The sequence below is a fragment of the Paracoccus sp. (in: a-proteobacteria) genome, assembly GCF_030538495.1.
Lineage (GTDB): Bacteria > Pseudomonadota > Alphaproteobacteria > Rhodobacterales > Rhodobacteraceae > Paracoccus.
On sequence record NZ_JAUNTW010000006.1, the window covers coordinates 1 to 113007 of the forward strand.

111 protein-coding genes and 1 pseudogene (1 of these 112 only partly in view) are annotated in these 113007 nt (G+C 63.9%); 65 read left to right on the forward strand and 47 right to left on the reverse strand.

Annotation, left to right across the window (positions count from 1 at the left end; all coding sequences use genetic code 11):
- The first annotated feature begins 250 nt into the window (after positions 1-250).
- Entirely contained in the window at positions 251-817 is a 567-nt protein-coding gene (locus Q4G20_RS06855; RefSeq protein WP_303342679.1) for a VPLPA-CTERM sorting domain-containing protein, read from the forward strand.
- 63 nt (positions 818-880) lie between these two features.
- On the opposite strand, the gene rpsI is transcribed toward Q4G20_RS06855, so the two are convergent.
- From rpsI to Q4G20_RS06870, 3 genes are all read right to left on the reverse strand, one after another.
- Complete coding sequence (gene rpsI, locus Q4G20_RS06860) at positions 881-1369, reverse strand: 30S ribosomal protein S9 (protein WP_303342680.1); 489 nt, start codon at positions 1367-1369, stop codon at positions 881-883.
- 2 nt (positions 1370-1371) lie between these two features.
- Positions 1372-1836 carry a 50S ribosomal protein L13 gene (gene rplM / locus Q4G20_RS06865; protein WP_303342681.1) on the reverse strand — a complete coding sequence of 155 codons (465 nt, stop codon included), beginning with the start codon at positions 1834-1836 and terminating at the stop codon, positions 1372-1374.
- A gap of 154 nt (positions 1837-1990) precedes the next feature.
- Positions 1991-2410 carry a PaaI family thioesterase gene (locus tag Q4G20_RS06870; protein WP_303342682.1) on the reverse strand — a complete coding sequence of 140 codons (420 nt, stop codon included), beginning with the start codon at positions 2408-2410 and terminating at the stop codon, positions 1991-1993.
- A 56-nt stretch (positions 2411-2466) separates the two neighbouring features.
- Here Q4G20_RS06870 and Q4G20_RS06875 point away from each other — a divergent pair, with 56 nt between their 5' ends.
- Positions 2467-3252 carry an enoyl-CoA hydratase gene (locus tag Q4G20_RS06875; protein ID WP_303342683.1) on the forward strand — a complete coding sequence of 262 codons (786 nt, stop codon included), beginning with the start codon at positions 2467-2469 and terminating at the stop codon, positions 3250-3252.
- A 127-nt stretch (positions 3253-3379) separates the two neighbouring features.
- On the opposite strand, the gene Q4G20_RS06880 is transcribed toward Q4G20_RS06875, so the two are convergent.
- The 4 genes from Q4G20_RS06880 to alr form a co-directional block, all read right to left on the reverse strand.
- Positions 3380-4297 carry a hemolysin family protein gene (locus Q4G20_RS06880; RefSeq protein WP_303342684.1) on the reverse strand — a complete coding sequence of 306 codons (918 nt, stop codon included), beginning with the start codon at positions 4295-4297 and terminating at the stop codon, positions 3380-3382.
- Positions 4294-4785: an rRNA maturation RNase YbeY gene (gene ybeY, locus Q4G20_RS06885; RefSeq protein WP_303342685.1), complete on the reverse strand. Its 492-nt coding sequence runs from the start codon at positions 4783-4785 to the stop codon at positions 4294-4296. The genes Q4G20_RS06880 and ybeY overlap by 4 nt, the downstream gene beginning before the upstream one ends.
- Positions 4778-5854, reverse strand: a complete 1077-nt coding sequence (locus tag Q4G20_RS06890; RefSeq protein ID WP_303342686.1) for a PhoH family protein — start codon at positions 5852-5854, stop codon at positions 4778-4780. The genes ybeY and Q4G20_RS06890 overlap by 8 nt, the downstream gene beginning before the upstream one ends.
- Before the next feature lie 76 nt (positions 5855-5930).
- Complete coding sequence (alr, locus tag Q4G20_RS06895; RefSeq protein WP_303342891.1) at positions 5931-6947, reverse strand: alanine racemase; 1017 nt, start codon at positions 6945-6947, stop codon at positions 5931-5933.
- Between the two features lie 157 nt (positions 6948-7104).
- Here alr and Q4G20_RS06900 point away from each other — a divergent pair, with 157 nt between their 5' ends.
- From Q4G20_RS06900 to Q4G20_RS06925, 6 genes are all read left to right on the forward strand, one after another.
- Positions 7105-8637: an acyl-CoA carboxylase subunit beta gene (locus tag Q4G20_RS06900; protein ID WP_303342687.1), complete on the forward strand. Its 1533-nt coding sequence runs from the start codon at positions 7105-7107 to the stop codon at positions 8635-8637.
- Between the two features lie 182 nt (positions 8638-8819).
- Entirely contained in the window at positions 8820-8987 is a 168-nt protein-coding gene (locus Q4G20_RS06905; protein WP_303342688.1) for a hypothetical protein, read from the forward strand.
- Positions 8988-9050: 63 nt separating this feature from the next.
- Positions 9051-9455 carry a hypothetical protein gene (locus Q4G20_RS06910; protein WP_303342689.1) on the forward strand — a complete coding sequence of 135 codons (405 nt, stop codon included), beginning with the start codon at positions 9051-9053 and terminating at the stop codon, positions 9453-9455.
- A 127-nt stretch (positions 9456-9582) separates the two neighbouring features.
- Positions 9583-9822: a hypothetical protein gene (locus tag Q4G20_RS06915; RefSeq protein ID WP_303342690.1), complete on the forward strand. Its 240-nt coding sequence runs from the start codon at positions 9583-9585 to the stop codon at positions 9820-9822.
- Between the two features lie 72 nt (positions 9823-9894).
- A complete protein-coding gene (locus Q4G20_RS06920) occupies positions 9895-10116 on the forward strand; it encodes a hypothetical protein (RefSeq protein WP_303342691.1) in 222 nt (73 codons plus the stop codon).
- Between the two features lie 95 nt (positions 10117-10211).
- A complete protein-coding gene (locus tag Q4G20_RS06925; RefSeq protein ID WP_303342692.1) occupies positions 10212-12257 on the forward strand; it encodes an acetyl/propionyl/methylcrotonyl-CoA carboxylase subunit alpha in 2046 nt (681 codons plus the stop codon).
- Between the two features lie 210 nt (positions 12258-12467).
- Here the strand turns inward: Q4G20_RS06925 and Q4G20_RS06930 are convergent, their stop codons facing one another.
- Entirely contained in the window at positions 12468-12992 is a 525-nt protein-coding gene (locus Q4G20_RS06930) for a DUF4174 domain-containing protein (protein ID WP_303342693.1), read from the reverse strand.
- Positions 12993-13049: 57 nt separating this feature from the next.
- On the opposite strand from Q4G20_RS06930, the gene scpA reads away from it, so the two are divergent.
- Both scpA and Q4G20_RS06940 read left to right on the forward strand, forming a co-directional pair.
- Positions 13050-15182, forward strand: coding sequence for a methylmalonyl-CoA mutase (gene scpA / locus Q4G20_RS06935; RefSeq protein WP_303342694.1), 2133 nt, complete (start codon positions 13050-13052; stop codon positions 15180-15182).
- Positions 15183-15741: 559 nt separating this feature from the next.
- On the forward strand, positions 15742-16545 hold the full coding sequence (locus Q4G20_RS06940; RefSeq protein WP_303342695.1) for a glycosyltransferase family 25 protein: 804 nt from the start codon (positions 15742-15744) through the stop codon (positions 16543-16545).
- 20 nt (positions 16546-16565) lie between these two features.
- Here Q4G20_RS06940 and Q4G20_RS06945 read toward each other — a convergent pair whose 3' ends face one another.
- Positions 16566-16871, reverse strand: a complete 306-nt coding sequence (locus Q4G20_RS06945) for a DNA-binding protein (RefSeq protein WP_303342696.1) — start codon at positions 16869-16871, stop codon at positions 16566-16568.
- 144 nt (positions 16872-17015) lie between these two features.
- Here Q4G20_RS06945 and Q4G20_RS06950 point away from each other — a divergent pair, with 144 nt between their 5' ends.
- From Q4G20_RS06950 to Q4G20_RS06990, 9 genes are all read left to right on the forward strand, one after another.
- Complete coding sequence (locus Q4G20_RS06950; RefSeq protein WP_303342697.1) at positions 17016-17996, forward strand: glycosyltransferase family A protein; 981 nt, start codon at positions 17016-17018, stop codon at positions 17994-17996.
- Positions 17996-18685, forward strand: coding sequence for a hypothetical protein (locus Q4G20_RS06955; RefSeq protein WP_303342698.1), 690 nt, complete (start codon positions 17996-17998; stop codon positions 18683-18685). The genes Q4G20_RS06950 and Q4G20_RS06955 overlap by 1 nt, the downstream gene beginning before the upstream one ends.
- Positions 18686-18744: 59 nt before the next feature.
- Positions 18745-19455, forward strand: coding sequence for a FadR/GntR family transcriptional regulator (locus Q4G20_RS06960; protein WP_303342699.1), 711 nt, complete (start codon positions 18745-18747; stop codon positions 19453-19455).
- Positions 19442-20455 (forward strand): ABC transporter ATP-binding protein, encoded by a 1014-nt coding sequence (locus tag Q4G20_RS06965; RefSeq protein WP_303342700.1) that lies wholly within the window; start codon positions 19442-19444, stop codon positions 20453-20455. Before Q4G20_RS06960 ends, Q4G20_RS06965 begins: the two co-directional genes overlap by 14 nt.
- Entirely contained in the window at positions 20452-21507 is a 1056-nt protein-coding gene (locus Q4G20_RS06970; protein WP_303342701.1) for an ABC transporter ATP-binding protein, read from the forward strand. Before Q4G20_RS06965 ends, Q4G20_RS06970 begins: the two co-directional genes overlap by 4 nt.
- A 21-nt stretch (positions 21508-21528) precedes the next feature.
- Positions 21529-23043, forward strand: a complete 1515-nt coding sequence (locus tag Q4G20_RS06975) for an ABC transporter substrate-binding protein (protein ID WP_303342702.1) — start codon at positions 21529-21531, stop codon at positions 23041-23043.
- A gap of 69 nt (positions 23044-23112) precedes the next feature.
- Positions 23113-24060 (forward strand): ABC transporter permease, encoded by a 948-nt coding sequence (locus tag Q4G20_RS06980; RefSeq protein WP_303342703.1) that lies wholly within the window; start codon positions 23113-23115, stop codon positions 24058-24060.
- Positions 24057-24935, forward strand: a complete 879-nt coding sequence (locus Q4G20_RS06985) for an ABC transporter permease (RefSeq protein WP_303342704.1) — start codon at positions 24057-24059, stop codon at positions 24933-24935. Before Q4G20_RS06980 ends, Q4G20_RS06985 begins: the two co-directional genes overlap by 4 nt.
- On the forward strand, positions 24928-26661 hold the full coding sequence (locus Q4G20_RS06990) for a gamma-glutamyltransferase family protein (RefSeq protein WP_303342705.1): 1734 nt from the start codon (positions 24928-24930) through the stop codon (positions 26659-26661). The genes Q4G20_RS06985 and Q4G20_RS06990 overlap by 8 nt, the downstream gene beginning before the upstream one ends.
- Positions 26662-26816: 155 nt before the next feature.
- On the opposite strand, the gene Q4G20_RS06995 is transcribed toward Q4G20_RS06990, so the two are convergent.
- The 6 genes from Q4G20_RS06995 to dapB all read right to left on the reverse strand — a co-directional run bounded on the left by Q4G20_RS06995 (position 26817) and on the right by dapB (position 32252).
- Entirely contained in the window at positions 26817-27992 is a 1176-nt protein-coding gene (locus tag Q4G20_RS06995) for a nucleotide sugar dehydrogenase (protein ID WP_303342706.1), read from the reverse strand.
- 65 nt (positions 27993-28057) lie between these two features.
- Complete coding sequence (gene glf / locus Q4G20_RS07000; protein ID WP_303342707.1) at positions 28058-29206, reverse strand: UDP-galactopyranose mutase; 1149 nt, start codon at positions 29204-29206, stop codon at positions 28058-28060.
- The gene (locus Q4G20_RS07005) at positions 29203-30180 is read right to left on the reverse strand and encodes a glycosyltransferase (RefSeq protein ID WP_303342708.1); all 978 of its coding nucleotides are present in this window, start codon (positions 30178-30180) and stop codon (positions 29203-29205) included. Before Q4G20_RS07005 ends, glf begins: the two co-directional genes overlap by 4 nt.
- Before the next feature lie 56 nt (positions 30181-30236).
- Positions 30237-30794, reverse strand: coding sequence for a hypothetical protein (locus Q4G20_RS07010; RefSeq protein ID WP_303342709.1), 558 nt, complete (start codon positions 30792-30794; stop codon positions 30237-30239).
- 133 nt (positions 30795-30927) lie between these two features.
- Entirely contained in the window at positions 30928-31359 is a 432-nt protein-coding gene (locus Q4G20_RS07015; RefSeq protein ID WP_303342710.1) for an HIT family protein, read from the reverse strand.
- A 53-nt stretch (positions 31360-31412) separates the two neighbouring features.
- On the reverse strand, positions 31413-32252 hold the full coding sequence (gene dapB / locus Q4G20_RS07020; protein WP_303342711.1) for a 4-hydroxy-tetrahydrodipicolinate reductase: 840 nt from the start codon (positions 32250-32252) through the stop codon (positions 31413-31415).
- A 71-nt stretch (positions 32253-32323) separates the two neighbouring features.
- On the opposite strand from dapB, the gene rbfA reads away from it, so the two are divergent.
- The 3 genes from rbfA to truB are packed head-to-tail and all read left to right on the forward strand — an operon-like array spanning position 32324 to position 34455.
- The gene (rbfA, locus tag Q4G20_RS07025) at positions 32324-32764 is read left to right on the forward strand and encodes a 30S ribosome-binding factor RbfA (RefSeq protein ID WP_303342712.1); all 441 of its coding nucleotides are present in this window, start codon (positions 32324-32326) and stop codon (positions 32762-32764) included.
- On the forward strand, positions 32757-33509 hold the full coding sequence (locus Q4G20_RS07030) for a phosphodiester glycosidase family protein (protein ID WP_303342713.1): 753 nt from the start codon (positions 32757-32759) through the stop codon (positions 33507-33509). The genes rbfA and Q4G20_RS07030 overlap by 8 nt, the downstream gene beginning before the upstream one ends.
- 52 nt (positions 33510-33561) lie before the next feature.
- A complete protein-coding gene (gene truB, locus Q4G20_RS07035) occupies positions 33562-34455 on the forward strand; it encodes a tRNA pseudouridine(55) synthase TruB (RefSeq protein WP_303342714.1) in 894 nt (297 codons plus the stop codon).
- 243 nt (positions 34456-34698) lie between these two features.
- Here truB and Q4G20_RS07040 read toward each other — a convergent pair whose 3' ends face one another.
- The 3 genes from Q4G20_RS07040 to Q4G20_RS07050 form a co-directional block, all read right to left on the reverse strand.
- Entirely contained in the window at positions 34699-35442 is a 744-nt protein-coding gene (locus Q4G20_RS07040; protein ID WP_303342715.1) for a YebC/PmpR family DNA-binding transcriptional regulator, read from the reverse strand.
- 75 nt (positions 35443-35517) lie between these two features.
- Positions 35518-37308, reverse strand: coding sequence for an SLC13 family permease (locus Q4G20_RS07045; protein WP_303342716.1), 1791 nt, complete (start codon positions 37306-37308; stop codon positions 35518-35520).
- A gap of 76 nt (positions 37309-37384) precedes the next feature.
- A complete protein-coding gene (locus Q4G20_RS07050) occupies positions 37385-38194 on the reverse strand; it encodes a TIGR00282 family metallophosphoesterase (protein WP_303342717.1) in 810 nt (269 codons plus the stop codon).
- A 205-nt stretch (positions 38195-38399) separates the two neighbouring features.
- On the opposite strand from Q4G20_RS07050, the pseudogene Q4G20_RS07055 reads away from it, so the two are divergent.
- A pseudogene (locus Q4G20_RS07055) lies at positions 38400-38741 on the forward strand (DUF6636 domain-containing protein); the annotation flags it as partial.
- Positions 38742-38752: 11 nt separating this feature from the next.
- On the opposite strand, the gene Q4G20_RS07060 reads toward Q4G20_RS07055, so the two are convergent.
- Genes Q4G20_RS07060 through Q4G20_RS07070 form a run of 3 tightly spaced genes read right to left on the reverse strand, consistent with a single transcriptional unit; the run spans position 38753 to position 39893 of the window.
- Positions 38753-39076: a DUF2794 domain-containing protein gene (locus Q4G20_RS07060; protein WP_303342719.1), complete on the reverse strand. Its 324-nt coding sequence runs from the start codon at positions 39074-39076 to the stop codon at positions 38753-38755.
- Between the two features lie 54 nt (positions 39077-39130).
- A complete protein-coding gene (locus tag Q4G20_RS07065; protein WP_303342720.1) occupies positions 39131-39403 on the reverse strand; it encodes an I78 family peptidase inhibitor in 273 nt (90 codons plus the stop codon).
- Between the two features lie 4 nt (positions 39404-39407).
- Positions 39408-39893, reverse strand: coding sequence for a hypothetical protein (locus Q4G20_RS07070; protein ID WP_303342721.1), 486 nt, complete (start codon positions 39891-39893; stop codon positions 39408-39410).
- A gap of 208 nt (positions 39894-40101) precedes the next feature.
- On the opposite strand from Q4G20_RS07070, the gene Q4G20_RS07075 reads away from it, so the two are divergent.
- Positions 40102-41526, forward strand: a complete 1425-nt coding sequence (locus Q4G20_RS07075) for a Glu/Leu/Phe/Val dehydrogenase (RefSeq protein ID WP_303342722.1) — start codon at positions 40102-40104, stop codon at positions 41524-41526.
- A gap of 991 nt (positions 41527-42517) precedes the next feature.
- Here the strand turns inward: Q4G20_RS07075 and Q4G20_RS07080 are convergent.
- Positions 42518-43462 (reverse strand): L-threonylcarbamoyladenylate synthase, encoded by a 945-nt coding sequence (locus Q4G20_RS07080; protein WP_303342723.1) that lies wholly within the window; start codon positions 43460-43462, stop codon positions 42518-42520.
- Positions 43463-43553: 91 nt separating this feature from the next.
- Here Q4G20_RS07080 and Q4G20_RS07085 point away from each other — a divergent pair, with 91 nt between their 5' ends.
- From Q4G20_RS07085 to Q4G20_RS07100, 4 genes are read left to right on the forward strand one after another with little or no spacing between them, the layout of a single operon-like run.
- The gene (locus Q4G20_RS07085) at positions 43554-45251 is read left to right on the forward strand and encodes an acyl-CoA dehydrogenase (RefSeq protein WP_303342724.1); all 1698 of its coding nucleotides are present in this window, start codon (positions 43554-43556) and stop codon (positions 45249-45251) included.
- Positions 45251-46273: an MBL fold metallo-hydrolase gene (locus Q4G20_RS07090; protein ID WP_303342892.1), complete on the forward strand. Its 1023-nt coding sequence runs from the start codon at positions 45251-45253 to the stop codon at positions 46271-46273. The genes Q4G20_RS07085 and Q4G20_RS07090 overlap by 1 nt, the downstream gene beginning before the upstream one ends.
- 48 nt (positions 46274-46321) lie before the next feature.
- Positions 46322-46474: an aa3-type cytochrome c oxidase subunit IV gene (locus tag Q4G20_RS07095; protein ID WP_303342725.1), complete on the forward strand. Its 153-nt coding sequence runs from the start codon at positions 46322-46324 to the stop codon at positions 46472-46474.
- 14 nt (positions 46475-46488) lie between these two features.
- Complete coding sequence (locus Q4G20_RS07100) at positions 46489-47091, forward strand: hypothetical protein (protein WP_303342726.1); 603 nt, start codon at positions 46489-46491, stop codon at positions 47089-47091.
- On the opposite strand, the gene Q4G20_RS07105 is transcribed toward Q4G20_RS07100, so the two are convergent.
- From Q4G20_RS07105 to greA, 4 genes are read right to left on the reverse strand one after another with little or no spacing between them, the layout of a single operon-like run.
- Positions 47092-47415 (reverse strand): AzlD domain-containing protein, encoded by a 324-nt coding sequence (locus tag Q4G20_RS07105; protein ID WP_303342727.1) that lies wholly within the window; start codon positions 47413-47415, stop codon positions 47092-47094.
- Positions 47412-48185 carry an AzlC family ABC transporter permease gene (locus tag Q4G20_RS07110; RefSeq protein WP_303342728.1) on the reverse strand — a complete coding sequence of 258 codons (774 nt, stop codon included), beginning with the start codon at positions 48183-48185 and terminating at the stop codon, positions 47412-47414. The genes Q4G20_RS07105 and Q4G20_RS07110 overlap by 4 nt, the downstream gene beginning before the upstream one ends.
- Entirely contained in the window at positions 48185-49066 is an 882-nt protein-coding gene (locus tag Q4G20_RS07115) for a hypothetical protein (RefSeq protein WP_303342729.1), read from the reverse strand. The genes Q4G20_RS07110 and Q4G20_RS07115 overlap by 1 nt, the downstream gene beginning before the upstream one ends.
- A gap of 4 nt (positions 49067-49070) precedes the next feature.
- Complete coding sequence (gene greA, locus Q4G20_RS07120; protein ID WP_303342730.1) at positions 49071-49541, reverse strand: transcription elongation factor GreA; 471 nt, start codon at positions 49539-49541, stop codon at positions 49071-49073.
- A 231-nt stretch (positions 49542-49772) separates the two neighbouring features.
- Between greA and Q4G20_RS07125 the strand changes: the two genes are divergently transcribed.
- From Q4G20_RS07125 to Q4G20_RS07190, 14 genes are all read left to right on the forward strand, one after another.
- Positions 49773-51428, forward strand: a complete 1656-nt coding sequence (locus tag Q4G20_RS07125; protein ID WP_303342731.1) for an electron transfer flavoprotein-ubiquinone oxidoreductase — start codon at positions 49773-49775, stop codon at positions 51426-51428.
- Between the two features lie 83 nt (positions 51429-51511).
- Positions 51512-53290, forward strand: coding sequence for a tetratricopeptide repeat protein (locus tag Q4G20_RS07130; protein ID WP_303342732.1), 1779 nt, complete (start codon positions 51512-51514; stop codon positions 53288-53290).
- Positions 53274-54098 (forward strand): 4-(cytidine 5'-diphospho)-2-C-methyl-D-erythritol kinase, encoded by an 825-nt coding sequence (locus Q4G20_RS07135; protein ID WP_303342733.1) that lies wholly within the window; start codon positions 53274-53276, stop codon positions 54096-54098. The genes Q4G20_RS07130 and Q4G20_RS07135 overlap by 17 nt, the downstream gene beginning before the upstream one ends.
- Before the next feature lie 31 nt (positions 54099-54129).
- Positions 54130-54864, forward strand: coding sequence for a pyridoxine 5'-phosphate synthase (locus tag Q4G20_RS07140; RefSeq protein WP_303342734.1), 735 nt, complete (start codon positions 54130-54132; stop codon positions 54862-54864).
- A gap of 81 nt (positions 54865-54945) precedes the next feature.
- Positions 54946-55683 carry a hypothetical protein gene (locus tag Q4G20_RS07145; protein ID WP_303342735.1) on the forward strand — a complete coding sequence of 246 codons (738 nt, stop codon included), beginning with the start codon at positions 54946-54948 and terminating at the stop codon, positions 55681-55683.
- A complete protein-coding gene (gene acpS / locus Q4G20_RS07150; RefSeq protein ID WP_303342736.1) occupies positions 55680-56078 on the forward strand; it encodes a holo-ACP synthase in 399 nt (132 codons plus the stop codon). The genes Q4G20_RS07145 and acpS overlap by 4 nt, the downstream gene beginning before the upstream one ends.
- Positions 56079-56142: 64 nt before the next feature.
- Positions 56143-56934 carry a signal peptidase I gene (gene lepB / locus Q4G20_RS07155; RefSeq protein WP_303342737.1) on the forward strand — a complete coding sequence of 264 codons (792 nt, stop codon included), beginning with the start codon at positions 56143-56145 and terminating at the stop codon, positions 56932-56934.
- The gene (gene rnc / locus Q4G20_RS07160) at positions 56931-57620 is read left to right on the forward strand and encodes a ribonuclease III (protein WP_303342738.1); all 690 of its coding nucleotides are present in this window, start codon (positions 56931-56933) and stop codon (positions 57618-57620) included. The genes lepB and rnc overlap by 4 nt, the downstream gene beginning before the upstream one ends.
- Positions 57617-58525: a GTPase Era gene (era, locus tag Q4G20_RS07165; RefSeq protein WP_303342739.1), complete on the forward strand. Its 909-nt coding sequence runs from the start codon at positions 57617-57619 to the stop codon at positions 58523-58525. The genes rnc and era overlap by 4 nt, the downstream gene beginning before the upstream one ends.
- Positions 58515-58853, forward strand: a complete 339-nt coding sequence (locus tag Q4G20_RS07170) for a DUF1491 family protein (protein WP_303342740.1) — start codon at positions 58515-58517, stop codon at positions 58851-58853. Before era ends, Q4G20_RS07170 begins: the two co-directional genes overlap by 11 nt.
- 1732 nt (positions 58854-60585) lie before the next feature.
- Entirely contained in the window at positions 60586-61776 is a 1191-nt protein-coding gene (locus tag Q4G20_RS07175) for an MFS transporter (RefSeq protein ID WP_303342741.1), read from the forward strand.
- Positions 61769-62806 carry a glycosyltransferase family 4 protein gene (locus tag Q4G20_RS07180; RefSeq protein ID WP_303342742.1) on the forward strand — a complete coding sequence of 346 codons (1038 nt, stop codon included), beginning with the start codon at positions 61769-61771 and terminating at the stop codon, positions 62804-62806. Before Q4G20_RS07175 ends, Q4G20_RS07180 begins: the two co-directional genes overlap by 8 nt.
- On the forward strand, positions 62803-63417 hold the full coding sequence (locus Q4G20_RS07185; RefSeq protein ID WP_303342743.1) for a glycosyltransferase family 29 protein: 615 nt from the start codon (positions 62803-62805) through the stop codon (positions 63415-63417). The genes Q4G20_RS07180 and Q4G20_RS07185 overlap by 4 nt, the downstream gene beginning before the upstream one ends.
- A 103-nt stretch (positions 63418-63520) precedes the next feature.
- The gene (locus Q4G20_RS07190; RefSeq protein ID WP_303342744.1) at positions 63521-64540 is read left to right on the forward strand and encodes an aspartate-semialdehyde dehydrogenase; all 1020 of its coding nucleotides are present in this window, start codon (positions 63521-63523) and stop codon (positions 64538-64540) included.
- A gap of 262 nt (positions 64541-64802) precedes the next feature.
- Here the strand turns inward: Q4G20_RS07190 and Q4G20_RS07195 are convergent, their stop codons facing one another.
- On the reverse strand, positions 64803-65447 hold the full coding sequence (locus Q4G20_RS07195) for a carbonic anhydrase (protein WP_303342745.1): 645 nt from the start codon (positions 65445-65447) through the stop codon (positions 64803-64805).
- Between the two features lie 141 nt (positions 65448-65588).
- On the opposite strand from Q4G20_RS07195, the gene Q4G20_RS07200 reads away from it, so the two are divergent.
- The 3 genes from Q4G20_RS07200 (at position 65589) to Q4G20_RS07210 (ending at position 68407) form a co-directional block, all read left to right on the forward strand.
- The gene (locus Q4G20_RS07200) at positions 65589-65960 is read left to right on the forward strand and encodes a hypothetical protein (protein WP_303342746.1); all 372 of its coding nucleotides are present in this window, start codon (positions 65589-65591) and stop codon (positions 65958-65960) included.
- 56 nt (positions 65961-66016) lie between these two features.
- Positions 66017-67369 carry a M17 family metallopeptidase gene (locus Q4G20_RS07205; protein WP_303342747.1) on the forward strand — a complete coding sequence of 451 codons (1353 nt, stop codon included), beginning with the start codon at positions 66017-66019 and terminating at the stop codon, positions 67367-67369.
- 231 nt (positions 67370-67600) lie between these two features.
- Positions 67601-68407: a C40 family peptidase gene (locus Q4G20_RS07210; protein ID WP_303342748.1), complete on the forward strand. Its 807-nt coding sequence runs from the start codon at positions 67601-67603 to the stop codon at positions 68405-68407.
- A gap of 198 nt (positions 68408-68605) precedes the next feature.
- Here the strand turns inward: Q4G20_RS07210 and recO are convergent, their stop codons facing one another.
- From recO to Q4G20_RS07235, 5 genes are all read right to left on the reverse strand, one after another.
- The gene (gene recO / locus Q4G20_RS07215; RefSeq protein ID WP_303342749.1) at positions 68606-69334 is read right to left on the reverse strand and encodes a DNA repair protein RecO; all 729 of its coding nucleotides are present in this window, start codon (positions 69332-69334) and stop codon (positions 68606-68608) included.
- On the reverse strand, positions 69334-69759 hold the full coding sequence (locus Q4G20_RS07220) for a VOC family protein (protein ID WP_303342893.1): 426 nt from the start codon (positions 69757-69759) through the stop codon (positions 69334-69336). The genes recO and Q4G20_RS07220 overlap by 1 nt, the downstream gene beginning before the upstream one ends.
- Positions 69760-69764: 5 nt before the next feature.
- The gene (gene rarD, locus Q4G20_RS07225) at positions 69765-70700 is read right to left on the reverse strand and encodes an EamA family transporter RarD (RefSeq protein ID WP_303342750.1); all 936 of its coding nucleotides are present in this window, start codon (positions 70698-70700) and stop codon (positions 69765-69767) included.
- Between the two features lie 41 nt (positions 70701-70741).
- Positions 70742-71113 carry a nuclear transport factor 2 family protein gene (locus Q4G20_RS07230; protein WP_303342751.1) on the reverse strand — a complete coding sequence of 124 codons (372 nt, stop codon included), beginning with the start codon at positions 71111-71113 and terminating at the stop codon, positions 70742-70744.
- A 228-nt stretch (positions 71114-71341) separates the two neighbouring features.
- Entirely contained in the window at positions 71342-72790 is a 1449-nt protein-coding gene (locus Q4G20_RS07235; protein ID WP_303342752.1) for an MORN repeat-containing protein, read from the reverse strand.
- Positions 72791-72911: 121 nt separating this feature from the next.
- On the opposite strand from Q4G20_RS07235, the gene Q4G20_RS07240 reads away from it, so the two are divergent.
- On the forward strand, positions 72912-74570 hold the full coding sequence (locus tag Q4G20_RS07240) for an NAD+ synthase (RefSeq protein ID WP_303342753.1): 1659 nt from the start codon (positions 72912-72914) through the stop codon (positions 74568-74570).
- A 77-nt stretch (positions 74571-74647) separates the two neighbouring features.
- Here Q4G20_RS07240 and Q4G20_RS07245 read toward each other — a convergent pair whose 3' ends face one another.
- Positions 74648-75667, reverse strand: a complete 1020-nt coding sequence (locus Q4G20_RS07245; protein ID WP_303342754.1) for an FAD-binding oxidoreductase — start codon at positions 75665-75667, stop codon at positions 74648-74650.
- A 28-nt stretch (positions 75668-75695) separates the two neighbouring features.
- Here Q4G20_RS07245 and mnmD point away from each other — a divergent pair, with 28 nt between their 5' ends.
- A complete protein-coding gene (mnmD, locus tag Q4G20_RS07250; RefSeq protein ID WP_303342755.1) occupies positions 75696-76367 on the forward strand; it encodes a tRNA (5-methylaminomethyl-2-thiouridine)(34)-methyltransferase MnmD in 672 nt (223 codons plus the stop codon).
- Here the strand turns inward: mnmD and Q4G20_RS07255 are convergent.
- Positions 76357-77079: a rhomboid family intramembrane serine protease gene (locus tag Q4G20_RS07255; RefSeq protein ID WP_303342756.1), complete on the reverse strand. Its 723-nt coding sequence runs from the start codon at positions 77077-77079 to the stop codon at positions 76357-76359. The two genes, mnmD and Q4G20_RS07255, sit on opposite strands and share 11 nt — an antisense overlap.
- A gap of 307 nt (positions 77080-77386) precedes the next feature.
- Here Q4G20_RS07255 and Q4G20_RS07260 point away from each other — a divergent pair, with 307 nt between their 5' ends.
- Positions 77387-78655: a 4-aminobutyrate--2-oxoglutarate transaminase gene (locus Q4G20_RS07260; RefSeq protein WP_303342757.1), complete on the forward strand. Its 1269-nt coding sequence runs from the start codon at positions 77387-77389 to the stop codon at positions 78653-78655.
- A 227-nt stretch (positions 78656-78882) separates the two neighbouring features.
- Here Q4G20_RS07260 and Q4G20_RS07265 read toward each other — a convergent pair whose 3' ends face one another.
- A complete protein-coding gene (locus Q4G20_RS07265) occupies positions 78883-80517 on the reverse strand; it encodes an MFS transporter (RefSeq protein ID WP_303342758.1) in 1635 nt (544 codons plus the stop codon).
- Positions 80518-81667: 1150 nt separating this feature from the next.
- Positions 81668-81919 carry a GlsB/YeaQ/YmgE family stress response membrane protein gene (locus Q4G20_RS07270; RefSeq protein ID WP_303342759.1) on the reverse strand — a complete coding sequence of 84 codons (252 nt, stop codon included), beginning with the start codon at positions 81917-81919 and terminating at the stop codon, positions 81668-81670.
- Positions 81920-82214: 295 nt separating this feature from the next.
- Here Q4G20_RS07270 and Q4G20_RS07275 point away from each other — a divergent pair, with 295 nt between their 5' ends.
- From Q4G20_RS07275 to Q4G20_RS07285, 3 genes are all read left to right on the forward strand, one after another.
- The gene (locus Q4G20_RS07275) at positions 82215-83123 is read left to right on the forward strand and encodes a L,D-transpeptidase (RefSeq protein ID WP_303342760.1); all 909 of its coding nucleotides are present in this window, start codon (positions 82215-82217) and stop codon (positions 83121-83123) included.
- 114 nt (positions 83124-83237) lie between these two features.
- On the forward strand, positions 83238-83864 hold the full coding sequence (locus Q4G20_RS07280; RefSeq protein ID WP_303342761.1) for a hypothetical protein: 627 nt from the start codon (positions 83238-83240) through the stop codon (positions 83862-83864).
- Between the two features lie 4 nt (positions 83865-83868).
- Positions 83869-84819 carry a lytic transglycosylase domain-containing protein gene (locus Q4G20_RS07285; RefSeq protein WP_303342762.1) on the forward strand — a complete coding sequence of 317 codons (951 nt, stop codon included), beginning with the start codon at positions 83869-83871 and terminating at the stop codon, positions 84817-84819.
- Here the strand turns inward: Q4G20_RS07285 and Q4G20_RS07290 are convergent.
- Positions 84816-85451 carry a 5'-methylthioadenosine/S-adenosylhomocysteine nucleosidase gene (locus tag Q4G20_RS07290; RefSeq protein WP_303342763.1) on the reverse strand — a complete coding sequence of 212 codons (636 nt, stop codon included), beginning with the start codon at positions 85449-85451 and terminating at the stop codon, positions 84816-84818. The two genes, Q4G20_RS07285 and Q4G20_RS07290, sit on opposite strands and share 4 nt — an antisense overlap.
- A gap of 93 nt (positions 85452-85544) precedes the next feature.
- On the opposite strand from Q4G20_RS07290, the gene zapE reads away from it, so the two are divergent.
- Complete coding sequence (gene zapE / locus Q4G20_RS07295) at positions 85545-86663, forward strand: cell division protein ZapE (protein ID WP_303342764.1); 1119 nt, start codon at positions 85545-85547, stop codon at positions 86661-86663.
- 11 nt (positions 86664-86674) lie between these two features.
- Here zapE and Q4G20_RS07300 read toward each other — a convergent pair whose 3' ends face one another.
- From Q4G20_RS07300 to Q4G20_RS07310, 3 genes are all read right to left on the reverse strand, one after another.
- The gene (locus Q4G20_RS07300) at positions 86675-87436 is read right to left on the reverse strand and encodes an ABC transporter permease (RefSeq protein ID WP_303342894.1); all 762 of its coding nucleotides are present in this window, start codon (positions 87434-87436) and stop codon (positions 86675-86677) included.
- A gap of 5 nt (positions 87437-87441) precedes the next feature.
- Positions 87442-88377 (reverse strand): ABC transporter ATP-binding protein, encoded by a 936-nt coding sequence (locus Q4G20_RS07305; RefSeq protein WP_303342765.1) that lies wholly within the window; start codon positions 88375-88377, stop codon positions 87442-87444.
- Positions 88378-88603: 226 nt separating this feature from the next.
- A complete protein-coding gene (locus Q4G20_RS07310; protein ID WP_303342766.1) occupies positions 88604-89374 on the reverse strand; it encodes a division plane positioning ATPase MipZ in 771 nt (256 codons plus the stop codon).
- A 258-nt stretch (positions 89375-89632) separates the two neighbouring features.
- Here Q4G20_RS07310 and Q4G20_RS07315 point away from each other — a divergent pair, with 258 nt between their 5' ends.
- Positions 89633-89893: a hypothetical protein gene (locus Q4G20_RS07315; RefSeq protein WP_303342767.1), complete on the forward strand. Its 261-nt coding sequence runs from the start codon at positions 89633-89635 to the stop codon at positions 89891-89893.
- Here the strand turns inward: Q4G20_RS07315 and pyrF are convergent.
- Positions 89890-90576 carry an orotidine-5'-phosphate decarboxylase gene (gene pyrF / locus Q4G20_RS07320; protein WP_303342768.1) on the reverse strand — a complete coding sequence of 229 codons (687 nt, stop codon included), beginning with the start codon at positions 90574-90576 and terminating at the stop codon, positions 89890-89892. The two genes, Q4G20_RS07315 and pyrF, sit on opposite strands and share 4 nt — an antisense overlap.
- Positions 90577-90676: 100 nt before the next feature.
- On the opposite strand from pyrF, the gene Q4G20_RS07325 reads away from it, so the two are divergent.
- The 3 genes from Q4G20_RS07325 to clpB all read left to right on the forward strand — a co-directional run bounded on the left by Q4G20_RS07325 (position 90677) and on the right by clpB (position 94820).
- Entirely contained in the window at positions 90677-91321 is a 645-nt protein-coding gene (locus Q4G20_RS07325) for a TenA family protein (RefSeq protein WP_303342769.1), read from the forward strand.
- Positions 91311-92084: a hypothetical protein gene (locus Q4G20_RS07330; RefSeq protein ID WP_303342770.1), complete on the forward strand. Its 774-nt coding sequence runs from the start codon at positions 91311-91313 to the stop codon at positions 92082-92084. Before Q4G20_RS07325 ends, Q4G20_RS07330 begins: the two co-directional genes overlap by 11 nt.
- Before the next feature lie 105 nt (positions 92085-92189).
- A complete protein-coding gene (gene clpB / locus Q4G20_RS07335) occupies positions 92190-94820 on the forward strand; it encodes an ATP-dependent chaperone ClpB (RefSeq protein ID WP_303342771.1) in 2631 nt (876 codons plus the stop codon).
- Between the two features lie 42 nt (positions 94821-94862).
- Here clpB and Q4G20_RS07340 read toward each other — a convergent pair whose 3' ends face one another.
- Positions 94863-95780 (reverse strand): omptin family outer membrane protease, encoded by a 918-nt coding sequence (locus tag Q4G20_RS07340; protein WP_303342772.1) that lies wholly within the window; start codon positions 95778-95780, stop codon positions 94863-94865.
- A gap of 126 nt (positions 95781-95906) precedes the next feature.
- Here Q4G20_RS07340 and Q4G20_RS07345 point away from each other — a divergent pair, with 126 nt between their 5' ends.
- Both Q4G20_RS07345 and msrB read left to right on the forward strand, forming a co-directional pair.
- Complete coding sequence (locus tag Q4G20_RS07345) at positions 95907-96875, forward strand: nitronate monooxygenase family protein (RefSeq protein WP_303342773.1); 969 nt, start codon at positions 95907-95909, stop codon at positions 96873-96875.
- Between the two features lie 40 nt (positions 96876-96915).
- On the forward strand, positions 96916-97350 hold the full coding sequence (gene msrB / locus Q4G20_RS07350; RefSeq protein WP_303342774.1) for a peptide-methionine (R)-S-oxide reductase MsrB: 435 nt from the start codon (positions 96916-96918) through the stop codon (positions 97348-97350).
- Here msrB and Q4G20_RS07355 read toward each other — a convergent pair.
- The 4 genes from Q4G20_RS07355 to Q4G20_RS07370 all read right to left on the reverse strand — a co-directional run bounded on the left by Q4G20_RS07355 (position 97338) and on the right by Q4G20_RS07370 (position 103295).
- The gene (locus Q4G20_RS07355; protein ID WP_303342775.1) at positions 97338-100403 is read right to left on the reverse strand and encodes an efflux RND transporter permease subunit; all 3066 of its coding nucleotides are present in this window, start codon (positions 100401-100403) and stop codon (positions 97338-97340) included. The genes msrB and Q4G20_RS07355 overlap by 13 nt on opposite strands.
- A complete protein-coding gene (locus Q4G20_RS07360) occupies positions 100400-101485 on the reverse strand; it encodes an efflux RND transporter periplasmic adaptor subunit (RefSeq protein ID WP_303342776.1) in 1086 nt (361 codons plus the stop codon). The genes Q4G20_RS07355 and Q4G20_RS07360 overlap by 4 nt, the downstream gene beginning before the upstream one ends.
- Positions 101482-102543: an efflux RND transporter periplasmic adaptor subunit gene (locus Q4G20_RS07365; protein ID WP_303342777.1), complete on the reverse strand. Its 1062-nt coding sequence runs from the start codon at positions 102541-102543 to the stop codon at positions 101482-101484. The genes Q4G20_RS07360 and Q4G20_RS07365 overlap by 4 nt, the downstream gene beginning before the upstream one ends.
- 125 nt (positions 102544-102668) lie before the next feature.
- Positions 102669-103295 carry a DnaJ domain-containing protein gene (locus Q4G20_RS07370; protein WP_303342778.1) on the reverse strand — a complete coding sequence of 209 codons (627 nt, stop codon included), beginning with the start codon at positions 103293-103295 and terminating at the stop codon, positions 102669-102671.
- A gap of 82 nt (positions 103296-103377) precedes the next feature.
- On the opposite strand from Q4G20_RS07370, the gene Q4G20_RS07375 reads away from it, so the two are divergent.
- The 5 genes from Q4G20_RS07375 (at position 103378) to Q4G20_RS07395 (ending at position 109156) form a co-directional block, all read left to right on the forward strand.
- Positions 103378-103629: a BolA family transcriptional regulator gene (locus tag Q4G20_RS07375; RefSeq protein WP_303342779.1), complete on the forward strand. Its 252-nt coding sequence runs from the start codon at positions 103378-103380 to the stop codon at positions 103627-103629.
- 80 nt (positions 103630-103709) lie between these two features.
- Complete coding sequence (gene glpX, locus Q4G20_RS07380) at positions 103710-104675, forward strand: class II fructose-bisphosphatase (protein WP_303342780.1); 966 nt, start codon at positions 103710-103712, stop codon at positions 104673-104675.
- Positions 104676-104852: 177 nt separating this feature from the next.
- The gene (recJ, locus tag Q4G20_RS07385) at positions 104853-106589 is read left to right on the forward strand and encodes a single-stranded-DNA-specific exonuclease RecJ (RefSeq protein ID WP_303342781.1); all 1737 of its coding nucleotides are present in this window, start codon (positions 104853-104855) and stop codon (positions 106587-106589) included.
- 78 nt (positions 106590-106667) lie between these two features.
- Positions 106668-107360 carry a metal-dependent hydrolase gene (locus tag Q4G20_RS07390; protein ID WP_303342782.1) on the forward strand — a complete coding sequence of 231 codons (693 nt, stop codon included), beginning with the start codon at positions 106668-106670 and terminating at the stop codon, positions 107358-107360.
- The gene (locus Q4G20_RS07395; protein WP_303342783.1) at positions 107357-109156 is read left to right on the forward strand and encodes an aminopeptidase P family protein; all 1800 of its coding nucleotides are present in this window, start codon (positions 107357-107359) and stop codon (positions 109154-109156) included. Before Q4G20_RS07390 ends, Q4G20_RS07395 begins: the two co-directional genes overlap by 4 nt.
- Positions 109157-109244: 88 nt before the next feature.
- On the opposite strand, the gene Q4G20_RS07400 is transcribed toward Q4G20_RS07395, so the two are convergent.
- Positions 109245-111203, reverse strand: coding sequence for a protein meaA (locus Q4G20_RS07400; protein WP_303342784.1), 1959 nt, complete (start codon positions 111201-111203; stop codon positions 109245-109247).
- A 180-nt stretch (positions 111204-111383) separates the two neighbouring features.
- Here Q4G20_RS07400 and Q4G20_RS07405 point away from each other — a divergent pair, with 180 nt between their 5' ends.
- Complete coding sequence (locus Q4G20_RS07405) at positions 111384-112415, forward strand: acyltransferase family protein (RefSeq protein WP_303342785.1); 1032 nt, start codon at positions 111384-111386, stop codon at positions 112413-112415.
- Positions 112416-112530: 115 nt separating this feature from the next.
- Positions 112531-113007 carry the 5' portion of a crotonyl-CoA carboxylase/reductase gene (ccrA, locus tag Q4G20_RS07410; RefSeq protein WP_303342786.1) on the forward strand. The gene runs 816 nt beyond the window's last position, so only the first 477 of its 1293 coding nucleotides appear in the window; it begins with the start codon at positions 112531-112533; its stop codon lies off the right edge, out of view.

Sequence of the window (113007 nt, forward strand, 5' to 3'; positions counted from 1 at the left end):
GGTGAAGGCGTATCTAGGACCCAGAAACAAACACCGCAAGAGAAAAATGACGCAGACACACAAAAATCAACCAACACGCTGATAAACAACGCGTTTTTCCCACACGCCAAAACAGGCCCAAACGTCACAAAACAAAACTAACACCACAAAACAACAGAATCATGACAGAATCACAGCAAGACACACCCCATGTCACACACCTGTCACGCAGCCCAATTAACCTTTCCTAATCACTGTTAGAGAGGTTCCAATGCGTCATCTGGTTTTTTCTGCGATTCTGGCCGTGGCGGCCAGCCCGGCCCTGTCGGCAACTCTGGATTTTTCGGATCTTACCGCACCTTTGGGCGCCGTCGTAGCAACACCCGGCGCGACACTGATCGCCGAAGGCAAAGGGGTGCGCGTATCCGTCGATGGAATCACCGGCAGCATGGCGGGCGATTTCTGTTTCATTGATTCGATCAACAGCTGCGCCGGCAGCGGGCGCATCGATTTCGACAGCGATTTTATTGCGGCCAGCCTGTGGGTCCACGGCCTGCAAAGCCAGGAACGGGTGACCATCTCCGCGCTCTATCGTGGCGCGACCATCACCAGCCAGTTTTTCGAAGGCACAGGTTTGGCCAGCACGCCGTTTCAGGTGCGCTTTGACGGCCTGTTCGATTCGCTGACCTTTGTGGATACGTCATCCATGTATCGCAACGGCGTCAGCTATGCCGATGTGACGATCACGCCCGCGCCCGTCCCGCTGCCTGCGGCGGGGCTGATGCTGCTGTCGGGCTTTGGCGCGGCGGCGGCGATTGCGCGTCGCCGCAAATCCTGACGCCCCACACAAACAAAAACGCGGCCCCGAAAGGCCGCGTTTTCCATTTTCCAGATCGACAGATCAGCGTTTGCTGAACTGGAAGCTGCGGCGGGCCTTGGCCTTACCGTATTTCTTCCGTTCGACAACGCGGCTGTCGCGGGTCAGGAAGCCCGCAGCCTTCAGCGCGGCGCGCAGGCTGGGTTCGTGCAGTTGCAGTGCCTGGCTGATGCCGTGCTTGACCGCGCCAGCCTGGCCCGACAGGCCGCCGCCTTTGACGGTGGCCACAACGTCATACTGACCAACAACGCCGGCCACTTCGAACGGCTGGCGCAGGATCATTTGCAGCACCGGACGCGCGAAATAGGTGTCGATGTCTTTGCCGTTCACGGTGACTTTGCCCGAACCGGGCTTCACCCACACGCGGGCCACGGCGTCTTTGCGTTTCCCGGTCGCATAGCTGCGGCCCTGTTCGTCGCGCTGTGCTTCGCGTTTCGCCGGAGCGTCAGCCACGGCAGCAGTGCCGGAAACGGCCGATTTCAGATCGTCCAAGGTTTTGATGTCGTCGGCCATGATCACGCGCTCCGGGTGTTTTTGGCGTTCAGGACTTTGACGTCCAGAACTTCGGGCTGCTGTGCTTCGTGCGGATGTTCGGCACCGGCATAGACGCGCAGATTGGTCATCTGCTGTTTGCCCAGTTTGTTGCGCGAGATCATACGCTCGACCGCTTTGATGACGACACGCTCGGGATGTGCGCCTTCCAGCACTTGGCGCGCGGTGCGGTGCTTGATGCCGCCCGGGTGGCCGGTGTGCCAGTAGTAACGCTTGTCATCGCGCTTGTTGCCGGTCATCTGCACCTTGTCGGCGTTGATGATGATGACATTGTCACCCATATCCATGTGGGGGGTGAAGGTCGGTTTATGCTTGCCGCGCAGGCGGTTGGCGACGATCGTAGCAAGACGGCCCAGAACCACGCCCTCGGCGTCGATCAGGATCCATTTCTTCTCGATGTCCGCCGGTTTAGCGGAATAGGTTTTCATTGGTCGTCCCTTTCAGGGCGTAATAATTCGAGATGGCGGTGTATCTGAAATTGTGTGCGCCACGTCAAGCGTCATCACGCTGGTTTATTCACGCAATTTCAATATGTTACAAATTAGGTATTAAAATACCACGTCGGAACCACCCGAAAACCCGTCATTTCGGCGGAATCGCATAGGTCATCGAGGCCCGCGCCACCGGCTGATCATCGCCTTGGGACCAGATCAGCACATCCCCCACGGCCAGCAGCCGCCCCAGCTTTAACAGACGACATTCCGCGATCAGGTCGCGCCCGGCTGTGGGTTTGCGCATAAAATCAATGCTGGCATTTGTGGTCACGGCCAAGGCCACCGGCCCGATCCGCGCCAGCACGGCGCAGTAAACCGCCACATCGGCCAAAGCAAACATCGACGGCCCGCTGACCGTGCCGCCGGGACGCAGATTGCGATCATCGACCGGCATCCGCATGGTTAACAGGGCGTCATTGACGGCCTGAACCACAAATTGCCCTGCCGTCTGCGGAAAGTCTCGCGCCAGAAAGTCGTTCAGCGCGGATGCGTCCATGATGATCGTCATGCTTTCCCCCTTGGCGATTCCAGCCTAGGCTTGCGGCAATCAGGGGGGATTGCAAGATGGACGATCTGTTACTTCACGAAACCGATGGCGCCATTGCGCGGCTGGTGCTGAACAGCCCCGGCAATTTCAACGCGCTGTCGGATGCGATGATCGACGCGCTGACAGCGGCGCTGACGCGGATTGGTGGCGATGACCGTATCCGCGTGGTGGTGCTGTCCGGCGCGGGTCGCGCCTTTTGCGCCGGGCATGATCTGCGCGAAATGCAGGCGAAACGAGCCGCCCCGGACCGAGGCCGCGCGGGCTTTGCCGACCTGTTCGCCAAATGCGCAAAGATGATGCAGATGATCCCCGCCCTGCCCCAGCCGGTCATCGCGCAGGTGCATGGCATCGCCACGGCGGCGGGCTGTCAATTGGTGGCCAGTTGCGACATGGCGGTTGCGGCGACTGGCACGCGGTTCGGGGTGAACGGCGTGAATATCGGGCTGTTTTGTTCAACCCCCATGGTCGCGCTGACCCGCGCCATCCCCCCACGCGCCGCGTTTGAAATGTTAACCACGGGCGCGTTCATCACCGCCGAACGCGCCGCCGAACTGGGCCTGATCAACCGCGTGAGCGCACCAGAGACGCTGGCCGCCGATACAACCGCACTTGCCGAAACCATCGCATCGAAACTGCCCGCCGCGATCCGGCTGGGCAAACGCGCCTTTTACGATCAGTTGCGGCTGGGTCTGGCTGGGGCTTACGACCACGCAGGCACAGCGATGTGCGACAACATCATGAACCCCGACACCGACGAAGGCATCACGGCCTTTCTGGAAAAACGCCCGCCGAATTGGGGGTGAGGCCTCTATCTTCTGTGCGAAAATATCCCGGGGTGAGACGGATCAGGAAAAGGTCCAGTGGACCTTTTCCCCGTCGAACGCCTGCCCCCCGTGGGCAGGCTGGGGGGCTGGCCCCCGGCGCTCCCCTTTATTCCCCCGACGGCTCAGTCGGCGCAACCGCAGCAACCCGGCCATCCACCGGCGCACGCAGGCGGATGCGTTTTATGCGGCGGGGGTCGGCCTCGATCACCTCGAACTCGGCGCCGCTTTCATGGGTGATGACCTCGCCGCGCAAAGGGACGCGGCCGGTCAGCATGAAAATCAACCCGCCCAGAGTGTCGATTTCTTCGCCTTCGTCATCGGTGGCCAGACGCAGGCCGGTTTCGGCCTCGACCTCGGCCAGATCGGCGCGGGCCTGGATCAGCCATTGCCCCGGCTTTTCGCGCACCCACATGCCGCCTTCGACTTCGTCATGTTCGTCCTCGATCTCGCCGATGACCTGTTCGATCAGGTCTTCGATGGTGACCAGCCCGTCAACGCCGCCATATTCATCAATGACCAGTGCCATATGGATGCGTTTTTGCTGCATCTGCTGCAACAGCACGCCAATGGGCATGGACGGCGGCACATACAGAACCGGGCGCAGCATCGGGCGCAGAGTGAATTTGCCGCCCGTGCCGAACCCATGTTTCAGCGCCAGATCCTTCAGGTGGATCATGCCAAGCGGGCTGTCCAGCGTGCCGCGAAACACCGGGATGCGGGAAAAGCCGTGTTCGCGGAACATTTCGACCAGATCATCCAGCGTCACGGTCAGAGGCGCGGCGATGATTTCGACCTTGGGGATGGCCACATCGTCAACCCGCATCCGCCGCAGATTGACCAGACCCGGCGCGGTCGGCGCGTCCGATGCGGCGTCATCGCCGCCTTCGCCGCCGGTCAACGCGCCGAAAAAGCGCCCGAAAAATCCGCGCGCGCCGGGCAGATCACGGCCTTCGCCCGCCGTTCCATCGGCCGGGGTCGCAGGCAGTTCGTCCGGCTGCGGCATGGGTAATCGGTCGTCGTTCATCGGTCATCCTCGTAAGGGTCAGGAATATCAAGCGTTTGTAGAATCGCCCGTTCGGTCGTTTCCATCCGTTCCGCGTCCGCGTCGTTCAGGTGGTCATAGCCCAACAGATGCAGCGTGGCATGAACCAGCAGATGCGTGACGTGATGGGCGAAAGGTTTGCGCTGCGCATCCGACTCTGCCTCACACGTGTCATACGCAATCGCAATATCGCCCAGTTCGTCGGTGTCGGGCAGATCGGGGCGCGCGCCGGGGGCGTGGTCGGCATGTTCAACCGCAGGCCATGACAACACATTCGTCGCGCGCGGCTTGCCGCGAAAATCGGCGTTCAGCGCGGCGATGCGGGCGTCGTCGCAGCCCATCACGACCACCTCGCCGCCGATCTTATGCCAGTTCAGCGTGGCGGTGACGGCGGATTCGGCCAGCTGTTCCAGATTGGCTGCGGTCCATCGGTCATCCTCGATGACGCAATCGGTGGTGATCTCAGGCATCGTTGCGCATGGCGCGGCGGGGGACGTATTGACCGCGCGGTTCCTCTGTTACGCCGCGGGCAAGGGCTGCGGCTTCTTCGGCGTCATAGGCCTTGATGATGCGCGCGACAAGCGGGTGACGCACCACATCGTCGGCGGTGAAATAGCTGAAGCTGATCCCCGGCACCCCGTCAAGGATCCGTTCGGCGTCCACCAAGCCCGACTGCATCCCGCGCGGCAGGTCAATCTGGGTGCGGTCGCCGGTGATGACCATGCGCGACCCTTCGCCAAGGCGGGTCAGGAACATCTTCATCTGCATACTGGTGGCGTTCTGCGCTTCGTCCAGCACGACAAAGGCGCGCGACAAGGTGCGCCCGCGCATAAAGGCCAAGGGCGCAATTTCGATGCGCTTTTCCTCCATCAGCTTTTGCATCTGCTTGCCGGGCAGGAAATCGTTCAGCGCGTCATAGAGCGGCTGCATATAGGGATCGACCTTATCCTTCATGTCGCCGGGCAGAAAGCCCAGACGCTCGCCCGCTTCAACTGCGGGGCGGGACAGGATGATCTTATCGACATGCCCGCCGATCAGCATGGTGACGCCCACGGCAACCGCCAGATAGGTTTTCCCCGTCCCGGCTGGCCCAATGCCGAACGACAATTCGTTCTGAAACAGCGCGCGGACATAGGCCTTTTGCGCGTCAGTGCGCGGTTCGACCGATTTTTTCCGGGTGCGCAGTTCGTAATTGCCCTGGCTGAACATCTCCAACTGTTCCGCCGGGTCGGGATCGCCTGCGGGTTCAATGCCCATGCGCAGGGCGGCGTCCACCTCGGCCATCGTCACCGGGCGGTTCTGTTCCAGACGCGCATAGAGACCCTGCAACACGCCCGCCGCCTCGGCCTGCGATTCGGGGGTGCCGACCACGGCCAGTTGATTGCCACGGCGCAGGATGTGGACGCCCAGAGCTTCTTCGATCCGGGCAAGGTGGCGGTCATTCGCGCCGCACAGATCAATCAACAGCCGGTTATCGGGAAACTCCAACAGCGTTTCGGCGGCGGGGGCGGCGGTCGGGGGCGTCGGGGTCAGACCCACGGCATTCTCCTGCAAGGGTATTTGCGTCTATGGTTACAAGGCGCGGGGATTCGCACAAGACCCCAACGCGCCACTGTCACAAATAGGTCCGAGGATAACGCGCCCCCAGCGAGGTCAGGATTTCATACCCGATCGTTCCGGCGAAATCCGCCACCTTATCAATCGGTTGTTCGGGGCAAATCAGGTCAAGCGCATCCGGCACATGGTCCAGATCGGTGACATCCACCGTAATCAGGTCCATCGACACGCGCCCCACAATCGGGCAGGCGGTGCCGTTTGCAAACATCGGCGCGCCGCTGGACGACAGCGACCGCAAAATCCCATCGGCATAGCCCGCCGCCACCGTCGCAATCCGGCTGGGCCGCGCGGCGGTCCATGTCGCGGAATAGCCCACGATTTCACCGGGGGCCACGTCGCGGACCTGAATCACCGGCAGCGACAGCCGCACCACCGGCGTGGCATCAGCAAAGGGCATCCCGCCATAGAGACCCACTCCGGGGCGGATCATGTCGAAATGGTAATCCGGCCCCAGCAGCGTGCCGCCGGTTGCCGCCAGCGAACGCGGAACATCCACACCGTCGGTCATATCGCGAAACGCGGCCAGTTGCGCGGCGTTCATCGGGTGGTCGGGTTCATCCGCACAGGCCAGATGCGACATGATGAAAGACGGGCGCGCGGCCAGCACCTCGGCCCGGATGGCGGCCCATTCGGCGGGCTCCATCCCCAGACGGTTCATGCCGCTGTCCAACTGAATGGCAAAGGGCAGGCCCGGACGCATCGCGCGGTCGCGAAAAAACTGTTCGGGGCTGTTCAGAACCGGGACCAGCCCGGCCAGTTCCTGCCCCAGCATATGCCCCGACAACACATTGATCTGTGCGTCATCGGGCAGATGCGGGCGCAGGGCGCGACCTTCAGATGCAAGCGCGACGAAAAAATCGCGCGCCCCGGCGTTATACAGCGCGGGCGCGACGCGGGTGGCGTCCAGACCATAGCCATTGGCCTTAACGACCGCAGCCGCGCGGGCATGGGGCGCTTGCGCCGCCAGTGCTTGCCAATTGGCCACAACGGCCCCAAGATCAATCTGCAAAACCATAACACTGGATTGCCCCCACCCCTGCCCCGCGTCAAGTGGTTTGCGTATTTGCAGTTTGCCGATCTGTCCGGTGGCGTATTTTGCAAATTCCCCCGAATCCGCTTTGCTTTGGCTGTATTCATGTTTAGCGTGCGGCAACCAGACAAAGGGGCCAGCCATGAAAGACATCCACGAAGAGCTTGAGCGTCGCCGCGAAATCGCCCGTCTTGGCGGCGGTCAGCGCCGGATCGACGCCCAACACGCCCGCGGCAAACTGACCGCACGCGAACGCATCGACCTGCTGCTGGACGAAGGCAGTTTCGAAGAATTCGACATGTTCGTGGCGCATCGCAGCACCGATTTCGGGATGGAGGCAGACCGCCCCGCAGGCGACGGCGTGGTGACCGGCTGGGGAACCATCAACGGCCGCATGGTCTATGTGTTCAGTCAGGATTTCACCGTGTTCGGCGGGTCTTTGTCCGAAACGCACGCGCAGAAAATCTGCAAAATCATGGACATGGCGATGCAAAATGGCGCGCCGGTCATCGGCCTGAACGATTCGGGCGGCGCGCGCATTCAGGAAGGCGTGGCCTCGCTTGCGGGTTATGCCGATGTGTTTCAACGCAACATCATGGCGTCGGGCGTCATTCCGCAGATCAGCGTGATCATGGGGCCATGCGCGGGTGGCGCGGTTTACAGCCCCGCCATGACCGACTTTATCTTCATGGTCAAAGACACGTCCTATATGTTCGTGACCGGCCCGGATGTTGTGAAAACCGTCACGAACGAAGTCGTGACCGCCGAACAGCTGGGCGGCGCCAGCACGCATACGAAAAAATCGTCGGTCGCGGATGGCGCGTTTGAAAACGATGTCGAAGCCCTGACCGAGATTCGCCGCCTGTTCGATTTCCTGCCGCTGAACAACCGCGAAAAGGCACCGACGCGTCCGTTCTTTGACGACCCCGCCCGGATCGAAGCATCGCTGGACACGCTGATTCCCGACAACCCGAACCAGCCCTATGACATGAAGGAACTGATCGTGAAGGTCGCGGATGAGGGCGATTTTTACGAAGTTCAGCGCGATTACGCCGGCAATATCATCATCGGCTTTATCCGCATCGAAGGTCAGACCGTGGGCGTCGTGGCGAACCAGCCGATGGTTCTGGCGGGCTGTCTGGACATTGATTCCAGCCGCAAAGCCGCGCGTTTCGTCCGGTTCTGCGATGCGTTTGAAATTCCGATCCTGACCTTCGTGGACGTGCCGGGCTTTCTGCCGGGGACCAGTCAGGAATATGGCGGCGTCATCAAACACGGCGCGAAACTGCTGTTCGCCTATGGCGAGGCGACGGTGCCAAAAGTCACGGTGATCACGCGCAAAGCCTATGGCGGGGCCTATGACGTGATGGCGTCGAAGCATCTGCGCGGCGATTTCAACTATGCCTGGCCGACCGCTGAAATCGCGGTGATGGGCGCGAAAGGCGCGGTCGAGATTCTGTATCGCAACGAACTGGGCGATCCCGACAAAATCGCCGCCCGGACCAAGGATTACGAAGATCGCTTTGCCAATCCCTTTGTCGCCGCCGAAAAGGGTTTCATCGACGAGGTGATCCAGCCCCGCAGCACCCGCAAGCGCGTGGCCCGCGCCTTTGCCAGCCTGCGGAGCAAGCGGCTGTCGAACCCGTGGAAAAAACACGACAATATCCCGTTGTAAGGGTCGGCAATGATCGCGATGCACAACTGCGTGAATGATGCAGCCGCGCCACAGGGGGGCGCGGATCTGCGCGCCCCCGCCTGTCTGTTACAGGCGGCGCGCAGTATGATGCCGCACATGACCGCATATGCGGCCATACCGAGCAGTCGGGCAAAACGCCCGCACAACAGGAGCATATTCACATGTCGAAAAAGATCGTCCTTGGTCTGGTTTTGGTGTCGGCCTTCGCGGCCTGTCAGCGTCAGCAGCCCGATGTTTTCGTGCCGACCGCACCGGCCACCGTTCAACAGCCCGTCGTTCCGGTTAACCCCGTCACGACCGAACCCGTCTATCGCGGCAAATTCGGCTGATCTGAATGACGCGCGCGGGCCACGCCGTCCGCGCGCATCCCGCCCCCAGACGGGGGGCGCATCATGCTGAAACATCGCGGTTTTCCCAGCCGCCTGCCCGGCACCGATTATCAATTCACCATCCGCCGCGAAAACCGCAAAAAGGGCGCGACCCCCATTGCGCGCCGCGAACGGTTCCGCGACCGCAAAGCCGCCGACAAACGCGCCGACGAAGGTTTCCTGTCCGCGCTGATCACGATGTTTGGCGACGAACCCTTTGTGCGCGGCAATCTGGATGCGGGCCGTCTGTCATGGCTGATCGGGCGCGAAGTGAAGCCCGTCGGCGATTACGACCCCGCCGATTACGACCAGTTGTTTCAGGTCGATATGGCCGCCGCTGAATCGTCATTTCCCGCCCTGTTCGTCGAAGATTCGCCGCCCGAATTTGATTGGGACGCCGAAGATTGGGATGATGAGGACGATTACTGATGCGCGCGATGCTGCCGAATGTGTTGAAATCACAGGCATGTCAGTTTGACGTGGCGGCAGTCCATGCAATAATGACCGCCGATCAACAACCGGCCCGCAACCGGGCCATTCAAAAAGGCAGTGTATCATGCAGAACACATTCATTCTTCGCGCCGGTGGCGTTGCAGCCTTGGTTCTGGGTCTGGCCGCATGTGATCCGAACATGCAAACTGGCCTGTCGCCCGACGCGCAGCGCGCAGCCGGTGGTGCGGTCGCAGGCGCGGTTGTCGCCAAAGCTCTGGGCGAAAATGTTGCAACCGGCGCAGCCGTTGGCGCAACCGCAGGCGCACTGTGCGACGATTTCAGCGTCTGCCAGCGTCGTTACTGATCGTGACCGGGCGGGCGGTGAACTTTGCCGCCTGTCCTCGCGTTATCGCATCACGAACAAAGGACCACTGACATGTCGAAATTCATCGCCATTTCCGCAATCATCGGCGCAACCGCGCTGTCGGGTTGCACCCAAAACATCACGCCGACCGACGCCGACCGCGCCATCATCGGCGCGGCTGCGGGCTACACCATCCAATCCGTTCGCGGCAAAAGCGGCGGCGACCGCCTGCGCGCGGCCGCAATCGGTGGTGCCGCAGGCGCGCTGTGCGACGACGTTCGCCTGTGCCAATAATCACCTGATCGCGCGGTCTGCGCGGTTATCCTATTCAGCCGTCCGGGCCTTTGCGGCGCGGACGGCTTTTCCATGTCCAGCCGCCGGGGGAACCTATGTTTAAGAAAATCCTGATCGCCAATCGTGGCGAAATTGCCTGTCGCGTTATTAAAACGGCCCGGAAATTGGGCATCCAGACGGTCGCGGTCTATTCCGACGCTGACCGCAACGCGCTGCATGTCAAAATGGCGGACGAAGCCGTGCATATCGGCCCGCCCCCGGCGAACCAGTCCTATATCGTGATCGACAAAATCATGGACGCCATCCGCCAAACCGGGGCCGAGGCCGTCCATCCCGGCTATGGTTTCCTGTCCGAACGCATGGATTTCGCCGCGGCACTGGAAAAAGATGGCGTTATTTTCGTCGGCCCCCCCAGCCCCGCGATTGAATCCATGGGCGATAAAATCACGTCGAAAAAAATCGCCGCCGAAGCCGGCGTGTCCACCGTTCCGGGCTATATGGGCCTGATCGCGGACGCCGAAGAAGCGGTGAAAATCAGCGACGAAATCGGCTATCCGGTCATGATCAAGGCATCCGCAGGCGGCGGCGGCAAGGGGATGCGGATCGCGTGGAACGCCCAAGAGGCGCGCGAAGGGTTCGAATCGTCGAAAAACGAAGCCGCCAACAGCTTTGGCGATGACCGTATTTTCATTGAAAAATTCGTGACTCAGCCCCGCCATATCGAAATTCAGGTGCTGGCCGACAAACACGGCAATGCGGTGTATCTGCACGAACGCGAATGTTCGATTCAGCGCCGCAACCAAAAGGTGATCGAAGAGGCACCCAGCCCCTTCCTCGACGCCGAAACGCGCCGCGCCATGGGCGAACAGGCGGTCGCTTTGGCCAAGGCCGTGGGCTATGCAAGCGCCGGGACGGTGGAATTTATCGTCGATGGGGATAAGAATTTCTATTTCCTTGAAATGAACACCCGTTTGCAGGTGGAACACCCCGTCACCGAACTGATCACCGGGGTTGATCTGGTCGAACAGATGATCCGCGTGGCGGCGGGCGAGCCCTTGCCCTTTACGCAGGACGATCTGACCATCAACGGCTGGGCCATCGAAAGCCGTCTTTATGCCGAAGATCCGTATCGCAACTTCCTGCCCTCCATCGGGCGTCTGACCCGCTATGCCCCTCCGACCGAGGTGGCCGCCGGGCCGATGCTGACCAATGGCAAATGGCTGGCCGATGACGCGCCGACCGGCGATGTGGCCGTGCGCAACGATACCGGTGTCTATGACGGCGGCGAAATCAGCATGTTCTATGACCCGATGATCGCGAAACTTTGCACCTGGGCGCCCGACCGCGCGCAGGCGATCGAGGCGATGCGCACCGCCCTGGACGAATTCGAAGTCGAAGGCATCGGCCACAACCTGCCCTTCCTGTCCGCCGTGATGGATCACCCGAAATTCGTGTCGGGCGACATCACGACCGCCTTCATCGCCGAGGAATACCCCGACGGCTTCACCGGCGCGACGCTGCCCGATGACGAAATCAACCGCGTGGCCGCCGCCGCCGCCGCGATGCACCGCGTGGCCGAAATCCGCCGCACCCGCATCACCGGGCGTCTGGACAATCACGAACGCAAAGTCGGGAAAAACTGGGTCGTGTTCATCGGCGACCGCGAAGTTCCCGTCCATATCGACGCCGACAAACAGGGTTCCACCGTCCGCATCGGCGACGATACCCTGCGCGTCGAAAGCGATTGGTTGCCCGGTCAGTCGCTGGCCCGTCTGGTCGTGGACGGCGCGCCGCTGGTGCTGAAGGTGGATCGCATCCCCGCCGGTTATCGCCTGCGCACGCGCGGCGCCGATCTGCGCGTCCATGTCCGCCGCCCCCGCGCCGCCGAACTGGCCCGTCTGATGCCGGAGAAAGAGGCACCCGACACCTCGAAATTCCTGCTATGTCCGATGCCGGGGCTGGTGGTGAAAATCAACGTCGCCGTGGGCGATGAGGTGCAGGAAGGCCAGGCCCTCGCCACGGTCGAAGCGATGAAGATGGAAAACATCCTGCGCGCCGAGAAAAAAGCCGTCGTCAAATCGGTCAACGCCGAACCGGGCCAAAGCCTGCGCGTCGATGACGTGATTATTGAGTTTGAATGATCTGCGCCGGACCCCTTGGGCCATGCGTTCGGATGTCCCGGAACGCATCCTTGGGGTCCGGCCCCAAATGACCCGTGGTAACATGCCCCCGCTTGACGCCTCTCTTTCACCACCTGCACAACAGGCCCTACGGGGTGGGTTGCTGACGTCAGGATGGTGTGCGGGGCAAAGCCGGGTGCGTGATCTCACCAAACCACAAACCCACAGCCGTCACCGCAGCGGCAACACCGACCCGCGCCCGATTTCCTGCCGTCGCAAGGGCAGCCGGTCAATCGCGCGCCCAATTTCGCGCGCGTCCCATGGCGAGGGTCTGCGGATTTTCACCTGCCCGTCTTTGTCGATCACGACCAGCGAAAACCCGCGCGGGCGCAGCTGTTGCCGCCACAGGCTATCTGCCGCCGGGTCGGTGTCGGTGATGACCACGACATCGCGCGCGGCCAATGCCGCCGCATCGCGCTGCAATGCGCGCATTTGTTCGGTGAATGCCGGATCGTCAGGCGTGTCGGCGAACACCACAACGGGACGCGCGTTCCACAGGAAATCGCCGGGCCGCGCCTCGGTCGCGTCCAGATGGCGCGACAGGCTGGTGGTGGCGTCGGGCGCGGTCGGCACCGGCGCGCTGACCGGCGGCAACCGCGCCGGATTGCGCACCACATCGGTATCGGGCGGCGGCGCATCCCGCGCCGGACCCATCGCGGCCAAGGCCATCACGAAAATCACATATTTCAACTTCATCGGCACCTCGTCTTGGTTAGAATATAGGGCAAGACCCGCCATGCGAAAGGATGGATCATGACAAAACCCACACTTCAAGACTGGCAAACGCTGGCCGAAAAAGAACTGCGCGGCCGCAGCCCCGACAGCCTGAACTGGCAAACGCTGGAAGGGATCGAGGTTAAGCCTCTGTATACCGAGGCTGACACGGCGGGGCTTGACCATCTGGGCAGCCTGCCCGGCATCGCGCCCTTCACCCGCGGCCCCCGCGCAACCATGTATGCGGGCCGCCCATGGACCATCCGCCAATATGCGGGCTTTTCCACGGCCGAGGAATCAAACGCCTTCTATCGCCGCGCTTTGGCCGCCGGTCAGCAGGGTGTGTCCGTGGCCTTCGATCTGGCGACGCATCGCGGTTACGACAGCGACCACCCCCGCGTGGTGGGCGATGTCGGCAAAGCCGGTGTGGCGATTGATTCGGTCGAGGATATGAAGATCCTGTTCGACGGCATCCCGCTGGATCAGGTGTCGGTCAGCATGACCATGAATGGCGCGGTTATTCCCATTCTGGCCAATTTTATCGTCACCGGCGAAGAACAGGGCCATGACCGCAGCGTTCTGTCCGGCACCATTCAGAATGACATTCTGAAAGAATTTATGGTGCGGAACACCTATATTTATCCGCCCGAACCTTCCATGCGGATTATCGCGGATATTATCGAATATACCTCGAACGAAATGCCGAAATTCAACAGCATTTCGATTTCTGGCTATCACATGCAAGAAGCCGGTGCCAATCTGGTGCAGGAATTGGCCTATACTTTGGCCGATGGGCGCGAATATGTCCGCGCGGCGCTGCAGGCGGGCATGGATGTGGATAAATTCGCGGGCCGTTTGTCGTTCTTTTTCGCGATTGGCATGAATTTCTTTATGGAAATCGCGAAATTGCGGGCGGCGCGTTTGCTGTGGCATCGCATTATGTCCGAATTTAACCCGAAAAAAGACAGCAGTTTGATGCTGCGGACGCATTGCCAAACCTCAGGCGTGTCGTTGCAGGAACAGGATCCCTATAACAACGTGATCCGCACCGCCTACGAAGCCATGTCGGCGGCGCTTGGCGGCACGCAGTCGCTGCACACGAACGCACTGGACGAAGCGATCGCCCTGCCCACCGATTTCAGCGCCCGCATCGCGCGCAACACGCAGCTGATCCTGCAAGAAGAAACCGGCATTACGAATGTCGTCGATCCTCTGGCCGGGTCGTATTACATCGAAACCCTGACCGCACAGCTGGCCGAACAGGCTTGGGCGCTGATCCAAGAGGTCGAGGATCTGGGCGGCATGACCAAGGCCGTCGCCACCGGTATGCCGAAACTGCGGATCGAAGAAACGGCGGCGCGTCGTCAGGCCATGATCGACCGCGGCGAAGAGGTCATCGTCGGCGTCAACAAATACCGCAAAGACAAAGAAGACCCGATCGACATTCTGGACATCGACAACATGGCCGTGCGCGAATCGCAAATCGCGCGTCTGGACCGCATCCGCAAAACCCGCGACGACGCCGCATGTCAGGCCGCACTGGCCGAGGTCACGCGCCGCGCCCGCGAAGGCGGCAACCTGCTGGAAGCCGCGGTCGAGGCCGCCCGCGCCCGCGCAACCGTTGGGGAAATCAGCATGGCCATGGAAGACCAGTTCGGCCGCCACCGGGCCGAGGTAAAAACCCTCGCCGGCGTTTACGGCGCGGCCTATGAAGGCGACGAAGGTTTCGCGCAAATTCAACGCGATGTGGAATCCTTTGCCGAAACCGAAGGCCGCCGCCCGCGTATGCTGGTGGTGAAAATGGGTCAGGACGGCCACGACCGCGGCGCCAAGGTCATCGCCACGGCCTTCGCCGATATTGGCTTTGACGTGGATGTCGGCCCGCTGTTCCAAACGCCAGAAGAAGCCGCGCAGGACGCCATCGACAACGATGTGCATGTCGTCGGCATCAGCTCGCAGGCCGCGGGTCACAAAACGCTGGCCCCGAAACTGATCGAGGCGCTCAAGGCCCAAGGCGCGGACGATATTCTGGTCATCTGCGGCGGCGTGATCCCGCAGCAGGATTACGAATATCTGCGTGGCGCGGGCGTCAAAGCGATCTTTGGCCCCGGCACGAACATCCCCGCCGCCGCCGCCGACATCCTGCGCCTGATCCGCGAAGCGCGCGGCTAAGCTGCTGCTATCTGCCGGGCCGCGCGCATCAATCGCGCGGCCCGGTCATACCGACGGCGTATATCGGTGCCACCACCCTGATCTGGATGGAATCCGGTTCACCTTTGCAAACAGCACGATCCACTCCCGCCGTATTGCCTCCGCACATACCGCCGATCTGGGCGGTTATCGCGATCCTCCCCCTGATCGCCGCCACCCGCCGTCGCTGGCTTGCACCCGCCGCCACCTTTTTCGCGGCCATTTTCCGACACCTGACGCCGAACACCCGGACGGGCGGGTGATGTAGCTGTGCCCCCTCAGCGACCACCTGTTCACCGCCCTGACCGTCCCCGCCACGCGCCGTCATTGGATTCTGTCCTTTGTCACCGATTGGACATTCACCGCCGAACTGGCCATCTGCGCCGCCGCGAGTTATCTTCTGTGCCGAAATATCCTCAGGGGGTGAATGGGCCATCGGCCCAGAGGGGGCGGAACGCCCCCTGCCTCTCCACCCAAACAACGCGCAATATGCAGACAACCCCCGGCGTCCCTGCTACATAACCCCTAAAAAGGGGACAACATGGCCAACAACATCCCGATTTGGGTCATTAATCTGGACCATCGCAGCGACCGGCTGGCGGCGATTGGCGCGCAGCTGGACGGCATGGGCCTGCGCTGGAACCGCCTGCCCGCCGCCTGGGGCGCGCAGATGAGCGCGGACGAACTGGCGCAGGCTGGCCCGGATCGGGGGTGGATCGGCCCGCTGGGACCGGGCGCGCGCGCCTGCACCATCAGCCATCTGCGCGCATGGCAGGCGCTGATTGACAGCGGCGCGCCCTGCGGCCTGATTTTGGAAGACGACGCGGTTCTGGCCGCCGATCTGGCGGGTCTTTTGCGCGATGACGGCTGGTGGCCGGATCACACGCATCTGATAAAAATCGAAAAATATTCCAATCGCAGCCAGTCCAAGCTGCTGGTCGCGCGCGCGTCAACCGACCTGCCGGTGGCGGGGCGGCGGCTCTATCAGATGCTGTCGCGCCATACGGGAACCGGCGGCTATTTGATTTCCGCGCAGGGGGCGAAAATCGGGCTGGGCCATGCCGGGCGCATTACCATTCCGATTGACCATTTCCTGTTTAACGACACGCTGTCGCCGGTCTGGCGGGCGATGCGTCCGCATCTGGTGTCGCCGGGCTTGCTGCGTCAGGGCGGCGACTCGGCGTCGGATGTCTGGCCCAGCAGCCCGACCACAACCGCCCGCGAACGCCGCATCATCAGCGCGCGCCGCGCCTTGGCCGAGGCATCCGGCTGGCCGCGTCAAATCGCGATGCTGGCCACGGGGCGCGCACAGATTTTGCGGCACGGATTTCAGGACCGGACGTGACCCCATGCAGGGGCGACACCTCACCCCTTGGCCCGAGGCCGACGCAGCCGCATGGTCACAACATCGTTACCGTCGTCGCTGTGATCAATCGTGACGCGGGCGCGTCCCAAAGGCGGCACCGCCAGCGTCATCCCCTGCGCCATGGCCAGCCCCAATTGCGCCAGCGTCGCGTCGATAACCGGCAAAGCCTGACCGCGCGGAATCCCGGTCTCGGCCACCACACGGTCAACAAATGCCCGTTTTTGCAGCACTTTCGCGGTCCGGGGGGAACCATCCGAACCGGGATCGTCCAAAGCCCGCCCGGTCGAGGAATTTCCAGATTTCATCTTTCCGTCCTCCCAGGGGCTTCTCCCTATCCCCTGCGGCATGATGTCGCATTTTTGTTACAAAGTCAAATAAAAGCGCCGCTTTTCGGCTGACTTGTGCGTGAAGACCAAGCCCCCTAACCTGCGGGAAAAATGTGATCTGCGATGCCGAATGTGCCGTTTGACCTGACCGTCATTGTCCCCGTCCACAACGCCCGCCCGCATCTGGCCGGGTTGGTCGATGGGCTGACCACGCGGCGCGATCTGCGGGTGCAGGTGATCCTGATTGATGACGCATCGACCGATGGCAGCGGGGCGGACATTGCGCGGATGGCCGAACCTCCAAACGTCATCGGGCTGGCCTTGCCTGAAAATCGCGGCGCGGGTCACGCGCGCAATTTGGGCTGGCCGCAGGCGCAGGGGCGATACACGCTGTTCTTTGATGCCGATGACCGGCTGCACGATGATGTGCTGGCCCCGGTGATCGCGATGATGGACGCCGATACGGCGATTGACGCGGCGGTGTTGGCCTATCGCTATGACCGGGGGGCGGGGGACGGCTTTACCGCTATGGGCTTGGCGGATCAGAGGATTTTTCACGCCATCCTGAACGGCCAGCCCCATGCCACCGGCACGCTGGACCAGATGCCCGAGGTGCTGGGGCTGACCAACTATCCGTGGAACAAGCTGATCCGAACCGCGCATTTCCGGCAGGCGGGGCTGCGTTTTGGCAAAACGCGGGTGAATAACGACATTCTGGGGCATTGGCAGACGCTGATGGGCGCGCGGCGTATTTTGGTGGCGGATCAGGTGATCTGCACCCATATCGTCCATGACGGCGGAGCGAATCTGACCAACCGTTTCGGCCCTGAACGGGTGCAGATGTTTGACGCGCTGATCGAAACCTGCGATTTTCTGGACCACAGCCACGACCGCGCGCGCTATGCGCATCATTTCTGGGGGCTGGTGGATGTGCTGGTCCGGTGGGCGCGGCCTCGGCTGGACGCGGCGGCCCTGCCCGAGTTTGAGACCCGCTACCGCGACCTGATCGGGCGGTTATGGATCGAGGATCTGATGCGGATGAAAACCCAAACCGCCCCGGATATCGCCGCCCGCCTAAGCCTTGATTTGCTGGACACCCGCTGATGCCCACCGTTTCCATCATCACCCCGCCGGACGACCTGCGCCCGGCCACTATGCAGACCCTGCACGATCTGGACATTATCACCATCGGCGCAACCGATGGCCCGCCGGACATGTGCAGCGCGATCCTTGCGGCCACCGGCGATTATATCAGCTTTGCGCCCGATGATCTGGACCGGCTGTGGCGCGCAGCGACGGATGCGGACGCCGATATTGCGATCAGCCTTAGCCCCGATGACGCGCGACACCTGCCCGCGATCCTGACGCGCAAGGCGATCACCGGCGCGACGCTGCACTGCCTGATCGCTGCGCCGTGCCGCGCGATTTATCGCCGCGACCGGGTGACGGAGGCCGAGGATGCCGAACGCTTCCACATCGCGGCGCTGCTGAACGCGCGGCGGGTGGTCGTGGTCCCGGACGCGCCGCCCACGCCGCCGAATCACCGCACCGGGGCGGCGTCTTTGTGGCAACGCGGGCGGCATCATCTGCGCCATGCTGGCCCCCGCGCGACGGCGGCGCGAATCGCGGCGGCGCTGCGCGACCGGATCCGGCGGCTGTGGCGCGTCCTGACCGGGCAGCAAAACCGGCTGGGACCGGCCGAGGTCATGGCCGCTATGGCCCTGTTACAACGCGATATTCGCCAATTGCGGGCCGAGATCGCCGCCCGGCGTGACGACCACCCCGATGCCTGATATGCATTTTCTGCAAACAAGGGTTGCATAATTCGCAGCTCGGACCTATGCCTGAACCAATGACGAATGGTTCGCGCATAGCTGTGGGGCAGGACGACCCCGATCAGGCCACTGCCTTGGCCCATTTGCGCGATTTGTTGGATGCGCCGGGGATGCGCCTGCCGACCGAACGCGATCTGTCCGCCGAACTGGGCATCAGCCGCCGCGCGATCCGGGGCGCGCTTGATGTGTTGGAATCCGAAGGCCGGGTGTGGCGGCGTCAGGGGGCTGGCACCTTTACCGGCCCGCCGCCCGCGCCGCGCGGAGCGCCGATCAGCGCCGCCCCCGGCAACCTGCTGCATGTGATCGAAGCGCGGATCACCCTGGAACCCACACTGGCCCGTCTGGCCGCGCTGCGCGCCACGCCCGATCAGTTGCGGCGGATTGAAACCGGACTGGCCGGGCTGGAACAGGCCAGCGATATTGACGATGCCGACCGCTGGGACAGCGAAATTCACCGCGAAATTGCGCGCGCCACAGGCAACCCGCTGTTGCTGGCGCTGTTTGATAAAATCAACGCATGGCGCCATGACGACGCCATTCGCCAGACGCGGCACCGCACCCGCCTGCGCGCGGGCAGCGCCCTGCCCGGTCTGCGCGCCGTGTCGGAGGCGCTGCACCGTCACGACGCCGCCGCCGCCGCACGGGCCATGCGCGACCATCTTGATGATCTGATGCAGAACTTTCTGCGCCACAGCCACGAGGAGACGACCGGCCATGACGCCGACTGATGCCACCCCCACGCTGGAACTGCGCGATTTGTCGATCCGCTTTCGCGGTCAGCCGATTGATCTGATCGACCATGTCAGCCTGTCGATCCAGCCGGGGCGCACCATGGCCTTGGTCGGCGAATCGGGCTGCGGAAAATCGGTCACATCGCTGGCGACCATGGGTTTGCTGCCGAAAAAGGCTGCGACCGTGACGAATGGTCAGGTGCTGTTTCGCGGCGAAAACATCATCAACCATTCCACCGAACAGATGGAGTCGCTGCGCGGCAACCAGATGGCGATGATCTTTCAGGAACCGATGACCAGCCTGAACCCGGTCTTTACCATCGGCGAACAGGTGGCCGAGGCCGTGCGCCGTCACCGTGGCTGTTCCGACCGCGAAGCCCGCGCCCGCGCCTTGGACATGTTCAAACTGGTGCGGATGCCCGCCGCCGAAAAGCGCATGGATGATTACCCGCATCAATTGTCGGGCGGGATGCGTCAGCGGGTGATGATCGCCATGGCTCTGGCCAATGATCCGGCACTGCTGATCGCGGATGAACCGACCACGGCGCTTGACGTGACCATTCAGGCGCAGATTCTGGACCTGATGCGCGATCTGTTGGCGGAAACCGGCGCGGCGATGCTGATGATCACGCATGATCTGGGCGTGGTGGCCGAAATCGCGGACGATGTGACGGTGATGTATGCGGGCCGCGTCGTCGAAAGCGGGCCGGTCGATGCGATTTTCAACGATCCGCAGCATCCCTATACGCTGGGCCTGATGGGGTCGATGCCGGCACTGGCGGGGCGTGGTCAGGGCGGGTCGCGTCTGATGACCATTCCCGGATCGGTCCCCGTCCCCGAAGGGATGCCGCCCGGCTGCCGCTTTGCCACGCGCTGCCCCTTTGCCGGGCGCGAATGTGACGCGGGCCGCCCGCCGGAAACCGAAATCGCCCCCGGCCACAGCGTCGCCTGCATCAAGGCCCCGCTGGAAACCACATTTGCCAAAGGTGCCGCATGACCGACGTAATCCTGTCCACCCGCGACGTTCAGAAACGGTTCAACACCGGCGGCGGGCTGTTCGGCAATCCGACCATCATTCACGCGGTCAATGGCGTGTCGATTGATGTGAAACGCGGCGAAACCTTTGCAATTGTGGGGGAATCGGGCTGCGGGAAATCCACGCTGGCGCGGCTGTTGTTGCGGCTGTTGGACCCGACGGATGGCAGCATCACCTATGACGGGCGGGAACTGACCGACCTGCCGCCTGCCGATATGCGCAAGCTGCGGGCCGAAATGCAGTTCATTTTTCAGGACCCGTTTTCGTCGCTCAACCCCCGTATGACGGTCGAGGCGATCGTGGGCGAACCCCTGACCGTTCATACCAATCTGTCGCGCAAAGATCGCCGCGCCAAGGTCGCCGATCTGCTGACCAAGGTGGGCCTGCGCCCCGACCATGCCGACCGTTACCCGCATGAATTTTCCGGCGGTCAGCGTCAGCGTATCTGCGTGGCGCGCGCACTGGCTGCGGGGCCGAAACTGCTGATTGGCGATGAACCCGTATCCGCGCTTGACGTGTCGGTTCAGGCGCAGATCGTCAACCTGCTGGAAGATCTGAAAGACGATTTCGGCCTGACCCTGATCGTCATTGCGCATGATCTGGCCGTAATCCGCCACATGGCCGACCGCGTGGCCGTGATGTATCTGGGCGAGGTGGTCGAACTGGCCGCGACCGAAGATTTGTATACCAGCCCCCGCCACCCCTATACCCGCGCGCTGTTGTCGGCCATTCCGGTGCCGATGCCCGGCGCGCGCGGGGAAATTGCGCATCTGGGCGGCGATATTCCGTCACCCGCAAACCCGCCTGCGGGGTGCAAATTCCACACCCGCTGTCCGCACGCCACCGATCTGTGCGCGCGCGAACGGCCCGTTCTGGATGATGGCGCGCATCAAACCGCCTGCCACCATTGGCGCGACCTGCCGCCGCTGACCCCGGCGGCAGAGCTGACCCGCAGCCGCAGCCCCGCGGCCGAGGCGCGCTTTGCGCTGTATCGTGAACACAGCGCCAACTGACTTCTAAACAGGGAGAGAAGAATGAAAATCACCACCTTTGTCACCACGCTGCTGGGCGCGACCGCCATCAGCGGCATGGCGATGGCCGCCGATCTTCGCATCGGCATCAACGAAGATCCCGACACGCTGGACCCGGCGCAGTCGCGGACCTTTGTGTCGTCGATGGTCTATGAATCGCTGTGCAACCGTCTGGTGAACACCGACACCGACATGCAGATCATCCCGGAACTGGCGACCGAATGGGCGTGGTCGGATGACGGCATGGCTTTGGTCATGCAGCTGCGCCAAGGCGTCGTTCACCATGACGGCACGCCCTTTAACGCCGATTCGGCCAAGCGCGTTCTGGAACGCAACCTGTCGCTGACCGAATCGCGTCGTAAGGCCGAACTGGCCTCGGTTGAATCGCTGGAGGCAACCGGCGAACACGAACTGACCATCCACCTCAAGGCCCCCGATGTCACGCTGCTGGCGCAGCTGGCGCATCACGCGGGCCGGATGTATTCGCCCGACGCCGCCGAGGCAGCCAGCGATGGCGGGCGCCCCTTTGGCGCGGCGCCGGTCTGCACCGGCCCCTATAAATTCGCCAACCGCGTCGAAGGCGACCGCATCGTTCTGGAAAAATTCGCCGATTACTGGGAAGCAGATCAGTATCATTACGACCGCGTGATCTATATGCCGATCCCGGACACCACCGTGCGTCTGGCAAACGTCCGCGCGGGCGATCTGGATATTTCGGAACGCACCGCGCCGTCGGATGTGGAATCCATCCGCAACGATTCGCGTCTGCAACTGGAACAATCGACCAGCATCGGCTATCAGGGCATCACGCTGAACGTGGGCAATGGCCCGCGCGCTGAAAAACCGCTGGGCGCGAATAAGCTGGTCCGTCAGGCGCTGTCATGGGCGATTGACCGCGAGGCCCTGAACCAGGTCGTGTTCGAAGGGATGCATGTTCCGGGCAATCAATGGGCGTCTCCGGTGTCGCCGTGGTATGACGAAACCGACCCGGTGCCGGGCCGCGACGTTGAAAAGGCCAAGGCTCTGCTGGCCGAAGCGGGCGTCGAAGGCCGTCTGGCCATCGAAATGCAAACCGGCAACAGCCCGATTGCGATGCAGGCCGGTCAGGTGATTCAGGCCATGGCGGCCGAAGCAGGCATCGACATCAGCCTGCGGTCGTCGGAATTTGCCACCATGCTGGCGCAAAACGCCGAAGGCAATTTCGAACTGTCGCTGCAAGGCTGGTCGGGCCGCGTGGACCCGGACGCGAACATTCACCCGTTCGTTTACACCACCGGCGCGAACAATGACGGCAAATATTCCAACCCGGAAATCGACGCGCTGCTGGAAAAGGCCCGCACCATTGCCGATCCGGCGGAACGCAAGGCGCTGTATGACCAGACCCGCGCGATCCTGAAAGACGATCTGCCGCTGATCTATCTGTATCATGTGAGCCAGTTCTACACCCTGCGCAATGGCATCGAAGGTTTCGTCCCCTATAACGACGGCATCATCCGCCTGCGCGGCGTGTCGGGCTGATCTGATCTGAAACCGGGCCGCCCGCATCCCTGTGGGCGGCCCCTGTGAACCCAAAGGAAACCCCGCGCCATGCTGCGATACATCCTGAACCGGGTGCTGGTGGCGATTCCGACGCTGATTATCGTGTCGATTTTCGTCTTTATGCTGCAAAAGCTGCTGCCCGGCGATCCGGTCCTGATCCTTGCCGGTGAAAACCGTGACCCCGAAACGCTGGCCGCGCTGCGTGAACAATACCGGCTGAATGACCCGCTGATTTTCCAATACAGCTATTGGCTGGGCGATGTGCTGCGGGGCGATCTGGGAACATCGCTGCGCACGGGGCTGCCGGTCACCGAACTGATTGCGCAAAAACTGCCCGTCACGATCCAACTGGCGGTGATGTCGCTGTTTTTCGCCATGATCGTGGGGATTCCCGCCGGGGTGATTTCCGCCGTGAAAAAGGGCAGCATCTGGGATTACATCGTGAACATCGTCGCGCTGTCGGGGCTGTCGGTGCCGAATTTCTGGCTGGGCATCATGCTGATTTTGCTGTTTGCTGTGAATTTGGGGTGGTTGCCGGCGTCAGGCTATGAATCGCCATTCGTTGATCCGGTGCGCAGTTTCCAAACCATGCTGATGCCGGCGATCGTGCTGGGAACCGCATTGGCGGGGCAGTTGATGCGCCACACCCGGTCGTCGATGCTGGGCGTGTTGCAGGCCGATTACGTCCGCACCGCCCGCGCCAAGGGCCTGCGCGAAAAGGTCGTCATCCGCCGCCACGCCTTTCGCAACGCGCTGTTGCCGGTGATTACGCTGGTGGCGGTGATGTTTGGCGAATTGCTGGCCGGGGCGGTTCTGACCGAACAGATTTTCACCATCCCCGGATTTGGCAAAATGATCGTGGATGCCGTGTTTAACCGCGACTATGCCGTGGTGCAGGGCGTGGTTCTGGTCACCGCGACCGCCTTTATCGTCATCAACCTGTTGGCCGATGTTCTGTATGTCGTGCTGAACCCGCGCATGAGGGCAAATCTGTGACCGACGCAACCGTAAACACCGCCCCCGATATTGCGCCCCGCCGGAAAAACCGCGCCTGGGCCAAGTTCAAGAAAAACCGTGGCGCTATGGTTGGCGCGGTCTTTGTCGCGTTCTTTGTGCTGGTGGCGCTGATTGCGCCGCTGTTGCCGGTGCCGGACCCGGCGGCGACCGATTGGGGCAAAATCCGCCTGACGCCGAATTCGGAACATTGGTTCGGCACCGATGAAATTGGCCGCGATATTCTGTCGCGCATGGTCTGGGGCGCGCGGGCGTCGCTGATGGCGGGGGTGATTTCGGTCATGATCGCCGTCTGTGTGGGCGTGCCGTTGGGGCTGGTCGCCGGGTATTTCGGCGGCTGGACCGACCAGATCATCGCGCGGATGACCGATGCGCTGCTGGCGATGCCGTTTCTGATTATGGCGATTGCACTGGCCGCGTTTCTGGGGCCGTCGCTGACCAATGCGATGATCGCGATTGGTCTGTCGGCGGTGCCGGTGTTCATCCGCCTGACCCGCGGCCAAGTCCTGTCTGTCAAAACCGAAGATTACGTCGAAGGCGCCCGCGCCATCGGTCTGGGCCATCTGCCGATCATGGTGCGTTACATCCTGCCCAACGTGTTTCCGCCGATCATCGTGCAGGCCACGCTGACCATTGCCGCCGCGATCATCGCCGAGGCGTCGCTGTCCTTCCTCGGGCTGGGCCAACAGCCGCCCGCGCCCAGCTGGGGGTCAATGCTGGCCACGGCCAAGAACTTTCTGACGCAGGCCCCGCATATGGCGATCTGGCCGGGGGCCGCGATTTTCATGGTCGTGATGGGCTTTAACCTGATGGGTGACGGGCTGCGCGACGCTTTGGATCCGCGCGATCATGGCTAAGGGTGCGGTTGCATCGACGCATTATCTGGCGACCGAAACCGGGGCCGATATGCTGCGTCAGGGCGGAAACGCCTTTGACGCGGCGGTCGCGGCGGGGCTGGTGTTGCAGGTGGTGGAACCGCATCTGAACGGTCCGGGCGGCGATCTGCCCGTGATTTTCTGGAAAGACGGCGGGGCGCGCGTTCTGTGCGCCCAAGGCCCCGCCCCCGCAGGTGCCACCATCGACCATTACCGCGCGCAGGGGTTGGACCTGATCCCCGGTGACGGGCTGCTGGCGACGGTCATTCCCGGCGCGTTCGACGGCTGGATGCGCCTGCTGCACGATCACGGCACGATGGAGCTGTCGGACGTGATGGCCCCCGCCATTGCCTTGGCCCGCGACGGCCACCCCATCCTGACCCGCGCCGCCGATGCGATTGCCGGGCTGGCGGGGTTTTTCCGCGACCACTGGCCCAGTTCGGCCGAAACATGGATGCCGGGCGGGCAGCCGCCGACGGGCGGGGCACTGTTCACCAATCCCGATCTGGCCGCGACCTATGCCCGGTTGGCGGCCAGCCCCGGCGACAACCGGCAGGCGCGGATCAGGGCGGCGCGCGATGCGTTCTATCGCGGCTTTGTCGCCGAACGCATCGGGCGGTTTTGCGCGGACACGGCGGTGATGGATGCCAGCGGGCGCGCACATCGCGGCGTGCTGACGGCGGATGACATGGCCGGATACGCCGCCTATTATGAAACGCCCACGACCTTTGATTATCACGGCTGGACCGTGGCCAAGACCGGCCCATGGGGTCAGGGTCCGGTTCTGTTGCAGGTGCTGGCGATGCTGGCGGGCGATGATCTGGCCGCCATGGACCCCAACGGCCCCGATTTCGCGCATCTGCTGATCGAATCGCAAAAGCTGGCCTTGGCCGACCGCGACGCCTTTTATGCCGACCCGGATTTCGCCGATGTGCCGATGGCCGCGCTGCTGTCGCGCGACTATGCCGCCGCGCGGCGCGCGCGGATTGGGGCGCGCGCGGATATGGAGCTGCGCCCCGGCGCGCCCGATGGCCGCGACCCGCAACGCGCGGCACTGGAACGTCTGTCCCGCCCCGAGGGCGCGGTTTACGAACCCACCATGGCGCATCTGGGCGATGCCCCGCGCGGCGACACGGTGCATCTGGACGTGATCGACCAATGGGGCAATGTCGTGTCGGCCACCCCGTCCGGCGGCTGGCTGCAAAGTTCGCCCATCGTGCCGGGCTTGGGCTTTTGCCTGAACAGCCGCGCGCAAATGTTCTGGCTGGATCCCGACGTTCCGGGCGCGCTGCACCCCGGCAAACGCCCGCGCACCACGCTGTCCCCCACGCTGGCATGGCACGCGGATGGGCGGAGGCTGTCCTGCGGCACGCCGGGGGGCGATCAACAAGATCAGTGGCAATTGCTGTTCCTGCTGCGCCACCTGCATCACGGGCTGGACCTGCAAACCGCCGCCGACGCGCCGATGTTCCATGTCACGCATATGCCGTCATCGTTTTACCCGCGCACCCGCCAACCCGGCGGCGTGGTGGCCGAGGCGACCCTGCCCGCCGCCACCCGCACTGAGCTGACCGCGCGCGGCCATATCGTGACCTGCGCCCCCGCCGGCGGTCTGGGCCGCATCAGCGCCGCCAGCATCGACGCACAGGGCAACATGGCCGCGGCGGCGACCACACGAACGGCGCACGCACGGGCGATTGTGGTGTGATCGGGCGCATCGTGGCGAATGTCACGGTGCTTGATCCCGGTCGGGTCTGTGGTTAGCGATAAGATGTGGTCCCGTGTAACTCAGATGGGGAAGGAAGCTACGCTGTTGCGCAGTTGATGTTGGTTCGAGTCCAACCCCGGACCCCCCCCCCGGCCTTAATCCGCGCCGAACAGGTCGCGGGTGAACACTTTGCCCGCCACATCGGTCAGCGCGTCGTTCATGCGGTTGGCGACGATCACATCGGCGCCCGCTTTGAACTGCGCCAGATCGCGCATCACCGGCGATCCGAAGAAATCGTCATCCGTCATCGCGGGTTCGTAAACCCAAACCTGAACGCCCTTGGCCTTCAGACGTTTCATGATGCCTTGAATCGCGCTTTGACGGAAATTGTCGGAACCCTCTTTCATGACCAGGCGATAAATGCCGACGATGCGGGGGTTTTGGGCGATGATCGCGTCGGCGATCACATCTTTGCGGGTGCGGTTTGCGTCCACCACGGCGGCAATCAGATTTTGCGGCACATCGCGGTAATTGGCCAGCAATTGCTTGCTGTCTTTGGGCAGGCAATAGCCGCCATAACCGAATGACGGGTTGTTGTAATGACTGCCGATGCGCGGGTCCAAGCCCACGCCGTCAATGATCTGGCGCGTGTCCAGACCCTGCGCCATGGCATAGCTGTCCAATTCGTTGAAATAGGCCACACGCAGCGCCAGATAGGTGTTGGCAAACAGCTTGATCGCCTCGGCCTCGGTGGCGCCGGTCAGCAGGATGGGAACATCGCTGTCCAGTGCGGCATTGGCCAACAGATCGGCAAAGACCCGACCGCGTTCGCTGTTTTCACCCACCACAATACGCGACGGATGCAGGTTGTCATGCAGCGCCCGCCCTTCACGCAGAAATTCGGGGCTGAAAATGACGTTTTGCGTGTTCAGCCGCGCCGATACGTCGCGCGTAAACCCAACCGGCACCGTCGATTTGACCACAATCACCGCATCGGGTGCAATCGCGGTCACGTCGCGAATGACCGATTCCACGCTGCTGGTGTCAAAGTAATTCGTCACAGGATCGTAATTCGTCGGCGTCGCCACGATCACGAAATCCGCCCCGGCATAGGCCGTCTGCGCGTCGGTCATGGCCGTCAGATTCAGATCGCGCGTCGCCAGATAACGCGAAATGTCGGCGTCCACGATGGGGCATTGCCGGTTGTTCAGCATCTCGACCCGGCGGGGGTCCAGATCAATGGCGCGCACGGTGTTCTGCCCCGCAAGCAGCACCGCATTCGACAATCCGACATAGCCGATCCCGGCCACGGCAATGGTTTTTCCCGACATAACCCGATTCCAATTCAAAAACCTTTGCCCGCTATACTGCGCGGGGCGGGGGTGGGGCAATGTCGTTACGCCCCACGCGGCGATACGAAAAAGGCGGGCGGGGTCTGCCCATCCGCCCGGTGACGCAGAAACGCAGCCGCCGCGTCCAGCCCTTCGCGGATGGTCACATCCATATCCAGATAGCGATAGGTTCCCAGCCGCCCCACAAAACTGACCCCGCGCGTGGCCCGGGCCAATGTGATGTAATCATCCAGCAGCGCCTTTTCCCGGACCAGCCGGATCGGGTAATAAGGAATATCCCCCGCCCCCGCCGCGCGGCTGTATTCGCGATAACAGACGCTGCGATCGTGATGTTCCCACGGGCTGAAATGTTTATGTTCGGTGATGCGGGTAAATGGCACATCAGCATCGCCGTAATTCATCACCGCACAGCCCTGATAATCGCCGTCATAGGTGAATCGTTCAAAATCCAGCGTTCGATACCCCAGCCGCCCTAATTGGTTGTTAAAATACCCATCCAGCGGCCCCGACCAGAACACATGATCCGCCGACATTCCCGGATCATAGGGCGTTTCCAATTCAACCAAGATATTCGGATGATCCAAGATCGCCGCAATCATCGCCGTGTATCCGTCGCGCGGCATCCCCTGATAGCGGTGAAAGAAATAATTATCGTCGTAATTAAACCGCACCGGCAGGCGTTTCAGAATACTGGCGGGCAAATCCGACGGCGGGCAGCCCCATTGCTTTTCGGTATAGCCTTTGAAAAACGCCTCATACAAATCGCGGCCGACAAAACGCAGGGCCTGTTCCTCGAACGTCTGGGGGTCGGTGATGGTCAGATCGGCCTGCGCCTTAAGAAAATCGCGCGCCTGATCGGGGCGCAGGGTCTGGCCGAAAAACTGGTTGATGGTCAGCAGGTTGATGGGCAGGGAATACACCGCCCCCTGCGTCGTTGATTTGACCCGGTTCTGAAACGGCACAAAATCCGCGAATTGGTTGACATAATCCCAGACCTGTTCGTCATCGGTGTGAAAAATATGCGGGCCATAGACATGGACCATCACCCCGGTATCCGGGCAGCGTTCGGTATGGCAATTGCCGCCGATATGGTCGCGGCTGTCGATCACCCGGCACTGATGCCCCGCCTGCGCCAGAACGCGCGCGATAACTGCGCCCGACAGCCCCGCGCCCACCAGCAGAATCGGCCTCACCCCTGTTCCCCCTGCGCCAGCATCAGCACGTCATCATGGCCGCGATCCAGCCGCCCGGCCAGCCCGTCGCGGACCGCCACCCGCAAAATCCGCCGGAACAGCGCCGCGTCATCGCCGTAATCGCGCGCTTTGCGCCGCCATTTCGCCAACAGCACAGGGACCAGAGGCCAAAACGCCAGCCCCGCCGCCACGCGATAGGCGATCAGCGCGTTGCGATACATGTAAAACACCTTCCACATAGGGCGCAGAACCAACCCTTGGGCGGCCTGCACCGCCTGCGTGTCATGGTCAAACCGCAGCGCAGGCGCGAACCCGATGCGCAAACCCCGCCGCCGCATGGTCAGCGTATAAAGCTGATCATCGCCATAGATGAACAAGCGCGGATCGGGCAGCCCCGCCCGGCGCAGCGCATCGCGCGACAGAAACAGCCCCACAAATGACGCCATATCCACATCGACCACCGGCGCATTGTGGGCATAGGCGGCGTCAGGCAAATGAAACCCCTGCCGCCCCCGCCCCGACGCCATGCGGGCCAAAGTGCGGCGAAACTCGGCCCCGCGCCAGAAGGGGTTGCGATAGGGGCGGTTCATCTCGCACACGCGGCCATCGGGGTGAAACACGGCGGCGCCCAAGGCATCCCAGCCGCGCCAATCGCCCGCCCGAAACGCGGCAAACGCCCCCGGCTGGGGTCGCCCGTCATCATCCATCACCACAACCCAATCGGGGTCCAGATCATCGCGCACATGGCGCAGCGCGTCCGAAAAACCGCCCGCCCCGCCCCGGTTTTCCGAACTGCGCTGATGGATCAGGCGCGGATCGTCCAGCCCTGCCAGCCAATCCGACGTGCCATCGGTGGATGCGTTGTCAAAGACCAGCACATGATCGACCGGCTCGGCCAGCAGGCGCTGAACCGTGACGCGCAGCTTTTCCAGCCGGTTATGCGTCACCACCACCGCCGCCAAACGGACCGTCATCGGACACCCCCCAAAGATCATCCAAATGGCATAGCAAGCCGCCCCCCCCGATACAATCAGAACGCGACAGATGCCGTCAGCCGGTCCAGCCACGCATCCGCCTGCATGACATAGGCGTTGTGGACCAACCCGCCCGCGCGCAGCGGCTCACCCTCATAAACGCATATCTCGATCACCGGCCGATCCGCCAACGAAGTCATGACCCGCAGCACGATCCGGCGCACCCGGTCCTGGGTGTCAAACCCGGTTGATGCCGCGCCCAGCACCGCCCCAACCGGCCCCATGACCACCCCGCCCAGCGTCGCCGCGCCAAACTGCCCAACAAGCCCAACACGGTTCACAGTCGCGCCATCCTGAACCACCTCAACCGCGACCAGATCGCCAAACAGCACAATCACCGGCCCCGCCGGCACCATGACGCCCAACCGCCGACCCACACGATCCAATGCAATCACATCACCGGAATAGAACCGGTCGCGCATATCCCACGGGCCGGTGACATCCAGAAAATGCCCGCCCGCTTCGCCCCGCGCCGACCGAACGGTCATTCCAATCATCGCGACCACAACGCCGATAAAAACCGCAATCCCCACTGCCCACATAAAAAACGCCATCAATAACCCCCGCCCTATCTTCTGTGCGGAAATATCCCACGGGGTGAGACGGATCAGGGAAAGGTCCAGTGGACCTTTCCCCCGTCGAACGCCCGCCCCCGTGGGGCGGGCTGGGGGTGTGAAACCCCCGGCGCTATCCCCGCAAAACCCCGGCCAGCCGATCCGCAACCGCCGCCATCTGATCCCCCGGCATTTGCGGAGGCGTCACAAATTCATCCATCCCCTCCGCCAGATAGGCAGCAGATGTCACGTCATGGATATGGTGCATCGGCACGACATGGGCATGGGCGTGCGGCACATGGATGCCGGTGTAAAACATCGACACGCGCGGCACGTCGTAGATGTGCTTCATCGCGCGGGCAATCGCTTGGGCGCAGGATGTGATGCGGGTGGCCAGCGGTTCGGGCACATCCTCGAACCAGATGTGATGCGCCTTGGGGATGACCAAGGCGTGACCTTCACGGATCGGATGCAGATCCAGAAAGGCCAGAATATGGTCATCCTCGTATATCTTATGCGCGGGCAATTCCCCGCGCGCGATGCGGCAAAACAGACAATCCGACATGACACCCCCCCTTTTGGCACCAGCCTAGCCGGGGGATGCCCGCGCGCAAGAGGTCAGTTCAGCCCCAGAACGTCGTTCATATCATATTCGCCGGGGCCTTTGTCCTGCCCCCACAACGCCGCACGCAGCGCGCCGCGCGCGAAAATCGCCCGGTCCGTCGCCAGATGGCGCAGCACGATGCGTTCGCCATCGGCGGCAAAAATCACGTCATGTTCGCCCACCACATCGCCGCCGCGAATGGCCGCGAATCCGATGCTGCCCGGAACGCGTTCGCCGGTGATGCCATCCCGCGCCGGAACACGCAGATCATCCAGTTCCGCACCCCGCCCCTGCGCCGCCGCCTGACCCAGCATCAGCGCGGTGCCGGATGGCGCGTCAACTTTGTGGCGGTGATGGGCTTCGACCACCTCAATATCCCAATCGGCGCCCAATGCGGCGGCAACCTTGCGCGTCAGCCCGACCAACAAATTGACGCCCAGACTCATATTCCCCGCCCGAATGATCGGGGCGTGACGCGCGGCGGCGCGCAGGGCCTGCAACTGATCGCCGTCAAACCCGGTGGTGCCGATCACATGCACCGCCCGCGCCTGCGCGGTCAGTTCGGCGAATGCCAGCGTGGCGGCGGGCGCGGTGAAATCAATCACCGCCTGCGCGCGCGCAATGGTCGCGACCGCATCATCGCTGACCGTCACCCCGACCGGCGCGCCGCCCATCATCGCGCCAATATCATGGCCCACCCAATCATGGCCGGGGCGTTCCAGCACCCCCACCAGCCGCATCTGATCGCTGGCCAGAATCAGCCCGATCAGCATCTGCCCCATCCGGCCCGAAGCCCCCGTGACCACGATCCCCGGCACGTCCGGTCGGTCGGTTTGCGCAAAATCAGCGTTCATCGTCGTCCCCTGTCGATTTCGGCTGTCTTATCCCGTTGCGGCGCGGGCCGCGACCCCCTACATCTGCGGTTATGGCACAGAACCGATTTTCACATGGCACCGGCCCGTCGCAACGTCAGTTGCGCGTGGGCGAATTGATCCGCCGCACTCTCTCTGACGTGTTACTGCGTGGGGATGTGCATGACCCTGACCTGAACCGTCATTCCATCACCGTGGGCGAGGTGCGGACCTCCCCCGACCTTAAGGTGGCGACGGCCTTTGTTCTGCCCTTGGGCGGGCAAGGCGCGGATGAGGCATTGGCCGCGCTCCGCCGCAACGCCGCCGAATTGCGCCATCTGGTCGCCAAGGGCATGACGCTGAAATACGCGCCGCAATTGCGGTTCCAGCTGGACGAAACCTTTGACCGCATGGACGACACCCGCCGGATGTTTGCCGATGAACGGGTGCAACGCGATGTGCAGGCGGATGGCGACGATCTGGACGACGATCCGGACCGGCGCGACAATGACTGACTGGTCGCGCCGTCTGGGCGTGGCGGTCGGAATGCTGGTGGCGATGCTGCTGCCCGCCGCCGCACAGACCTGCGAACGGGTGACGCATGACGGACAGGGCTATGTCCTGTGCCGCGTGGATGCAGCAGCGGAACCCGCCCTGCGCCTGTGGCAAAACGATGCGACCGGCGCGCCCTATCGCAATTTCGCCAATATCCGCCGCGCTTTGTCGGGCGAGGTGTTGGATTTCGCCATGAATGCGGGGATGTTTCATCCCGATTACAGCCCCGTGGGGTTGCTGGTCATTGACGGGGTGGAACAATCCCCCATCGTCACCGGACCCAGCGGCGGCAATTTCGGGATGCGCCCGAATGGCGTGTTCTGTTCCGGCGGCGCGCGCCCGTTTCAGGTGATCGAGAGCCGCGCCTTTGCGACGGCCCGCCCCGATTGCCGTCTGGCCAGCCAATCCGGGCCGATGCTGGTGATCGACGGCGCGCTGCATCCGCGATTCCTGCCCGATTCGACCAGCCGTTACATCCGCAACGGCGTGGGCGTGTCGCGCGACGGGCAAACCGCGTGGTTCGCCATATCGAACCGCCCCGTGACGTTCTATGAATTCGGCCAGTTTTTCCGCGACGGCCTGGGCGCGCGGGATGCGCTGTATTTCGACGGCTCGATCTCGCGGCTCTATGCGCCCTCGGTCAACCGGGCGGATTTCGGGCGCAGCATGGGGCCGGTGATCGGGCTGGTATCGCCGGGCGGTTGACGGGAACGGGGCGCGGCGGTATCCGCACCGATCTTAGATTTTGGAGTGCAGAATGGCGCGCAAAAAAGGCCGGAACATCAATGGCTGGCTGGTCGTGGACAAACCGGCGGGGGTGACATCGACCGCCGTGGTCGCCAAGGTCCGCTGGGCCTTGGACGCGAAAAAGGCGGGTCATGCCGGCACGCTGGACCCCGACGCCACCGGCGTTCTGGCCGTAGCCCTGGGCGAGGCGACCAAAACCGTCGCCGTCATCACCGACGCGCTGAAATGTTACGATTTCACCGTGAATTGGGGGGCCGAGACAACGACCGATGACGCATCGGGCGAGGTAACGCGGCAATCGGACGCGCGCCCGACGGCGGAACAGATAACCGCCGCCCTGCCCCGCCTGACCGGCGACATCATGCAGGTGCCGCCCGCCTTTTCCGCGGTCAAGGTGGACGGCGAACGCGCCTATGATCTGGCACGCGAAGGGGCCGAACTGGACCTGACCGCACGCCCCCTATGGGTCGAAAGCCTGACCCTGCTGGATGCCGCGACCGACACCGCGCGGCTGGAAATGGTCTGCGGCAAGGGCGGCTATGTCCGGTCGATTGCCCGCGATCTGGGCCGCGCCCTGGGCTGTCTGGGCCATGTCGCCCATCTGCGCCGCATCTGGTCCGGTCCCTTTGACGCGGGAAACGGCGTGGCCTTTGACCGCATCGACCACAGCGAACAGGACTGGCTGGAATCGCAATTGCTGCCGCTGGAAACCGCCTTGGCCGACCTGCCGATGCTGCGCGCCACCGAAGACGGCGCGGTTCGCATCCGCAACGGCAATCCGGGTCAGGTGACCGGCAGCGCCGAATGGGGCGATCTGGTCTGGGTCGCAGACAGCACCGGCCCGGTCTGTATCGGCCGTTACCAAGGCGGACAGGTCCAGCCCGAACGGGTGTTCAACCTGTAAACATGGCTTCAGGCGGATAGCGCCGGGGGCCAGCCCCCGGACCCCCGGGATATTTCCGCACAGAAGATGGGAAAACGCGGCGCTTTATCTGCTCACGGCCGTGGGCGCGCGGCCTGATATTCACCCCAAGATGAAAGAGGCGAACTTACCCTTTCATCTTGGTGCAAATATCCCGGGGGGAAATCGTGCTTGCACGATTGGGGGGCTGGCCCCCCTTTGCTGCCCCTGCGGTCAGCCCACCCGTTACAGTTGAGCGGCCACGTCTTCGGACAGGTCGAAATTGCCGGTGACGTTTTGCACGTCATCGTCGTCTTCCAACGTGTCGATCAGCTTCATCAGCTTTTGCGCGGTTTCCAGATCGGTGATTTCCGTCGGGGCCTGCGGTTTCCAGATCAGCTTGGCCGTTTCCGATTCGCCCAATTCCGATTCCAAGGCCGATGTCACGTCGTTCAGCGCGGTATCGGCGCAGTAAATCCAATGGCCTTCGTCGTCGGTTTCCACGTCATCGGCGCCCGCTTCGATCGCGGCCATCATCACGGTGTCGCTGTCGCCCACAGACAGCGGATACATGATTTCGCCCACACGGTCGAACATGAACGCAACCGAACCCGTCTGGCCCATATCGCCGCCCGATTTCGTAAAATAGCTGCGAACATTCGACGCGGTGCGATTGCGGTTGTCGGTCATTGCCTCGACCATGATGGCGATGCCGTTGGGGCCGTAACCCTCATACCGGATTTCATCATAGTTTTCCGCATCGCCGCCCATGGATTTTTTGATCGCGCGGTCGATCACGTCTTTCGGCACCGATTTGGCCTTAGCCTCTTTCACGGCCAGACGCAGGCGCGGGTTTTTTTCCGGGTCCGGGTCGCCCATTTTTGCGGCGACGGTGATTTCCTTGGCCAGCTTTGAAAACAGCTTCGACCGGGCGGCGTCCTGCCGGCCCTTGCGATGCTGGATGTTGGCCCATTTACTGTGACCTGCCATATCCGGTCGTCCTTCGGTCTTTGGTTCTGATTGCGCGGGTATTAGTGCATGTTGCAGGGGGTCGGCAAGACGCGCTTAACCGGGCGTGAGCGGCCAGATGATCGGGATCAGCGCGCAGGCGACCAGTGCCAGCAGGATATTCAGCGGCAAACCGACCCGCACAAAGTCCATGAACCGATAGCCCCCCGGCCCATAGACCAGCGTATTCGTCTGATACCCAATCGGTGTGGCAAAACTGGCCGAGGCCCCCAGCATCACCGCCACGACCAGCGGGCGCGGGTCTACGCCCAACGACAGGCCCAGACTGATCGCAACCGGCGTCACGATCACCGCAACCGCGTTGTTCGTGACCGTTTCCGTCAGCGTCGTGGCCAGCATATAGACCGCCAGAACCAAGGCCCAGTGCGGCAATCCCTCCATCATCGGCGCAATATAATTCACGATCAGTTCGACCGCGCCGCTGTTTTCCAACCCCGCGCCGACCGCCAGCATCGCGAAAATCAGCGCCAGCAGGCGGCCATCGACAAAGGACAGCGCCTCATCCGCGTCGATGCAGCGCGTTCCCAGAACGACCGCCACGCCCACAAAGGACAACAGCAGGATCGGCGCCACCTCTATGGCCGAGAAAAACACCACGCCGAACAGGGTCGCCACCACAATCGGCGCGTGGCTGCGGCGATAGGCGCGGTCGGTCGGCGCGGTTACCGCCACCATCTCCATATCGGCAGCCAGTCGCTGAATATCGGCGGGCGCGCCTTCCAGCAGCAGGGTGTCGCCCACGCGCACGACCAGATCATCCAACTGACGCCCGATGTTCTGATTTTTCCGATGCGCCGCAAGGACATAGACCCCGTAACGCCGCCGCAGCCGCATCGATCCCAGACTGCGCCCGACCATGTGGCAACCGGGGGTGATCAACACCTCGACCGTGTTGGTTTCAACCGATGACAGCTTATCAACCAGCCGCAGATCTTTGTGGGTTTGCAGGCCCAGCACCTCGGACATGGGGGTGCGCAGGACGACGCGGTCGCCTGCCTGCAACCGAACCGATTCCATATCGCGGCGTAGCGACGCATCCCCGCGCAGCACGTCAATCACACGGCTGGAATCGCGTTTGAAGATGTCCACCTCGTCGGGGTGTTTGCCGATCAGGGCCGAATCTTCGGGGACAGCCACCTCGGTAAAGAACTTCATTTTGTCGCGCGACCCGCCGACCAGGGCCGAGACCGACACCCGATCCGGCAGCAGGCGCGGCGCGAAAATCAGCAGATAGGCCACGCCGACCAGCCCCATCGGCAGGCCGACCCATGTGATTTCAAAGATGTTGAAATGCGCCATCCCGGCATTGCGCGCGACCCCGTCCACCAACAGGTTCGTGGATGTGCCGATCATCGTCATCGTGCCGCCCAGAATCGACAGATAGGACAGCGGAATCAGCAATTTCGACGGAGATTGCCCCATTTCCCGTGCCAATTGCATGAAAATCGGCATCATCACCACGACCAGAGGCGTGTTGTTCATAAAAGCCGACAGGAAACACACCAACAGCGACACGAACGCAATCGTGCGCATCGGATGGGTCGAGGCCTGCGCCGACGCCTTTTGCCCGATCCAGTCAAGCGCGCCGGTGCGCACCAGCCCGCCCACGATGATAAACATGAACGTAATCGTCCATGGCGCGGAATTGGCGAACACTCCGGTCACCTGCCGCGGGTCCAGAATACCCAGCGACAGCAGAACCACCGTGCCCAGAATCGCGGTGACCTCGGGCGGATAGACTTCGCGCACGAACAAAACCAGCATCCCGATGATGATGCAGATTGTGGTGATCGCGGCGGTCGATCCGGTCAGTTCAAACCCGAACATTCATTTCCCTTATCGGCAGGCGTTTGGCAATGTCCCCCGCCCATCCCCAAAAGGCAAGGAAATGATGCCTAAAATTTTAGGGACTGGGCGCCAGACGCCCGCCATCCCGCACCGGAGTCACGGATTTCGCCAGCCCCGTGCGGTCATCGGTTTCGACCAGAACGCCGGACAGGGTGGCCTCACCCTCGGCGGGGGTGAAGCGGTCGCGATTCATGCCGGTGATAAAACGGCGCAGAGGTTCCGCCTTATCCATGCCGATCACGCTGTCATAATCGCCGCACATCCCGGCATCGGTCAGATAGGCCGTTCCGCGCGGCAAGACCTGCGCATCGGCGGTCGGAACATGGGTATGCGTGCCGACCACCAGACTGGCGCGGCCGTCGCAGAAATGACCGACGGCCATTTTTTCGCTGGTCGCCTCGGCGTGGATATCGACCAAAATCGCCTGCACCATGCCGCCGGGGGGATGCGCGCGCAGCACGCCGTCCAGTGCCGAAAACGGATCATCATAGGGCCGTGACATGAACACCTGCCCCAAAGCCTGCGTAATCAACGCCTTACGCCCGCGCGTATCCGTGATGATGGTGGCACCCCGGCCCGGAGCCTCACGCGCATAATTCAGAGGGCGGACGATGCGCGGTTCCCGGTCGATAAAGGCCATCAGATCGCGCTGATCGAACGCATGATCGCCCAGCGTCAGGCAATCAGCCCCCGATTCCAGCAGCAATTGCGCGTGACCCGCCGTGACACCGCGCCCGCCGCTGGCGTTTTCGGCATTCACCACCACCAGATCGGCGCGCAGCCGCGTGCGCAGAGGAACCAACCTTTCGCTGATTCCCTGCCGGCCCGACCGGCCCATCACATCGCCAAGAAACAAAATACGCATAGCATCCTCTATGACAGCATCATGACAGCGCGCAAGACATTTTGCCGCATATGCTTAACAAACGCCTTTGCTTGCGCGCATAGGTGAACCGGGGCAAGCTGCCCGCAGGATCAACCAAAGGTGACCGATGCGATTTTCCCTTTCTGCGGCGATACTGTTGGTCGGTCTGGCGCAGCCTCTTTAGGCCGATGTCTTTCAGGCACCCAGCGGCAATATCTTTTGCGCGTTTGACGATGGCGCTGACACCGGCGAGGCGGGCGTGCGCTGCGACATCCTGCGCTATACCCCCACCACGCCGCCGCGCCCGGCGGATTGCCCTCTGGACTGGGGCGGCGCGTTCTGGCTGGGGGTGCGCGGCCCCGCCAAGATGATCTGTGCTGGCGACACGGTGGCCGATCCGGGCACGCGGATGGTCAGCTATGGCCGCATCGTGGTTCATCACAATCTGTCCTGTGCGGTCCGGGAAACAGGCGTGACCTGCACCAACGACAAGGGCCAGGGCTTCCGCCTGTCACGCGCGCGCCAGCAGCTTTTGTTGGGGAACTGAGCCTGCCCTGCTTAGACGCTGCGGATCAGTTTGTGATCCAGCACCCGCAACACCACGGCCAGATCATGCCCGCGTTTCAGGATGCGGCCATCCATTCCAATCACGGCATAGGCCCCCTGCGCCGCCCGCAGCCGGGGGCGTTTTTCGATGCGATACAGCGGATGTTCGGTCGCGCGGCGAAACACGCTGAAGACCGCGACATCGCGCAGAAACGACATGGCGTAATCGCGCCATTCCCCCGCCGCCACAAACCGGCCATAGGTGGACAGGATCAGCCCCAATTCGCGCCGGTCAAAGACCACGCGGTCAGGGTCAGGAATGGGCGGGGCGGTCATCATAGCCCGATGGTGGCACCGCCCGCGCCCATTCGCAACCGGCTTCGCAACGGATCAGTAACAGCCGACCCGTTCAATCCGCCCGCTGCGTCCGGTTTCGATATTCAACCGGTCGGGGCGGAAATCCGACGTCACCGCATCATCCGGCCCGATCAGGCGCGTGCCGATGGGAAAGCTCATGCGGGCCACAGCCTCGCGCGGTTGGCCGACCAGCCCTTGCAGCCCGTCCGCACCGCAGGTTTTCAGATCGGGTTCCGCGGGGGCGGTTGTCACGGGGTCACAGGCGGCCAGCGTCAGCGCAGCGGCCAAAAAAGCAATCGGTTTCATCATCTTATCCACAATCCACCTTGGTGATGTTGCCCGACGCGTCCAGTCGGAACACGATGCGGTTGGGGTCATAATCCTGGGGTTCGATCCCGCGATATTCCACCACGCGATAGACGCGGGTCAGTTCCAGATTGGGGATCGTGCGCCCCGGCTGACCGACAGAGGATCGGTAATTGCTGGCCCCGCACAGATCGGGCTGGCGTTCCTGCAACCCGGCAATGCCGGTTGCTGCGGCGGGCGCGGGGGCCGGATCATCGGGCGTCATCGCAACCGCCGGAGCCGACGCGACCGACGCCACCGGCATCTGCGGCAGCGTCATTTGCGGGATCCCCGCCGCCCCCGCGACCGGGGCCTGTGCGGGCGCGGCAACCGGCGCGGGCATGGGGGCCGACATGGGCGCCGGCACCGGACCGGCCAGATGCGGCGGGTTAAAGACACAACCGGCCAGAACGGCACAGGCAAAAACAGCAAGGGGAATACGGAACGGCATGGTCGGGGGCGAAACCTCTGGGACGTGTTGGCCCCATTCCTATACCACCCACGCGCGCGGGAAAAGCGGCGCAGCGGGACACATTTTCTTCAGCCGTCAACGGACTGTTCATGATTTTGCGTTAAAAGGGCGGGAAATCTGGCCCTTTGGTCGCAAATTGCCTAGCGTGACGGGCAGACGGACCCGAATCATTTTGTAGGAGGACTGCATGTCCAACACCGTTTCATTCCGCGACTCTGTTGACCGGATGTTCACCCATGCCGCTGGGCTGATGGGGCTGACCCCGGGGCTTGAAGAAAAAATCCGCGTCTGCAATTCCACCTATACCGTGCGGTTCGGGGTGCGTTTGCGCGGGGATATTCAGACCTTTACCGGCTATCGGTCGGTCCATTCCGAACATATGGAACCGGTCAAAGGCGGCATCCGCTATTCGCTGGACGTGAATCAGGACGAGGTTGAGGCTCTGGCCGCGCTGATGACCTATAAATGCGCCTTGGTCGAGGTGCCGTTTGGCGGGTCCAAGGGCGGTCTGTGCATCGACCCCCGCGCCTGGACCGAAGAGGAACTGGAACGCATCACCCGCCGGTTCACCTATGAATTGTCGCGCCGCAACCTGATTTCGCCGTCGCAAAACGTCCCCGCCCCCGATATGGGAACCGGCGAACGGGAAATGGCGTGGATGGCCGACGCCTATAAACGGCTGCATCCCGATGACATCAACGCCAAGGCTTGTGTCACTGGTAAGCCGCGCCATGCGGGCGGCATTGATGGCCGGGTCGAGGCGACAGGCCGCGGCGTCCAATATGCCGTGCGCGAATTTTTCCGCCATCACGACGTGATGCAGCGCGCCGGTCTGGAAGGCCCCTTGGCCGGGAAACGCATCATCGTGCAGGGTCTGGGCAATGTGGGCTATCACGCCGCGCAATTCCTGTCGGTCGAAGATAAGGCGCTGATCACCTGCGTCATCGAACGCGACGGCGTGATCCGCAACCCGCAGGGCATCAATATCGACGCGCTGCGCGGCCATATCCGCGCCACCGGCGGCGTCAAAGGATTCACCGGCGGCGAATTCAGCGAAGACGGATTGCGCGCCCTGGAAGATGACTGCGACATTCTGATCCCCGCCGCCATCGAAAGCGTCGTCACCGCCAACAATGCCGACCGCATCAAGTGCAAATTGCTGGTCGAGGCCGCAAACGGTCCCGTCACCGCCGACGCGGACGAGATTCTGAAACGCAACGGCGTGGTCATCATCCCCGACATGTATGCAAACGCCGGCGGCGTCACGGTGTCCTATTTCGAATGGGTCAAAAACCTGTCGCAGATCAGCCTTGGCCGTCTGGAACGCCGCCACGAAGAGGCCCGCGCCCGGATGCTGGTCGAAGAACTGGAACGCCTGTCCGCCGATTCGGGCCTGAACTGGACCCTGTCCAAGGGGTTCAAATCCAGCTTCCTGACCGGTGCCGATGAATTGGAATTGGTGCGGTCGGGTCTGGACGACACGATGCGCGAATCCTTTGGCAAGATGAAAGAAGTCTGGGTGAACAACGCCAAGGTCGATGACCTGCGCACCGCGGCCTATGTCGTGGCAATCCGGCGGATTTCCAACGTCTATAATTCGTTGGGTCTGTGATTTTGGCGGCGTGGCTGGGGGCGTTGCCCCCGGCCCGTCCCGGGCCTCCCCCAGAGTATTTTGGCACAGAAGAAGCTGGAAGGTGTGAGGGGGCGGGGCGGCGGCTCTGGGCGGCTAACAGCGGCGCATGGCAGCGATCCCGCGGCGAAAAGTCCGATGTGGTTTTCCTATGGCGCCGATGGACGCTGGTTGGTCTGCCGTCTGGGGCGCGTTGCGCGATTGCGGGGCACTGATCGCCGGACCACGAAATCACGTTCATGAGGCGTCAGGCTTGCGATTTCAGGCACGAACATCCCACCCCGAAGGGCCGAAGGCTCCTGTCGGAGCTTCGCTTGCGCGGCCGGATGGGCTGTCACGATTGCCGTTCCTGTGCATCCATGCGCCAATATCGTCCAAGAAACAGGCGCGGTTTTGTCAGGGTGTCGTGGGCGCATCGACTGGGGCGCGGGTGTGCTGATCGGGGCGGTTCATATGTTAACATCTCTCAAGGTTGCGTGTGGTGAAACCGCTTTGGTTCTATCCGACGCGCGCATACTGGGCGGCATGCTCGCGGGTCGCTGTCGGCGCGCCGTTTGCCAACGACCCCATCACGCGGGACAGATGGCCACGCGATAGTGGCGGGCAGATGGCAGCGGTTCTGTCGGTGGTTCATAAGGGTTTGCGCGGTTGTGTCGCAGATTGAGCGCGGGTGCAGATTTCACGGCCTTTACCCGTGTGGCCGATACGAGCCGGTTCGTCGGTGGCTCCGAACGGTTGGTGCGGTCGTGTCGTAACTTGGGCGCAGGGGCAGTCTCGGCGCGGTTTCCCGGTGAGGGCGATGCACAGACATGCGGCTAGACGGTGTCACACCTATCGGGCGCACGAATTGCGGCGGGGTGTTGCTGATGCGGTCCGGTTTGCTTGTGACTTTGGGCGGTTAGTGCGTTGAAATTGCGCCTATCGCGCCGGCGTATCTCGGACGCCTTTCCAAGCGTTGCCCGGTTGCATCCCCTTATCGCGGGGCGGCGGCGCGGCGCAGGCGGTCGTTGATGGCCGCGCCAAGGCCGTGATTGGGGATCGGTGCAACCGAAATCGGGCGGCCCATGCGGTCGGCGCGGCGCAGGGTGTCGAACAGGCGGGCGGCGGCCTCGGTCAGGTTGCCGGTGGCGGACAGGGTGAAATCCCCCGGTTCGCCAAAGGCGATGAAGGTTTCGCCCGCACGCGGCACCGCATTCAGACGCAGCGTGGCTTTGGGGGCATAGTGGCTGGTCAACTGACCCGGCGCGTTCGGGGCCACCGGGTCGCCGTCATGCCGCGTCAGGTCGTATCCCAGCACGGCGGCAACATCTTCGGCCGCGATGCCGCCCGGACGCAGCAGCACCGCGCGCCCCTGATTCCATCCGATGATCGTGGATTCCACCCCCACGCCGCAGGCCCCCGCATCTAGAACGGCGGCGATGCGGGTGTCCAACCCTCCGTCCGGGTCCAGAACATGCGCCGCCGTGGTCGGGCTGATCCGGCCCGACGCATTGGCCGACGGTGCCGCGACCGGCCCGCCAAAGGCACGCAACAGCGCCTGCGCCGCCGGATGCGCCGGGACGCGCAGGCCCACCGTATCCAGCCCCGACGTGACCAGCGACGCCACCCCCGCCCCGTCCCGCAGCGGCAGAACCAGCGTCAGCGCCCCCGGCCAGAACGCCGCCGCCAGCCGTCGCGCATCATCGGAAAACATCGCCAGCCCCTGCGCCGCCGCCAGATCCGGCACATGCACGATCAGCGGGTTGAACGACGGCCGCCCCTTGGCCGCGTAAATCCGCGCGACCGCCGGGCCGTTGCGGGCATCCGCGGCCAGCCCATACACCGTTTCCGTCGGCATCGCGACCGTCTGCCCCTGCGCCAGCAACGCAGCGGCGCGGGCAATCCCCGCCGGGTCATCCTTCAGTCGTTCGGTTTTCATAGCTTACGCGCGGTTTGGGTTGAGCCTGTCGCAAAGGCCCCTAAAATACCGCCATAGTCGCGCGCCACGCGATTGCCAAGAGGAGGACCAGATGACCTATAAGGCGCCCGTCGAACAGATCGACTTTATCCTGACCCATGTGGTTCCCTATGCCGATCTGGCCGCGACCGATACCTTTGCCGAAGCCGGGCCGGACACCGCCCGCGCCATTCTGGCCGAGGCGGGCAAGATGGCCCAGAACGTGCTGGCGCCGCTGAACCCGAATGGCGATCACACGCCCGCGCGGCTGGAAAATGGCGCGCTGCGGTCGTCGCCCGGATTCGACGCGGGCTTTGCCGCGATTGCCGAAGGCGGCTGGATCGGGCTGGCCGCGAACCCCGACTATGGCGGGATGGGGTTGCCGCAGGCGCTGAATATGTCGGTGGCGGAAATGATGTCGGGGGCCTGCCTGTCGCTGCAACTGAACCCCATGCTGACGCAGGGCCAGATCGAGGCGTTGGAACATCACGCCAGCGACGATCTGAAATCGCTGTATCTGCCCAAACTGATTTCCGGCGAATGGTCCGGCACGATGAACCTGACCGAACCGGGCGCGGGCAGCGATGTGGGCGCGCTGACCACGCGGGCCGAACGCGCGGATGACGGCACCTATCGCATCACCGGGCAAAAGATTTTCATCACCTGGGGCGACAGCGATGTGACCCGGAATGTCTGTCATCTGGTGCTGGCGCGTCTGCCCGATGGTGCCGCCGGCACGCGCGGGATCAGCCTGTTCATGGTGCCGAAATTCATCCCCGATGCCGACGGCAAACCGGGCGTGGCCAACAGCCTGAAAACCGTCAGTCTGGAACACAAGCTGGGGATTCACGGCAGCCCGACCTGTGTCATGTCCTATGACGGGGCGACCGGCTGGCTGGTGGGCGACGAACACAAAGGCATGGCCGCGATGTTTACGATGATGAACTGCGCCCGTCTGGGGGTGGGGATGCAGGGCGTCGGCGTGGCCGAAGCCGCGCTGCAAAAGGCCGTCGCCTATGCCCATGACCGCAACCAGATGGGGCCGATCATCCAGCATCCCGATGTGCGCCGGATGCTGGCAACCGCCCGGGCCGAGGTCTTCGCCGCCCGCGCCATCGGTCTGGCCTGCGCCACGGCGATTGATCTGGAACGCGCGACCGGCAATGCCGACCACGCCGCCCGCGCGGCGTTTCTGACCCCGATCGCCAAGGCCTATGGCACCGATGTCGGCATCCGCGTGGCCGATACCGGCGTGCAGGTGCATGGCGGCATGGGTTTCATCGAAGAAAGCGGCGCGCCCCAATATCTGCGCGATGTGCGGATTACGTCGATCTACGAAGGCACGAACGGGATTCAGGCCATGGATCTGGTCGGGCGGAAACTGGCGGATGGCGGCGATGCGGCCATGCGGCTGCTGGATGAAATTCTGGACGGCGCCAAAGCGGCCCAGGGTGATCATCCCGATCTGGCCGACGCGCTGTGGCAGGCCGCCGAAACCCTGCGCGAAGCGACGCAGGCGCTGTTGGATCGCGCTTTGCCCGAACGCTTTGCGGGGGCGGTTCCGTATCTGATGGCCTTTGCGCGGGTCTTGGGCGGGCATTACCATCTGCGCGCGGCGCAGGCCGGGGGGGCGTCGCATCGCGCGCTTGCGCAGGTGTTCATGGCCCGCATCCTGCCCCGCAATGCCGGTGATCTGGCCGAGGCCGTGGCCGGTCTGGACGATCTGACCGCGATCAGCGATGCGGCACTGGCGGGCGATTTCGGCGCGTGATCCGCACGCCATTCGATACGCCGCCCGGCGCGGGACAGGCCGTGACCGTCGCGCCGGGGGTGCTGTGGATGCGGTTGCCTCTGCCGATGGCTCTGGATCACGTCAACGTCTTTGCGTTTGATGATGACGACGGCTGGACGGTGGTTGATACCGGGTTCGACACCCGCAAAACCCGCTCGATCTGGGATCAGTTGCGCGCGGGACCGTTGCAGGGCCGCCCCATCCGCCGCGTCATCGGCACGCATCACCACCCCGATCATATCGGGCTGGCCGGGTGGTTCATGGCAACTGACGGGGCCGAGTTTCTGATCAGCCGCACCGCATGGTTAACCGCGCGGATGCTGACGCTGGACGAACAGGACCGCGCCAGCCCGCAGGCTTTGGCCTTCTGGCGGCGCGCGGGGATGCCCGCCGACATGCTGGACCGGCGGGCGGCGGAACGGCCCTTTAACTTTGCCGATGTGGTGCATCCGATCCCGTTGGGCTTCACCCGGCTGGAGGCCGGGGCGACCGTCACATTCGGGCGGCGCAGGTGGCGCGTCACGATGGGGCATGGTCACGCGCCCTGTCATGCGGTGCTGTGGTCGCTGGATGATGATCTGGTGATCGGGGGCGATCAGCTGCTGGCGTCGATTTCGCCCAATCTGGGGGTGTATCCGACGGAACCCGGGGCCGATCCGGTGGGCGAATGGCTGGACAGTTGCGCATCCCTGGCCGAATTGGCACAGCCGCAGCATCTGGTTCTGCCGGGGCATAAGCTGCCCTTTACCGGCCTGCCCACGCGGCTGCGTCAGTTGATCGACAACCACAGCGCCGCACTGGACCGCCTGCACGCCGCGTTGCGCGACCAGCCCCGAACGGCGGTCGATTGTTTTGACATTCTGTTCAAACGCCGCATCGGGGACGGCGAATACGGGCTGGCCTTGGTGGAATCGGTCGCGCATCTGAACCATCTGGCGCGGCAGGGGCGCATCACCCAAACCGGCGAAACGAACGGCGCAGCACTGTGGGGCGTGACATAGCCGCCGCAATCCGGTATCGCACAACCAGACAACGACGCGAGGAACATCATGGCCCAACATCACGACGTGACCGAACACAAACATGGTTCGATGGACATCAGCGAACATCAGCGCACCTATGCGGGCTTTATCCGTGGGGCGGTCTGGGTGTCGGTCCTGTCGATTGCGGTGCTGGTGTTTCTGGCACTGGCCAATTCGTAAACACGGGTAACATCATGAAACGCCGGACCTTTATCGCCGCGGCTGTGCCGGTCGCGCTGTCGGCCTGTGGCGCGCAAAACATCTGGGCCACGGATGAAGAGGTGCGGCGCGTCCGCTATGTCTCGCCGGAACCGCCGTCGATCACGCTGCTGACCGTCATCGGGATCCCCCGTGGCGAAGGCGGTCATTCCGCCCTGATGATCAATGGCAGTCAGCGCGTGATCTATGACCCGGCGGGCAGCTGGCACCACCCGCATATCCCTGAACGCAATGATGTTTTGTATGGGATCACGGACAGCACCAAATATTATTACATCGACTATCACGCGCGTTCGACCTATTGGGTGGCCGAAGATACGATCCCGGTCACGCGCGAGGTTGCCGATCTGGCGATCCAGCGGGCCGAGGCGAACGGCGCGGCAAACAAAATGTTCTGCGCGGTCGAATCGGGTAAGGTGCTGTCCGGCGTGCCGGGGTTCGAAACCGTGCCGCGCGGGTTTTCGCCCATCCGGCTGCGGGAATGGTTCCTGCGTCAGCCCAATGTTCAGTCGCGCCAATACCGCGACGGCGACGTGTCGCGCCTGCACAACGTCACCATCCTGAACAAAGAACGCTGATTATCCCAGCAGATACAGCATGGCGGCCAGCGTCCCGGCGCCGGCCACAATCGCCGCCAACAGATTGCGCGTCAGCATCCCGACCGCGACGGTGACCCCGGCGGCGATCAGGCGCGCGGGGTCCAGTTGCCCATCGGTCGCGGCGGGCCAGACGACCAGCGGCGCGACCAAAGCGGGCAGCACCGCCACGGGGGTATAGCGCAGCATCCGCGTAACCCAACCCGGCAAAGCGCGGTTGCCCAGCACGCCCAGAAACGAATACCGGATCAGAAACGTGCCGACGCCCAGCACGATGATGACGGCCCATATGGTCAGATCGCTCATCCCCGTTTCCTTTCGGTCCAGACCTCGACCATGGCACCGGTGGCCATGCCAAGCGGCGCGGCGATCATCATGCCCAGCCCCGACGGCATCCATGCCAGCATAAGCGCGGCGATAATCGCCACGGCGCAGGCGGCCAGATGCGCGGGCGTGCGCAGCATCGGCGCGATCATCGCCAGAAAGGTGATCGGGATTGCGAAATCCAGCGGGATGTTCCCCGGCATCGCATTGCCCAGCGTCGCGCCAAACCATGTCAGCACCATCCACCCCCCGCACAGCATCACCGCCGTGCCGGTGAAATAGGCCAGTCTTTGGGACAGGCTTAACGCCGGGTGGCGTTCGTAATGCTGGATCGACAGCGCATAGGTCTGGTCGATCAGCGCATAGGCAAAGGCGATTTTCTGCCCTCGGGTCGAGCCGCGCAGCCATGGCACCATGGACGCCGAATACATCGCCATGCGCAGATTGATAACCAGCCCGGTCAGGATCACAACGATGGCGGGCGCGCCTTCGTTAATCAATTGCACGGCGGTAAATTGCGACGCGCCCGCCAGCACGACCACGGAAAAGCCCATGATCTGCGCCAGCCCCAGCCCCGCATCGGATGCCACAATCCCGAACAGCAACCCGAACGGGATAATCACGATCATCAGCGGCAGCGACTGCGCCGCGCCATACCAAAACGCCTGATGCGTGGTGCGGGCCAGTGCGCGGTCATTCGCGGGGTCGGTCGCCCGCTGCGGTTCGGGCCGCGATTCGGGCGTGGGGGCCATCAGCCAAACATCCCCGTTGCCCGCCCCAGCAGCATAAAGCCCAAGGCCGAGCGCGTTTGCGACAGATAGGTTAATTGCGCGTCGTCCAGTTCCGGCACCAGCCGGGTGATCATGGCGTCGAAATGGCGCAGGAAATGATGGGCGGTGTCGCGGAAAATCTCATCCTGGCGCAGCATGTCGGACGCAATGGTCAGCGCGCGTTCGTCATGCACCGCGCCGAATGGGGCCAAGGCCGCGCCGCGTTGCCCATCCGCCAGACGCCGCCAGACGGTCGGCGTCACCGGGCTGGCGTCCAGATTGTCCATGAACACATCGCGCCCGGCCAGCAGCGTGACCAGATCATGCGCCGCGCGCAGCACGCGGGACGTGTCGTGGTTTTTCAACGCAATGCGCATCGCGTTGACCGCATCGGTATCATCCGGCCCATCGGGAAAGTTCAGCGCCAAAAGCAGCGTTTCCGGCGCGACCGGCACCGACCGGGCATCATCCAGCGGCATGGTCGCCTGTCGCTGATCGGGCTGGGCGCGCGGTTTGGCGGCCGGACGCACGCCAGCCCCTGCCGCAGCGGGACGCGCCGGGGTCACCGGCCCCACGGCTTCGTCCACCGGCGGCGGGCGCAGACGGTTCAGGGTGGCGCGCAGATCGTCGGCTTCGGCCCGCAGCAGGGCAATGGTGCGCGCGAATGACACGCCCAGCCAGATCAGCGCCACCGGCAGTAGCGCGCCAACGACCGATACCAGCCGCGCAATCCCCGCAGCACCTCCGGGCGACAAGAGCCAAAACAGCAACAGCAGAAACAGCCACACCCCCGTCAGCGCGAAGCCGACCGAGGTAATGGCATCCCGCTGCGTCAGCGATGCGATCCGCGCGACCAATGACATCGAATCACTCGTAGCGGATGGCAAGGATTTCGTAGCTGCGAATCCCGCCGGGGGTCGTCACCTCGACGCTGTCGCCTTCGTCTTTGCCGATCAGCGCGCGCGCCAGAGGCGACCGCAGATTCAGCAAGCCGCGTTCGATGTCGGCCTCGGCCTCGCCCACGATTTGATAGCTGCGTTCTTCGTCGGTGTCTTCGTCCACCAGATCAACGGTGGCGCCGAATTTCACCGAACCCGACAGGCGCGATGTGTCGATCACCTCGGCGCGGGACAGGATCGCCTCCAGTTCCTTGATGCGGCCTTCGATAAAACCCTGTTTTTCGCGGGCGGCGTGATATTCAGCGTTTTCAGACAGATCGCCATGTTCGCGCGCCTCGGCAATGGCGCGGATGATGGCGGGGCGGTCGTTGGATTTCAGGCCGCCCAGTTCGGTTTCCAACGCCTGAAAGCCGTTGCGCGTCATCGGAATTTTTTCCATCGCCGTGTTCCTTTGCGATGCGGTTCAGGTGGTAAGCCAACGCCCCCGCCATTCGGAAATGGCAGGGGCGTTCAGCCAAGGTTCCGGGTATCGTCACCAATTTGCCGCCCAATGCAAGCCTGCCCCGTCATCAAATGGCGGTTTTTGGCCATTTGATGACGCGCACGATTGTTGCGCCGCTGGTCAGGGCGGGTTAACAACGGTCAGCCAGTGCGTAAGGGAGCAAGCCACATGACCGACGAAACCCAAATCGAACGCGAGTCGATGGACTATGACGTGGTTATCGTTGGTGGTGGCCCCGCCGGTCTGTCCGCCGCCATCCGGCTGAAACAGATCAACCCCGACATTTCGGTCGTGGTGCTGGAAAAAGGGTCGGAAATCGGCGCGCATATCCTGTCGGGCGCGGTGCTGGATCCGTCGGGTCTGAACCGTCTGTTCCCCGATTGGCAGGACCGTGGCGCCCCCCTGAACACCCAGGTCGTCGAAGACAATTTCTATATTCTGGGCGAGGCCGGGCAGGTTCGCATCCCCAACTGGCCGATGCCGCCGCTGATGAACAATCACGGCAATTACATCGTCAGCATGGGCAATGTCTGCCGCTGGCTGGCCGAACAGGCCGAAGCGTTAGAGGTCGAGATTTTCCCCGGCATGGCCGCCAGCCAGATCGTCTGGGACGGCAACCGCGTGGCCGGTGTGGTCGCGGGCGAATTTGGCCGCAACGCGGATGGCAGCATCGGCGACGGTTACGAACCCGGCATGGAATTGCGGGGCAAATATGTGTTCATCGCCGAAGGCGTGCGCGGATCGCTGGCCAAAGACATCATGGCGCGGCTGAACCTGTCTGACGGCCATTGCCCGCAGAAATTCGGCATCGGCATGAAGGAAATCTGGGAAATCGCCCCGGAAAAATTCAAACAGGGCCGCGTGTCGCATACGATGGGCTGGCCTTTGGGCAACAACGCCGGCGGCGGGTCGTTCATTTACCACTTTGAAAACAATCAGGTTCTGATTGGTCTGGTGGTTCACCTGAATTATCAGAACCCGCATCTGTATCCCTATGCCGAATTTCAGCGGTTCAAACATCACCCGATGGTCGCCGAACTGCTGGAGGGCGGCAAGCGCGTGGCCTATGGCGCGCGCGCGATCAGCGAAGGCGGCTGGCAGTCGATCCCGCAATTGTCGTTTGACGGCGGCGTGTTGCTGGGCTGTTCGGCCGGTCTGGTCAACGTCCCGCGCATCAAGGGCAACCACAACGCCATGCATAGCGGGATCGAGGCCGCCGAGGCCGCAGCCGCCGCCATTGCCGCAGGCCGCGCGGGCGACCGCCTGACCGATTACGACGATGCCGTTCGCGGCGGCGTGGTCGGCCAAGACCTGAAAAAGGTCCGCAACGTCAAACCGATCTGGTCGAAACTGGGCCTGTGGTCGTCGCTGGCCTTGGGCGGGTTTGATATGTGGGTCGCCAATCTGACCGGCTGGAACCCGCTGGGGACGTGGAAACACGGCAAAACCGACGCCGCCGCAACCGGCAAGGCCGCCGATTTCCCGAAAATCGACTATCCGCGCCCGGATGGGAAGCTGTCCTTTGACCGGCTGACGAACGTCGCCTTCAGCTTTACCAACCACGAAGAAAGCCAGCCCTGCCATCTGAAACTGCGCGATCCCTCGGTCCCGATTTCGGTGAACCTGCCCGAATATGACGAACCGGCGCAGCGCTATTGCCCCGCCGGCGTGTATGAGGTGATCCAGGACGATGCCGGCCCGCGTTTCGTGATCAATTTCCAGAACTGCGTGCATTGCAAAACCTGCGACATCAAAGACCCGTCGCAGAACATCAACTGGACCACGCCGCAGGGGGGCGACGGGCCGAATTACCCGAATATGTGATGGCTTTGGCCGGGCGGGGCGTTGCTCTGCCCGGTGCGGGGGGTTAGGGTCTGGCAACTGATCCGTTGCCCGAAAGACCGCCCGTGACGAACCGCCTGACCCTGACCCTGTGCGCCCTGCTGGTGGCGCTGCCCGCAACCGCGCAGACCCAAGCGCCGCGCGCCAAACCTGTGCAACACGCGCAGCTAAGCGGCGAATTGCCCGGTATGCCGGTGCGCATCCCGCGTTCCGCGCGGATGCTGGGCGTGTCTGGTCCCTATCTGGCGGCGCGCATGGCCGCGGTCGAAAACGACTATGCCGCCGCCGCGCGCTATTTCACGCAGGCACTGGCGCATGATCCCACCGACCCGTTCTTGCAAGACAGCGCACTGGTCGCGCTGACGTCGTCGGGTGATGTGGATCGCGGCGTGGCCTTGGCCAGCCAGATGATCCAATCGGACCGAGGCACCGAACTCGCCCGCCTGCTGCATCGCGCATCGCTGATCCGGGCGGGGAATTGGGACGGGCTGATCGCCTTTATCGACGCCAACCGCAGCAGCGACCAGCCGATTGACCGCGACCTGATGGATGGCACGATGCGCGCATGGGCGTTGCTGGGCGCGGGGCGCGGCAGCGACGCATTGGCCGCGTTCAACGCCATGGCCGCGCATCCCGATATTGCGCCGGTGGTGAATTACCATCTGGCGCTTGCCAGTGCCAAGGTCGGCGATTACGAACGCGCCGCCGAATTGCTGGCGGTTGATGACACCGGCGCGCATCTGCTGGGTGTGATGGCGCGGGCGCAGGTTCTGGCGCAACTGGACCGCCGGGATGAGGCCGTGGCCGTGCTGAACGCCCTGCCCGCATTGGACAATGAACCGCAATTGCTGGCGCTGCGCGACCGGCTGGCGGCGGGCGAAGCCGTCAGTTTCGACGTGATCGACGGCCCGGCGGATGGCGTGGCGCAATTGCTGCTGGCGTTTTCGGCGGCACTGGCGACCAGCCCGGACCCGGAACCCTTATCCCTGATTCATGCGCGTCTGGCCGTCTGGATGTCGCCCGCCAATTCCGAAGCCCGCCTGCTGACCGCGCAACAATTGCTGGACCGCCAGCAATTCGATCTGGCGGATGTGGAATTTAACGCCGTCCGCGATATGGGGCAGGTCCGCCCCGTCGCTGAACTGACCCGGATCGAGGCTTTGGCCCGCGGCGACCGTCTGGAACAGGCCGAACAGGCCGCGCGCGATCTGGTCGCGGACTATCCCAACCTGCCACAGGCGCAATCGGCCATGGGCGACGTGCTGCGCCAGCGTGAAAAATTCGCCGACGCCGTGCCGTTTTACGACCGCACGCTGGACCTGTTGGCGGATGCGCCCGCCGATGCCCGGTGGTTCCCGCTCTATGCCCGCGGCATCGCTTTGGAACGCTCGGGCCAGTTTGACCGGGCCGAGGCCGATTTCCTGGCCGCCATCGACATTCGCCCCGATCAGGCCAGCCTGTTGAATTATCTGGGTTATTCGTGGATTGACCGCAATGTCAATCTGGATCGCGGGCTGGATCTGATCAAACAGGCGGCGGAATTGTCGCCCGGCGACGGCTATATTCTGGATTCGCTGGCATGGGCCTATTACCGGCTGGGCCGCTATCAGGACGCCGTGGCCCCGATGGAAGAGGCCGTCGGCCAAATGTCCAATGACCCGCTGGTCAACGACCATCTGGGCGACATTTACTGGAAAGTCGGTCGCAAACGCGAAGCTGACATCCAATGGCGCCGCGCCCTGTCGTTAAAACCCACCCAATCGGGCGAGGTGAACTTTGACCGCATCCGCGACAAGCTGGATCGCGGGCTGGATGCGGTTCTGGCCGATGAAGCCGGTCAGTGAACCCGCCCCCGCCAAGCTGAATCTGGCGCTGCATGTGACGGGGCGGCGCGATGACGGCTATCACCTGCTGGATTCGCTGGTCTGTTTTGCGGGGGTGGGTGATGTGGTCACGCTGACGCCGGGGGGGCCGTCGCTGACCATCGACGGGCCATTTGCGGCGGGGCTGTCCACCACCGACAATCTGTGCCTGCGCGCCGCCGATCTGGCGGGCGGTGCGGCGCAAATCGCGCTGACGAAAAACCTGCCCGTGGCGTCGGGGATTGGCGGCGGCTCCGCCGATGCGGCGGCGGTTCTGCGCGGGCTGGCGCAGATGGGGCATCCCCTGCCCCGCGCGCCCGAACGGCTGGGCGCGGATGTGCCGGTCTGTCTGGCGGGGCGGCCTGCGCGGATGCAGGGGATTGGCGAACACATCACGCCCCTGCCGCCGCTGCCCGCGCTGCATCTGGTGCTGGTCAATCCCGGCATCGCGCTGTCCACGCCGCAGGTGTTTTCCGCCCTGACCTGCCGAGACAACCCGCCCCTGCCGCCGATCCCGATTTTCGCGGATCTGAACGCGCTGATCCACTGGCTGCGCGCCACCCGCAACGATCTGGAACCCCCCGCCCGCCAGATCGCGCCGGTGATTGGCGATGTGCTGGACGCGCTGACGGCGCAGGGCGCGGCATTTGCGCGGATGTCGGGGTCTGGCGCGACCTGCTTCGGGCTGTTCGACCGCGCCGATCACGCCGAACGCGCGGCCACGGCGCTGTCGCACAACGGCTGGTGGGCGGTTGCAACCGAACTGGCGCAACCGGCCACGGCGCGCTAATCTCATCCCAATCAATCACGGGGGTTTGCCCATGCTGCGCCTTGGCGTCAATATCGACCACGTTGCCACCATCCGAAACGCGCGCGGCACGCCGTGGCCGGACCCGGTGCGCGCGGCGCAACTGGCCGAACAGGCCGGCGCCGACGGCATCACCGCCCATCTGCGCGAAGACCGCCGCCACATCACCGACGCCGATATTGACGCGCTGATGAACGCGCTGCGCCTGCCGCTGAATCTGGAAATGGCCGCGACGGATGAAATGCAGGCGATCGCGCTGCGCCACCGTCCTCATGCCGTCTGCATCGTCCCGGAAAAGCGGCAGGAACGCACGACCGAAGGCGGCTTGGACGTCGCCGGTCACGAAGCCGCACTGGCCGAATACATCGCGCCCCTGCGCGATGCGGGCAGCCGGGTGTCGCTGTTTATCGGCCATGACCCGGCGCAAATCCGCGCCGCCGCCCGCATCGGCGCGGCGGTCGTGGAACTGCATACCGGCGCCTATTGCGATTACGACACAGACGGGCACACCGCCGAACGCGATACCGAACTGACGGGCCTGCGCGACGGCGCAAAACGGGCCGCCGATCTGGGGCTAGAGGTTCACGCAGGCCACGGCCTGACCTTTGACACGGTGGGGCCAATCGCGGCCATCCCCGAACTGGCGGAACTGAATATCGGCCATTTCCTGATCGCCGAATCGGTGTTCATCGGCCTTGACGCCGCCATAGCGGAAATGCGCCGCGCCATGGATGCGGCGCGGGGGTGATTTCTTCTGTGCATAAATATCCACGAACCCCAAACCCTCCGCGCCGAACATGACCTTCGCAATGACCCCCGCCCCTCAACCATGAAGCTGCTACGTCGGATTGTTGCGACTCTGGGCGGGCTGTGGTCGGCCCTGATGCTGGTGCTGATGGCGATGTCGCTGGCGCTGAGCGTGGCGATGACCGTCATTCCGGCGGTGTTTATGGCCGTGGCGGGGGTGGTGGAAACCGTCACCGGCGTGAAAACCGTGCGCAGCCGCCACGCCGCCCAACTGACCGCCGCAAATACCCGCGCCGATAATCTTGCACGCGAATTGGCTGACAGCCGGGTGGCCGGGCGCCGGATGGCGCAGGAACTGGCCGACAGCCGTGTCACCTATCGCGGCACCCGCGTTGCCGCGCGTCAGGCTGTGGCCGACACCACCACCCGCGTGTCAAAACGTGTCAGCACCGCCGCCGCCCGCAACATCGCATCCACAGCGGGCGAAGCCTTGCCTGTTGTCGGCATAGGCGTGATCGCGGCGGCGACCGCGTGGGAAATTCACGATGCCTGTCAGTTGATGGGCGACATGCGCGAACTGGACGCGGCCTTTAACCCCGACAACCCGACCCGCGACGCCGAGGTGTGCGGAATGACCGTCCCCACCCGCGCGGATCTGTGGCGCAGCATCAAATCCAGCCCCGGCGCGGCGTGGGACGGGGCGCGGGGGATGTATGATGGCCTGCCTGAATTGTCCTTTGGTCGCGCATGGGGGGCGTTCAGTGCGGCCTTTGGACGGGCCTATGACCGGGCCTTTGGCACGGCAGAGGATACGGAATGATCATCGGAATCGGCAGCGACCTGTGCAATATCGACCGCATCGCGGCCACGCTGGACCGGTTCGGGGACCGGTTCCGCAACCGCGTGTTCACGCCCGCCGAACGGACCCGCGCCGCCGGTCGCGCGCATGAACCCGCCACGCTGGCCAAACGCTGGGCCGCGAAAGAGGCGTGTTCCAAGGCGCTTGGCACCGGGCTGGCCATGGGGATCAGCTGGCGCGATATGGCGGTGACGAACCTGCCCAGCGGGCAACCCGTCATGGCGCTGACCGGGTGGGCGGCGGATCGTCTGGCCGCGCTGACGCCGCCGGGTCATCACGCGATTGTTCACGTCACCCTGACCGATGATCACCCATGGGCGCAGGCCTTTGTGGTGATCGAGGCGCGGCCAGCTTGACACAGCCCCCCGCGCGGCCCATGAACGCGCAACAATCGCCAGCCCATAAACGGAAGGACGCATCATGGCGGATAAGGCCCCGAAAAAGGAAGGCATCTGGGAAACGATCAAAACCGTTTTCTGGGCGCTGCTGATTGCGGGCATTTTCCGCACGCTGTTCTTTCAGCCGTTCTACATCCCGTCCGGCTCGATGAAGGAAACGCTGCTGATTGGCGATTTCCTGTTCGTGAACAAAATGGCCTATGGCTATTCGCGGCACAGCTGCCCGTTTTCGGCCTGCCCCATCAGCGGGCGGATCATGGCGTCCGAACCCGAACGCGGCGATGTGGTGGTGTTCCGCCACCCCACCCGCAACGTCGATTTCATCAAACGCCTGATCGGTCTGCCGGGCGACACCGTGCAGATGCGCGGCGGGCTGATTTATATCAACGGCGAACAGGTGCCGCAGGTGCCTGCCGGGCAATTCATTGAAATCAAAGAACAGCAGGGGTCTCAGGCCGGGTCGATCCCGCGTTGCGTCAACGACCCCGTGCCGCAGGGCGGGCAATGCGTAAAGGATCGGTTCACCGAAACCCTGCCCAACGGCGTCAGCTATGACGTGCTGAACATCACCGACGGCTGGGTCGCGGATGACACGCCGGTCTTTACGGTGCCGGCGGGGAATTACTTCTTTATGGGCGACAACCGCGACAATTCCGAAGATTCCCGCTTCCCGGCGGAGATTCGCGGCTTGGGCATGGTGCCAGCGGAATATCTGATCGGGCGCGCGGATCGCATTGTGTTTTCGTCGGCGGGCCGGTCGCTGCTGTATGTGTGGACCTGGCGCCCCGACCGTTTCTTTAAGGCGGTGAATTGACCCCCGGTTCTGACATCCGCGCCTTCATGGCCCGTCTGGGCCATGATTTCGCGCGCCCCGAATTGCTGATCCGCGCGCTGACGCATGGGTCCATTGCGACCGCAACCCGCCCCGACAATCAGCGGCTGGAATTCTTGGGCGACCGGGTTCTGGGGCTGGTCATGGCCGAGGCGCTGTTTACCGCCGACACCGCCGCCAGCGAAGGCCAGCTTGCGCCGCGCTATAACGCTTTGGTGCGCGGCGAAACCTGCGCCGCCGTCGCCCGCGATCTGCGTCTGGGCGAGGTCTTGAAACTGGGCCGGTCCGAAATGATGTCCGGCGGTCGCCGCAAAGAGGCGCTGCTGGCCGACGCGATCGAAGCGGTTCTGGCCGCCGTCTATCTGGATGCCGGATTTGATGCCGCGCGGCGCGTGATCCTGCACCATTGGGCCGACCGTCTGGCCCATGTCGAACAGGACGCGCGCGACGCAAAAACCGCCTTGCAGGAATGGGTGCAGGCGCAGAAAATGCCTCCGCCCATTTACGAACAAACCGCCCGCAGCGGCCCCGATCACGCGCCAGTGTTTCACATCACCGTGCGTCTGTCGGATGGGCAGACCGCCGACGCCACCGGCGCAGGCACCAAACGCAGCATTGAACAGGCCGCAGCGCAGGCGATGCTGAACCGGCTAGAGGGATCGAAATGACCGATACACGCGCGGGCTTTGTCGCCCTGATTGGGGAACCCAATGCCGGAAAATCCACGCTGCTGAACCAGATGGTCGGCGCCAAGGTCAGCATCGTGACGCACAAAGTGCAGACCACCCGCGCCCGCATCCGTGGCATCGCGATTGCCGATCAGACGCAAATCGTGTTCGTCGATACGCCGGGGATTTTCCGCCCGCGCCGCCGGTTGGATCGCAGCATGGTGGCCGCCGCGTGGGGGGGCGCGTCGGATGCCGACATCATCCTGTTTCTGATCGAGGCGCATCGCGGCCTGACCGACGGCGCGACCGCCATTATCGACCAGTTGCGCGACTTGGGCGGTGACACGCCGGTTGCCTTGGTCATCAACAAAATCGACCGGGTGCAGGCCGAAACGCTGCTGGCGCTGTCGGCGGAACTGAACGCGTCGTTCAATTTCGCGCAAACCTTTATGATTTCGGCGGAAAAGGGTTACGGCTGCGGCGATCTGCGCGACTGGCTGGCCGAAACGCTGCCCGCCGGTCCGTGGCTTTACCCCGAAGATCAGATTGCCGATCTGCCCATGCGCATGATCGCCGCCGAAATCACCCGCGAAAAGCTGACGCTGCGCCTGCACGAAGAAATCCCCTATCAGCTGACGGTCGAAACCGAAGCGTGGGAGGAAAAAAAGGACGGCAGCGCCCGCGTCGATCAGATCGTCTATGTCGCCCGCCCCGGCCACAAAGGCATCGTTCTGGGCAAGGGCGGCGAAACGATCAAGGCCGTGGGTCAGGCCGCCCGCGCCGAGCTTGAGGAATTCATGGGCCGCCGCGTCCATTTGTTCTTGCAGGTCAAGGTCCGCGAAAACTGGCTGAACGAAGCGGAACGGTTCAACGAAATGGGTCTTGATTTCCGCGATGGGGACTGACGCCCGTCTGGCATCTGGGATCTGGGTGTCGGCCTATCTGGCGCGGCTGGGGCTGGCGAATATCCCCGCCTATATCACCGCGCGCGGCGATGCGACTGCGGGGGCTGTGGCGGTGAAATGCGCGCGTCTGGACGGGCGCGCGCAGTTGTGGATGCGCGAATGGGACATGGACAGCGACACCCGCCCGTGGCGCGTGACCCATGACGGCCCGGAACCCGACATCGACGCCGCGATTGCACGTCAACGCAGCTTTGACCCCGACCTGTGGGTGATTGAGATCGAAAGCCGCGACGGTGAAACGCTGCTGGATCAGGACGGGTTCGCCTGACGCTGCGGGGATATGCCGCCCAACCGCGGCAGCACGCAAAGCCGACTGAACCGTGCCGCCACGTCCCCCGCGCCGCAGACGATCACCGACAATCAACGCGCCCGCCAAACCCCACGGACAGAACCGTTTCCCGACGCGCGGCATTGCCCCCTTACGACCGCGAACGATGCAACCATCCGCCCGCGCCCCCTAAGCAACACGACAGCACCACCACGAGGGACAAGCTGTGTTCGCCCCATCATCGTGCCCTGCCAGACCCCAAACGCCGACCCGACGCGCCCCCGCCACGCGAGAACAAAACGGGGGCATCCACCACATCTTACGCCACATTCCACCCTGCCCCGTCTTAGGCCGCGATCCCGGCATCACGCCCCCACCACACACAGCCGAACCAAGCATCCGCGCTTATGCCCGTGATCAAAGCCAAACAGCACGCCCGCCAAACCTGATGGCGAGAACAGCTTTATCCGACCACTTTTTATATGGCATTGCCCCCTGCGACCGCGAACGATGCAACCGCCCGCCCCCAATCCGCAGGCGGTCACAGCCCCAAAACGCAACCGCGACGAACCCGGCTGACCGAACAGCTTTGCCCCACAAAGGCAAGTCGTCCTGTCCACACAACAAAAGCCGCCACCACCCGCCGCAACATCTGTGACCCCGATTTATGGGTGACCAAGGTCGAAAGCCGCAACGGCACCGCCCTGCTGGGTCAGGACGGGTTGGGGTGACGCGGCCAGGGTGTGCCGCTGAACCGCACCACGCGGGCGAACGCGGTCTGTCGTCCCTCTTGGCACTGCGTTCTGCCCACCGTCTCGGGCCGCCCCCAATCCGCAGGCGGTCACGGCCCCAAAACGCAACCGCGACGAACCCGGCTGACCGAACAGCTTTGCCCCACAAAGGCAAGTCGTCCTGTCCACACAACAAAAGCCGCCACCACCCGCCGCAACATCTGTGACCCCGATTTATGGGTGACCAAGGTCGAAAGCCGCAACGGCACCGCCCTGCTGGGTCAGGACGGGTTGGGGTGACGCGTCGCGGCGTGGTGTGGGTGGCCGTTGGCGAACGGCACCGCCTTTGCCCTGATCTGTGGGCGCGCGACGAACATAAGCGTAGCGGCACGACCCTGCGGCACAGGGTAGGTTTGCCCCGCGCCATTGCGTTGCGCCGCTGAACGCACCGACCTGCCAGCGACAAAACCCCAACAACGTGGCACCACCACGCGGGACCAAACGCGCCTCCCCCCATCCACCAGAACAGACCCGACCCGCAGATGATCACGGCACAACAGGACGCCCGCCAAAGCCCGCTGAACGGCCTGTTCGGTCGCGTCAGCCTTTGCCTCCATACCCCCGCGAACGGCGCAGCGTCTGCCCTGTTGTCGCCCCCCCCCACAGCGCGACGGCATCACAGCGCAGATCGGGGCGGGATGACCGGCAGCCGGACAGGCGGGCCAAGCCATATAAGGCCACCCGATTTGTGGGCGACAAACCGTAACCCGCAGGCGGGCCACACTTTTCTGGATCGGGACGTCCCCCTGAGGCCACCCTGCGCCCCGCCCCGGCAACCGGCGCAAGCGCCCGTCAACGCAGCGCCGACCTGCCGGGAACCAAAACCCAACAGAGTGCCAGCCAAACCCGCCGGACCGCCCGCATCATCGCGCGCGCCGCTGACCGCTTGAACATCGCGGCGCGATGACGCAACGTGGCGGGCGTTACTACGAGGTGTTGCTATGCCCGCCCTCTCTGCCGGAATTGTCAGCCTGGTGCTGGCCTATGTTCTCAGCCAGTTTTACCGCGCCTTTCTGGCGGTGCTGGCGCCTGTGTTGCAGGTCGAAATCGGGGCCTCGCCCGGTGATTTGGCGCTGTCATCGGGGCTGTGGTTCATCGCATTCGCGGCGCTGCAAATCCCGGTCGGCGCGGCACTGGACCGCATCGGGCCGCGCCGCACCGTGGCGTGGTTCATGGCCATCGGCGGGGCCGGAGGCGCGGCGGTCTTTGCCATGGCGACCGCGCCGTGGCACCTGCATCTGGCGATGACGCTGATCGGGATTGGCTGCGCGCCCGCGCTGATGGGGTCGTATTACATCATCGCGCGCAATTATCCGGCGGCGGCGTTCGGCACCATGGCGGGCATGATCGTGGGGTTCGGGTCGCTGGGCAATATCCTGGGTGCGGCGCCTCTGGTCTGGGTGACGCAGGCGGTTGGCTGGCGCGCGGCGCTGTGGGGGATGGTCGCGGCCACGCTGGCCGTCGCCGCGCTGATCGCCGCCACCGTGCGCGACCCCGACCGGCTGGACGCGACGCAGCCCAAAGGATCACTGGCCGAACTGCTGACCATCCGCGCGCTGTGGTTCATTCTGCCGCTGTTTTTCGTGAACTATGCGGCCTCGGCGGCGATCCGGGGGCTGTGGGCCGCGCCCTATCTGGACCAGGTGTTTACCGCCACACCCGAACAGATCGGCCATGCCACGCTGATGATGGGGCTGGCCATGGTGGTGGGGAACTTTGTCGTTGGGCCTGCCGCGCGCCTGATCGGCAGCCTGCGCCGCACGATCCTGATCTTTACCGCCGCCGTGATCGCGGTGCTGGCCCTGATGGTCGCGCGCCCGGATGCGGGACTGACATGGGCCATCATCCTGCTGGCGCTGATCGGGTTTTCGGGCGCGGCCTATCCGCTGCTGATGGCGCATGGCCGGTCGTTCCTGCCGCCGCATCTGGTCGGGCGCGGCGTCACCTTTCTGAATATGTTTTCGATCGGAGGCGTCGGCATCCTGCAATTCGCATCCCGCCCCGTTTACGATGCCGCGCAGGCCGGATCGCCCCCCGCGCAGGCTTTTGCGATGCTGTGGTTGTTCTTTCTGATCCCGATGGTTATCGGTTTTGCCCTCTATTTCCTGACGCCCGAGGCTAAGAATGACTGATCCTGTCGTCATCGCCCCCAATCTGAAACGCCGGCTGTCGGGCGTGACGGCCACCGTGGTGCGGCTGATCCCGGTGCAGGCGCGCATGATCGCGATTGCGGCGACCGGGCCGGGCCTGCCGCCGGAGGTGCCGCATATCCCGTTATGGCGCGCCGCCACAATGCCGCGCGACCGCTGGCGGGTCTGGCACGCGCGCAGGAACACCGAAATGCTGCTGGGGCTGGCGCTGCGGCATATCCTGCGGCGCAAATACCGGCTGCTGTTCACATCCGCCTCGCAACGGGTCCACAGCCGCTATACCCGGTGGCTGATCCGCCAGATGGATGAGGTGGTGGCGACCTCGGCCAAGGGGGCGGCCTATCTGCACCGCCCGGCCCGCGTCGTGCTGCACGGGATCGACACCGACAGCTTTGGCCCGACCACCGACCGCGCGGGGCTGAGGGCGCGGCTGGGCCTGCCACAGGACGCGTTTCTGATCGGCTGTTACGGACGCATAAGGGCGCAAAAAGGCACCGGCGATTTCGTCGATGCGATGATCCGGCTGTCGCCGCAGCACCCGAACGCCATAGCCATCATCATGGGCCGGGCGACCGAAAAACATCAGGGCTATCTGGCCGATCTGCGCGACCAAGTGAACCGGGCGGGGCTGGCCGACCGCATCCTGTTTCTGCCCGAAACGCCGGTCAACCAGATGGCCGACTGGTATCGGGCGCTGAACCTCTATGTCGCGCCGCAGAGATGGGAAGGCTTCGGCCTGACGCCCTTGGAATCCATGGCCTGCGGCGTGCCGGTGGTGGCCACCGATGTGGGCGCGTTCCGGGAACTGATCCGCGACGGCGAAACGGGGGTTGTCACCCAACCCAACGACCCGGCGGAGCTGGCCAATGCGATTGCGCCCTATCTGCGCGACCCATCACAGGCGACCGCTCAGGGCGCAGCGGCAGCGACCCATGTCGCCACCCATCACGCCATCGAATCCGAGGCCCGCGCCCTGATCGACATCTATACCGACCTGTTGGCCCGCCCATGAACCGCCTGCGATTTTACGCCGCGCGCCTGATCCGCGACGACGCGGCGCTGATGAAGATGTCGGTGACACAGGCGGACCTGCTGGCACCGCTGACGGGGCGACGCGTGGCGCTGATCGGCAATGCCCGCGCCTTGGGCAACCACACACATGGCCCGGCGATTGACGCCGCCGATCTGGTCATCCGCATCAACCGCGCGCCGATGCCCGCCGCAAACAGCCACGGCACCCGCACCGATTGGCTTGGTCTGGCCACGCGGCTGTCGGATGACGACCGCGCCCGGATCCATCCTGGCCGCATCCTGTGGATGTCGCCCAAACGCAAACGGCTGGATTACGCGACCGCCACCAGCCCCGGTTTTTACCTGCACCCGCTGGCCGATTATCACGCACTGGCCACGACGCTGAACGCGCCCCCCACCACCGGAGCGATGCTGATTGACCTGCTGCTGCGGTCCGACCTGAGACAACTCTCACTCTATGGGTTTGATTTCTTTGTCAGCCTCAGCCTGTCAGGCCGCCGAAACGCCGATCAGGTGCCGCATGACTTCGGCGCCGAATCGCACTGGGTCAGCACCCTTGCCGCAAACGACCCGCGTCTGATTCGCAACTGACGGGCTTCTTCTGTGCATAAATACTCATATCCAACGCTATCGGCCCCGTGCATCGGCGCGGATTCTGGGCTAAGCGACAGGGACCATCACATAAAGGCGCATCATGGGCTATAAAATCGTTGTTGCCGGGGCCACCACAGACATAGGCCGCGAAATGCTGAACATTCTGGCGGAACGCGAATTTCCCGTGGACGACATCGCGGCCCTTGCCCCCCGCAAATCGCTGGGAACCGAGGTCGGCTTTGGCGACCGCACCCTGAAATGCCGCGATATGGACGGGTTCGATTTCGACGGCTGGGACATCGCGCTCTTGGCCTTGGACGCGGACACCGCGCGCAAAACCGCGACGCAGGCCGCGCGGGCCGGGTGCTACGTCATCGACAATTCCGGCAGCTTTGCCACCGATGCCGACATTCCCCTGATCGTCCCCGAGGTGAACCCCGACGCCATCCAGAACGCGCCGAAACGCATCATCGCCAGCCCGGCGGGCGCGGTGTCGCAATTGGTCGTGGCGCTGAAACCGCTGCATGACCGGGCGCGGATCCGGCGGGTGGTGGTCAGCACCTATCAATCCGTGTCCGATCTGGGGACGCGCGCCATGGATGAATTGTGGAACCAGACCAAGGGCCTCTATGTCCCCGGCCAAGAGGTTGAGGCCAAAGAATTTCCCCGCCAGATCGCCTTTAACGTCATCCCCCAGATCGACGCGATGATGGAGGACGGCACCACCCGCGAAGAATGGCGCATGGTCGCGGAAACCAAGAAAATTCTGGACCCCAAAATCCGCATCACCGCCACCTGCGTGCGCGTGCCGGTCTTTGTCGGTCAGGCCGAATCCATCAATATCGAATTCGACGATTTTCTGGACGAAGACGAAGCCCGCGACATCCTGCGCGAAGCCCCCGGCCTGCTGGTCGTCGATAAACGCGAAGACGGCGGCTATATCACGCCCATCGAGGCCGTGGGCGAATTCGCCACCTTCATCAGCCGCATCCGCCAGGATTCCACGGTCGAAAACGGCCTGACCCTGTGGTGCGTCAGCGACAACCTGCGCAAAGGCGCCGCGCTGAACATGGTCCAGATCGCGGAACTGCTGGGGAACAGGGTGTTGAAAAAGGGGTGATGGGGTTGGGGGGGCTCGCTTATCTTCCCAGCATCAAGGCGGATGGTTACGCCATGGGGATGATCGGCCATCTTGACACCCTATGGCTGCGATTGCATTTTTAGAAAGCGGACGGGGAAGATTGGTGATTGGTCCTAGATTACCCGGACGTGCGCGCGGCGGGATCACCCCTGCCGCGTTTTTTTCCGCGATAGCTTAAGCCTTGCATCGAACGTCACTTATCGGCACGACGTTGGCCCTAGCTTAGCCCCCACTCACCCCATCACACCGCCTGCCACGCCTGCCCGTTGCTGCTGGCCTGCCACAGGGTGCCTTCGCAAATGTCGTGGATCAGGCCGTGCAGGGACAGGTCGCCGGATTCGACGGCATCCTTAACAAACGGAAATGTCAGGATATTTTCCAGCGACACCAGAACCGCCTGTTGTTCCAATGCGCCGACCTGTTGATCTTCGGGCAGGTCTTTGACGCGGTCATAGCCGGGGCGCAGAATGTCCATCCAGCGGCCGACGAAGCTGGTTTTATCCTCAAGCTGAGGCGCATGGCCCGCGCACATCGCATGACAGCCCGCCACGCCGCCGCAATTGGTGTGGCCCATGACGATCAGATGCGCCACCCGCAGCGCCGTGACCGCATATTCAATCGCCGCTGACGTCCCGTGCTGCAACCCGTCCGGGGCATAGGGCGGCACCAGATTGGCGATGTTGCGGTGAATGAAAAACTCGCCCGAATCGGCGCCAAAGATGCTGGTCACATGCACGCGGCTGTCGCAGCACGAAATGACCATGGCGCGGGGGCGCTGCCCCTCGGTCGCCAAACGGCGGAACCAGGCGCGGTTTTCGTTATAGGCCGTGGCCTTCCAGCCATGGTAGCGTTTGCTGAGATATTGCGGCAGCGGAGACAGGTTCATCGCGGTATCCTTTGATCTGCGGCGCGTGATAGGCTGCATTTAAGGAAAATGCGAGACATTTTCATCCCCCGCGTCAAGGCTTTCTTCACGCAACTGCGCCATGTTCGCCGTCGATTAGGTTCATGGTGAAAGGCTGCGGGCATGGCGCAGATTGCGAAATTGATGGTCAGCGAACCCGTGCGCGTGGATGCGCGGCGGGTGACGGATATTGTAACGGAATTGGGCGAAACGGCGGCCCAGCATGTGATCGGGCTGGCATTGGAACAGTTGGCATCCGCGCTGATGCTGGTGGAACGGGCGGCGCAGGATGGCGATATGGCGGGGCTGGTCGGTCACGCGGACCGCATGGCACGGCTGGCCTGGCAGATCGGGTTGCTGTCTCTGGCGGGGGTGGCCATGGATTTGGGGGCGGCGGCGGATCGCGGCGATCAGGCGGCCTTGACGGCGATTCAGGCGCGACTGATGCGGATTGGAAACCGGTCGCTGACCGCGATCTGGGACCGCAGCGCCTGACCCCTTGCCCAACACGCGCCAGTGGTTAGGTTGGCGGGAACAGGAAAGGACTGCCCATGACCCCCGAATTTGCCCGCCCCTCTGACGCCGCCCGCCCTTTGTGGCTGGTGTGGCAGGGGGATGACCTGCCCGATGCTGTGGGCGATTGGCCCGCCGCCTGTGGATTCACGGCCAAAGCGGGTGAGATTTGCCTGCTGCCCGGCGATAACGGGCTGCGCGGCGCGGTGATGGGACTGGGCGCGCCGAATCAATCGGCGCGGGACCGGTTCCCACTGGCGCGCGCGGCGGCGCTGCCGGCGGGGGATTGGGCCGTGGCTGATCTGGCGGGGCTGGACCCGGAACAGGCGGCTCTGGGCTGGTTGTTCGGGCAATATCGCTTCACGCGGTATAAATCCGGCGCGGCGGATGGCCCGCGTCTGGTTTGCCCCGACGGCGCGGATGCGGCCCGCGTGCAGGCGATTGCGGCGGGCGAATATCTGACCCGCGATCTGATCAACACGCCTGCCAATGATCTGGGACCGGACAGGTTGGAACAGGCCGCCCGCGATCTGGCCGCACGGATCGGGGCGCAGATCACGGTGACGGCGGGCGATGATCTGGCGGCGGGCTTTCCGCTGATCCACGCGGTCGGGCGCGCCGCGACGGAACCCCCGCGTCTGATCGACATCACGCTGGGCGATACCGGGCCGCTGCTGACCGTGGTGGGCAAGGGCGTGTGTTTTGACACCGGCGGGCTGAACCTGAAACCCGGCGCGTCGATGGGCCTGATGAAGAAAGACATGGGCGGCGCGGCGTCGGCATTGGGCCTGATGCAGATGCTGGCCGATACCGGCGCGGCGCGGGGGCGGCGGCTGCGCCTGCTGATCCCGGCGGTCGAAAACAGTGTATCGGCGGCGTCGTTCCGTCCCGGCGACATTCTGACCGCCCGCAATGGCCTGACGGTCGAGGTGAACAACACCGACGCCGAAGGCCGCCTGATTCTGGCCGACGCGCTGACCTATGCGGCCGAGGGGTCGCCGGATGTGCTGATCTCGATGGCGACGCTGACGGGGGCGGCGCGGGTCGCGTTGGGGCCGGATTTGCCGCCGATGTATTGCGACGATGACGGCGTGGCGGGCGCGCTGCAATCGGCGGGCATGGCGGTGGGCGACCCGCTGTGGCGGATGCCGTTCTGGGATGCGTATGAACCGCTGATCGAACCCGGAATTGCCGATCTGGACAACGCGCCGTCGGGCGGCATGGCCGGGTCGGTGACGGCGGCGCTGTTCCTGCGCCGCTTTGCGGGCGATGCGCGCTATGTGCATCTGGACATCTACGGCTGGCAACCGACCGCCGCGCCCGGTCGGCCCAAAGGCGGCGTGGGTCAAGGCGCGCGCGCCATTCTGGCGGCGCTGCCGGATTTGCTGTGATGGATCGTCGCGTGGTGCCTGTGACTGACCGGGTGGCGCTGAAGGGACCGCCTGAAGTGCTGGATCGCCCCGTCTGGACCAACGGACGCGTGGCGCGTGTGGCAGAGGTGCTTTGATGACCCTTGGGCCAATACCCACCACCGGGCAGGTCGCGCCGAACCGACAGCGTGGCGCGTGGCAGCGCATCAACGGGACCGGGGGACGCGCGTTCCCTCTGGCAAAGGTGTTGTGATGGATCGCCGCTTGACGCCCGCCACCGACCGGGTGGCGTTGAACAACTTGCGCGGGGTGCTGGATCGCCCCAACTGGACGGACGGACGCGCGGCGCGTGTGGCGGTGCCTCTGGCGGATCTGCGCGACGCGCCGGATGGCCGCCGCGACCGTCAGGTGAATTTCGGCGCGGATTTGGTGGTGGTCGAGGAACGCGGCGCGTGGGCCTTTGTTCAGGCGGGGCTGGATGGGTATTGCGGCTGGGTGGCGATTGATGCTTTGGGTGAACCCGTCCCCGCGACGCACCGGGTCAGCGCGCCCGCCACGCATATCTATCCTGCGCCCGATATGAAAACGCGCGACATCATGGGCCTGTCCATCGGCGCACGGCTGGCGGTGACCGGGATCGCGGGCGGCTTTGCCGAACTGGCGACGGGCGGATATGTTCCGGCGCAGCATATCAGCGGCCAGCCCGCCCCGGATGCGGTTGCGGTCGCCGAAAGCCTGATCGGCACCCCCTATCTGTGGGGGGGCAACAGCCGTTGGGGGATTGACTGTTCCGGGCTGGCGCAGGCGGCACTGACCGCCCATGGCACGTCCTGCCCCGGCGACAGCGACATGCAGGAACGCGCCTTTCCCGTGACCGAGACCATTCAGCGCGGCGATCTGCTGTTCTGGCCGGGGCATGTGGCGATTGCGGTGTCGGCGGATATGATGATTCACGCGACGGCGTGGCAAATGGCGGTGATTTACGAACCGATTGCCGATGCCATGGCCCGGATTGACGCGGCGGGTCAGGGGCCGTTTCGGGGCGCGCGCCGCCCGTAAGGGGCGCACGTGATCGGCGACGCCGGGGGTTTCACACCCCCGGACCCCCGTGGGATATTTTTACACAGAAGATACGACGGACGCCCTCGTTCATCTTGGTCTAAATATCCCGGGGGTCCGGGGGCTGGCCCCCGGCGGGCGCGGGACGCAATGACGACGGTTCGGGAGGCGCGCGCATGGCGGATAGCGCCGTGGGGGTCACGCAGATGATCGCGCCGTCAGTTTCGCCACCAGCCGGTCGCGTGCCGCAGGCAAGGGGCGGCCGACCAGTTCGGCGGCGATGCGGGTGCGCAGGAAATGCCCGGTGATCGTCAGCGCGTCGCGCAGCGGGTTGCCGCGATTGTCGCCCGCGCCGCCCAGAATATCGGGCAGCGGCAGCAGCCGGTCGGCCCATTCGCCTGCCCCCGCGCGGCTGACCGCGCGCCCGGATTTGGGGCTGACATAGGCCAGACCGTCGCGCGCCCCCGTCACCGCGCATTGGTCCAGATCCAGACCGAAGCCCATTTCCGTCAGCAATTGCATTTCCCAGTGCAGGTAATCCATGGCCCAGTCATCTCCGCGATCCATGGCGTCCAGCAGCGCGTCGGTTTTCATCACCAGCGACGGATGCGGGTCGCGTTCCGGCAGGGCAAAGACCAAGAGCGCCGACACCGCGTTCAGCCCCGCCAGCGACAGGGCATCGGCCATCAGTCCCGCCCTCAGCCGGATCGGTTCGACGGAAAATGTCCCCAGCTGATCGGCGTGACGCGCGCGCCATTTCAGGTCCAGATGCGCGCCGGGTTGCAGCATGGCTGCGCGTTTTTGCGATGCTCCGCCCGGGACGATGCCGCTGTGGCGGCCATGCTGTGCGGTCAGCACGTCGATGATGACCGCGTTTTCGCCATGCGCGCGCCGGGCGATCAGGGTGCCGGGGGCCTGCCACTCCATCAGGGGAGGGTCAGGCTGCCGTCATCTGACAGCGGCCAGAACGGGTTATGCGCGATTTCCCAGACATGCCCGTCCGGGTCCGCGACATAGCCCGAATATCCGCCCCAGAACACGGGTTGGGGGCGTTTCAGGCAGGTGGCCCCTGCGGCAAGGGCGGCGTCAAACACCGCATCGGTTTCGGCGCGGTCGGCGCAATTCTGCGCCAGCGTCATCGCGCCGGTTCCCAGATCGGCGTCGGGCCGCCCCTGATCGGCGGCCAGTTCGTCCCGCGGAAACAGCGCCAAAGCCGCGCCGTGCATTTGGTAGAAATGAATACCCTCGGCCGTCGATGGGTGCGGCGTCCAGCCCCAATCGGCATAGAATTGGCGCGCGCGGTCCAGATCCGCGACGCCAAGGGTGATCAGGGTCACGCGTTGCCGGGGCAGGGTCATCATTGCATCCTTTTCGTTGTTGTGCTGCGGGTCATGCGTCGGCGCGCGCCCGCCTGCCGGATCAGCGCCACGGAATAGATGATCAGCGCGGCCCAGATCATCGGAAACGCAATCACCCGCGCCCCGTCAAAGGGTTCGTGAAACAGCAGCACCGCGATCAGGAAAATCATCGTCGGCGCGATGTATTGCAGCACGCCGATGGTGGACAGGCGCACCTGTTTCGCCGCATTGGCATACATCAGCAGCGGCACGGCGGTGACCACGCCGCAGCCCATCAGCAGCGCGGTATCGGTCAGGTTGGTGCCGAAATGGCCGCTTCCCTGCGCCGTCATCCAGCCGATGATCCCCAGCGCAATGGGGGTCAGCAGCAACACTTCCAGCGTGAAGCCCTGGTTCGGCCCCAGCGGCAGGCGCTTTTTGCAGAACGCGTAAATGCCCCAGGACAGGGTTAACCCCAAGGCGACGATGGGCAACCGCCCCGCCTGCACGGTCAGCACCACAACCGCCGCCGCCGCCAGAACCACGGCGGCCAATTGCGCCCGCGACAGCCGTTCGCGCAGCAAGGTGGCGCCCAAAAGCACGCTGAACAGCGGGTTTATGTAATACCCTAACGCCGCCTCCATCGCCTGATTGTTGGCGATGGCCCAGACATAGATCAGCCAGTTCGCCGAAATCAGCAGCGCGGTGATGACGGCCATCACCAGCAGGCGCGGCGTGCGCAGGGCGTCGCGCACCTGTCCCGCGCGGCCCTGCCAGATCAGCACCCCCGCCGCAATCGGCAGGGACCAGATGACACGATGGGCGATCACCTCGACCGGGGGGATGTGGGCTAAGCCCTTCATATAGAGCGGCAAAAACCCCCAGATGACATAGGTGGCCACGGCCAGCATCAGGCCGGTGGGCGAATCGGTGTTGTGATCGGGTGTCGCGTTCATAGGGGCAGCTAATCGCGGCTCTGCGCCGGTTGCAAGCGGCGTCAGACCCGCGAGACCCACGCCCGCCGCCAGTCCGGGGCGGGGGTATCGTCGGGCCAGTATTCGCGTTGCCGCGCGATCAGGCCGTTTTCGACGTGGTGAAAGGTCACGGCGCGGGCGGTCATCTGACCGTCGCTGACCACCGTATCGGTGACGACCTGCGCGCCGTCTGCGATCAGGGTTTGCACGTCAAACCGCCACGGCCCGCCGGGATAGGCGTGATTGAGCGCCGCGAAATCCGCCCGGCCCCGGATCAATTCCCCCGATTGCGGCCAGATGATTTCGACATCGGGCGCCAGCCAGTCGGCCGCGCGGGCAAAGTCATTGCTGCGCATCGCGTCCCAATAGCCGGTGACAATCTGGGCGGGGGTCATGGGGGGCCTTTGGTTGTTATGCGCAGCTTATGGGCTGGGGGCGGCGCAGGCAAGGCGGCGTTTGGCCCGTTGCCGCGCCGCGACCCGATACGAAGGCGTCGCGCCGTGACGTATTATGCCAAGATGCTTTGCCCTTGCCGCGACTCTGGCCCCTCCGCGGCTGCCTGACCCGAGCCGTCACGCATCACGATCCACCTTGGCGGCCGTTCACATCGTGCAACGCCCCCCTTACGGCGCCGTATCCGCATCCGCCGGCAGGTCCGGGGCATCCGTATCGCTTGGCACATCCGGGTCAGCCGTCACCAGACGGTTGTCATCCCATTCGCCGCCCGCGACCTGCCCCGTGGCGTAACGCATCACGCCCTGACCCTGGCGGCGGCCTGCGACGAAATGGCCTTCGTAGCGGTCTCCGGTCGCATAGGTGGCCACGCCCTGCCCGTCGATTTCGCCGCCCTGCCAGCCGCCTTCATAGATGAAGCCGTCCGGCGTGGTCAGTTTGCCCTGACCCTGACGCAGCCCGTTCACAAATTCGCCCGTGTAAACCGTGCCATCGGGATAGGTCGCCTGCCCGCGCCCGTGGCGCTGTCCGTCCTGCCATGCGCCGTTATAGACGTAGCCGTCGGGATAGCTCATCCGGCCCTGACCGTGGTTGCGGGCGTCGCGAAAGCTGCCTTCGTAGATCATGCCGTTGGCATAGGTCGCGCGGCCTTCGCCCTGAATGACGCCCGCCGACCACGCCCCGTCATAGGTCGCGCCATCGGGATAGGTGATGCGGCCATGGCCATCGGGGCGATCGGCCCGCATCTGCCCCAGATAGATGGATCCGTCGGGATAGGTGATCTGGCCGCGCCCCTGCATCCGACCCTCGGCCCATTCACCGACATAGACAAAGCCGTCCGCCCCGGTGAATGTCCCCTGCCCCTGACGGCGATCATTCACAAATTCGCCGTCATACACATCGCCATTGGCATAGGTGGCGACGCCGCGGCCTTGGCGGCGGCCTCCGTCCAGCTGGCCTTCGTAGCGGTCGCCGGTGGGCTGTTCTAATACGCCGGTTCCGGCCATCTGGCCCGCCGCCCACACCCCGTCATAGGTCAGACCGTCCGCCATCACCAACCGCCCCCGGCCCGCGCGCTGACCGGCCAGCATCGCGCCCGTATAGGTCGCGCCATCGGGATAGGTGATCTGTGCCGCGCCCTCTTTCACGCCGGCCTTCCAATCGCCGTCATAGCGGTATCCGTTGGGCTGAGTCAGAACGCCCCGGCCTTCGTGCAGGCCGTTGCGGAACGCGCCGTAATAGACCGATCCATTCGCGTAATGCGCCACGCCCTGCCCGGTGATGTCGCCCGCGACCCATTCGCCTTCGTAGGTGCCGCCATCGGCATAGGTGATATGCCCCACCCCGTCCGGCTTGCCCGCCGTGAAATGCCCACGATAGACCGACCCGTTGGGGAATTGCGCGACGCCTTGGCCCATGATCTGACCTTCGACCCAATCGCCCTGATATTGATAGCCGTTCGGCAGGGTGTAACTGCCCTGCCCGTGCTGCAAGCCGTTGCGAAACGTGCCTTCGTAAACGCCGCCATCGTCATAGTGTTTGGTCACGACCTGAGCGGCCCCGATGCCCGCCATGACCGCCCATGCACATAAGATCACAGATGCCCGTTTCAGCGTCATGGTGTTGCCCTCGCCTGTTTGGGACGTGTTTATCCGATCCGTGACCGGGGCGCAAAGGCCGACTTTTCACCCAGCCCAGGTTGGCGTATCACAAGGACGGATCAACCGCCAAAGGCCCGCTATGACCGACCGTTTCCGCCTGACGATTGCGCAACTCAACGCCACCGTGGGCGATTTGCCCGGCAACGCCGCCCGCGCGCGGGATGCGTGGGAACAGGGGCGTGCGGCGGGGGCCGATCTGGTCGCGCTGCCCGAAATGTTCCTGACCGGATACCAGACGCAGGATTTGGTTCTGAAACCCGCCTTTGTCCGCGACGCGGTGCAGGCGGTGATGCAGTTGGGCGCGGATTGCGCCGATGGCCCGGCAATTGCCGTCGGCGCGCCTTGGGCCGAGGATGGGAAACTGTTCAACGCCTATTGGGTCTTTCAGGGCGGCGAACTGATCGCGCGGGTGCTGAAACACCATCTGCCATTCAAACAGCTGTTCGACGAATTGCGGCTGTTTGATGCGGGGCCGGTCAGCGGGCCGTATCAGATCGGCGCCGCGCGGATCGGGTCGCCCATTTGCGAAGACGGCTGGTATCCCGATGTCTGCGAAACGCTGGCCGAAACCGGGGCGCAGATTTTGATCTCGCCCAACGGGTCGCCCTATCACCGGGGGAAACTGGACCTGCGCATGGGGCATATGGTGGGCCGCGTGGTCGAAACCGGGCTGCCGCTGGTTTACGTCAATCTGGTGGGCGGGCAGGATGACCAGATCTATGACGGGGCCAGCTTTGTTCTGAATCCCGGTGGTCATAAGGTCGTGCAACTGCCCGCCTTTGTCGAATCGGTGGCGCATGTGGATTTCACGCATGACCCCGATGGCTGGCGCGCGGAACCCGGCCTGATGGCGGATCAGCCCGACGCATGGGAACAGGATTATCAGGCCATGGTGCTGGGCCTGCGCGATTATCTGCGCAAATCCGGGTTCAAACGGGTGGTTCTGGGCATGTCGGGGGGGATTGATTCCGCGCTTGTCGCCACAATCGCCGCCGATGCGATTGGCCCCGACAATGTGCGCTGCGTCATGTTGCCGTCGGAATACACATCACAGGCCAGTCTGGATGACGCCGCCGAATGTGCGGGGCTGATTGGCGCGCGGCTGGACACCGTGCGCATCGACGGCGCGCGCGATGCTGTGGCGGGGGCTTTAGATCACCTGATGGCTGGCACCACCCCCGACATCACCGAAGAAAACATCCAGTCCCGCCTGCGCGGGGTCATGCTGATGGCGCTGTCCAATAAGTTTGGCGAAATGCTGTTAACCACCGGCAATAAATCCGAGGTCGCCGTGGGCTATGCGACGATTTACGGCGATATGGCGGGGGGCTATAACCCCATCAAAGATCTGTATAAAACCCGCGTCTTTGAAACCTGCCGCTGGCGCAACACCCATCATCGCGACTGGATGCTGGGCCGCGCGGGAAAGGTGATCCCCGATCAGATCATCACCAAGCCCCCGTCGGCCGAGCTGCGCCCCGATCAGAAGGATCAGGACAGCCTGCCGCCCTATGACGTGCTGGACGCGATCCTTGAAGGGTTGATCGAACGCGACCAATCCATTGCCGAACTGGTCGCGCAGGGCTTTGACCCCGACACCCTGCGTCAGGTGGAAAAACTGATCTATATCAGCGAATGGAAACGCTATCAGGCGGCCCCCGGGCCGCGCATTTCGACGCGGGCGTTCTGGCTGGACCGGCGCTATCCTCTGGTCAATCGGTGGCGGGACCGGGGGTGAGGGCCGGACCGGGGGAGAGCGGCCCGGGGGTTTCACACCCCCGGACCCCCGTGGGATATTTTTACCAAGATGAAAGGTCAGGTCAGCCGGAACATATCCGGGATGCGGTCGGTGCCGGTCAGGATCAGGTCGGCCATCATATCCGCGATGATCGGGGCCATGCCGAAGCCGATCTTGAAGCCTCCGTTCGCGACGAACTGCCCCGGGCGTCCGGGCCATGCGCCGATCAGCGGTGCGCGGGATTGCGCGCGGGGGCGGATGCCGGCCCAGCGGTCGATCACCGGGGCGTTGTTGAGCGCGGGGCAGATGGCGCGCGCGCGGGTCAGCAGGTCATCCAGCTGATCGTCGGGGTCGGTGTGGGCGTAGCTGTTTTCCGATGTGGACCCGACCGCCGTTGTTCCGTCCGCATGAGGCACAATATGGATGCCGTCCGCGAAAATCTGCGGGCTGTGGGGCGCGGCATAGTCCAGCAGCAGCGATTGCCCCTTGACCCCCTGACCGATTTTGCGGCCCAGATCGCGGGTCAGGTCGTGCAGCCCGTCCGTTCCTGTGGCCCACAGTGTCGCGGTGTCGGGGATGTGCTGTTCGGTGATCGTGCCGCCCTCTGCCCGGATCGCCGCGGTCAGTGCGCGCAGTGCCGCGCGGGGGTTCAGCCGCGCCGTCAGATCGTCATGCAGCCACAGACCCGTGGGGCTGTCCGGGGCCAGCGGCGTGTCCGGGTCGCGGATCAGCGCCATGCCCAATCCTTCGGGCCAGTGCCGCGCCGCCCCCGCGATGCGGTCGGCCAGACGGTCCGCCGTTGCCCTGTCCGGCACGGGTTGCAGCCGCCCCGTGCGGCCATAGCCCGACGCCACCCCGCCCGCCTGTTCGACCCCCGCCCAGAAATCCGGTGCGGCCAGCAGGCTGTCCAGTTGCAGCGCCTTTTTGATGTTCCACGTGTCGGGCGCGTGAGGGGCCAGTGCGCCGACATGCCCGCCCGATGATCCCGCGCCGATGCGGTCGCGTTCGACCACCTGCACCTCTGCCCCGCGCCGGATCAGCGCCCATGCGCAGGCCAGCCCCAAAACTCCGCCACCTGCGACGATCCGCCTTGCCATATGCGCGTCCTTTGCCCACAACACCGGAATGTGTGATCTATCCCAAACCACGACAAAAGACGAGCCTGTGAACTGGCGCGAGGGCGGCGTGCCGGTGTCCGAACGCTTTGACGATCCGTATTTCAGTCTGGCCGGGGGCTTGGCCGAAACGCGGCATGTGTTTTTGGACGGCAACGATTTGCCCGCGCGACTGGTCCCCGGTTTTCATGTCGCGGAACTGGGGTTCGGAACCGGGCTGAACTGTCTGGCCTTGGCGCAGATCGCGACGGTTCCGGTGCGCATGACCAGCTTCGAGGGGTTTCCCCTGTCGGTGCCGCAACTGGCGCAGGCCCATGCCGCCTTTCCCGAACTGGCCGAATGGGCGGCGCAATTGCGCGCAGGCTGGGGCGCGGCGCAGTTTGACGTTGGCATGGTCCGCGTTCAGATCATCGGCGGCGATGTGCGCGACGCGCTGCCCGCATGGGGCGGGCGGGCGGATGCGTGGTTTCTGGACGGGTTTTCCCCGGCGAAAAACCCGCAGATGTGGGGCGATGACCTGATGGCGCAGGTGGGCGCGCATACCGCGCCGGGCGGCACATTCGCGACCTATACCGCCGCTGGTTTCGTGCGCCGCGCATTGGAAAGCGCGGGGTTTGCCGTGGAACGCCGCCCCGGATTTGGCCGCAAACGGCATATGAGCGTGGGGCGCATCACCGCCTGACGCGCGGCACCCGGCTGCCCGGATAAACCGCATCGGGATGGGGCGGGTGGCCGTGGGTGCGGCTCCAGAATCCCGGCCCGCCGAGGCGCAGAAACAGCGGCACCGTCAGCGCCAGCCCCGCGAGAAATCCGCCGGCATGCGCCCAATAGGCGACCCCGCCCTGATCGCCCGGCATCGAAAACCCGCCAAACAGTTGAATGGCAAACCACACGCCCAGCGTGATCCATGCCGGGATCGAAAACACGCGGAAAAAGATGATAAAGATGAACAGCACATCCACCCGCGCGCGCGGAAACAGCAGCAGATAGCCGCCCATCACCCCCGCAATCGCGCCCGATGCGCCGATCATCGGAATCATCGAATTGGGGTCAGCCACAATCTGCGCGCCCGCCGCCAACAGCCCCGCCGCCAGATAGAACAGCAGGAATCCCAGATGGCCCAGCTGGTCCTCTAGATTGTCGCCGAAAATCCACAGAAACAGCATATTCCCGGCCAGATGCAGAAACCCGCCATGCAGGAACATATGCGTGACCAGCCCGCCCCACATATCGCCCTGCGTGACCGCCCCGGCATAGAGCGCGTTCTGCACCCACCAGATTTCCCCCGCCGTTCCGGGCAGCGTGGCGATATACAGCGCCACATTTGCGGCAATCAACGCCCAGGTGACCCAAGGCGTGCGTTCAGACGGGTTGTGATCGCGAAACGGAAACATGCCCGCAGCATGGCGCGCAGTCGTATGGGGCGCAAGGGGCCGCGAGGGGGGCGCGGACATGCGAGGCGTGGTGAAAACCTGATGGGCGGAACCGGGGCCAGCCCCGGACCCCGGGATATTTCGGCACAAGAGAGAGGTGGAGTTCGACGCCGGTGGGGCGGCATGTGCCGCACAGGCTGGCAGGTTCATGTGGGCAGGCGGCGGTCAATCAGCGTGGGGGGGCGGCGCGCGCGGCGGACCATCCCCCTTGATTGCTGGGCCGCGCAGGGCCTAGACAGGGGCATCACATCTGCCGGGGGGAATCCTGATGACCACACTGACCGACCGCAAAAACGCCGCCATTTCGCGCGGCGTGGGCATGACAACGCAGGTCTATGCCGACCGCGCCGAAAACTCGGAGATCTGGGATCAGGACGGGAATCGCTACATCGATTTTGCCGCCGGAATTGCCGTGGTGAATACCGGTCACCGGCACCCCCGCATCGTGCAGGCCGTGACCGAACAGCTGGGCCGGTTCACCCATACCTGCCATCAGGTCGTGCCGTATGAAAACTATGTCGCCTTGGCGGAACGGCTGAATGATCTGGTGCCGGGGGATTTCGATAAGAAAACCATCTTTGCCACCACCGGGGCCGAGGCCGTTGAAAACGCCATCAAAATTGCGCGTTACTACACCGGGCGTCCGGGCGTGGTCAGCTTTGCGGGCGGGTTTCATGGCCGCACCTTTATGGGCATGGCGCTGACGGGCAAGGTCGCGCCTTACAAAGCGGGCTTTGGGCCGATGATGCCGGATGTGTGGCATCTGCCGTTCCCGAACCCGCTGCATGGCGTCACCGCCGAGGACGCGCTGAAGGCGCTGCATCAGCTGTTCAAGGCCGATCTGGAACCCGCCCGCATCGCCGCCATCATCGTGGAACCCGTGCAGGGCGAAGGCGGGTTTTATGAGGTGCCGACCGCCTTTATGGCGGAATTGCGCGGCCTGTGCGACAAACACGGTATGTTGCTGATCGCGGATGAGGTTCAGACCGGTTTCGCCCGCACCGGAAAACTGTTCGCCATGGAACATCACGGGGTGGTGGCCGACATCGTGACCATGGCCAAGGGTCTGGGCGGCGGTCTGCCCATCAGCGCGGTGACCGGCCGGGCCGAGGTGATGGACGCGCCGCATCCGGGCGGTTTGGGCGGCACCTATGCGGGCAATCCGCTGGGGGTCGCGGCAGCACATGCGGTTCTGGACATTATCGCGGACGAAGACCTGTGCAACCGCGCCACCCAACTGGGCCAGCGGCTGAAACAGCGTCTGGCGGCGGCGCGCGAAAATGTGCCGGAAATCGCCGATATTCGCGGCCCCGGTTTCATGAATGCGGTCGAATTTAACCTGCCCGACACCGACACTCCGGCCCCCGATTTCGCGAACCGCGTCCGGCAAGAGGCCTTGGATCGCGGCCTGATCCTGCTGACCTGCGGCGTTTACGGCAATGTGATCCGTTTCCTTGCGCCGCTGACGATCCCGGATGATGTCTTTGCCGAAGCCTTGGACATTCTGGACGCGTCCCTGATCGCCGCGCGGGGGTGATCTGCGTCCCGCGACCGCCGGGGGCGCTTCGCCCCAGCCCGCCCCACGGCGGCGGGCGTTCGACGGGGAAAAGGTCCACTGGACCTTTCCCTGATCCGTCTCACCCCAGAGGATATTTAGACACAGAAGATAAAGCGGGCGGCGCCGTAAATCAGGTGCCGCCTTTGCCGTTTCTTCTGTGCAAAAATACTCACGGCGTGACCGTGCCGGTGGGTGGCCGGTTGCGGTTACGGAACCTCGATCTTGCCCAGTAATGGCATGTCGTCTTGCGGGGTGACATTGTGGCGTTCGATCATGCGATGCACCGCTGGCGCGCTGTCGCCGCGATGCAGGGCGCGCAGCGCGGTTGTCACCTCGGCGTCGGTTTTGGTGCGGCGCAGGTTGTGGCGGACATATTCGTCCCATGTTGCGATGTGATAGCTTTCGGACCATTGGCCCGGATGTTCCAGATCGCGCAGCAGCGCCCAGTTGCGCGCGCCATCCCGGCGGCGGATGTCGCGGCGCAGGCGCATCAGGCGCAGAAATTCGGGCGTGTCGGATTGGTCGATGCGGTAATCCACCATGATCATGATGGGGCCGGACCGCCCCCGCAAATCCAGTGCCAGTTCCGGTTCGCGAAACCCGTTCACCGGGTCCAGATCGGCGGTGCCGAATTCCGGCGCGCGCAGCCAGATGCCGATGACCGCGCCGACCAGCAGCACCCCTCCTGCTGCCGTCAGCGCGACGTTCAGCCCCTGCGATCCGGCGACCATGCCCCAGACCCATGCGCCAATCGCCATGCCTCCGAACACCGCCGTTTGATACATCGCCAAGGCCCGCGCCACGACCCAGCGAGGTGTTGACAGCTGCACCGTCACGTTAAACAGCGACAGCGCCAGCACCCATGCCGCCCCCGCAGGCAACAGCGCCGCCGCGTGCAGCCAGACCGAATCGGTCAGCCCCAAAATCAGCGCCGCCACGGCAAAGCCCGCAAAAGCCAGCCGCGTGATGTTTTCATTGTCGAACCGCGCCCGGATGCGGGGGTTCAGCATCGCCCCCGCAATCGCGCCCACGCCGTAACAGCCGAGCAGACCGCCGAACAGCATGGATCCCCCTTCGGGGTGGGACAGCGCCACCAGCGGCAGCAGCGCCAGCACCGCAATGGCGGCAAAGCCGAACAGCGCGCCTCGGATCAGCACCCGCACCAGATTGGGCGACAGCGCGACATAGCGCAGCCCCGCCCCCATGGCCGCCATGAAGGGTTCAGGTTTCGTGATGCGGGGCGCGGTTTGCGGATGCCACCGTGACATCGCAAACAGCAGCGGCAGATAGCTGAAGGCGTTGACCGCAAAGGCCGCCGCCGCGCCATAGGCCGCGACGATGAACCCGCCCGCCGCCGGGCCGACGCTGCGCATCAGGTTAAAGCCCACCGAGTTCAGGCTGACCGCCGCTGGCAGATCGGCGCGCGGCACCAGATCGCCCACACTCGCCTGCCATGGCGGGTTATACAGCGCCACCCCTGCGCCCAGCAGGAACGTAAACATCAGCAGCAGCCACGGGTTCAGCCATCCCAGCCACGCAATGACCGCCAGCCCCACCGACACCACCGTCAGCATCAGCAGCGCCGTAATCAGCAGCGTTTTGCGGTCGAAAATATCGGCCAAGGCCCCGGACGCGATCGCCAGCAGCATGATGGGCAGGGTATTGGATGCCTGCACCAAGGCGATCAGGGTCGGGCTGGTGGTCAGCTGCGTCATCAGCCACGCCGCGCCGACCGCCTGCACCAGCCCGCCAAAGTTTGAAAACAGCGTCGCCGCCCACAGATTGCGGAAATCGCGGTGACGAAAGGGGGCAAGCGCGGATGGCCGGGGTTCGTGTGACATGGCGGCAGGTTAGGGCTGATGTGCCGCCGTGGCAATCGGACATGGAGATGGGGGCGGCGCATATGTGTTATGCGCTTGGCCGGGTTATGGCGCGGCACTCGTGACGCTGGGGCAGCTACAGCATCGCAGGTCAGCGGGGACAGTGGCGTGGTGATGACCGCATGAATAGGAACGTCACCCGACAGATGCGGCCAGCCCCCGACCCCTACCATTCGCCGGGGGGAGCGACACGCCGCCCTCTTTTGTGCCGGCCCTGCGGCCCAGATGCCGCGCCCGACGCGCGACCACACACGGCATCCGTGGGACAGGCCGAGTCATCCACACGTCCCGACAGCCTCCCCCAAAAAAGGGGCACAATCGCCGCCGCTTCTTTCGCGCTTATCCGGGGCAGACGCGGTGCGTCGCTCGCAGGATGCAATTGGCGGGAAAGATGGTGTAACCGATGCCACTCTCGTGCCGACGAAGCCAACCGTAGTGGTCAAATGACAGCAGGGTCACCCCTTGCCCTGACAATCGGCCATGAAAAAGGGCGGCACAATCGCCGCCCTTTGGGTGCTTGCGTGGGGCGCGTCAGGCGCATGATCAGCAATATCACCGCGCCGATGGCAACCGTGGTTAGCGGGACAGAAGCGCGTCGGCAACGCGCCCGCGCATCGGCAATGATGTTCCGATCGCCGTCTAGATGCAGGCGCATCGCCCTGACAATTGGCCATGAAAAAAGGGCGGCACAACGACCGCCCTTTGGGGTGCTTGCGTGGGCCGTGTCAGGCGCATGATCAGCAATATCACCGCGCCGATGGCAACCGTGGTTAGCGGGACAGAAGCGCGTCGGCAACGCGCCCGCCCCATCGGCAATGATGCTCAGATCGCCGCTTAGGTGTCTGCGCACCGCCCTGACAATCGGTCATGAAAAAAGGGCGGCACAACGACCGCCCTTTGGGTGCTTGCGTGGGCGCGTCAGGCGCATGATCAGCAATATCACCGCGCCGATGGCGAACGTGGTTCGCGGGACAGGCGCCGACGGCAACGCGCCCGCGCATCGGCAATGATGTTCGGATCGCCGCTTAGGTGCAGGCGCACCGCCCTGACAATCAGCCATGAAAAAAGGGCGGCACAACGACCGCCCCCTTTATCATCTGCCTGGCCCGCGTCAGGCGCGGCGCACCAGACGCATGATGACCAGCAAAATCACCGCGCCGATGGTGGCAAAGATGATCTGACCGATGGTCGAACCGCTGGCACCAATGGCAATACCGGTCAGCGGGAACAGGAAAGCCGCGATGACCGCGCCCACGATGCCGACCACGATGTTCATGACGACGCCCTGGCCTTCGCCTTTAACGATCTGACCGGCCAGCCAGCCCGCGATTGCACCAATGATCAGCGCCCAAACCAAACCCATGATGATATCCTTTCATAATTGTGACGCGCCCCGGCGCGCGATTGCCATGTCAACATTCCAAGCGGCGCAGTTGTTCCCTGCTGACCAAAAATTGATGCGGAAATCTGCGGACTCGGGGCGTGATTTATGCCACAAGCCCGCCAATTCCCGGCAAATTGTGCCGGAACCCTTGACGCCTGCGGCCCGTTTGGCTGATTGGAACGATAACGACGCGCCCCTTGGGGTGATGTTGAAACGAATCTGCTGCGACCTCGTGGCGCGATCCGCGCGGGGTTCATGAAAGGAATACGCCAAGATGCGCCTTGCTTCTTTGTTGACGGCTGTGGCTTTGGGGGTTGCGGCTTGTGGTCCGACCCAACAGGCGACGCCTCCGTCGGTGCAACAGCCCGCAACACTGCCCGCGATTTATCAGGCGCGGGTCGATACCGGCCCGAATGGTGAACGTATTGATATTCCGGCGGTTCGTCTGGCCTATCTGAACGAACGCAACAGCCGCCAGCTGGTTGCCTATAACGGGTCCGAACGCCCGGGCACGATCGTGGTCGATCCCTATGCGCGCGTGTTGTATCACGTTCAGGCGGGCGGTCAGGCGATGCGTTACGGGGTGGCCGTGGGCCGTGCTGGCACCGGCTTTGAAGGCACCGCGACCATTGCCCGCAAAGCAAGCTGGCCCGCATGGCGTCCGACCGACAACATGATCCGCACGCAGCCGGAACTTTATGCGCAGTTCCGTGGCGGTCTGACCGGCGGGATGCACAACCCCTTGGGGTCGCGCGCGCTGTATCTGTATCAGGGCAGCCGCGACACCTATTATCGGATTCACGGCACGATGGATCCGTCGTCGATTGGTAAAGCGACCTCGGCCGGGTGTATCCGCCTGTTCAACCAAGACGTGATGGACCTGTTCGAACAGGTGCCGAACGGCACGACCGTGGTTGTGCGCGGCCCCGCGGAAAGCCGCCGCATGGAAGGCCCGATGATCGAAACCCCCGAAGGTTACGTCATCCCCGCGTCGGAAATGGCGCAGGCGACGGGTCAGCCGGTCGTTGCGCCCGCCCCGCAGGCTCTGGCACCCACGCCGGTGGCGCAGCCCGCAAACCCCTATGGCGTGGATGCCTTTGCGACCGCGACCCCGGTTGTGACGGACCCGTTCGCGACCGCTGCTTTTGTGTCTCCGGTCGAAAGCGCGGTTCCCGCCCGCTGATCGGTTTGATCCCGACGTCAGGCCCCGGCAGCGCGTCCGGGGCCTTTTTCGTTGCACTATCTGTCATTTTGCGGCATGTGCGCGGCATTATTCATCTTCAGCGGACTGCATACCATGCCCCAAGACCCCAGCACGATTCAGCAATTGGACACGCAAAGCCGCCAGCCTGCCCTGGGGGCGCTGTCGGATGGCGATCTGTATGGCCTGCTGGCCGAGATCGCCCAAGTGGACACCGCTGATCTGAATCCCGATGATCAGAAACTGATCGCGGGCGCGCTGCGTCGTGCGACCGCCGAACGGCGCAAACGCAAACTGCCCGCGCCGTCGGATGCGGATGCGTCGGGCTCGGCCAAACCGGCGGTTGCAGCGCCCGCGCGCAAACCGGCGGATCGCAAAGCCGCCGATGCGCGCAAAACCGATCAGCGCACCGAACCGCGCCGCGTGACGCAACCGGCCAAGGCCGCCGCGCCCTCGGACGACGCCGCCCGCGAGGAACGCCGCGCCGCCCGCCGCGCCGAAAATCAGGCCAAGCGCCAAGCCGAAAAAGAGGCCCGCATCGCCGCCCGCAAAGCCGCCAAAGAGGCCGAGCGTGAGGAACGCCGCGCCGCCCGCAAGGCGGAAAACCGCGCCGCGCGTCAGGCCGACAAACAGGCCGCCGAAAAACCCGCCAAAGCCGACAAACCGGCGGACGCCAAGCCTGCGAAAAAGAAAACCGGCAAGAAATCGGACAAAAAGGGCTGATCCGATGGCCGGATGCGCGGGGCAATCATGGACCGGGCGCATCCGGGCCGCCTGTGTGGCGGTGATGATGCTGGCGGGTGGGGCAGGTGCCTATCCGGCGATTGACGCCCATCACGGACGCCCCGCGCCGCGCGTATCGGATGATGTGCGCTGTTCCGACAATGGCCGCGACTGCATTCGCCGCGCGCATTACGTCACCGATGTCTGCACCATGATTGAACGCAACGCCGCCGAACATGGGCTGGACCCGGCCTTTGTCGCGCGGCTGTTGTGGAAAGAAAGCCGGTTTGAACCATCGGCCATCAGCCCCGCTGGCGCGCAGGGGATTGCGCAATTCATGCCCGGCACGGCGGATTTGTATCGGCTGGATGACCCGTTCAATCCCGCGCAGGCGATCCATAAAGCGTCGTGGTATCTGCGCCTGCTGACGGATCGGTTCGGCAATATCGGGCTGGCGGCGGTCGCCTATAACGGTGGCGAAAACCGGGCGGCGCGGTTTGTCGCGCAGCAAACGACGCTGCCCTTTGAAACTATTGATTATGTTGAATCCATCACCGGGTTCAGCGCGCATCGCTGGCGCGACAATCCCCCGGCGGATAGCGAACTGAAACTGGCGCTGTCGCGGGATCACGATTTTCACCCCGCCTGTGTCGAACTGGCCGGAAACCGGACCTTGCGCGAATTCAACACCCAGCCGCGTGTCTTTCCGTGGGGCGTGATTTTGGCCAGCCATCCCAGCCAATCGGGCGCGGCGCAACAGGTCGCGCGCCTGAACCGCACCCTGCGCCCGATTATGGATGACGGCACGCAGGTTGGTTACGTCCGCAAACGGCTGACGGGGAATCCGCGTCCGGTCTATACCGCGCAGATCGGCTATGAATCGCGCGCCCGCGCCAATGCGTTTTGCGCCCGGTTCCAAAGCATGGGCGGGCGCTGCATCGTGTTGAAAAACTAAACCGAGATCGCGCCCGATTGCAGCGCATCGCGCAAGGCATCGACCGCCCCGGCCAGTTTTTCGTCAATGATATGCAGGTATTGCGTCCAGTCGGCCATCTGCCCGGTCAATTCATGCGCGCCGTCGGACACCCCCCGCAGCCCGATCAGCGGAATGTCAAACCGCATGGCCGCGCGCAGATGGGCGAAGGTCTCCATATCCACCATATCCTGCGCAATCGGGGCATAGCCCGCGCCGCTGACGATGCTGGCCCCGGTGGCCAGCGTGGCCGTGGGCAGGCCGGGGATGCGATGCGGCACATCCACCACAGCGGGCAAATCCAGCAGCGGCGTAACCCCGCGTTCAAACCCCAATGCCGACGCATCCATATCGCGATAGGCGACGGCGGAAATCTGATACAGCCCCGTCTGTTCCAACCGCGCGGACCCCGCCGATCCCAGCGACACGATCAGGCGCGGGCGGTCGTCCCCGGTCATCGCGGACAGGGCGGCGGTCAGGGTCACGGCCCCTTCCACCGGGCCAATGCCGGTCATCAGCGGCGTGATCCGCGACCGCAAAGCGGGGCCATATTCCGCATCCGCCGCCATCACGAACAGCACCGGCACCCCGGCAATCACATCTGCGCGCATCATCGCCCCCCTGTTTGACAGGTCGGGGGTGGCATGGCGGGGGCGTGGGCGCAATCCCCCTTGCACGGGCGCGGGATGCTGTGGCAGGGGTTGGCCATGACCACGATACGCGATCTGTATTCTGCCCGCGCCGCGTCCGGCGATCTGCGCCCTGATCCGGCGCAACAGGCGGTGCTGCCTGAACTGGACCGGGTGTTAACCGACATGACCACGGCCCCCGCGCCCCAGCCTGCGAAATCGCGTGGCTGGCGGTCGATTTTCGGGGGCGGGTCCGCGCCGGCTCCGGTTGCGGGGGTCAGGGGGCTGTATCTGTGGGGCGGAGTCGGGCGCGGCAAATCCATGCTGATGGACCTGCTGGCGGATGCCGCAACCGCGCGCGGCATCACCAACCGCCGCGTGCATTTCCACGAATTTATGCAGGAAATTCAGGCCGGTTTGGAACAAGCCCGCCTGCGCGGTGAACAGGACACGGTGCGCCCGGTGGCTATGGCTGTTGCGGCGCAGGTGCGGCTGTTGTGCTTTGACGAAATGCAGATCACCGATATTGCCGATGCGATGATCGTGGGGCGGCTGTTTCAGGTGCTGTTTGAACAGGGCGTTGTGGTCGTCACCACATCGAACCGAGTGCCTGAGGATCTGTATAAAAACGGCCTGAACCGTCCGTTATTCCTGCCCTTTATCGCGCTGATCCGGGACCGCATGGCGGTGATCTGTCTGGACAGCGATACCGACCACCGGCAAAACCGGCTGGCGGGCGGTCAGGTCTGGTTCAGCCCCGCCAATGCCGATGCGGCACGCGCTTTGGATGATATTTGGGCCGATCTGACGGGCGACGCCGCGCTGACGCATGGGTCGTTTACGGTCAAGGGCCGTCAGGTGCATCTGCCCGCTTTGTCGGGCCGGGTGGCGCGTGCGGGGTTCTGGGATCTGTGCGGTCAGGCGCTTGGCCCCGCCGATTATCTGGAACTGGCGCGGCGCGTCGATGTGCTGATCCTGGACGAAATCCCCCGCCTCGGCGTGTCGAACTACAACGAGGCGAAACGCTTCGTCACCCTGATCGACGCGCTGTATGAGGCGCGCGTGCGTCTGATCGCGTCGGGCGCGGATGACCCGGAACGGCTCTATAACGAAGGCACCGGCAGTTTCGAATTTGAACGCACCGCCAGCCGGTTGCGTGAAATGCAGGACGCGGACTGGGGCCAGCCGCAGGGCTGACCCCGCATCGGTCATTCGCGCAGCCGCCACCCGGTCGCAAAGATCCAGCGGATGATCCCCATACAGACCACCACCATCAGCCCCACAGCCGCCAGCGACACCCCCACCGGCACATCGGCCAGCCCGAAAAACGACCAGCGAAACCCGGAAATCAGATACAAAACCGGGTTCAGTTTCGCCACGGCTTCCCAGAACGGGGGCAGCATATTGGCGGAATAAAACGCCCCGCCCAAAAACACCAAGGGCGTGATGACCATCATCGGCACGATCTGCAACTGTTCAAACGACTTGGCCCACAGCCCGATGATGAACCCCAACAGGCTGAAGCCCAAAGCCGACAGAAACAAAAACGCCAGCATCCAGAACGGGTGCAGAATATGCACCCCGACAAAGGCAAAGCTGGTCAGCAAAATAATCAGCGCGATCAGCACCGCCTTGGCGGCAGCGGCACCGACGAACCCCATCGTCACCTCGACCCAACCCACCGGCGACACCAGATATTCGTAAATCGTGCCGCTGAATTTCGGGAAATAGATGCCGAAGGACGCATTGCTGACCGATTGTTGCAGCACCGTCAGCATCATCAGCCCCGGCACGATGAACGCGCCATAGGCCACGCCTTCGACCGATTGAATCCGCCCGCCAATCGCCGCGCCAAAGACGACGAAATACAGCACCGTGGACAAAACCGGCGATGCCAGCGATTGCCAGATCGTGCGGAAAAACCGCGCCATTTCGTGGTTGAAAATCGCGCCCGCGCCGCGCCAGTTGATGCCGGTCATGCTTTGCCCCCTTCGCCGTCCACCAGGGCGATGAACACTTCTTCCAGTGATGATTGCCGGGTGGCCACGTCGCGCACGGTCAGCCCCTGCGCCGCCAGATCGCCCAACAGCCGCGCAATGCCGGTGCGTTCGGCCCGCGTGTCGTAATCAAAGACCAAAGCCCGCCCGCCATCCGCCAGCACCAGCCCGCGCCCGTCTAATGCGGGCGGGATCGCATCCAGCGGCTGATCCAGTTCGATGGTCAGGGTTTTCTTGCCAAATTCGCCCATCAATTCAGCGGTCGGTTTGACCAGCAGCAACTGACCTTTGTTGATCACACCGATGCGGTCGGCCATTTCCTCGGCCTCTTCCAGATAATGCGTCGTCAGGATAATGGTCACGCCTTCGCGACGCAGATCGCCCACGACCTGCCACATTTCGCGGCGCAGCGCGACATCCACGCCTGCGGTCGGTTCGTCCAGAAACAACACCTTGGGTCGGTGGGCCAGAGCCTTGGCGATCAGAACGCGCCGCTTCATCCCGCCCGACAATTCGCGCGTCGCGGCATCGCGTTTGTCCCACAAGGCTAAGGCGCGCAAAATCCGTTCGATATAGGCGTCATCCGCCCCCATCCCATACAAACCACGGGTAAACCGAACGGTGTTGATCACCTTTTCAAACGGCTCTAACGCGATTTCCTGCGGCACCAGCCCGATCAGCCGCCGCGCGGCGCGCCAATCGGTGCGGATGTCATGCCCACCCACGCGCACCGTGCCGCCCGTAGGAACGACCAAGCCGCAAATCGTTGAAATCAGGGTCGTTTTCCCCGCGCCATTCGGCCCCAGAAGCGCGATAATTTCGCCTTCGTTGATGGTCAGGGATACGCGGTCCAATGCCTTGGTCCCGCTGTCATACTGTTTGGACAGGTTGTCCACCTGAATAATCGCGGCCATCTGCCCCTCATCTGTTCATTGTGCCGCAGATAGGCACGGGCGCGTGATCTTACCAGCCCCGACCGGCACGAATCCGCGACCTATTTCTGTGCGCAAAAGGTCACGCCGTGAGTATTTTTGCACAGAAGAAACGGCAGGGCCGCGCCCATTATCTTCTGTGCGCAAATATCCTCTGGGGGTCCGGGGGGCGAAGCGCCCCCGGCGGTCGCGGGACGCAATCACACGGTCAGAAGGTAACCTCGACCCCCGGCAGGCGCAGTTCGGCGATCAGGTCGCGCAGTTCCTGACGCGCGGCGATGTTGGACATGGACAATTGTTCGGTGCCGATGTCCTTCAGGTCCAGCAAAGTCAGCCCGCGCGGGAACAGTTCGCGGAAAATCACCCGTTCGGAAAAACCCGGCGCGACGCGGAACCCGATGCGTTTGGACAGCGTCGCCAAGGCGCCGCCGACTTTGCGTTTGTTGTGCATCGCCTGCGTTCCCAGACGGTTGCGCAGCACCAGCCAGTCGATGGGACCGGCGCCTGCTTCTCCGCGCATCTGGCGGGCGGACCACACCATTTCGGCATAGATCGACGGCCCCAGCACCTTGCCTTCGGGTGACATGCGGGCCAGCAGGTCGAAATCGACAAAGCTGTCATTCAGCGGCGTGATCAGCGTGTCGGCCAGCGTATGCGCCATCTGGCTCAGCTTGGTATGCGACCCCGGACAGTCCAGCAGGATGAAATCCGATTGCGGTTCCAGCACCTCCAGAGCAGGCGTCAGCGGATCGCCCCCGTCGCCCAATTCGCCCAAAATCGGGGTCGGCAAATCCAGGCCCTGCCGCGCCATGAACGCCATGCGGTTTTCCAGATAGCGGCCAAAGCTGCGCTGCCGCACATCCAGATCCAGCCCCGACACGCGATGCCCCATGCGCGCCAAAGCCGTCGCCACATGCATCGAGGTGGTGGATTTCCCCGACCCACCCTTTTCATTGCCCACAACGATAATATGCGCCACGGTGGCCCCTTATCCCGATTTTGCGCGGACACTAACGGTTGCGTGAACGGATGAAAAGCGGGGCGGCGCAGATCGCGGCGCGGCTGCGCTTTCTGTGCCGCAGGGTCGCGCCGGGGAACGAACACCCCCAGACAGGCCGGGTTGGGGAACGCCCTTTCTTTAATCACGACATTTCAGATCGATTTTTTCTGTTGCAATACACGACTGATCGTGTCGTAATAAACCAGAAGCCCCATACGGGCGACAGGAGGAAACGACATGACCCCGAATCTGATCACCGGCCTTGTGCCTTATCCCGCCTTCCCGATCCCGGCCGAGCTTCTGACCGACCCGCAGGACACGGCGCCGGATTACGCCACCGTTGTTCTGGGCAGTCGCCGCACCGCGCAAGGGCCGGTTCTGCGCCGCCATTTCGACGGGCGGATCACCATTGACGCGGGCGGTCAGCCGATCACCGGCCTGCCCGTCTCGGCCGCGCCGCGCGGGCGCAGCCTGTGGGAACGCCTGACCAGAGCTTAACGCGCGGGCAATTCGGCCAAGATGGCCTGCGCCGCCGCGCGCGGATCGGCGGCTTGCCAGATGGGGCGGCCCACCACGATATGATCGACGCCCGCCGCGATTGCTGCGGCGGGGGTCTCGACCCGTTTCTGATCGCCCAGATCGGCGCCTGCGGGGCGCACACCCGGCGTGATGATCAGCCGTGATCCCGGCAGGGCGCGGATCGCCGCCGCCTCGCGCGGGGAACAGATGATGCCGTCCGCGCCCGCATCAAAGGCCCGCGCCGCGCGTTCCACCGTCAGATCGTGCAGATCACCCGGCGCGATCATCGCCGCATCCAGATCGGCCCGGTCCAGCGATGTCAGAATCGTCACGCCCAGAATCTTCATATTCGATCCCGCCGCGCCCTGTTTTGCGGCGCGCACGACATGCGGGTCGCCATGCACGGTCAGGAAATCCAGATCAAATTGCGCCAGCCCACGCACAGCGGATTCGACCGTCGCGCCGATGTCAAACAGCTTCATATCCAGAAAGATGCGCTTGCCGTGTTCCTGTTTCAATTCATTGGCCAGCGCCAGACCGCCCCCGGTCAGCATCCCCAGCCCGATTTTGTAGAACCCGACCGCATCGCCCAGACGTTCGGCCAAATCCAGCCCCGCCACCGCATTCGGCACATCCAGCGCCACAATCAGCCGATCATCCATCTGTTTACCCCGCGTTAATCTGTGCGTGATATGGCACAAGGCGGGCGGTCTTGAAACCCCGTGCCACGCCCCGCATCATAGCGCAAAGAAAGGATAGGATATGACCCGTTTCACCGACATTTTGCGCGACGAAAATCAACCCGCCTGGGACCGCGCCGTGACGCATGAATTCGTGCAGGGCGTCTATGATGGCAGCGTGCCGGACGCCGCCATGGCGCGGTATCTGGTGCAGGATCACCGGTTTCTGGACAGCTTTCTGGCGTTACTGGGTGGGGCCATGGCCACGGCGGACAGCACGGCGGCGCGGCTGCGTCTGGGGCAGTTTGTCGGCATGGTGTCCACCACGGAAAACACCTATTTTCTGCGATCCTTTGACGCTTTGGGCGTGACGCAGGCGGCCCGTGACGCCACGCCCGACGCCGCCCCCACCACCGGGTTTTCCAACCTGATGCGCGAAGCGGCGATCAGCGGTTCCTATGCCGCGTGTTTGTCGGTGCTGAATGTGGCCGAATGGCTGTATCTGGATTGGGCCAGCCGCGCGCCGCAGCCTCTGCCCGATAATTTCGTTCATGCCGAATGGATCACGCTGCACGACAACCCCGATTTCCGCGATTTCGTGGCGTTTTTGCGCGCCGAACTGGACCGGGTCGGCCCGCAAGATGCCGAAACCTGTCGCGATTTCTTTGGCCGCGCGGTAAAGCTAGAAAATGATTTCTTTGATATGGCGATGACCGATGCAGTTTAACATCACCGTCCAACGTGACCCTGACGACCCGAAATCCGCCCCCCTGACCGTGGGCTGGCTGCGCGCGACCGACAAAGGCGGGGTGCTGTATGACCCGCCCGAACGGGTGATCTTTCGCGCCCCGAACCGCAGCCACGCGAAATCGGCCAGCCGCTGCCCCGCGGTGATTGCGCTGGAAAGCCGGTATTTCATGGTCAAATGTCCCTTTGATCTGCATATCGGGTTCACGCGCGACGAACAGGGGCGCGCCGTGCTGGTCAATCGCGCGGGACAGGCGGGCGCGGTTCGCACGAACAAACTGAACGAAGTTCTCAGCCTGGTTGCCGAACAGGAATGGCGTTACCCCGACCGGCCCACGGTGCAGCTGACGCTGCCCTATATCTTTGTCGCGGATGAGCTGGTTTATATGACGCAACTGGATGCGTTCGCGCATTACCGCCGCCAGCCGCTGCCGGGGACGATCTTTGGCGGGCGGTTCCCGATCAATCTGTGGCCGCGTCAGATCATGTGGGCGTTCGAATGGCACGAACCCGAACGCGACCTGATCCTGCGCCGGGGCGACCCGCTGTTCTATGTCCAGTTCGAAGGCGACAACCCCGAACGCGCCGTGCAATTGGTGCAGGCGGAACGGACGCCGGAACTGGAATCCTATATCGAACATGTCGCGGGGGCCGTGAATTACGTCAATCAGACCTTCAGCCTGTTCAAAGCCGCCGAGGCCGCGCGCCCCGCCCAACTGGTGACGCCAAAATCGCGGGGCTGACCCCTTGCGACCGGGTCGGGCGATGAACACATATCGACCGAAGGCCACAGGGCCGCGTGCTGCACTGGCGGGCGCGGCCAAACGGGCGCTTATGGAGGTTATGATATGAATATGGAAAAATTCACCGAACGGTCGCGCGGTTTCTTGCAGGCGGCCCAGACCATCGCCATTCGCGAAGGGCAACAGCGCGTTGTCCCCGAACATCTGTTGAAGGCACTGATGGATGACGATCAGGGGCTGGCGTCGAATCTGATCACCCGGTCCGGCGGCGATGCTGCGGCGGTCCGCGCGGCGGTCGATCAGGCCGTGGCGAAACTGCCTCGCGTGTCGGGCGGCGGCGGGCAGGTCTATGTGGACCCGTCCATGGTCCGCGTTCTGGACGAGGCCGAAAAGATTGCAAAACAGGCGGGCGACAGCTTTGTTCCCGCCGAACGCATCCTGATGGCACTGGCAGTTGTGAACACGAACGCCAAGGATGCCTTGGACGCGGGCGGGGTCACGGCGATGAAACTGAACGCCGCGATCAACGACATTCGCAAAGGCCGCACCGCCGACACCGCTTCCGCCGAAGACAGCTATGAAGCCCTGTCGAAATACGCCCGCGACCTGACCGAGGCCGCCGAACAAGGCAAGATCGACCCCATCATCGGCCGGGATGAAGAAATCCGCCGCGCCATGCAGGTTCTGTCACGGCGCACGAAAAACAACCCTGTTCTGATCGGGGAACCCGGCGTCGGCAAAACCGCGATCGCCGAAGGTCTTGCGCTGCGCATCGTCAACGGCGATGTGCCGGAATCGCTGCGCAACAAAAAACTGATGGCTTTGGATATGGGCGCGCTGATTGCGGGCGCGAAATATCGCGGCGAATTTGAAGAACGGCTGAAATCGATCCTCAAGGAAATCGAAAACGCTGCGGGCGAGATTATCCTGTTCATCGACGAACTGCATGTGCTGGTCGGCGCGGGCAAAACCGATGGCGCCATGGACGCGGCCAACCTGATCAAACCGGCGCTTGCGCGAGGCGAACTGCATTGCGTCGGTGCCACCACGCTGGACGAATACCGCAAATATATCGAAAAAGACGCGGCCCTTGCCCGCCGGTTCCAGCCGGTTCTGATCGAACAACCGACGGTCGAGGACACGATTTCCATCCTGCGCGGCATCAAGGAAAAATACGAACTGCATCACGGCGTGCGTATTTCCGACGCGGCTCTGGTTGCGGCGGCGGAATTGTCGAACCGCTATATCACCGACCGGTTCCTGCCGGATAAGGCCATTGATCTGGTAGACGAAGCCGCGTCCCGCCTGCGGATGGAGGTGGACAGCAAGCCCGAAGAACTGGACGCCCTGGACCGCCAGATCCTGCAAATGCAGATCGAGGCCGAGGCGCTGAAGAAAGAAGACGACGCCGCATCCCGCGACCGTCTGGAACGGCTGGAAAAAGACCTGTCGGACCTGCAACAGCGCAGCGCCGAAATGACCGCCCGCTGGCAGGCCGAACGCGACCGGCTGGAAGGCTCGCGCCACCTGAAAGAACAGCTGGACCGCGCGCGCGCCGATCTGGATCAGGCCAAACGCGAAGGCAATCTGGCCCGCGCGGGCGAATTGTCCTATGGCATCATCCCCGGTCTGGAAAAGCAGTTGGCCGACGCCGACGCCGCCGACAGCCTGATGGTCGAAGAGGCCGTGCGCCCCGAACAAATCGCCGAGGTGGTCGAACGCTGGACCGGCATCCCGACCAGCAAAATGCTGGAGGGCGAACGCGACAAGCTGTTGCAGATGGAGGCGATTCTGGGCAACCGCGTCATCGGCCAGTCCGAGGCCGTGACCGCCATTGCCCGCGCCGTCCGCCGCGCCCGCGCCGGTCTGTCGGATGAAAAGCGCCCGCTGGGATCGTTCCTGTTCCTGGGGCCGACGGGGGTTGGCAAAACCGAACTGACCAAGGCCATGGCCGAATATATGTTCGACGACGAAGACGCCATGGTTCGGATTGATATGTCCGAATTCATGGAAAAACACGCCGTTAGCCGCCTGATCGGGGCGCCCCCCGGCTATGTCGGTTACGACGAAGGCGGCGTGCTGACCGAGGCTGTCCGCCGCCGCCCCTATACCGTCATCCTGTTTGATGAGGTCGAAAAGGCGCATCCCGACGTGTTCAACATCCTGCTGCAAGTGCTGGATGACGGGCAGTTGACCGATGGTCAGGGCCGCAAGGTTGACTTCAAAAACGCGCTGATCGTGCTGACGTCGAACCTTGGGGCGCAGGCTCTGTCGCATCTGCCGGCGGATGCCGACAGCGGCGATGCCCGCGCGCAGGTGATGGAGGCCGTGCGCGGCCATTTCCGCCCCGAGTTTCTGAACCGGCTGGACGAAATCATCATCTTCCGCCGTCTGACGCGCGACAATATGGACGGGATCGTGCGCATCCAGCTGGCCTTGCTGGAACGCCGTCTTGCGCGGCGGAAAATCACGCTGGATCTGGATGATGCCGCGATGCACTGGCTGGCCGAACAGGGTTACGACCCGGTGTTTGGTGCGCGCCCGCTGAAACGCGTCATTCAGCGCGCCTTGCAGGATCCGCTGGCGGAAATGCTGCTGTCGGGGGATGTGCTGGACGGCCAGACCGTCACCATCAGCGCCAGCGATGACGGGCTGATCGTGGGCGACCATATCGGCCGGGCGGGCGAAAAGCTGGGCGCGGTCGGGGAAAGCCCGCGCGACCCGACCCTGCATTAACCACCTGCCACGATCAGGCCCCGGACCACCGGGGCCTGATGATCAGAACCGCGCCGCCAGCCCGACCGACAGCGTGGCCGCCCGCATCGCCGCGCCGGACGTGTCCCATGTGCCGCCATCCCGCGCGCCGCTGACGATTTCGCTGTAAACCGTATCGCCGCGACGGCGGAAATGCTGATCGTAATCGGCCTGCGCATATCCGGTCAGGCGGTCATTGATCCGGTAATCCGCGCGCAGCGTCACCCCGGCATAGGGCATCGGGTCAAACCGGCTGTCAAAACGCAGATTGCGCAGCCAGTGGAAATCGGTATCGCGCGGCGCCACGCTGACCCCGCCGCGCAAGCCCCCGCTGATCGTCCAGTCGCCCAGATCGCGCGCCGCATCGACGCCCGCGAAAATCGTCGTATGTCGCTGACGATAGGTGACGACCGCCTGCCCCGCCGGGAAGGTGCCGGTGGTGTCGCGCAGCGCGTCCTCGGAATAGACATAGCGCCCGCCATGCGCGGTCCAATCGGCGCGCACATATTTCACCCCGCCATGCAGGTTCAGGCGGGTGCCGTTTTCGGTCGTCACCTCGCGCCCGCCCGTCAGGGTGAAATCGAAATACTGGTTCAGGCGCGTATCGGGATGGGTGGACCAATCCGACCAACCCGATTTGCCGGTGCCGGTCATGAATGTGGGTTCCCAGTCGTAATCGGTCATCCGCCCCGTCTGGCCCATATTGGCGACCATCTGCCCGCCCAGCGTCCAGCCGCCATCGAACCGCCGTTTGACCCCCACGGTCACGGTCGGCACGGATGACCGCCATTCCAACAAGCTCAGCCGGTGATCGCCGTCATAGACAATCTCATCCGCGCGCAGATTGGTGACGCCGAACCCGCCCCAGACCACACGGTCAGGCGTTTCAGCCACGGCCATACCGGCCGACAGAATCAGGGAAAGGGCGCAGATCGCACGCATGAGGCACCTTTTGGTTAACGCACGCCCAGCCATGCGCCCCAGATCCGGCGCGGTCAATGCCCCTGCGTCACGGCTTGACCATGTGGACACGCCGCCTCCACACTGCGTCAACACAAGGGGAAAGACATGCTGCCGCCCATCCTGCAAAATCTTCGTATTCCGGTCGTGGCCTCGCCCATGTTTATCGTGTCGGGGCCGGAACTGGTCATCGCGCAATGCAAGGCCGGGATCGTCGGCAGCTTTCCTGCCCTGAACGCGCGCGAAGCGGCGGGCGATGCGCCCCTGCTGGATCAATGGCTGACCCGCATCACGGACGAACTGGACCGTCATAATCAGGCCAACCCCGACCGCCCCGCCGCGCCCTTTGCCGTGAACCAGATCGTGCATCGCAGCAATGCCCGGCTGGAACGCGATATCGAGATTTGCCACCGCCACCGGGTGCCGATCTGGATCACCAGCCTTGGCGCGCGCCCCGAAGTGAACGAAGCCGCCCATGACTGCGGCGGCATCGCGCTGCATGATGTGATTAACAACGCCTTTGCGCGCAAGGCGATTGACAAGGGCGCAGACGGCCTGATCGCGGTCGCCGCCGGGGCGGGTGGTCATGCCGGGGTGCAGTCGCCCTTTGCGCTGATTCAGGAAATCCGGGATTGGTTCGATGGCCCGCTGCTGCTGTCCGGGGCGATTGCCACAGGCCGCGCGGTTCTGGCGGCGCAGGTGATGGGGGCCGATCTGGCCTATATCGGCAGCCCCTTTATCGCCACGACCGAAGCCCATGCCGACCCCGCCTATAAACAGATGATCGTGGACAGCGGCGCCATGGATATTGTCAATTCCACGCTGTTCACCGGGATTGCGGGCAATTATCTGGCTCCGTCGATCCGCGCGGCGGGCATGGACCCGGACGCCTTGGGTCATGCCGACCCCTCCACCATGTCATTCGACGGCAGCAAAAGCGGCGCCAAAGCTTGGAGCCAGATCTGGGGCGCGGGCCAGGGCATCGGCGCGGTGCGCGCCGTCACCCCGGTGGCCGAGCGCGTGGATCAGCTGGCCACCGAATACGCCGCCGCCCGCGCCGCTGTGGCGGGGTTGTGAAACGCGCCCCCGACCCCATATTGGGGCAAAAGGGGGCAATATGAGTTATGAAAAAACGCGCGAAGCGGTCGAACGGCTGACGCCGGAACAATACCGCGTGACACAGGAAAACGGCACCGAACGGGCCTTTACCGGCGAATATGATCACCATTTCGAACCGGGGATTTACGTTGATATCGTGTCGGGTGAACCGCTGTTTGCCAGCGGGGCGAAATACAATTCCGGCTGCGGCTGGCCCGCCTTCACCCGCCCGATCACCGACAACGTGACCGAACATCGCGACACCAGCCACGGTATGGTCCGGGTCGAGGTGCGTTCACGCCACGCCGACAGCCATCTGGGCCATGTGTTCCCTGACGGGCCGCGCGATCAGGGCGGGATGCGGTATTGCATCAACTCGGCCGCGCTGCGCTTTGTCCCGCGCGACGACATGGCCGCGCAGGGTTATGGTGATTATCTGGATCAGGTCGGCTGACCGTCGGGGGCGGCGTCCATAGGGGGCCGCACCCCAAACACCGCGCAATACAGCGCCGGCACAAAGACCAGCGTCACCAGCGTGCCGGCGATAATCCCGCCCATCATCGAAAACGCCATCGGCCCCCAAAACACCTGACGCGAAATCGGGATCAGCGCCAGCGACGCGGCGGCGGCGGTCAGCAGAATGGGACGGGCGCGGCTGTCGGATGCCTCGAACACGGCGTCCCATTGGCTGCGGCCTTTGGTCAGCAGGACCTGAATTTCATGCACCAGAATGATGGAATTGCGGATCAAAATCCCGATCAGCGCCAAAATCCCCAAAATCGCCACAAAGCCCATCGGCACCCCGAACGGCACCAGCACCGCGACCACGCCAATCAGCCCCAAAGGTGCTGCGGCAAAGACAATCAGCGACAGCCGGAAACTTTGCATCTGCGCCATGACCAGCACCGCCATGATCAACAGCATCAGCGGCACCACGGCGGCAATCGGCGCCTGACTGTTGGCCGAATTTTCGACCGTGCCGCCCACATGGATCTGCACCGTTGGCGGCAGAGCGGCGGCATAATCCGCAACCGCCCCCGCCATGGCCGCAACCAAAGTCGCGGGCTGATCCTGACTGGCAATCCCCGCCATCACCGTGACCGTCGGCAGACCGTTGCGCTGCGCAATCAGCGGCTGTTCCGTGCCATAGGTCAGCGTCGCCAGTGCCGACAGCGGCACCGCCCAGCCCTGCGGCAAGGTCAGTTGCATATCGCGCACGGAATCCAGCGATCCGCGATCCATTTCCACGCCGCGCGCCACCACATTGATCAGGAAAATATCATCGCGCAGCTGCGTGACGATCCGGCCGCTGAACAGCGCGCTGACCGCATCGGCAATGTCCACGCCGCTGACGCCCAAAAGGCGGGCCTGATCCTGATCGACCTCCAGCCGGACCAGACGCGCCGGTTCGTTCCAGTCCAGCGAGATGTCGCGCAGCCGCGCATCCGACGACAGCACCGCCGCCAAACCTAACGCCGCGTCGCGCGTCTGGTCCGGGTCGGGGCCGGTGACGCGATATTGCACGGGTTTCCCGACCGGAGGCCCGACCTCAAGGTTTTTCACAAACACATCGGTGCCGGGAAAATCGGACACGGCCAAGCCTTCGATCTTGGCGCGCAGACGGTCGCGCGCGGCCAGATCGGGCGTTTGAATCACGATCTGCCCCATATGCGGCCCCGCCGTCGGCACATCCATGGCCAACACGAAACGCGGTGCGCCGCGGCCCACATAGGTGGTCCAGAACATCACATCCGGGTCGCCCTGCAACGCCTGTTCCAGCCGCGCAATTTCCGCATCCGCCCCCGCAATCGACAGGTTCTGACGACCGGTCACGTCGATGATCAGCTCGGTCCGGTCCGAGCTGGGGAAAAACTGCTGTTCGACGAATTGCATCGCCCAGACCGACACGCCAAACAGGCCCAACGTGGCCGCAATCGTCACCCATTTCGCCGCCATCGTCGCCCGCAACAGGCGGTGAAACCCGCGCCGCAGCCGCCCCGGCCCCGCATGATGATGCGCCATGCTGCGCGGCAAAAACGTCACGCCCAACAACGGCGCAAACAGCACCGCAACGATCCATGACAAGGACAGCGACACCGCGATCACCACGAACAGCGAAAAGGTAAATTCCCCCGCCGCCGAGTTATTCAGCCCGATGGGAATGAACCCCGCCACCGTCACCAGCGTGCCGGTCAGCATCGGAAACGCGATCGAGGTCCACGCATAACTGGCCGCCTTAGCCAGCGATTCGCCCAGTTCCAGCCGCGAGATCATGGTCTCAATCGCGATCATCGCGTCATCGACCAGCAGGCCCAGCGCAATGATCAGCGCCCCCAGCGAAATGCGTTGCAGGGTGATGCCGTAGAGGTCCATCACCACAAAGGTCATCGCCAGACACAGCGGAATCGTCAACGTCACCACCAGCCCCGCGCGCAGGCCCAGACTGACGAAACTGACCGCCAGCACGATCACGACCGCTTCGGCAAGGGCGGTGACGAAATGGCCCACGGCGTGATCCACGACATGCGGCTGATCGGCGAATTTCGCCATCTCGATCCCCACCGGCAGATCGGCGGCGATCTGCGCCATCAGCGCGTCCAGTTCCGCACCAAAGCTGATGATATTGCCGCCCGCGCGCATCGCGATTTGCAGCCCGATCGCCGGTTCGCCGTTATAGCGGAACATCTGTTGCGGCGGATCGCGATAGGCGCGGGTCACGGTCGCCACATCCGCGACATTGAAAAACCGTTCCCCCACACGCAAATTCACCGCCGAAATCGCGTCGGCGGTGTCAAACTGACCGCCAATGCGGATCATCACGCGTTCGGCCCCCGACTGGACCACCCCCGCCGGAGGGATCGCGTTTTGCTGCGCCAGCGTGGCCAGCACCTGATTCTGGTTCAGCCCCAAAGCCGCCAGACGGGCGGCGGAAAATTCCAGATGGATTTCTTCTTCCGGCACGCCCAGCAGGCCGGTTTTACCGGCTCCGGGCAGCGCGCCCACGCGTTTTCGGATCACCTCGACCTGATCGCGCAATTCGCGGGGGCTGTAACCATCACCGGTAAAGGCATAAATATTGCCGAACACGTCGCCAAAGCTGTCATTGAACTGAAAGCCCTGAAATTCCGGCGGAAATTCGTGCCGGATATCCGCCATCATATTGCGCACACGCTGCCAGACATCCTGAATATCGCGCCCGCGCACGGTGGGACGCAGCTCAAGATAGATCACGGCCTGACCGGGCATGGTGACGGACCGGGAAAAGTCCAGTTCGTCCAGTTCGTCCAGCTTATCTTCGATGCGGGTGGTCACCTGAAGCAGCGTTTCTTCGACCCCCGCACCGGGCAGAGCCGCGCCGATAACCATGGTTTTGACGGTGAATGCGGGATCTTCTTCCCGGCCCAGATTCAGGTAACTGATCGTGCCGGCAATCATCGACACGATCAGCAAAAACCACACAAAACTGCGGTGACGCAGCGCCCAGTCGGACAGGTTGAATTTCGTCATGGTTCCAGCCTGCGGCCAACAATATGACCATCTGTCAATGAGTTGACGCCCCTCAGGACGATTTCATCGCCGGGATTCAGCCCCGACAGCACCGGCACGCGTCCCGCCATTTCGGGGCCAAGCGTGACCGCAACACGCGTCACCCGCGCCTGCGCGCCGTCGCGCGTCACCCGCCAGACAAAGGCGCCGTCATCGGTGGTCATCACCGCCCGCGGGTCCAGCGACAAAGCGGGCGTATCAACCGGCCCCTGACGCGCGCGCACCAGCCCTCCCAGACGGAACGGCGCGTCGGGCGGCAGCGTCAGATACACCCGGCGCGTGCGGGTGGCGGCATCCGCGACCGGGTCGATCCGGTCCAGAACCGCCGGCACCTGCGTGTCGGCATCGTTGCGGTGCCAGACCGTGAACACGGCCCCCCGTTCCAGCGCACGCAAAGCGGGTTCGGGCAGGTCGATCACGGCCTCGCGCTGATCATAGGCGGACAGTTGCAGCACCGGCACCCCGGCGCCGACGGTGGTTCCGGGCGCTTCGAACACGGCGCTGATCACGCCATCAAAGGGGGCGGTCATGCGCGCGAACCCTTCGGCATCCTGCGCCTGAATCAGCGCCGAGCGCGCCTGTTCAACCGCCGCCGCCGCCGCCGAGGCCGCCTGCTGCGCCAGTTCCAGTTGCGCCGCCGGGGCAACGTTGCGCGCGCTGAGCGCCTGTGCGCGGTCCAAGGCGGCGCGGGCGGTGCGGTCGTTCACCTCGGCCGTGGCAAGGGCGGCGCGGGCGGCGCGCGTCACCGCCTGCAAATCATCGACGGCCAGTTCCGCCAGCAGATCACCGGCGCGCACGCGCGCGCCCACATCCACCGGGCGGGCGATCATGCGGCCCAGCGTTTCAAAGCCCAGATTCACCTGCGTACGCGACTGCACCACGCCGGGCAGCCACCGTGCTTCGATCCCGTGATCGCGGATGATGTCGGACACAACCGGGCGGGGATCGTCCCGATCATCCGCCACAGCCGGGATTCGCAGCAGCGCGACCGCCACAAGGGCCACGACCGCCGCCGCCAGCACGCTCAGCCGCCGCATCGTCATTTTGGCCCCCATGCGGTGACGGAACGGCCCGGATAGAGCCGCTGCGCGCCCTGCCCGACCACCATCTGCCCGACCGACACGCCCCCCGCCAGATAAACCAACCCGTCGCCAAATCCAGCAATATCAATTGGTTGCATCGAGACCCGGCCATCATCGCCCACAACCCACACCGCCGCGCCGCCGCCATGGCGCACCAGCGCGGTCCATGGCACGGACGGATGCACCGGATCGGGCAAGGTGACCCGCCCGCGCACCGCCGCGCCCAACAGCCCGATATCGGGATCATCCGTCAGGATCGAGGCGCGCAGATTGACCGTGCCGGTGCGCGGATCGACCAGCGGAGACACTTCGGATATGCGGGCGCGCATGGGGGGATGCGCCACATCCAGCGGCGTCAGGGCCACATCGGCCCCCAGAACATCGGCCAGAATACGGTCATCGGCCGTCTGAAACACCGCATCCAGCCCCGACAGCGCCGCCAGAGTCAGAACCGGCTGCGCCGCCGCCACCACCTGACCGGGCGCGACCGATTTCGACACGATCACCCCATCATCGGGGGCGCGCAGAACGGTATCTTCGACCGCGCGGCGGGCCTGTTGGCGCTGACTGTCAGCCTGTTCCAGTGCCGCCGCGGCCTGCGACAGCGCCTGTTCCGCGCCGTCACGCGCCGCCCGCGTCCCGGCCCCGCGCGCCAACAGCCCCGCCGCGCGGTCATTGGCCTGATCGGCCTGCGCCTGCACGGCCATTGCGGCCTGAAACCCGGCTTCGGCCACGATCAGGGCCTGTTCCTGCTGAACCGCGCTCAGCCGCGCCAAGGGCTGACCCCGCGCCACGCGATCCCCTTCGCGGACCAGCACCTGTTCGATCCGCCCGCCATAGCGAAAGCCCAGCTGGACGGTGTCGCGTGCCTGAATTGTGCCGGTCAGGGTGATGTCGGCGGACATGGCGGCATCGGTCACCGCCACAAATTCCACCCGCAAGGGATCGGCCCATGCCACGGACACCGCCCAAAACGACAGCAGCGCCAAAAACACACCCTTTACCCAGACATCGCGCATTTTTTGCCCATAGCGAACGATCTACCGGCCTTCATATGCACAATTAGCGCATGCCATAACAGCATTTTTTGCCCGCACTGCGTGACTTATTGCCTAAAACTTTAGCGACTGCCGCACGGGCCGGGTTAATCGCGGATAAACCGGCTTTCCTTGATCTGTTCCCAAGCCCAGACGACTTCGGACAGGCGGTCTTCGTCGGATCGGTCGCCGCCATTCATGTCGGGATGCAGATCCTTGACCAGCGATTTGTATTGCTTGCGGATTTCCGCGCGGGTCCAGCTGTCTTTGGCTTCCAGAATGTCCAAAGCGCGGCGTTCGGTCGGGGGCAGTTTGCGGGTCGCCTGTGCGCGGGCCTCGGGCGCGGTGCCGTTGGCGCCCAGAATTTCCAGCGGATCGCTGACGCCATGGCGTGCCCATTTCTGTTCCTGCGCCGACCGGCCAAAGGGCTGCGTCGGGCGTTCCCACACGGTCGCGTTGTCGATGAATTGCTGGAATTCTTCTTCGGACTGGCCTTGGAAATAATTCCAGTTGGCGTTGTATTCGCGGACATGTTCTTTGCAGAACCAGAAATAATCATCCAGATTGCGCGGGTTTTTCGGCGCGCGATACTGGCCGGGTTCATCGCAGCCTTCGCGTTCACACATCCGGGTTGATGTTTCAAACGCGCCGGACATGCCGCGCCGACCTTTGGTTTTCCGCTTTTTGTCCTTAGCGGCTGAAATGTCAAAGCCAAACGGGTCGTTCTTGGACATGATCGTAATACCTATGCGACTCGGAGGCAGCAGTTTAGGGTATTTTGCGAAACTTGTAAGGTCTTGACGAAAGGGAAATCACATGATCGCGGATGAAATGGCACAAAAACTGGCGGCGCTGCGCCCCACAGCGTTAGAGATCATCGACGAAAGCGAATCCCACCGGGGCCATTCGGGCTATCGCGACGGCGGGCAAAGCCATTTTCGCATCCGCATGGCCAGCCCCGATTTTGCCGGCCTGACCCGGATTCAACGGCACCGGCTGGTGCATCAGACGCTGGGCGATATTGTGCCGCGCATCCACGCGCTTGCACTGGAATTAACCGAAAGCTGAACTGTTAGCGATGTCAGGGTTGCCGCCGCCCCAAAGCCCTGCAACAAGACCCCAAAACCGTCATGAAAAGGGAAAATGCCATGACCGCGGCCACGGATTTTAACGATCGCATGTTGTCTTTGGGCCTGGCCCGCGTCAGCGAAGCGGCGGCCCATGCTTCGGCCACGCTGATCGGGCGCGGCGATGAAAAGGCCGCCGATCAGGCCGCCGTCAACGCCATGCGCGACCAGTTGAACAAGCTGGACATCAAAGGCGTGGTCGTCATCGGCGAAGGCGAACGCGACGAAGCCCCGATGCTGTATATTGGCGAAGAGGTCGGCACCGGCCAAGGCCCCGAAGTGGACATCGCGCTTGACCCGCTGGAAGGCACGACCCTGACCGCCAAGGATATGCCGAACGCGCTGACCGTGATCGCCATGGCTCCGCGCGGCACGCTGCTGCACGCGCCGGATGTGTATATGGAAAAGCTGGCTGTTGGCCCCGGCTATCCTGAAAATGTGGTCAGTCTGGATATGTCGCCCGCTGAACGCGTTCGCGCACTGGCGGCGGCGCGCGGCTGCAAAGACAGCGACATTACCGTCTGTATTCTGGAACGCCCCCGCCACGAAGACCTGATCGCCGAAGTGCGCAGCACTGGCGCGGCCATTCGCCTGATCACCGATGGCGATGTGGCGGGCGTCATCCACTGCGCCGAATCGGAACTGACCGGCATTGATATGTATATGGGCAGCGGCGGCGCCCCCGAAGGCGTGCTGGCCGCATCGGCGCTGAAATGTATGGGCGGGCAGATGTGGGGAAAACTGTTGTTCCGCAATGACGACGAACGCGCCCGCGCCGCCAAGGCCGGGATCACCGATCTGGACCGCATCTATTCCCGCGATGAACTGGTGACGGCGGATGTGATCTTTGCCGCGACCGGCGTGACCAACGGGTCCATCGTGGCGGGTGTGAAGCGCGAACCGGGTTATCTGACGACCGAAACCATCCTGATGCGGTCGAAAACCGGGTCGGTCCGCCGGATGATTTACCGCAACCCGATTAAGTGAGTTGACGGTTCGCGGGGGGGGCCAGCCCCCCCGCGAAAGGATAGGCCGGGGGCCAGCCCCCGGACCCCCGGGATATTTATGCACAAGAGATAGGGCGTGGCTGGCGCATCGGGCGGCGTTTCTGTTAGGGTGGCGCATTGTCCGGCGGGGTCGGATGTTCAGGTAAGACGAAGCAGCATGGCCTATTTGGGTGTGGAATCGTCGCTGACGGGGCGGTGTTGGATCGGTCCTGATGCGACGCTGGAACGATTGGCCGAAGGATTGGCCCAGCAGGCCGCGTTGCCGTTGCCGGTGGCGCGGGTGTTGGCCGAACGCGGGGTTCCGGCCGCCGATGCGGCGGCGTTTCTGGCCCCGAAATTGCGGGATTTACTGCCCGATCCCTTGACCCTGCGTGATATGGGGGTGGCCGCTGAACGGTTGGTTCAGGCCGCCATTCAGGGGCAGCGCATCGCGGTGTTCGCCGATTATGATGTCGATGGCGGGTCATCGGCGGCCTTGTTGTTGGATTGGCTGCGTCAGCAGGGCCGCGACGCCACGCTGTATATTCCCGACCGCATCGACGAAGGCTATGGCCCGAACGCCCCCGCCATGTCCGGGCTGGCCGCCGCGCATGATCTGATTATCTGCGTGGATTGCGGCACGCTGTCGCATGATGCGCTTGCCGCCGCCCAAGGTTGCGATGTCATTGTTCTGGATCACCATTTGGGGGGTGAAACCCTGCCCCCCGCCTTGGCCGTGGTGAACCCCAATCGCGCGGACGAAGACGGCGCGTTAGGGCATCTGTGCGCGGCGGGTGTGGTGTTTCTGACGCTGGTTCAGGCGGGGCGCGTGCTGCGGGGCATGGGCCGGGCGGAACCCGATCTGATGGCGATGCTGGATTTGGTAGCCTTGGCCACGGTCGCGGATGTGGCACCGCTGGTCGGTGTGAACCGCGCCTTTGTCCGGCAGGGGCTGGCCGTGATGGCGCGGCGGGCGCGGCCCGGTCTGGTGGCGCTGTCGGATGTGGCGCGGCTGGATGGCCCGCCCAGCGCCTTTCATCTGGGGTTTCTGCTGGGGCCGCGCATCAATGCGGGCGGGCGTGTGGGCCGTGCCGATCTGGGCGCGCTGACCTTGGCGAGCCGCGATCCGGCCCATGCCGAACGTCTGGCCGCGCAACTGGACGAATTGAACCGCGACCGCCGCGCCATTGAAGCCGCGGTAAGGGCCGAGGCTGTGGCTCAGGTCGAGGCGCGCGGCGACACCCGCCTGTCATGGGCCGCGGGCGAGGGCTGGCATCCCGGCGTGGTCGGCATCGTCGCCGCGCGGGTCAAGGAATCGTCGAACCTGCCTTCGGTCGTGATCGGCGTGGATGGCGGCATCGGCAAAGGATCGGCCCGGTCGGTTCCGGGCGTCGATCTGGGCCGCGCCATTCAGCGGCTGGCCCGCGAAGGGCTGCTGATCAAGGGCGGCGGTCACGAAATGGCCGCCGGTCTGACCGTGGATGCGGACCGCATCCCCGCCGCTATGGATCGTCTGGCCGAACTGATCGCGCCGCAACTGGCCGCGCGCAGCGGGGTGGGCGATCTGCGCATATCGGGCCTTCTGGACCCGGCGGGGGCCACGCCGGATATGTTTCGGATGCTGGAAGACGCCGGCCCCTTTGGTCAGGCCGCCCCGGCGCCGCGCTTTGCATTCGGCGATCAGTTGATCGACAGCGCCGCGACCATGGGTGACGGGCATCTGCGGCTGTCCTTTCGCAGCCCCGGCGGCCCGGCGATCGAGGCCGTCGCATGGGGCGCGATGAACACCCCGCTTGGCCCCGGTCTGATTGGCGCCAAGGGGCGGCGGTTCCATCTGGCTGGCAAGCTGGAGCTGTCCACATGGGGCGGGCGCGAACGGCTGCGGCTGCGTCTGGATGATGCGGCACCTGTGTGATGGGCCGGTCTGACGGTCTGGTCAGCCCGCGCCGCGCCCGCTAACCTGCATCCAAACGGTGACACCAAAGGGGATGACATGAAACTGACTTGGCTTGGCCATTCCGGCTTTCGTCTGGAAATCGAAAACGCGGTGATCCTGATTGATCCGTGGCTGTCGGGCAATCCGATGTTCCCCGAAGATGCCCGCGACGACGCCCTGCGCGGGGCGACGCATATTCTGCTGACCCACGGCCATGGCGACCATTCCGGCGACACGCTGGCCATTGCCAAGGAATTGAACATCCCCATCGTCGGCATCTATGACCTGATCAATTCATGGGAAGGCCCCGAACAGATCACCGGCATCGGCTTTAACAAAGGCGGCACGGTCGATCTGAACGGCGCGCGCGTCACGATGGTGAATGCCAGCCATTCCAGTTCGCTGGACGGGCCGGATGGGCCGATCTATGCGGGACATGAATCGGGCTATATGATCGCGGGCGACGGGCATGTGATCTATGTCAGCGGCGACACCGATATAATGGCCGATATGGCGTGGATGGGCGAATATCATCAGCCCGATATCGGCATCCTGTCGGCGGGCGGTCATTTCACCATGGATATGAAACGCGCCGCATGGGCCGCGCGGAAATATTTCGATTTCCGGGTGGTGATCCCGTGCCATTACAAAACCTTTCCGCTGCTGGAACAGTCGGCAGAGGCTTTGCGTGACGGGTTGCCCGGCGTGCAGGTCATTGAACCCACCGTGATGAAGGCCATCGAATTGTGACTCTATTTCAGACCTTTGACGAACCGGCGGGCGGCGGCGCACATGCGGCCCGGTTAAATGTCCTGCGCGCGCGGCTGGCGGCGGATGGGCTGGACGGGTTCATCATCCCGCGCGCCGATGTGCATCAGGGCGAATATGTCGCCGATTGCGACGCGCGGCTGGGCTGGCTGACCGGTTTCACCGGCAGCGCAGGGTTCGCCATCGTGCTGCCCGATCAGGCGGGGGTGTTCATCGACGGACGCTATCGCGTGCAGGTCCGCGCACAGGTGGACGGCGCGCAGTTTACGCCGGTCCATTGGCCCGAAACCGGCGCGGCGGATTGGCTGCGTCAGGCTCTGCCCGCAGGGGGGCGCGTGGGCTTTGACCCGTGGCTGCACACGCGGGCGGACATCGCGGCCTTGGATAAGGCATTGGCGGGCAGCGGCATCGGGCTGATCGCCGTGGATCAAAACCCGGTCGATGCGATCTGGTCCGACCGCCCCGCACCGCCGGTCGGGGCCGCGCGCATCCATGACGCGGATCATGCGGGTGAAACGGCGGGCGACAAACGCGCCCGGATCGCCGCTGATCTGGCGCAGGCGGGACAGGCGGCGGCGGTGCTGACCCTGCCCGATTCGGTGTCGTGGCTGCTGAACATCCGGGGCGCGGATGTGCCGCGCAATCCGGTGGTGCAATCCTTTGCGGTGATCTGGGCCGATGGCCGGGTGGCGCTGTTTGCCGATCCCGCGAAATTCGACGACGCTTTGCGCGCGCATCTGGGCGACGGCGTGTCGATCCTGCCGCCCGAAGGCTTCGCTGCCGCGCTGACCCATCTGGAAGGTCCGGTGCTGCTGGACCCCGACACCGCGCCCGAGGCGGCGTTTCGGATCCTCGAATCCCACGGAACGCCGATCACGCCGGGCCGCGATCCGGCGATCATGCCCAAAGCGCGGAAAAACCCATCCGAGCTGACCGGGATGCAGGCCGCGCATCGCCGCGACGGCGCGGCCATGGTGCGGCTGCTGTGCTGGCTGGATGGCCAAAACCCCGGTGATCTGACGGAAATCGACGTCGTGCAGCGGCTGGAACAGTTCCGCCGGGATGCGGGCGCGCATGACATCAGCTTTGACACGATTATGGGCGCGGGGCCAAACGGCGCGATTGTGCATTACCGCGTGACCGAAGCCAGCAACCGCCCGCTGGCCCCCGGCGAATTGCTGTTGATTGATTCGGGCGGGCAATATGCGGACGGCACAACCGACATCACCCGCACGGTGGCACTGGGCGAACCCGATGCGCGGGCCGTCGCGCCCTATACGGCGGTGCTGCGCGGGATGATCGCGGTCAGTCAGGCGCGCTTTCCGACAGGGGTTGCCGGCGCGCATCTGGACGCTCTGGCGCGGCAATTCCTGTGGGCGCAGGGTTTGGATTACGACCACGGCACCGGCCACGGCGTCGGCGCGGCGCTGTGCGTCCACGAAGGCCCGGTGCGCATCAGCCGCGCCAGCACGCTGCCGCTGGAACCGGGGATGATCCTGTCGAATGAACCGGGCTATTACCGCGAAGGCGCATTCGGCATCCGCATTGAAAACCTGATCGTGGTGACACCGGCGGACGCGGAACCGGGGCGGCAGATGCTGGGCTTTGACACGCTGACGCTCTGCCCCATTGACACGCGGCTGGTCGATGCTGGCGCGCTGTCGCTGGATGAACGGGACTGGATCAACGCCTATCACGCCCGCACCCGCACGGAACTCTCGGACCTGCTGGACGAAACCACACGCGACTGGCTCACCCGCGCCACAGAACCGATCTGAACGCCCGCCTTATCTTCTGTGCATAAATATCCCGGGGGGTCCGGGGGGCTGGCCCCCCGGCCTCTCAACCTAAACCGGCCTCTCCACCTTACGCCGCCCTCTCCCCCGGCGTGACCATAGCCACAATATCCATCATAATCGTGTTCAACTGAAAATCCTTGGGCGTATAGACTCGCGCGACCCCCATCCCCAACAGCCGCGCGGCGTCGTCATCGGGGATGATGCCGCCGACGATCACCGGCACATCGGACAGCCCCGCATCGCGCATCCGCTCCATCAGATCCGCGATCAGGGGCAGGTGACTGCCCGACAGGATCGACAAGCCCACGACATGCGCCTGATCGGCCACGGCGCGGGCGACGATCTGTTCGGGGGTCAGGCGGATGCCTTCGTATGTAATGTCCATGCCGCAATCGCGCGCGCGAAAGGCAATCTGTTCGGCGCCGTTGGAATGGCCGTCCAGCCCCGGCTTGCCGACCACGAATTTCAACCGCCGCCCCAATTGGGTGCTGACCTGATCCACGGCGTCGCGGATGTGGTCCAGCCCCTCGGTCTGGTTGGACGGGCTGACCGACACGCCAGTCGGGCCGCGATATTCGCCATGCACCGCGCGCATCACCCCAGCCCATTCGCCGGTGGTCGCGCCCGCCTTGGCCGCCGCGATCGACGCGGGCATGATATTTTCGCCCGCAGCCGCCGCCTGACGCAGCGCGTCCAAGGCCGCCCGCACCGCCCCATCGTCCCGGCCCGCGCGCCATTCGGTCAGCCGCGCGATCTGGTCCTGCTCAACCGCCGGATCGACAACCATAATTCCGCCATCCCCCGCGGTCAGAGGCGACGGCTCTCCCTGTTGCCAGCGATTGACACCGACCACCACGGTATCATGCGATTCAATCCGGTTCAGCCGCGCGGCGTTTGATTCGACCAGCCGCGACTTCATGTAATCAATCGCCGCAATCGCGCCGCCCATATCGTCCAGCAACTGCAATTCCGCGCGCGCGCCGTCTTTCAGCGCGTCCACCTTGGCCGCGATCACGGGGTTGCCGTCGAACAGATCGCCATATTCCAACAGATCGGTTTCATAGGCGACGATCTGTTGCATCCGCAGCGACCATTGCTGATCCCAGGGGCGCGGCAGGCCCAAAGCCTCGTTCCAGGCCGGCAATTGCACGGCGCGCGCGCGGGCGTTTTTCGACAGCGTGACGGCCAGCATTTCCAACAGGATGCGATAAACATTGTTTTCCGGCTGCTGTTCGGTCAGGCCCAGACTGTTGACCTGCACGCCGTAACGGAACCGGCGGAACCGTTCATCCGTGATGCCGTAACGATGGGCGGTGATGTCGTCCCATAATTCGGTAAAGGCGCGCATTTTGCACATTTCCGTCACGAACCGGATCCCCGCATTCACAAAGAACGAAATGCGCCCGACCATGGCCGGGAATTCATCCGCCGGGACTTTGCCGCGCAGATCGTCCAGAACCGCGATTGCCGTGGCCAAGGCATAGGCCAGCTCCTGTTCCGGCGTCGCGCCAGCTTCTTGCAGGTGATAGGAACACACATTCATCGGGTTCCATTTCGGCAGATGTTCGCGGGTATAGGCCGCAACATCCGTAATCATCGCCAGCGACGGTTTCGGCGGGCAGATATAGGTGCCGCGCGACAGATATTCTTTGATCAGGTCGTTCTGCACCGTGCCTTGCAGCGCCGAAATATCCGCGCCCTGTTCCTGCGCAACGGCGATATACAGCGCCAACAGCCACGGCGCGGTCGCGTTGATTGTCATGGATGTGTTCATCTGATCCAGCGGGATCTGATCGAACAGCGCGCGCATATCGCCCAAGTGACAGATGGGAACGCCGACCTTGCCGACCTCGCCCCGGGCCAGAATGTGATCGCTGTCATAGCCGGTCTGCGTCGGCAGATCGAAGGCGACGGACAGGCCGGTCTGCCCTTTCGACAGGTTCGAGCGATACAATTCGTTCGATTTCGCAGCCGTCGAATGGCCCGCATAGGTGCGGAACAGCCAAGGTTTATCTTTTTGGGTCATGCGGCGCCCCTGAAACAATCTTACGGTCAGGACACCCCTATCGCAACAATCATGCGCCGTCAATTCGCTGCAATGCGGCAAATATCGCGCCCAACCGGACCCCGGCGCATCATCAAAAGATGATGCAATCCGAACAACGATCCGTTATGGTTGCATCAACCCGATCAGCCCCGAGCCGCCATGACCCGCCCGCTGCGCTATCCCGTCGAAACCGCGCGCCTTTTGGCGGTGCTGTGCCTGGTCAGTTACCATGTCATCGGCCCGACGGGGGCCACGGCCTTGCAGCAGGGCTATCCGTCACCCCTGCGCATCTTTGCCGACCTGTTGATCGACGTGCGGATGCCGTTGTTCGCGGCGATTTCGGGGCTGCTCTATGCGATCCGACCGCCGCAGATCAGCCAGCTGACGACATTTTTCCGGGGCAAAGCGGCACGCCTGCTGGTTCCGGGGGCCGTGGCGATCATCCTGTTCATCGCGTTTTCCAATCTGCTGAACACGCCCTTTGCCCTGCATGACAATTTCCACCTGCCCTTTGTGCAGGGCTATGCGCATTTCTGGTTCCTTCAGGCGATTTTCGTGATTTTTCTGGTCTTTGCGCCGCTGGATGCGGCTCTGAGGCAGCGGTTTTCCGTGCCGATCATGCTGGCGGGGCTGGTCGCGGTCTGGGCGGGGCTGCGCAGCCCGGTGGAGCTGTTTTCCGCACAGGGCGCGGTGTATCTGTTTCCGTATTTCCTGCTGGGCGTGAATCTGTGGCGGTATCGCGACTGGATCGCATCCCGGCGGGGAGAACTGATCATCATCGCCGCGACCGCGCTGTCGATCGGAGTGGCGTGGAACATCGCGACGCTGCACGAAACGGGGCAATTGTCGCTGGGGCGGTATGATTTGCAGTCGATCCTGACCTCGGTCGGGGTGTGCGTGGTGGTGTTTCTGACGCTGCCGCAGGTGCCGGCTCTGGCGGGGTTCGGCGCGGTGTCGTTTACGATTTACCTGTATCATGTCTTTGGGACATCGGGCGCGCGCCGACTGGCCGAAGGGCTGGGCGTCACCTCCATTCCGGTCATTTTCGTGCTGGGCGTGGCGGCAGGATTTGCGGTGCCGTGGATCATTCACCGCCTGTCCAGCCAGCATCCGATCACGCGCGGGCTGGTGCTGGGCCAATGGCCGCGGCGCAGCATTTCGGCAACGCCAGCCACGGCAACGGCGCAATAAGCGACATATTCTTTCACATCAGGCCTTCATATGGTTGCAATATTGCGCAGCGGCGGTTACGCCTTGTCGGACGACCGCGCCGATTCTGCACTGCGGCACCACGAAGGAGACACCGATGGCCCTGGACGCCCCGACCCCGATCGCGCCCTATGATGCGCCGGAAAAAGATTTGTATGCTGTGGGCGAAATGCCCCCTCTGGGCTTTGTTCCCAAACAGATGCACGCATGGGCCATTCGCCGCGACCGGCATGGCGAACCCGAACAGGCCATGCTGCAAGAGGTGGTGGACGTTCCCGACATCGACAGCCACGAAGTGCTGGTTCTGGTGATGGCGGCGGGTGTGAATTACAACGGGATCTGGGCCGGTCTGGGCCAGCCGATCAGCCCCTTTGATGGCCATGGCGCGCCGTTTCACATTGCGGGGTCGGATGCCTCCGGCATCGTCTGGGCCGTCGGCAGCAAGGTGAAACGCTGGAAGGTCGGTGACGAAGTGGTCATCCACTGCAACCAAGACGACGGCGACGACGAACATTGCAACGGCGGCGACCCGATGCACAGCCCCAGCCAGCGGATTTGGGGTTACGAAACCCCC

Excerpts from the sequence above, each read along its gene's own strand:
- Q4G20_RS06855 (WP_303342679.1), top strand. The coding sequence starts at position 251 with ATGCGTCATCTGGTTTTTTCTGCGATTCTGGCCGTGGCGGCCAGCCCG.
- rpsI (WP_303342680.1), bottom strand. The coding sequence starts at position 1,369 with ATGGCCGACGACATCAAAACCTTGGACGATCTGAAATCGGCCGTTTCC.
- rplM (WP_303342681.1), bottom strand. The coding sequence starts at position 1,836 with ATGAAAACCTATTCCGCTAAACCGGCGGACATCGAGAAGAAATGGATC.
- Q4G20_RS06870 (WP_303342682.1), bottom strand. The coding sequence starts at position 2,410 with ATGACGATCATCATGGACGCATCCGCGCTGAACGACTTTCTGGCGCGA.
- Q4G20_RS06875 (WP_303342683.1), top strand. The coding sequence starts at position 2,467 with ATGGACGATCTGTTACTTCACGAAACCGATGGCGCCATTGCGCGGCTG.
- Q4G20_RS06880 (WP_303342684.1), bottom strand. The coding sequence starts at position 4,297 with ATGAACGACGACCGATTACCCATGCCGCAGCCGGACGAACTGCCTGCG.
- ybeY (WP_303342685.1), bottom strand. The coding sequence starts at position 4,785 with ATGCCTGAGATCACCACCGATTGCGTCATCGAGGATGACCGATGGACC.
- alr (WP_303342891.1), bottom strand. The coding sequence starts at position 6,947 with ATGGTTTTGCAGATTGATCTTGGGGCCGTTGTGGCCAATTGGCAAGCA.
- Q4G20_RS06900 (WP_303342687.1), top strand. The coding sequence starts at position 7,105 with ATGAAAGACATCCACGAAGAGCTTGAGCGTCGCCGCGAAATCGCCCGT.
- Q4G20_RS06905 (WP_303342688.1), top strand. The coding sequence starts at position 8,820 with ATGTCGAAAAAGATCGTCCTTGGTCTGGTTTTGGTGTCGGCCTTCGCG.
- Q4G20_RS06910 (WP_303342689.1), top strand. The coding sequence starts at position 9,051 with ATGCTGAAACATCGCGGTTTTCCCAGCCGCCTGCCCGGCACCGATTAT.
- Q4G20_RS06915 (WP_303342690.1), top strand. The coding sequence starts at position 9,583 with ATGCAGAACACATTCATTCTTCGCGCCGGTGGCGTTGCAGCCTTGGTT.
- Q4G20_RS06920 (WP_303342691.1), top strand. The coding sequence starts at position 9,895 with ATGTCGAAATTCATCGCCATTTCCGCAATCATCGGCGCAACCGCGCTG.
- Q4G20_RS06925 (WP_303342692.1), top strand. The coding sequence starts at position 10,212 with ATGTTTAAGAAAATCCTGATCGCCAATCGTGGCGAAATTGCCTGTCGC.
- Q4G20_RS06930 (WP_303342693.1), bottom strand. The coding sequence starts at position 12,992 with ATGAAGTTGAAATATGTGATTTTCGTGATGGCCTTGGCCGCGATGGGT.
- scpA (WP_303342694.1), top strand. The coding sequence starts at position 13,050 with ATGACAAAACCCACACTTCAAGACTGGCAAACGCTGGCCGAAAAAGAA.
- Q4G20_RS06940 (WP_303342695.1), top strand. The coding sequence starts at position 15,742 with ATGGCCAACAACATCCCGATTTGGGTCATTAATCTGGACCATCGCAGC.
- Q4G20_RS06945 (WP_303342696.1), bottom strand. The coding sequence starts at position 16,871 with ATGAAATCTGGAAATTCCTCGACCGGGCGGGCTTTGGACGATCCCGGT.
- Q4G20_RS06950 (WP_303342697.1), top strand. The coding sequence starts at position 17,016 with ATGCCGAATGTGCCGTTTGACCTGACCGTCATTGTCCCCGTCCACAAC.
- Q4G20_RS06955 (WP_303342698.1), top strand. The coding sequence starts at position 17,996 with ATGCCCACCGTTTCCATCATCACCCCGCCGGACGACCTGCGCCCGGCC.
- Q4G20_RS06960 (WP_303342699.1), top strand. The coding sequence starts at position 18,745 with ATGACGAATGGTTCGCGCATAGCTGTGGGGCAGGACGACCCCGATCAG.
- Q4G20_RS06965 (WP_303342700.1), top strand. The coding sequence starts at position 19,442 with ATGACGCCGACTGATGCCACCCCCACGCTGGAACTGCGCGATTTGTCG.
- Q4G20_RS06970 (WP_303342701.1), top strand. The coding sequence starts at position 20,452 with ATGACCGACGTAATCCTGTCCACCCGCGACGTTCAGAAACGGTTCAAC.
- Q4G20_RS06975 (WP_303342702.1), top strand. The coding sequence starts at position 21,529 with ATGAAAATCACCACCTTTGTCACCACGCTGCTGGGCGCGACCGCCATC.
- Q4G20_RS06980 (WP_303342703.1), top strand. The coding sequence starts at position 23,113 with ATGCTGCGATACATCCTGAACCGGGTGCTGGTGGCGATTCCGACGCTG.
- Q4G20_RS06990 (WP_303342705.1), top strand. The coding sequence starts at position 24,928 with ATGGCTAAGGGTGCGGTTGCATCGACGCATTATCTGGCGACCGAAACC.
- Q4G20_RS06995 (WP_303342706.1), bottom strand. The coding sequence starts at position 27,992 with ATGTCGGGAAAAACCATTGCCGTGGCCGGGATCGGCTATGTCGGATTG.
- Q4G20_RS07005 (WP_303342708.1), bottom strand. The coding sequence starts at position 30,180 with ATGACGGTCCGTTTGGCGGCGGTGGTGGTGACGCATAACCGGCTGGAA.
- Q4G20_RS07010 (WP_303342709.1), bottom strand. The coding sequence starts at position 30,794 with ATGGCGTTTTTTATGTGGGCAGTGGGGATTGCGGTTTTTATCGGCGTT.
- Q4G20_RS07015 (WP_303342710.1), bottom strand. The coding sequence starts at position 31,359 with ATGTCGGATTGTCTGTTTTGCCGCATCGCGCGCGGGGAATTGCCCGCG.
- dapB (WP_303342711.1), bottom strand. The coding sequence starts at position 32,252 with ATGAACGCTGATTTTGCGCAAACCGACCGACCGGACGTGCCGGGGATC.
- rbfA (WP_303342712.1), top strand. The coding sequence starts at position 32,324 with ATGGCACAGAACCGATTTTCACATGGCACCGGCCCGTCGCAACGTCAG.
- Q4G20_RS07030 (WP_303342713.1), top strand. The coding sequence starts at position 32,757 with ATGACTGACTGGTCGCGCCGTCTGGGCGTGGCGGTCGGAATGCTGGTG.
- truB (WP_303342714.1), top strand. The coding sequence starts at position 33,562 with ATGGCGCGCAAAAAAGGCCGGAACATCAATGGCTGGCTGGTCGTGGAC.
- Q4G20_RS07040 (WP_303342715.1), bottom strand. The coding sequence starts at position 35,442 with ATGGCAGGTCACAGTAAATGGGCCAACATCCAGCATCGCAAGGGCCGG.
- Q4G20_RS07045 (WP_303342716.1), bottom strand. The coding sequence starts at position 37,308 with ATGTTCGGGTTTGAACTGACCGGATCGACCGCCGCGATCACCACAATC.
- Q4G20_RS07050 (WP_303342717.1), bottom strand. The coding sequence starts at position 38,194 with ATGCGTATTTTGTTTCTTGGCGATGTGATGGGCCGGTCGGGCCGGCAG.
- Q4G20_RS07060 (WP_303342719.1), bottom strand. The coding sequence starts at position 39,076 with ATGACCGCCCCGCCCATTCCTGACCCTGACCGCGTGGTCTTTGACCGG.
- Q4G20_RS07065 (WP_303342720.1), bottom strand. The coding sequence starts at position 39,403 with ATGAAACCGATTGCTTTTTTGGCCGCTGCGCTGACGCTGGCCGCCTGT.
- Q4G20_RS07070 (WP_303342721.1), bottom strand. The coding sequence starts at position 39,893 with ATGCCGTTCCGTATTCCCCTTGCTGTTTTTGCCTGTGCCGTTCTGGCC.
- Q4G20_RS07075 (WP_303342722.1), top strand. The coding sequence starts at position 40,102 with ATGTCCAACACCGTTTCATTCCGCGACTCTGTTGACCGGATGTTCACC.
- Q4G20_RS07080 (WP_303342723.1), bottom strand. The coding sequence starts at position 43,462 with ATGAAAACCGAACGACTGAAGGATGACCCGGCGGGGATTGCCCGCGCC.
- Q4G20_RS07085 (WP_303342724.1), top strand. The coding sequence starts at position 43,554 with ATGACCTATAAGGCGCCCGTCGAACAGATCGACTTTATCCTGACCCAT.
- Q4G20_RS07095 (WP_303342725.1), top strand. The coding sequence starts at position 46,322 with ATGGCCCAACATCACGACGTGACCGAACACAAACATGGTTCGATGGAC.
- Q4G20_RS07100 (WP_303342726.1), top strand. The coding sequence starts at position 46,489 with ATGAAACGCCGGACCTTTATCGCCGCGGCTGTGCCGGTCGCGCTGTCG.
- Q4G20_RS07105 (WP_303342727.1), bottom strand. The coding sequence starts at position 47,415 with ATGAGCGATCTGACCATATGGGCCGTCATCATCGTGCTGGGCGTCGGC.
- Q4G20_RS07110 (WP_303342728.1), bottom strand. The coding sequence starts at position 48,185 with ATGGCCCCCACGCCCGAATCGCGGCCCGAACCGCAGCGGGCGACCGAC.
- Q4G20_RS07115 (WP_303342729.1), bottom strand. The coding sequence starts at position 49,066 with ATGTCATTGGTCGCGCGGATCGCATCGCTGACGCAGCGGGATGCCATT.
- greA (WP_303342730.1), bottom strand. The coding sequence starts at position 49,541 with ATGGAAAAAATTCCGATGACGCGCAACGGCTTTCAGGCGTTGGAAACC.
- Q4G20_RS07125 (WP_303342731.1), top strand. The coding sequence starts at position 49,773 with ATGACCGACGAAACCCAAATCGAACGCGAGTCGATGGACTATGACGTG.
- Q4G20_RS07135 (WP_303342733.1), top strand. The coding sequence starts at position 53,274 with ATGAAGCCGGTCAGTGAACCCGCCCCCGCCAAGCTGAATCTGGCGCTG.
- Q4G20_RS07140 (WP_303342734.1), top strand. The coding sequence starts at position 54,130 with ATGCTGCGCCTTGGCGTCAATATCGACCACGTTGCCACCATCCGAAAC.
- Q4G20_RS07145 (WP_303342735.1), top strand. The coding sequence starts at position 54,946 with ATGAAGCTGCTACGTCGGATTGTTGCGACTCTGGGCGGGCTGTGGTCG.
- acpS (WP_303342736.1), top strand. The coding sequence starts at position 55,680 with ATGATCATCGGAATCGGCAGCGACCTGTGCAATATCGACCGCATCGCG.
- lepB (WP_303342737.1), top strand. The coding sequence starts at position 56,143 with ATGGCGGATAAGGCCCCGAAAAAGGAAGGCATCTGGGAAACGATCAAA.
- era (WP_303342739.1), top strand. The coding sequence starts at position 57,617 with ATGACCGATACACGCGCGGGCTTTGTCGCCCTGATTGGGGAACCCAAT.
- Q4G20_RS07170 (WP_303342740.1), top strand. The coding sequence starts at position 58,515 with ATGGGGACTGACGCCCGTCTGGCATCTGGGATCTGGGTGTCGGCCTAT.
- Q4G20_RS07175 (WP_303342741.1), top strand. The coding sequence starts at position 60,586 with ATGCCCGCCCTCTCTGCCGGAATTGTCAGCCTGGTGCTGGCCTATGTT.
- Q4G20_RS07180 (WP_303342742.1), top strand. The coding sequence starts at position 61,769 with ATGACTGATCCTGTCGTCATCGCCCCCAATCTGAAACGCCGGCTGTCG.
- Q4G20_RS07185 (WP_303342743.1), top strand. The coding sequence starts at position 62,803 with ATGAACCGCCTGCGATTTTACGCCGCGCGCCTGATCCGCGACGACGCG.
- Q4G20_RS07190 (WP_303342744.1), top strand. The coding sequence starts at position 63,521 with ATGGGCTATAAAATCGTTGTTGCCGGGGCCACCACAGACATAGGCCGC.
- Q4G20_RS07195 (WP_303342745.1), bottom strand. The coding sequence starts at position 65,447 with ATGAACCTGTCTCCGCTGCCGCAATATCTCAGCAAACGCTACCATGGC.
- Q4G20_RS07200 (WP_303342746.1), top strand. The coding sequence starts at position 65,589 with ATGGCGCAGATTGCGAAATTGATGGTCAGCGAACCCGTGCGCGTGGAT.
- Q4G20_RS07205 (WP_303342747.1), top strand. The coding sequence starts at position 66,017 with ATGACCCCCGAATTTGCCCGCCCCTCTGACGCCGCCCGCCCTTTGTGG.
- Q4G20_RS07210 (WP_303342748.1), top strand. The coding sequence starts at position 67,601 with ATGGATCGCCGCTTGACGCCCGCCACCGACCGGGTGGCGTTGAACAAC.
- recO (WP_303342749.1), bottom strand. The coding sequence starts at position 69,334 with ATGGAGTGGCAGGCCCCCGGCACCCTGATCGCCCGGCGCGCGCATGGC.
- rarD (WP_303342750.1), bottom strand. The coding sequence starts at position 70,700 with ATGAACGCGACACCCGATCACAACACCGATTCGCCCACCGGCCTGATG.
- Q4G20_RS07230 (WP_303342751.1), bottom strand. The coding sequence starts at position 71,113 with ATGACCCCCGCCCAGATTGTCACCGGCTATTGGGACGCGATGCGCAGC.
- Q4G20_RS07235 (WP_303342752.1), bottom strand. The coding sequence starts at position 72,790 with ATGACGCTGAAACGGGCATCTGTGATCTTATGTGCATGGGCGGTCATG.
- Q4G20_RS07240 (WP_303342753.1), top strand. The coding sequence starts at position 72,912 with ATGACCGACCGTTTCCGCCTGACGATTGCGCAACTCAACGCCACCGTG.
- Q4G20_RS07245 (WP_303342754.1), bottom strand. The coding sequence starts at position 75,667 with ATGGCAAGGCGGATCGTCGCAGGTGGCGGAGTTTTGGGGCTGGCCTGC.
- mnmD (WP_303342755.1), top strand. The coding sequence starts at position 75,696 with ATGTGTGATCTATCCCAAACCACGACAAAAGACGAGCCTGTGAACTGG.
- Q4G20_RS07255 (WP_303342756.1), bottom strand. The coding sequence starts at position 77,079 with ATGTTTCCGTTTCGCGATCACAACCCGTCTGAACGCACGCCTTGGGTC.
- Q4G20_RS07260 (WP_303342757.1), top strand. The coding sequence starts at position 77,387 with ATGACCACACTGACCGACCGCAAAAACGCCGCCATTTCGCGCGGCGTG.
- Q4G20_RS07265 (WP_303342758.1), bottom strand. The coding sequence starts at position 80,517 with ATGTCACACGAACCCCGGCCATCCGCGCTTGCCCCCTTTCGTCACCGC.
- Q4G20_RS07270 (WP_303342759.1), bottom strand. The coding sequence starts at position 81,919 with ATGGGTTTGGTTTGGGCGCTGATCATTGGTGCAATCGCGGGCTGGCTG.
- Q4G20_RS07275 (WP_303342760.1), top strand. The coding sequence starts at position 82,215 with ATGCGCCTTGCTTCTTTGTTGACGGCTGTGGCTTTGGGGGTTGCGGCT.
- Q4G20_RS07280 (WP_303342761.1), top strand. The coding sequence starts at position 83,238 with ATGCCCCAAGACCCCAGCACGATTCAGCAATTGGACACGCAAAGCCGC.
- Q4G20_RS07285 (WP_303342762.1), top strand. The coding sequence starts at position 83,869 with ATGGCCGGATGCGCGGGGCAATCATGGACCGGGCGCATCCGGGCCGCC.
- Q4G20_RS07290 (WP_303342763.1), bottom strand. The coding sequence starts at position 85,451 with ATGATGCGCGCAGATGTGATTGCCGGGGTGCCGGTGCTGTTCGTGATG.
- zapE (WP_303342764.1), top strand. The coding sequence starts at position 85,545 with ATGACCACGATACGCGATCTGTATTCTGCCCGCGCCGCGTCCGGCGAT.
- Q4G20_RS07305 (WP_303342765.1), bottom strand. The coding sequence starts at position 88,377 with ATGGCCGCGATTATTCAGGTGGACAACCTGTCCAAACAGTATGACAGC.
- Q4G20_RS07315 (WP_303342767.1), top strand. The coding sequence starts at position 89,633 with ATGACCCCGAATCTGATCACCGGCCTTGTGCCTTATCCCGCCTTCCCG.
- pyrF (WP_303342768.1), bottom strand. The coding sequence starts at position 90,576 with ATGGATGATCGGCTGATTGTGGCGCTGGATGTGCCGAATGCGGTGGCG.
- Q4G20_RS07325 (WP_303342769.1), top strand. The coding sequence starts at position 90,677 with ATGACCCGTTTCACCGACATTTTGCGCGACGAAAATCAACCCGCCTGG.
- Q4G20_RS07330 (WP_303342770.1), top strand. The coding sequence starts at position 91,311 with ATGCAGTTTAACATCACCGTCCAACGTGACCCTGACGACCCGAAATCC.
- clpB (WP_303342771.1), top strand. The coding sequence starts at position 92,190 with ATGAATATGGAAAAATTCACCGAACGGTCGCGCGGTTTCTTGCAGGCG.
- Q4G20_RS07340 (WP_303342772.1), bottom strand. The coding sequence starts at position 95,780 with ATGCGTGCGATCTGCGCCCTTTCCCTGATTCTGTCGGCCGGTATGGCC.
- Q4G20_RS07345 (WP_303342773.1), top strand. The coding sequence starts at position 95,907 with ATGCTGCCGCCCATCCTGCAAAATCTTCGTATTCCGGTCGTGGCCTCG.
- msrB (WP_303342774.1), top strand. The coding sequence starts at position 96,916 with ATGAGTTATGAAAAAACGCGCGAAGCGGTCGAACGGCTGACGCCGGAA.
- Q4G20_RS07355 (WP_303342775.1), bottom strand. The coding sequence starts at position 100,403 with ATGACGAAATTCAACCTGTCCGACTGGGCGCTGCGTCACCGCAGTTTT.
- Q4G20_RS07360 (WP_303342776.1), bottom strand. The coding sequence starts at position 101,485 with ATGACGATGCGGCGGCTGAGCGTGCTGGCGGCGGCGGTCGTGGCCCTT.
- Q4G20_RS07365 (WP_303342777.1), bottom strand. The coding sequence starts at position 102,543 with ATGCGCGATGTCTGGGTAAAGGGTGTGTTTTTGGCGCTGCTGTCGTTT.
- Q4G20_RS07370 (WP_303342778.1), bottom strand. The coding sequence starts at position 103,295 with ATGTCCAAGAACGACCCGTTTGGCTTTGACATTTCAGCCGCTAAGGAC.
- Q4G20_RS07375 (WP_303342779.1), top strand. The coding sequence starts at position 103,378 with ATGATCGCGGATGAAATGGCACAAAAACTGGCGGCGCTGCGCCCCACA.
- glpX (WP_303342780.1), top strand. The coding sequence starts at position 103,710 with ATGACCGCGGCCACGGATTTTAACGATCGCATGTTGTCTTTGGGCCTG.
- recJ (WP_303342781.1), top strand. The coding sequence starts at position 104,853 with ATGGCCTATTTGGGTGTGGAATCGTCGCTGACGGGGCGGTGTTGGATC.
- Q4G20_RS07390 (WP_303342782.1), top strand. The coding sequence starts at position 106,668 with ATGAAACTGACTTGGCTTGGCCATTCCGGCTTTCGTCTGGAAATCGAA.
- Q4G20_RS07400 (WP_303342784.1), bottom strand. The coding sequence starts at position 111,203 with ATGACCCAAAAAGATAAACCTTGGCTGTTCCGCACCTATGCGGGCCAT.
- Q4G20_RS07405 (WP_303342785.1), top strand. The coding sequence starts at position 111,384 with ATGACCCGCCCGCTGCGCTATCCCGTCGAAACCGCGCGCCTTTTGGCG.